The sequence below is a fragment of the Pseudalkalibacillus sp. NRS-1564 genome (assembly GCF_050467905.1).
GTDB lineage: Bacteria > Bacillota > Bacilli > Bacillales > Guptibacillaceae > Guptibacillus > Guptibacillus hwajinpoensis_B.
Genome location: NZ_JBITPM010000019.1, coordinates 1 through 115,343 on the forward strand (window position 1 = coordinate 1; position 115,343 = coordinate 115,343).

A 115,343-nucleotide genomic window follows, 5' to 3' on the forward strand; every position below is an offset into this window, starting at 1 on the left:
TTTATGATAAAACATATCAATTATTTGATATGAATGGGTCACTATTAACTGGTATAGAAGGGAAGTTGGAAGATCTTCCTGTTGGGCTAACCATAGATGAGATAGATTCTGAAATTCTATTTCCCCTTCTGCTGCTTGCTCCAGAAGAAGTTTGTATTTACACGGATGATTCCGATGAGGGGCTCGTTCAAACAATCCGAAATGTGTTTGAAGAAAGGTTAAGTTTTTTTCCGTATCGTATGTCTAAACTATTTTTTTCAGGCAATCCTTAAAATAAGCTTGATTTTCATATGTACACTACTTATAATACCTACATACACGCATATACGTAATTGTTACGATAAGGACATGAGATGTGTTGTTAGCTTTCAGAGAGGGAAGGATTGGTGCGAACTTCCTAGCGAGACGAGCATACTTACCACCTTTGAACTCTGCCCTGGAAATGGGGTGGCGTTTCTGCTACGTTACAGCAGTCTGAGCCGTATAGGTTATTATCTTATGCGGGAAGCAGGGTGGAACCACGAGATCAACACTCGTCCCTTTTGGGATGGGTGTTTTTTATATGCAAAAAAAGGAGTGAAGAAGCATGGCTGAAATGGTAAAAATAACGTTTCCTGACGGTTCTGTAAAGGAATTTAATAAAGGGACAACAACGGAAGAGATTGCAAGCTCAATCAGCCCGGGCCTAAAGAAAAAGGCTCTTGCAGGAAAAGTGAATGGTGTTCTTTTTGATTTGAGACGCGAAATTGAAGAAGATGCTTCTATTGAAATTGTAACACCTGAAAGTGAGGACGGTCTTGAAGTGCTTCGTCATAGTACAGCGCACCTTATGGCACAGGCAATTAAACGCCTCTACAGTGATGTAAAACTAGGAGTAGGGCCGGTTATTGATAGTGGTTTCTACTATGATATTGACTGCCCTGTATCTATTACGCCTGAGGACCTGCCTAAGATTGAGAAAGAAATGAAGAAAATCATTAATGAAAATCTTGAAGTGAAGCGTATCGTTGTAAGTCGCAGTGAAGCAGAGAAAATGTTTAAAGAGATTGGCGATGAGCTCAAATTAGAGCTATTAGAAGCTATTCCTGCTGACGAACAAGTGACAATTTATGAACAGGGTGAATTCTTTGACCTTTGTCGTGGACCACACGTTCCATCTACTAGTAAGATAAAAGCCTTTAAATTACTTTCGATTGCAGGCGCTTATTGGCGTGGAGATAGCGAAAACCAGATGCTTCAACGCATTTATGGAACAGCTTTTCCAAAGCAATCTCAAGTTGAAGAATACCTTCATCTTTTAGAAGAAGCTAAAGAACGTGATCACCGCAAACTTGGTAAAGAACTTAAGCTATTTACTATTTCCCAAGAGGTAGGACAGGGACTTCCGATTTGGTTGCCAAGAGGGGCGACTATTCGTCGGACGATTGAACGATATATTGTAGATCTTGAGGAACGTCTTGGGTATAACCATGTATATACACCTCACCTTGCAAATGTTGATCTATATAAAACAAGTGGTCACTGGGATCACTATCAGGATGATATGTACCCTCCGATGAAAATGGATGAAACAGAAGAACTTGTTCTTCGTCCAATGAATTGCCCGCATCATATGATGATTTATAAAAACGATCTGAAAAGCTATCGTAGTCTTCCATACCGCGTTGCGGAGCTTGGAACAATGCATCGATATGAAATGTCTGGAGCGCTAGCAGGTCTTCAGCGCGTACGTTCGATGACGCTAAATGACGCTCACATCTTCTGTCGTCCTGATCAAATCAAGCAAGAATTTATTGAAGTTGTCGAGCTTATCCAGGAAGTTTATAAAGACTTTAACATCAGTGACTACTCATTCCGTCTTTCTTATCGCGATCCAGCAGATAAGAAAAAATATATCGACAATGATGAAATGTGGGAAAAAGCACAAAGAATGCTTAAAGAAGCAATGGATGACCTAAACGTCGAATATGTGGAAGCTGAAGGCGAAGCTGCGTTTTATGGTCCGAAATTGGATGTTCAGGTGAAAACAGCTCTAGGTAAAGAGGAAACTCTTTCGACTGTTCAACTTGACTTCCTACTTCCAGAGCGATTTGATCTATCTTATATTGGTGAAGATGGCAACCACCATCGTCCAGTTGTTATTCATCGCGGCGTTGTTTCTACAATGGAACGCTTCGTAGCATTCTTAATTGAAGAATACAAAGGAGCGTTTCCAACTTGGCTTTCACCTATCCAGGCGGAGATTATTCCGGTATCAGAAGTTCACTTAGAATATGCGAAGAACGTTCAGAAAAAACTTCAGCGTGCAGGAATTCGTGTCGAGGTTGACGAACGCAATGAAAAGATTGGTTACAAAATTCGTGAAGCTCAAATGCAGAAAATTCCTTACATGCTCGTAGTAGGTGATAAAGAGGTTGAAGGTGAAGCGGTTAACGTACGCCGCTACAGCCAGCAGGATTCTGAGACTGTTTCATTGAATGATTTCACAGCTAGAATTGAAGAAGAAATTAAACAGAAGAAGTAATGTAAGACCGGCATAATTGCCGGTCTTTTATTAATATAGAAAAGAAATTTACAAAAAACACTTGTCACAAAGGGAAAGATTCGTTATGATAATCAAGTGCACTTCGAACGAATCTTATCACCTTGACATACATTTGGTCAGCATGGTATACTGTCTTAGGTAATTAAATATCGGAAACAAAGCAAGCAGAAGCGCCCGCTTCTCACCTGATTGACGCCGTAACTGGTAGTTTGCAGGTACACTGTTCTTATAATTGTGTAATGTGTGGGTGCCGTATGCGCCGACGCTTTTTTTATGCTTTGAACCGGATATAAACCATTTAATGACATCATGTTAGATGATCATCATCGAACAATAACCATGGAGGTGGCTGATTATTAGTAGAGATATGAACGTCAATGAGGGCATTCGTGCTCGGGAAGTACGTCTAGTTGGTGCAGACGGAAACCAAATTGGTGTGAAATCCAAAACTGAGGCATTAGATATGGCTCGTAATGCAAATCTTGATCTTGTAATGGTTGCTCCAAACGCGAAACCTCCTGTTTGTCGCATTATGGACTACGGAAAGTTCCGCTATGAGCAGCAGAAGAAAGAGAAAGAAGCGCGTAAGAAACAAAAGATCATTACCGTTAAAGAAGTTCGCTTGAGCCCGAACATTGAAGAACACGACTTCAATACGAAGCTTCGTAATGCACGTAAGTTTCTTGAAAAAGGCGACAAAGTGAAAGCATCGATCCGTTTCCGCGGACGTATGATTACACACTCTGATATCGGTAAAAAGGTGCTTGAGCACCTAGCAGAAGATTGCAAAGATATTGCAACTGTTGAGTCCAAACCAAAAATGGAAGGACGCAGCATGTTCCTAATCTTGGCACCTATCGCAGAAAAGTAATTCTTGAAGGAGGAACTCACTCATGCCAAAAATGAAATCTCACCGTGGAGCTTCAAAACGGTTTAAGAAAACTGGATCAGGTAAACTTAAGCGCAGCCGTGCTTACACTAGCCATATGTTCGGTAACAAGTCTCAAAAGCAGAAGCGTAAGCTTCGTAAAGCTTCTCTTGTTTCCGCAGGTGACTTCAAGCGCATTAAGACTTTAATCTACAACAAGAAGTAATCGGTTATTATATTATTGAGACACAGAAATTAGGAGGGGTTTAGTATGCCAAGAGTAAAAGGTGGCTACGTAACACGTCGTAGACGTAAAAGAACGTTAAAACTCGCAAAAGGATATTACGGATCTAAGTCTTTGCTTTTCAAAGTTGCTAATCAGCAAGTTATGAAATCAAACATGTACGCTTACCGTGACCGTCGTCAGAAAAAACGCGACTTCCGTAAGCTTTGGATCACTCGTATCAACGCGGCAGCTCGTTTGAACGGACTTTCTTACAGCCGTTTGATGTTTGGTCTTAAAACAGCTGGTATCGACATCAACCGTAAAATGCTTGCAGAACTAGCAGTAAATGACGAAAAAGCATTTGCTGAACTAGCTTCAAAAGCAAAAGAAAACTTGAAATAAGTTCTTTAAAACCATCCTCACATGTTGAGGGTGGTTTTTTTGTAAGCTATGTTACTTATATCGTTGATTCTCAATTTTGTCTCACAGAGCGTAAATGAGTCAAAATCAACAGCGTTCATTAACATAGCCTTTTTGAAAAAAGTTATAATAGAGGAGAGAGTAAGTGTTGGATGGTTTAATTGTATTAGGAATATATTTGGCGATCATCAATAGTTGGAGTTTCATAGCTATGGGGATCGATAAGCGTAGAGCGCGAAATCGAAAGCGAAGAATTCCTGAAAAGACGCTATGGTTTTTATTTATCTTTGGAGGAAGCTTCGGTGGTTTAACTGGAATGAAGAATTTTAGGCATAAAACAAAACACAAGCAATTTTTGTATGGCATCCCCGCTCTATTAGCTCTTCATCTCGTGCTCTTTGTTATCTATGCATACATCTATATGTAGAAAAAACGCCGAATGGGCGTTTTTTTATTTAGTGTATTGTTCTTTTTTTCATAAGACGAACTTGTTTTCAATTAGGATTCATTTTGCTTAAGGTACCTTTTGTCTTTCAGAAATAGGCGCCAGAAGTAGATGAATCCTGGGGTTAAAATAAAGAAGGCTACAATGTAGGTGACGATTAATGCTCTAAATGTAGCGGGGTCTGTGAATCCAGTTTCAATCGTTACATTTGGATATACGATATAAGGTAAATGAGCTGAACCATAAGCATAACTAGCAAGTAAATATTGTGTAACGATACTAACCATAGCAAGCCTCGGAATACCGACACCTGTTTTTCTAGGAATAAAGAGAGCGAGATATCCGATTGCAAAGGTTGTGATAGAACCAATTAACCACGGTACATAGTCCATTAAATTGTCATAAAGCCATGGAGCTTCCATTCGAATAGTGAGAACGAGTAAACCCGCCATCGCTAGTGAGATTGGACCGACAAGAATAGCATCCCTTCTATAAGTTTGATAAGCTTCTTCATCTCCTGATACGTTAGAGTAATCAGAAAGCAGCAGAGATGATAGAAAGAGCGTGCTTGAGATGGCGAAGGCCATGAAAGCATAAACACTTGGACTTGTAAATAATTCACCCAATAAAAGACGTTCTATCCCGTTTGATGTTTGTATAAATCCGCCATGCGTAATAGGCAACACGCAAATCAAGAGAGCTGGAATAAGAAAACCAGTTATTCCTGATATCAAGGTTAAGAGGCGTTTGTAATTTGAAGAAGCGGAATGAGAAAATACAAGAAACGCACTCCTAAGGGCAAGTAATAGTATAATCAAACTCCCTGGAATGAGAAGGACAGTACCAAGGGTAAACGTTGCTCCAGGGAAAAAGCTGAAAAGAGCTACGACAATGGCAACGATAAATACATTTGTTACTTCCCAAGATGGAGATAAATAGCGATTCGCAATATTTGTCGCTTTCGTGTTGTTTTTATTTAAATAGATCATGGACCAAAACCCAGCACCGAAATCGATTGTGGCCATAACCGCATAAATAAAAACAAGACCCCATATTAATGTGATAGCGTAAAATGCTTCTGACATGTGGTTCACCTCTTATTCTTTTTTAACGGTATAGGCAGGTGCCTACTGATCGAGTTCCTCGCTAATCGGGTTACGATTGAAATAGTAGCGAAGGACGAGGACTGTTGAGATCATTAAAATGATATACACAATGAGAAAGAGAACAAAGAGCAGGCCGATATTTCCTGAAGTTGTGACTGCTTCTTCTGTTTTCATAACGTGATAGATAATCCAGGGCTGTCTGCCGGTACAGGCGAATATCCATCCGAATTCAATTGCTGTAATGGCGAGCGGACCTGCAGCAATAAATGCCCACATAAGCCAGCGTGGAAATTCTTTTCGTTTAAGGATTTTGTACCAAGTAAATCCAACAATAGACAATAGCATGAGTAGGGAACCAATCCCGACCATTGAATTGAACAAGGTATGGACAAATAGTGGTGGCCACTCTTCTTCAGGCCATTCTTCAAGACCGAGTACTTCCGTATCAAATGCGTCGTCGGATAGAAAACTAAGTGCCCACGGAACTTCAATTGCCCACTTTACCTCACATTCTTCTTTATCGGTGTAGCCGCCAATAGCAAGTGGTGCATAAGTTTGTGTTTCAAACAAACCTTCCGCCGCCGCGAGTTTCTCAGGTTGATATTGATACAGTTGTTGAGCAGATTCATGTCCATTTAAGGCGGTCAAGATTGAAAAAACCCCTCCGATAACGAGCCCCATCATTAATGCTTTATGATGAAATTTATATTCTCTCGTATTACCTCGTTGACGAATCATTTTATATGCCGCAATCGATGCGATAACAAATGCCCCTGTCATTAAAGCAGAAACAGTTACGTGTCCAGCTGTAACTAGGAAGGAAGGATTGAAGAATGCCTCCCATGGATCAACGTTAACGAACTTTCCGTCTACTATCTCAAATCCAGCTGGTGTACCTTCAAAAGCGTGGACATTTGTAATTAAGATAGCTGATGCGCTCGCACCGAATGCAACAAGCGTTACGCTCACAATTCGCATGATTGGAGAAAGGCGATCTGCAGCATAAACATAGATTGACATAAAGAGAGCTTCTAGGAAGAAAGCATATATTTCAATTTGAAAGGGCAATGCAATCACTCGTCCAACGACTTCCATAAATCCTGGCCATAAGAGAGAAAGCTGTACACCTGCAATGGTTCCGGTAGGAATCGCCACCCCTAGTAAAACAGCAAACCCTTTCGTCCATCGATTGGCCATTATCGCATAATCTCTATCTTTTGTTTTTTTGATACATGAGCTCAGCTACAAGAACCATTAAAGGTAAGCCTACACCGAGTGTTGCATAAATAATATGTGCGCCCATTGTCATTCCAAATAATGAACGAGCAATAACGAGTTCATCCATAATTTATCCCCTCCAATTACCGAACTGATTAAATCTCCCCTTATTGTCCACGTATTTCCAAATAATATTCTAATCGAGATTCTTCGCTTTTTGACATAACAGCTCGTCTCTTGTCATAAAGGTTAAAGGAAGGGGGGAACATCATGAATGAGCTCGTCCTACCGCTTGTGGAGGTTGTATCTAATAGCGGAATTTACGCCCCGTTCTATTTCATTATTTTTCATTTTATTCGTCAGTTTGTATTTGTTCCAGTTAGTGTTGTTTGTGTTGCTGGTGGAGTGATGTTTGGCGCAATATATGGCACGATTTACTCATTGATTGGGATTACTGTTGTAAGTACGGTTTTTTATTTAGTTGTTAAGCGGACGCCGGGTTTGTTTAAGAAGATTATTCGAATGAAAGAACGATGGACACGTAAACATATGCCAATGTCAGTTGGGCAAATTGCCATCCTTCGATTAGTACCTTTCGTTCATTTTCATTTCATTTCCCTTTGTTTAATTGAGGTGTCTAAAGACTTTAGAGATTATTTGCGGTCATCCCTCATTTCAAATGTACCTCTCGCTTCGTTGTATTCTTTCTTTGGAACGGCAATTAGTAGGTTCGATCCGGTCGTCATCGTACTCATGTTGTGTGGACTTGTCATCCTTTTCTATTTACTAAGAAGAAGAGAGTGGATTATGAAGTGGGAGGATTTCTTTCAGCCTGTGAGATAAAAAAGCTTTTTAATTTGATCGTAAACAAACAAAACCCCTCCAGATCGGAGGGGTTTTGTTTGTTAAGTATTTTCGCGATGGCGTAAAAATTCTTTGACTGGGCTCTTCCATTCAATTTTTGCACTAGGATAGCGGATGTCCATTTCCTTTTCAAGAAAATAGAAATCTTCTTTCTCAAGTAAATATAGTTCTGATGCATTTTTTACCCCTACTGAAAGTGTAATAATATCGAACGAATTTTCAGTAGTGCCAAGGTACTTTTCACCTTCGAATAAGGCACCTTTGTAGGTGACGAGAAAATTCTTTCTTACATTGGACGAGTCATCGAAAAAATAGTATTCTTTATGATCGTGAGCTTTTTCCAGCTTTCGTTTTGGATCCATAAAAAAGCGGATGACAGAATAAGCGATTAATACCATGGCTACGAGAATGACAAGACGAAAAAGAATAATAATCATTAGTCAGCACCTCATTTTCACTATGCTTCTATTCTCTATACGTATATGATAAAGAAAGGTTTCATAAAAAGAAAAGATTTAAGAAAGGAAGAGTTCATTGAAATTCGAACAATTATTTACATTACAAAGACAACTTGATACTCGGATTGTAAAGGAACACAATCTGGAGCATGAAGATTTATTCGAGAATAAACTACTTGCTCTTAAAGTCGAGATTGGAGAACTAGCGAATGAAACACGTTGTTTTAAATATTGGAGTAAAAAAGCTCCTTCCCCTAAAGAAACGATTCTAGAGGAGTATGTGGATGGTATTCATTTTATTCTCTCATTAGGGATTGAATTGGGCATTACAACGTATGAAGCAGTGTCAAAAGGCGATCCCGCTGGCTCTGAAGTACATGCTTTCCATTGTGTCTACAAAGCGATTGATCAAGTGGCAAGTGAAAAAAATGAGAAAGCATTTAACGATTTAATGGAAAGTTATCTTTTACTTGGACAACTTATCGGGCTACGGTTTGAAGAAATGAATGAAGCATATTTGAAAAAAAATAAAGTGAATCATAATCGACAAGATCAGGGATATTAGATTCAAGAGTCCTCTGAATTGTGAAATATTTCGGAAACCGTTATAATGAACAGAGAATACATATCAAGGAGGCAATACATATGGCTAAGCTAGACGAAACGTTGCAGATGCTGAAAGAACTCACTGATGCGAATGGCGTACCAGGTAACGAACGTGAACCTCGTGAAGTGATGAAGAAGCACATTGAATCTCTTTCAGATGAAATCATGTATGATAATCTTGGCAGCTTAATTGCGGTTAAAAAAGGTAAAGCAGAAGGCCCAAAAATTATGGTTGCAGGTCATCTTGATGAGATTGGCTTTATGGTAACGCGTATTGATGATAAAGGCTTTCTTTATTTCCAAACAGTTGGCGGCTGGTGGGAGCAGGTTATGCTTGCACAGCGTGTTAACGTCATGACTCGTAATGGTAACATTATGGGCGTCATCGGTTCTAAACCACCACATATTCTTCCTCCTGAACAGCGTAAGAAATCGGTCGACAAGAAGGATATGTTCATTGATATTGGTGCTTCAAGCCGAGAAGAGGCTATGGAATGGGGCGTTAAGCCGGGAGATTCTGTTGTTCCAGTTTGTGAATTTACTGTTATGAATAACGAAAAAATGCTTATGGCGAAAGCATGGGATAACCGTATTGGCTGTGCTATTGCGATCGAAGTACTTCGTAAGCTAAAAGGAGAAGAGCATCCTAATACTGTCTACGGCGTTGGTACGGTACAAGAGGAAGTAGGTCTTCGCGGAGCGACTACGGCTACAAACATGATTAAGCCTGATATCGGCTTTGCGGTTGACGTTGGTATCGCTGGTGATACTCCTGGAGTAAGTGATAAGGACGCTCAATCCAAAATGGGGAAAGGTCCTCAAATTATTATGTATGATGCTTCAATGGTCGGTCACAAAGGTCTTCGTGACTTTGTAACAGATACAGCTGATGAGAACAATATTCCTTATCAGTTTGACTCTATTGCAGGCGGTGGGACAGATTCAGGTAAAATTCATTTAACAGCAAATGGAGTACCTGCACTTTCCATCACAATTGCCACACGCTATATTCATACTCACGCAGCGATTCTTCATCGTGACGATTTTGAGAATGCAGTTAATTTGATTGTTGAAGTGATTAAAAAGCTTGATGCTGATACTGTGAAAGAAATTATCTTTAACTAGAACACAAAATCCGGTGGCTCTTGCCACCGGATTTTGCTTGTTAATTTACACCCTGTGCCATATAAGAGAGCATTTGCTCTCGCTCATTTTCTGGTGCTTCTTTCCAAAGAATTTCGAAAAGAACACCAAGCCCAGGGAGCATTTTCTCTTCTCCGCTTTGCATGGCGTCGAGGATTGTCGCTTCGAGTTGCTCCTCGTTGTTGCCATTAATATTAGCGAGAATCGCTTTGCGTAAGTTAAGGTCCATACTTTCCACCTCACCTTTCTCATTCGCTTGTTGGTTCAAGCCTCATTAGTACGAGCGAATTGAAGAAATTTCATGAGTTTTATTGGAATCTTCCCTTTCAACCCTTTATAATGGAAACATTGAAAACTGAAGGAGAGCATAATGATTATCGAATCCGCTAAAAATCAAAAAGTGAAAGATTGGAAAAAACTTCAGACGCGAAAGGGTAGAGAGAAAGCTTTCTCTTATATCATTGAAGGTCCACATATTGTAGAAGAAGCTGCGAAGGCTGAAGCTTCAATCACAGAATTGATTGTGACAGAAGGCACTGACTTATCTGCTTATCCGTTTAAAGAGCTTCCTGTTGTCTATACTGTTACGGAGAAAGTGATGCAAGAACTAACGCATACAGAAACACCACAGGGGATTATGGCCGTTTGTAAAATGGTTGAGCCTGAACTACCTCGTCATGGCAAACTATTATTACTGGACGCCATTCAGGATCCCGGTAATTTGGGAACGATTATTCGAACTGCAGATAGTGCTGGATACGACGGCCTTCTACTTGGACATGGAACCGTTGATGCTTATAACAGTAAGGTGCTTCGATCCACCCAGGGATCTATTTTTCATCTTCCTGTAATAAAAGGGGACTTAGTGACAGAAGTTCAGAAATTAAAAGAAGCTGGCATGCTTATATACGCAACAGAAGTGAGTGGAGGAACGCCATATCAAGAGCTTGATTCATCATCTCAGTTTGCTGTCATTCTTGGAAACGAAGCAAATGGTGTATCAGACGAGCTTCAACGTTTAGCAGACGTGAACGTATATATTCCGATATATGGTAAAGCAGAGTCGTTAAATGTCGCCGTTGCAGCAGGAATTCTGATGTATGGATTGTTACCTTCATAATAAGGCTTGCGGATATAGCGATTTTTTTCTATAATTAAAAGCAACTTATATATGTTAAAAACAATGATGGAGAGTAGTAAGCTGCCGCTGCCTTTGCAGGGAGGAAATGCCGAGACTGAAAGCATTTCTATTGGGACGCTGCCGAATTCACTCTGGAGTTGCCGCTTTGTTCGTTCGAAAGCGGATCGGTTTACAAGCCGTTATTCTTTGCTTAAGGCTGATAGGTGTACTCTATCGGTGAATTAGGGTGGTACCGCGAAATCAAATCTTCGCCCCTTTCTGGGGAGCGAGGATTTTTTTATTGCAAAAAGAAGCAAACACGAAAATGAAGTGGAGGTTGAAAAGATGCAAGAGCGTTTACAAACGTTGAAAGAAGAAGCACTATCAGAAATTCAGCAAGCTTCTTCAATGAAAGAAGTGCAGGATATCAAAGTGAAATACCTTGGAAAAAAAGGTCCAATTACAGAAATTTCTAAAGGTATGGGGAAATTGTCTAAAGAAGAACGTCCGAAAATGGGGCAGCTCGTTAATGAAATTCGCTCAGCGATTTCGGATCAATTAGAGGAGAAAGTGACTCGCTTAGAAAAAGCAGCCGTAGAAGAACGATTAAAGAAAGAAACGATCGATATTTCTCTGCCGGGTCGTCCAATTAAGAGAGGAAATCATCACCCACTAACGAGGGTAATCGAAGAAATTGAAGACCTATTTCTTGGTATGGGATTCTCGATTGCGGAAGGACCAGAAGTTGAAACCGATTATTATAATTTCGAAGCGTTAAATCTTCCTAAGGATCATCCGGCTCGAGATATGCAGGATTCATTCTATATAACTGAAGAAACGCTATTAAGAACGCATACCTCTCCAATGCAAGCTAGAACGATGGAGAAGTTAAATGGAGAAGGTCCTGTTAAAATCATCGTGCCAGGTAAAGTTTATCGCCGTGATACAGATGATGCAACACACTCCCATCAGTTTATGCAAATTGAAGGACTAATGGTTGGTGAGAATGTTCGCATGAGTGATCTAAAAGGTGTGCTCCAATCATTTGCGAAGAAAATGTTTGGAGAAGAACGTGAAATCCGTCTTCGCCCAAGCTTCTTCCCATTTACTGAGCCTTCTGTAGAGATGGATATTTCTTGCTTTAATTGCGGCGGGAATGGCTGCTCTGTATGTAAAGGAACCGGATGGATAGAAATTCTTGGAGGCGGTATGGTACATCCGAATGTACTTCGCATGTCCGGCTTCGATCCTGAGAAAGTCACTGGGTTTGCATTTGGTATGGGACCAGAACGGATCGCTATGCTGAAATATGGTATTGATGACATACGTCATTTCTACACGAATGACAGCAGATTTATTAAACAATTTAATTCACTATAATATGATTGGAAGTTAGGAGGAGAAAACATGCTCGTATCAATGAATTGGCTACAGCAGTATGTAGATTTAGATAGTTACTCAGCTGATGAACTGGCAGATCTGATTACTAAGGGTGGTATTGAGGTTGAAACAGTCGAAAAGCTTAATAAAGGAATTACCGGCGTGGTTATTGGTCACGTTCTTGAATGTCAGCAACACCCTGATGCTGATAAGTTGAATATTTGTCAGGTGAATGTTGGTGAAGAAGAGCCGGTCCAAATTATTTGTGGAGCACCAAATATTGCTCAAGGACAGTACGTAGCAGTAGCAAAAGTTGGGGCTGTACTTCCAGGCAATTTTAAGATTAAGAAAGCAAAACTTCGCGGTGAAGCTTCTCATGGTATGATCTGCTCACTTCAGGAGCTTGGAATTGAAAGTAAACTTGTATCGAAAGAGTATGCAGACGGAATCTTTGTATTTAGTGAAGACGTGACACCTGGTGAAGATGCGCTTGAATACTTGAATCTAAATGATGAAGTTCTTGAGCTAGGTCTTACTCCAAACAGAGCTGATGCGATGAACATGATCGGCGTCGCTTATGAAGTTGGGGCAGTATTGAATCGCTCAATTGAACTTCCGTCTCCAGAGCTTGTTCGCTCGGATGAAGACGTTGAAGAGTATGTGTCAGTTCGTGTAGAGAATGAAGAAGATAATCCTTATTATGGAGCTTCCATTATTAAAGACGTAACGATCAAATCATCACCGCAGTGGCTTGTAAATCGCCTCGTTTCTGCTGGTATTCGTCCAATTAACAACGTAGTGGATATTACGAACTATGTTCTTTTGGAATACGGACAGCCGCTTCATGCTTTTGATTATAATCGGTTTGGATCGAAGGAAGTTGTGATACGTCGCGCAACTGAAGGAGAAAAAATTGTCACTCTCGATGATGCTGAACGCACGCTTTCGAATGAGCATCTTGTCATCACGAATGGTTCAAAACCCGTTGCCGTGGCTGGTGTTATGGGTGGTGCTGATTCTGAAGTACAAGAAGACACAACAACGATTTTGCTTGAAGCAGCTTACTTTAACAGCAAGCTTGTTCGGAAAGCATCGAAAGATCTAGGGTTACGTAGTGACTCAAGTGCGCGTTTTGAAAAAGGAATTGATCGAAACCGCGTTGTTGGTGCAAGCGAACGCGCTGCTCAGCTCATTCAAGAAATTGCCGGTGGAACAGTGTTAAAAGGTATTGCTGAACAGGGATCTCGAACCATCGAAGCTCTTGACGTTAGTATTGAAGTGAATCGAATTAATCAAGTTCTTGGGACAGAAATTTCTGAAACAGAAGTTGCTGCTATTTTTGAGCGTCTGCAATTCTCTTATCAGAACTTTGGTGGCACATTTACCGTTCAGGTACCGCCGCGCCGCCCGGATATAACGATTTCTGAAGATTTAATTGAAGAAGTAGGACGCCTCTACGGATATGATAATGTTCCTGCAACGCTACCTCTTACAGAAAGTACACCAGGACAGCTGTCAGAATATCAAGTGAAGCGTCGCCATGTTCGCCGTACGCTTGAAGGCGCAGGTCTTTTCCAAACAGTAACGTATTCTCTTACGTCGCCTTCTAAACGTCTTTTCTTCTCTGATGAATCAGCCGAAGCTGTTCGTCTTGCGATGCCAATGAGTGAAGAAAGAAGTGAACTTAGAACTAGCCTGATTCCGCATCTTCTAGAGATAGCGCAGTATAACCGCAACCGTCAGCTAGATAATGTTGCTTTCTATGAAACGGCTTCTGTGTTCTTACCAGGTGATGAGCTTCCGGTAGAACAGGAACACCTTGCTGGCGTAGTGTCAGGATTATGGCAAGAGCACCTATGGCAAAAAGAAAAGAAAGTCGCTGATTTCTTTGTTGTAAAAGGAATCCTCGAAGAAATAGCGGTTGAATTTGGTTTAGAGGATCGTCTTTCGTTCGCTCGTGCAGAAGAGCCAAAGCTTCACCCAGGTCGTACAGCATCGGTTTATCTCGATGATGAGCTCATCGGATATATCGGTCAACTTCATCCAGAAGTTGAGAAAGATCTTGATTTGAGTGAAACATACGTTTATGAAATCAATCTAGAGAAGTTACTGAATGCAGATGTTGCTCACCTTCAATACAAAAAGCTTCCACGATTCCCGTCTGTTACTAGAGATGTGGCTCTTGTTGTCAGTGAGTCGCTTGAAGCTGGAGAAGTGAAGAAAGTCATTAAAGAAGCTGGTGGATCTAAGCTTGTGGACATTCAACTATTTGATGTTTACCAGGGTGAACATCTTGATGAAGGTCAAAAATCACTAGCCTTTTCTCTTAGATATTACAATCCAGAACAAACTTTAACAGAAGAAGAAGTGAAGAAGGCACATGACCGTGTTCTTACAGCAGTAGAAGAACAATTTGGAGCTGCCCTTCGTCGATAACTACAGAAAATCCTCCCTACGTGTATAGGGAGGATTTTTATTTATACTATTTTTTACATAAACATTCCTACAAATATAGCCGTAATAAAGGAGGCTAGTGTACCACCGATAATAGCCTTTAATCCTAATTTAGAAACTTGAGAACGTTTAGTGGGCTCGAGTGACCCTAGTCCAATAATAAGCTGCCCGATGGATGAGAAGTTAGCAAAGTTACATAGTGCGACAGAAAGAATGGCAACGGTTTTGTCAGAAAGCTGTGCTTGAATGACGGTTAAGTTTTGGAAAGCCACAAATTCATTAATTGACATTTTCGTACCAATGATGGATGCTGCTCGAAATGCTTCATCCGTTGGAATACCTACTAATAGGGCAAATGGATAGAAGATATATCCTAGAATTGAGCTCAGGTCAGTTCCGACGAAACCTAACATGCCGTTTACAACTGCTAGAATACTGATGAATGCTATCAAAAGACCTCCAATATTTAACGCAAGCATCACACCGCTGACTGTTCCGTCGGCGATTGCCTCAAAAATATTGGCATGATCCGTTTTTTTCATTTTTACTTTATCATTAGTTTGTGAAACTTCAGTTTCTGGTTCCATCACTTTTGCAATAACAAGTGAAACGAAAGGAACGCTAAAGACAGATATCAATAAATATTTAAGTTCAATACCCATAAGTGAATAACCGACGAGGATGGCTCCACTAGCAGAAGCAGTACCTCCTACCATGATGGCAAATATCTCAGATCTGGTGAGCAATTTCAAATATGGTTTTACGAGTAAAGGCGCTTCGGCTAGACCTAAAAAGGAGTTTCCGACAGCGTTAAATGTTTCAACTTTCGTCGTTCCCATTAGCTTACCAATCGTAATGCCAATCACTTGAACGATAAGTGGGATAATGCGCATGTAATAAAGTGCTGAGACAAGAGCAGAAATGAAGATGATGACAGCTAAAACATTTATAGCAAATACAAATGTTAAGCCTGTTTCTTCATAGAGGCCGCCAAATACGAATTGAATGCCTTCGTTACTATAGTTAATAACGTTTTGTACAGCTGCAGAAGCTTTTTCGAGCATAACCTTTCCTGCATTTACTTTTAGAACAAATAAAACAAATAGCCCTTCAATTAAAACGCCAACCCCGATCGTTCTCCATTTGACTGATTTTTTCTTGTTGCTCATTAACCAGGCGATAGCAAGTACGCCAATAATCGAGAGTAGTCCTGTGAAAATATTCATGATGTCAATTCCCCCTGAAAACTAGTTGTTTCTTCACAAATCTAAATCGGATGAATACAAAAAAACCCGTACTTTGTAGAAAAAAGTCCGAGTTTACAGGAAGAAAAGTGGCACACAAATAAACAGAATATGCCTGTCTAAGTGACGATGCCATGCCTTCCCTATAGTCCAGCAATTCTCGGTTGCCGGGTAGAAACTCTTTGGACCCTATTTCCAAAATTATATAGAGATAAATGTGAAGTTGTATTCATCAATCTAGCAGAAGATAGAATAGGTAGCAAGACCTATTAAGAGAGTAGGAATGTTTGGAATATTCGAATGAAAAATGTAAACGTACGACATTTTTTTGCTTATTGCTTCCTTATTCACGCTCTGATAGAGTACAAAGTGATTAGAATAATGGAAGCTCATATATGTCGGGAATTGGCCTGAACGTTTCTACCCTGTTACCTGAAATGACAGGACTATGAGTGAATAAAAAGTTGAGAAGACCTTAAACGTACCTCAACGCTATAAATAGAAAAGGTTCACTTTCAGGAAACGAAGGTTAGCGACATGCGAGTTATCCACCAGGGGGATATAGGATGGAAAAAAAGAAGGTATATTTCAATCATGATGGTGGCGTTGATGATTTAGCATCACTGTTTCTATTATTAAACATGGAAGAGATCGAGCTTGCTGGCGTATCGGTTATTCCGGCAGATTGTTATCTAGAACCAGCTGTTTCTGCAAGTAGAAAAATAATAGATCGATTTGGAAAAGCCACTGGATTAAATGTAGCAGCATCTAATTCAAGAGGGATTAATCCCTTCCCTAAAGACTGGCGCATGCATGCTTTTTATGTCGATGCTTTACCTATTCTAAATGAATCAAATAAAGTGAATACACCTATGTCAGAACTACCTGCTCATTTGCATCTGATTGATACTCTTGAACGAAGCTCTGAACCGTTAACTCTTCTTTTTACTGGACCATTAACAGATCTTGCTAGAGCGTTAGAAACAGCTCCACATATTGAACAGAGTATTGAAAAGTTAGTATGGATGGGTGGCACTTTCCTAGAAGTAGGAAATGTGGAAGAACCAGAACATGATGGTACAGCAGAATGGAATGCTTTTTGGGATCCCGAAGCAGTATCTACTGTTTTCAAAACTTCTATTAAGATCGAAATGGTCGCACTTGAAAGCACGAATCAAGTCCCGTTAACCAATGATGTAAGAAACATGTGGGCAGCTAAACGAAAGAAAATTGGTGTAGACTTTATTGGACAATGCTACGCCATGTGTCCACCACTTGTACACGTTGAGACCAATTCGACTTACTATTTATGGGATGTTCTCACTACAGTTTCTGTGACACCAAAATCCTTTATCCATTCAAGAAAAGTAAAATGTCGTGTTGAAGTAGATGGAGTAAGTCAAGGGAGAACCGTTCTTGATGAAACAGGTCGTGAAGTGATTGTAGTAGATGACGTGGATCGTGACATGTTCTTTAACTATTTCACTTCCGTCATGCTGAAAGCAGAAGATCAATTAGAAGCTTCTCACCTTTATTAATAAAATGAACATCAAAAAAGCTGACTCACTCGAGTCAGCTTTTTTCGTAGAGTTCCTTTAACGACGTGATTGATAAGCTATTTTTTGAGCTTTTAAGCTATTAGCAAAATGTAGCTTAGCTAAATTCCCAAGAATCTGATCTCCATGTTTTTGAATAAGCTTTGCAGCTGCTATATCTACAGCTGGTCCAGCCCCTTTTGGAAGCTTTACATTATATTCTTTTCCAAGTCGATCCATTTCCATTACAAAAGAGTACCTCGCAATAATGGATGCTGCTGCTACAGCAAGGTGAATTTCTTCGGCTTTAGTTGCGAAATATACATTTTCTTTTACGATTGTTGATTGACCTTTTAGGTAGTTGAAATAAACTTCAGGTTTAGCGAATTGATCAATGAGTATGGCATCATATCCCTGGACTTTGCGCATCACATTCTGGATGGCCTGATTATGTAGTAGAGCCTTCATTTTCCCCTGATTCGTTCCCTTTTTCTGCATAGTATTGTATTTTTCATTTGGTAGGATAAGCAGGCTATAAGGAATGGTTTTAATCAAATTTCTAGCTATTTCAATAATTTCTGGATCCTTCATTCCTTTAGAATCTCTTACACCGAGTTCCTTTAAGAGTGGAATTTGCTTCTGGTCGACATATGCAGCAACAACTGTCATTGGACCAAAGAAATCTCCTGTCCCAACTTCATCACTTCCGATGGCGGAAAGAGTTGAGATATTACCAGGTGGAGAGTATTGATGATCGCCCACTGTTTTCTTTTTAGATTTCGTTGCCTTTTTAGAACTCGCTGTTCCGCTAGATTGCCATGGTCTTGCTTCTCCTTCTGCCCCTGCGCCCTGGAACATTATTTTTCCAGATTTATAGCCTGTAATAGTACAGGTAGAAGTTTTCGCTACAAAAACGCTCCCCGGTGGCTGTTTATCGCTTAAGTGGCTGTTGTATTTCTTTTTAATTTCATTCATAATGGAAGGTGATACAGTTAAAACAACTTGTGACATAACAAAACTCCTTTTGTGAACTAGGCTTGCATCCTATTATAGCAGAATCTGAAGATGAACAAGAATGGTTCAGGAGCGCTGTGTTTCAAAAATACCAATTTTCATGCTATGATGTAAAACAGGATTCTCTCTCTTGATAGGAGGCTTATGGGGTGACAGACAGTCATGGAAAAATACGTACAACCGTGGAAATCTATGGTGAACAATATACAATAATCGGTGATAAAAGTCATCAACATATTCGTGAAGTCTCAACTTTAGTGGATGAGAAGATGAATGAGATTAAAGGAATGAATACCTATTTAGATACGAAGCGACTTGCTGTGCTAACAGCAGTTAATATTGTAAATGATTATGTGATGATTAAGAAAGAACTTGAAGAGTTAAAGAAAAAACTGAGAGAAGAGGAATAACGTAAGATGGTTGATCTAATTCTTTTTATTATACTAGTTGGAGGGTTCCTAATTGGACTTCGAAGAGGCTTGATCCTTCAAGTCGTTCATTTAGCAGGATTTATCGTTTCATTTGTTGTTGCGTACATGTATTTTAAGGATCTCGCTCCACATTTGAAGCTATGGATTCCATACCCGTCCTTCGGCAACGAGGCATCTTCAACGGCAATGGTGTTTGACGCTATAAACTTAGAGGCCACATACTATAGTGGAATTGCGTTTGCGCTATTGTTCTTTGGTACCAAAATTATTATGCAAATAGTTGGTTCTATGCTCGACTTTCTTGCAGATTTACCTATATTGAGAACTGTAAATGGATGGCTTGGCGGAGTGCTTGGATTTGTAGAAGTATACATTATCGTGTTTTTATTTCTATTTATTGCAGCGCTTCTTCCAAATGAAACCGTTCAAACAGCCATATCAAATTCGTTTCTTGCGGAAAGCATCGTCAAGCATACCCCTGTGTTGACAGAACAAATTAAAGACCTCTGGAGTACACACGTAGCATAACCCTTCAATTAGAAGGGTTATTTATTTGTATTAGCATAAGTACGATTGGTTAAATTGGTAGCGCTTGTCGGATCTAATCGAGCGCTACCGCTTATTTTAAGATAAATTAATTGGATTTGGGTTTGAATATGGATAGGATAGTAGTAATGATCTTATGAAGAAGGGTGAGAAAAAGATGAATAAAAAACAGGTTATTCATTTCCTTGAAGAGATAGCAGTTTATATGGAGTTGAAAGGGGAAAACCCTTTTAAAATATCCGCTTTTCGTAAAGCGGCCCGAGCACTCGAAACAGATGATCGGAGTATGGAGCAAATTGAAGATCCTGCTGAGCTAAATGGCATCGGAAAAGGGACGGCAGCGGTAATAAATGAAATCCTCGAAAAAGGAGAATCAGAAACGCTTGAATCATTAAAGAAGGAAGTCCCATCTGGGCTTGTGCCGTTACTTAAATTACCGGGACTTGGTGGTAAAAAGCTTGCTAAGCTATACAAGGAACTTGATGTTATTGATATGGCGACATTACAAACAGCTTGTGAAGATCATCAGATTCAAGAACTCCCTGGTTTTGGGAAGAAGAGTGAGGATAAAATTCTTGAAGCGATTGAGGAAGCAGGTAAAAGACCTGAACGCTTATCCATTGCCTACATGCTACCACTTGCTGAAAACATTGAAAGCCAATTAAAAGAAATCCAGAGCATTGACAAATTTGCAAGAGCGGGGAGCTTGCGAAGGGTAAGGGAAACGATTAAAGACCTTGACTTTATTATAGCGACAACTTCTGCTGCTGATGTGTCAGCGAGCTTACTTGAATTAGAAGGTGTTTCTAAAGTAGTCGTAAAGGGAGAGACGAAGATTACACTTGAACTTGACGATGAATATGGCGTTTCAGTAGATTTTAGAATTGTAATGCCTGAAGAATTTGCTTCTACACTCCATCATTTTACTGGTTCACAGGCTCATAATGTGAAAATGAGGCAAATCGCAAAAAAGAAAGGCGAAAAAATTAGTGAGTACGGTGTAGAGTCTTTAGAAACGGGGGAAGTTCTTACATTTGAAGATGAAAAGGATTTCTACCAGCATTTTGGTTTAGCCTATATTCCGCCTGAAATTCGCGAAGATAAAGGTGAAATTGAAGAAGCTGAGAAAGATGAGATTGAATTAGTCCAGTTGAACGATATAAAAGGAGATCTACATATGCACTCCACCTGGAGTGATGGTGCTTATACGATTGAAGAAATGGCCGAACGAGCAAGAGCAAAAGGATATTCGTATATCGCGATAACAGATCACTCTCAGTACCTTAAAGTAGCGAATGGCTTGACACCAGAAAGGCTACGAGATCAAAGAGAAGAGATTGATCGTCTCAATCAAAAATGGAATGATTTTAGAATATTTGCAGGGGTAGAAATGGATATTTTACCTGATGGAACACTTGATTATGACGATAAGATGCTGTCGGAAATGGATTTTGTTATTGCTTCAATTCATTCATCCTTTTCCCAAGATGAGGATACGATAATGGCACGTCTTGAAACAGCACTTCGGAGTCACCATGTTGACCTCATTGCTCATCCATCAGGAAGGTTACTTGGAAAAAGGAAAGGGTATGCTTTAAGCCATGATAAGTTAATAAAGCTTGCGAAAGAAACGGATACGGCTCTTGAATTAAATGCAAATCCAAACCGATTAGATCTTGCAGCGGAATGGCTTCAAAAAGCACAAGAAAATCATGTTAAAATAATGATTAATACAGATGCTCACCATATGGACATGCTTGAGCATATGGAAATCGGCGTAGCAGCTGGGAGAAGAGGCTGGCTGCGAAAAGAGACTGTCTTAAACACATTTACGGCTAAAGATCTTGAAGCATTCTTTAACCGTCACTCATAAACAAATCCCGTTTTATTAGGAGGAACGACCATTGCAAAAAAGAGTGTTACGGCTACTCGAATATAATAAAGTGAAAGAACGATTAGGAAAACACGTTTCATCCTCATTAGGAAAACAAAAAGTAGAACAGTTAACCCCTTTGTATTCTTTAGTAGATGTTAACCAACAGTTAGCAGGAACAGAAGAAGGAAGAAAAGTGATCCGTCTTCGTGGTCAAGCTCCGCTTGGTGGCATTCGAGATATTAGACAAAGCGTGAAGCGAGCAGAGATTGGAGGGATGCTAAACCCATCTGAATTACTCGACATCTCGAGTACAATTTATGGCGGTCGTCGATTTAAAACATTTCTTGATAATATGATTGAAGATGGTGTAGAGCTTCCTCTTCTCGGAGATTTAGTTAGTCAAATTATGCCTGAAAATGAGCTGGAGAATGAGATTAACGCCTGCATAGATGAGGACGGGGATTTGCTTGATTCTGCAAGTGATGCACTTCGTCGACTTAGAACCCAGCTTCGTAGCTTTGAATCTCGCGTTCGTGAGAAATTAGAAAGTCTCATTCGATCTTCAAGCACAAGGAAAATGCTTTCAGATGCGCTCATTACCATTCGGAATGAACGGTACGTTATCCCCGTTAAGCAGGAATATAGAGGTTCATTTGGTGGAATGGTCCACGACCAATCCTCTTCTGGTGCGACGTTGTTTATTGAACCACAATCGGTCGTATCAATTAACAACCAGCTAAAAGAAGTAAAAGTTAAGGAAAAACTTGAGATTGAGCGGATCCTAACAGAATTGACTGGACATGTTGCGGAAGCTTCTGAAACGCTTAGACATAATGTTGATGTACTTGCGGATATTGATTTTATTTTTGCTCGTGCCCTATATGCTAACGAATTAAAAGCAACGAATCCTTCCATGAATGATGAGGGGGAATTAGAAATAAGACAGGGGAGACATCCCCTTCTACCTCAAGATGAGGTCGTCCCTTCTTCCCTATTTCTCGGGAAAGACTATTCGTCACTTGTTATTACTGGACCAAACACAGGCGGGAAAACAGTTACATTAAAAACGGCAGGACTTCTTACTCTAATGGCTCAATCTGGACTTCATATACCAGCTGATGAAGGATCTACTATGGCGGTCTTTCAAAATATCTTTGCAGACATCGGGGACGAGCAGTCTATCGAGCAAAGCTTAAGTACTTTTTCATCGCATATGACGAATATCGTTCATATTCTCAAGAACATTGACCACAATAGTCTTGTGCTTTTTGATGAGCTTGGCGCTGGGACCGACCCTCAGGAAGGTGCTGCACTTGCCATATCCATACTTGATTATGTATATAAACGTGGATCAAGAGTTATTGCGACGACACATTACAGTGAATTAAAAGCCTATGCGTATAATCGAGAAGGCGTGATGAATGCTAGTGTAGAATTTGATGTTGAGACACTACGCCCAACGTATCGCCTATTAATTGGAGTGCCAGGCCGCAGTAATGCATTTGAGATTTCAAGACGCCTCGGGCTGATGGATGATATTATTGAGGATGCACGATCTCAAATATCAAGCGAAAGTAACAAAGTTGATCGGATGATTTCATCGCTTGAAGATAGCCAGAAGCAAGCCGAATTAGATCGAGAAGGAGCTTCTGAACTTAGAAAAGAAGCAGAGTCACTTAAGAATGACCTGGAAAAGCAACTTGAGAAATTTGAAAAACAGCGAGAGCGACTTTTTGAGGAAGCGGAACAGAAAGCTGCTGAAGAAGTAGAAAAAGCACAAGAACAAGCCAAAAAAATCATTCAGGAACTGCGTACATTCCAAAACGGATCTGTTAAAGAACACCAATTGATTGATGCTCAAAAGCAGCTTGAAGATGCCAAACCCGAATTAAAATCTTCAAAACCAAAACCTAAAAAAGCCCAAACTAAATCATATCAACCAGGTGATGAAGTGAAAGTGATTAGCTTTAACCAAAAGGGGCACATTGTTGAGCAAGTCGGGAAGAACGAATACCAGGTTCAACTTGGGATAATGAAAATGAATGTGAAGGCAAACGATCTTGAAGCGATTAAATCAAAACCGGTCGTTGAGCGAAAGCCGTTTGTGACAGTTCGTGGAAGTGATAGTCGAGTGAAAACTGAACTTGATTTACGAGGTAAGAGGTATGAAGATGCTCAAATGGAAGTTGAACGCTATATCGACGATGCCTTACTTGCAGGGTATAACCAGGTCTCAATCATTCATGGTAAAGGAACGGGTGCACTTAGAAAAGGTGTCCATGAATGGTTGAAACGTCATTCCCGAGTGAAAAATCTTCGCATGGGTGGAATGAATGAAGGCGGCGGTGGTGTAACTGTCGTTGAATTGAAGTAGAGAAAGGAATTTACACAATGGATCAATTATGGGAGAGTATCGCATTTCAAACTGCAGCGAATTATAGCGTAGTGATTGTTTGTATGATTGTGTTTCTTTCAGCATTTGAATTTGTAACGTCCTATCGTAACTGGGAAGAAATCCAAAAAGGTAATCTTGCAGTAGCGATGGCTACTGGAGGTAAAATATTTGGTATTGCGAATATCTTTCGTTTTTCAATTGAGCATAATGATTCACTAGTGACCATGATGGGGTGGGGAGTATTTGGATTTGTCCTTCTATTAATTGGTTACTTCACCTTTGAGTTTTTAACACCTAAATTTAGGATTGATAAAGAAATTACAGCAGACAATCGAGCGGTAGGATTCATTTCTATGGTTATTTCGATTGGTTTGTCCTTTGTTATAGGGGCAGGAATTTCGTAAGGGGAGCACATATGGAGACTTTATGGAAAGTTCTTATGGTTGTATCAGGGATATTCTTTATTGCGGGCATTGTTTATTTATTTTATTTTGTATGATGGTTCAAGAAGAGCAGGTACTTTACCTGTTCTTTTTTTTCTTCAAAATTCTGTGCGCTCTTATCACAACTTAACCTAAATATGGATAGAATAATGTCGTATGCTCGTCTGTTTTTTACGACCTAAAATGCCAATGTATTCAAAAAATTAAAAAAAAGATAGGATATTTGAAGCGTTTTCATTATAATTATCATATAGAGAGAGTTTTGGTTTGGAAGGAGTCGTGAAAGGGAGGTTGATGAAAATTGACAAACAATGGCGCAAAAGAATGGTTTGATTATTATCAAGAAGGAGTACCGACTTCAATAGAGTATGAGGAAAAGCCCCTTCATGCGTATCTTGTTGATGCAGCTACAAAACATCCTAACAAAAAGGCAGTTCACTTTCTGGGAAAAGAACTTACATTTCAGGAATTATTTCATCGCTCAAGACGACTTGCGAATTCATTGCGGGATCACGGTCTGAGCAAGGGCGGAAGAGTATCAATCATGCTTCCTAATTGCCCTCAAGCTGTGATTAGTTATTACGCTGTATTGATGGCTGGGGGAGTGGTCGTTCAGACGAATCCACTATACATGGAGAGGGAACTAGAACATCAATTAAGAGATTCTAAGGCGGATATGATGATCTGTCTTGATCTTGTTTTACCGAAAGTATTAAAAGTAAAAGATAAAACAGTACTAAAGCACATTGTTGTAACGAAGATTCAGGAGTATTTACCTTTTCCTAAAAATGTTCTGTATCCACTCGTGCAAAAGCAAAAGAAGCAGGGATTACTTGTTGAAATGCCTTCAACAGACCAAATCCATAGCTTTTTGCAATGGGTGGCAAACGGTAGTAACGATGATATACATGTTAATGTGGATTCCAAAGAAGATTTGGCTCTTCTTCAATACACTGGGGGAACTACAGGTCTCGCAAAAGGAGTTATGCTGACACACTATAACCTCGTTGTTAATACGATGCAATGTAAGAACTGGATTCGTGATGCTAAATATGGCGAAGAGAGTGTGATGGGAATTCTCCCTTTTTTCCACGTTTACGGAATGACTTGTGTGATGAACTTATCGATTATGTATGCTGCCAAAATGATCATACTTCCAAAGTTTGAACCTAAAGATACATTGAAAACGATTCAAAAACAAAAGCCAACCTTATTTCCAGGTGCACCAACTATTTATATCTCTTTATTGAATGATCCGAATATCGATCGCTATGATCTCTCGTCTATTAAGGCTTGTATTAGCGGTTCAGCTCCACTTCCAATTGAAATCCAACAAAAATTTCAAGAGAAGATTAGCGGTCGTTTAGTGGAAGGTTATGGTTTAACTGAGTCATCTCCTGTAACCCATTCCAATCCTTTATCAGATGGTACTGTCGTTGGTAGTATTGGTTTACCTTGGCCAGACACAGATGCAAAAATTGTGAACGCTGCAAATGAAGAAGCTGAAGTGAAGGAAATCGGCGAATTAATTGTAAAAGGTCCTCAGGTGATGAAGGGGTATTGGAATCTACCAGATGAAACCGCTGCCGTATTGAAGGATGACTGGCTTTATACTGGTGACATGGCTTACCGAGATGAGAAGGGCTACTTTTATGTCGTTGATCGGAAAAAGGATATGATTATAGCAGGCGGATATAACATTTATCCACGCGAAGTTGAAGAAGTTTTATATGAACACCCAGCAGTTCAAGAAGCCGTTATTATTGGTGTACCTGATGCTTATAGAGGAGAAACAGTGAAAGCATTCGTTGTGCTAAAAAGTAACGTTGAAATAACAGAAGATGATTTAGATCAACATTGTCGACGTTACCTTGCTGCTTATAAGGTACCTCGATTATATGAATTTCGGGAGGAACTTCCTAAAACAACCGTTGGTAAAATTCTACGTCGTGTTCTAGTCGACGAAGAGAAAGTTAAACAAAACCAATCGATGTAGCGATTGGTTTTGTTTTTTGGTTTCAGTTAAATCAATACGTATTAAATAAAAAATTCCAATTAAAATTCCGTAAAGATTCGCACATTTCTGCTTATTATGATATGATGTATTTGCAAAATAACTCTCGATTCCAACCGAGCGCTCGTTCAGAAATCTTATGTTGACAATAGCATAGTCGTATCGCTACAATAAGATTATGAATGAATGCTCATTCATTTTGAATGAGTGCCGGATAAAGAATAAGGGAGAGCTTCATATGGTTGAAAAGGGGAAAAAAAGGGGTCCGAAATACGACAAAATCATTGATGCGGCTGTTGTTGTCATTGCTCAAAATGGTTATCATCAAGCGCAAGTATCCAAAATTGCGCGTGAAGCAGGCGTGGCAGACGGTACGATCTACCTTTATTTTAAGAATAAAGAGGATTTGTTAATTTCGTTGTTTCAGAAAAAAATGGGAAGTTTTATCGATAAGACAGAGGAACAAATTGTAAAGAAAGATAATGCAATGGATAAATTGTTCACGCTTATTGATATGCACTTTAAACATCTAGGTTCTGATCATGAGCTTGCTATCGTCACGCAATTGGAACTAAGACAAACAAATAAAGCCCTTCGAGCACAAATTGGCGAAGTACTTAAGAAATACCTTACGCTCGTTGATCACATATTGCATGAGGGAATTAAATCAGGATTGTTTATTGAGGAACTAGATATTCGTCTCGCAAGACAAATGATCTTTGGGACACTCGATGAAACCGTAACGAATTGGGTTATGAAAGACCACAAATTTGAATTAGAACCACTTGCAAAGCCACTTCATAATCTTTTGATCAATGGCTTAAGCAAATAAATAGAGACCCCGGCTTTGACTGGGGTCACAAAGTTTTGAGAGGAGTGGAGAAGTGGAATTCATTAACATTTCAACTGAAAACAAAGTGGCACAAATTACGCTGAACCGTCCACCAGCTAATGCAGTGGCATCGGACGTATTGCGAGAATTGTCAGAAGCATTCACTCAAATTGAAAACGATCCAGCAACAAAGGTTATATTGCTCTCTGGAGAAGGAAGGTTTTTCTCAGCAGGAGCTGATATTAAAGAGTTTACAACGGTTAGCACTGAAGAGGGATTTGCTGATTTGGGGAGCTTCGGTCAACAATTATTCGACAAAATGGAAGCGTTCCCAAAACCGATCATCGCTGCTATTCATGGTGCTGCGCTTGGTGGTGGACTAGAACTTGCAATGGCATGTCATATTCGTCTTGTAACTGAAGATGCAAAGCTAGGTCTCCCCGAACTACAGCTGGGTTTAGTACCGGGATTTGCAGGTACTCAAAGGTTGCCAGCATTAGTGGGAAAAGCAAAAGCAACAGAGATGCTGCTAACGAGCGAGCCAATCTCAGGACGTGAAGCTGTTGCAACTGGTTTAGCGAATCAGATGTATAGCGAAGAAGAGCTTCTTCCGAAAGCGAAAGAGCTTGCTGAGAAGATTGCTATGAAGAGCTCTGTGGCAGTTGGTTATGCACTTAAACTTCTTACTTATTCTAAATCAGAAAAGTTTGATGAAGGCGTTCAAAAAGAAAAAGAGTATTTTGGAAAGGCATTTGCTTCAGAAGATGGTCAAGAAGGCATTCGAGCCTTCATCGAGAAGCGTCAGCCAAACTTTCAAGATAAATAAGGTGAACTATTTCAGGGAGGGATAAAGATATGAACATTTATGTCATTATGAAAAGAACGTTTGATACTGAAGAAAAAATCGTAATTGAAAATGGGAGAATTAGTGAAGAAGGCGTTGAATTTATTATTAATCCATACGATGAGTATGCCATTGAAGAAGCGATCCAACTTCGCGACGATCATGGCGGAGAAGTAACGGTTGTAAGCATTGGTGACGAAGAAGTTGAAAAAGAGTTAAGAACAGCTCTAGCGATGGGCGCGGACAAGGCAGTTCTCATTAACAATGAAGACATTGATGAGAGTGATCAGTATACGACGACTGCCCTTCTTGCTGCTTATTTTGAAGATAAGGAATATGACATTATCCTTGGCGGGAATGTTTCTAATGATAACAGCACTGGTCAGATTGGACCGCGTCTTGCTGAAAAACTTGGAATCGCTTACGTAACAACGATTACGAAGCTTGATATTGATGGAACAACAGCGACAATGGAACGTGATGTTGAAGGTGATATGGAAGTTGTTGAAGCACAGCTTCCGTTACTTGTAACAGCACAGCAGGGACTTAACGAACCTCGTTATCCATCACTTCCAGGGATTATGAAGGCTAAGAAAAAGCCACTTGAAGAAATAGACTACGACGATCTTGATATAGATGAAGACGAGATCGAAGCTAAAACGGAAACAATTGAAGTTTATTTGCCACCAAAGAAAGAAGCTGGCAAAGTACTTGAAGGTGAAATTGGAGATCAAGTGGAAGAATTAGTGAAATTACTTCGCCAGGAAGCGAAAGTTATATAGGAGGGAATCAACATGGCCAAAAAAGTACTTGTATTCGCAGAAGCTCGTGACAATGAATTACGAAATGTATCATTTGAAGCAATTGGTGCTGGGAAAGAAATCGCAGCCGGTGGTGAAGTGATTGCAGCAATTGCTGGTGAAAGTATTAGTTCTTTAACAGACCAACTATTTCACTACGGAGCAGACCGTGTGATTAAAGTAGAAGATGAAAAACTTAAAAACTATACAAGTGATGGATATGGTCAGGCATTTTTGCAAATCGTTCAGAGCGTCGATCCGGATGCTATTTTAATGCCCCATACGTCAATGGGCAAAGATTTAGCACCACGTCTTGCAAGTAAGCTTGACGCTGGACTTGTCTCCGATGCTACGGGTATTGAACTTGATGGTGAAGATGTCGTATTTACACGTCCAATTTACTCTGGTAAAGCTTTTGAGAAGAAAAAAGTAAAAGAAGGCGTTGTTCTTGCAACGATTCGTCCAAATAATATTTCTGCTCTTGAAATCGATGAATCACGCTCTGGTGAAGTCTTTGAAGAAACCGTAGAAATAAAGGACCTTCGTACGATCGTGAAAGAAGTGGTCCGTAAATCTACATCAGGTGTTGACCTTTCAGAAGCAAAAGTGATTGTAGCCGGCGGCCGAGGCGTTAAAAGTGAAGAAGGATTTGAACCACTTCAAGAACTTGCGGATCTTCTCGGTGCTGCTGTAGGCGCGTCCCGCGGTGCTTGTGACGCTGACTATTGTGATTACTCCCTTCAGATTGGGCAAACAGGGAAAGTAGTTACACCTGACCTCTATATTGCTTGCGGTATTTCTGGTGCTATTCAACACTTAGCAGGAATGTCTAACTCGAAAGTGATAGTAGCAATTAATAAAGACCCTGAAGCAAGCATTTTTAATGTTGCAGATTATGGTATTGTTGGTGATCTCTTTGAGGTTGTACCATTACTTACACAAGAGTTTAAGAAAGTATTGCAAACAAGCTAAGAAAAAAAGCGAGCTTATCTAGCTCGCTTTTTGTATAGAGATCATTACGATCTTATTTCATTATTTCAGGCTCGTTTTATTAATGAAGAGATAGGGAACAATGAAATTAAGTCAAAAGAATGGAATCAGAAAGAGTATTAATGATATACTCATTTTGTGCCTATTGATATGAAATCAAATTGGCAGAGCACACTGAGGCAACCGGCCTTAACCTGGTAAACTCAAGTGATAATGTTTAAGGAGGAAGATACAGTATGGCTATCGTACACGCAACAGATCAAAGTTTCGCACAAGAAACAAGTGAAGGTCTCGTTCTTGCAGACTTCTGGGCACCATGGTGTGGTCCTTGTAAAATGATTGCTCCAGTACTAGAAGAGCTTGATTCTGAGATGAGCGACGTAAAAGTTGTAAAGCTTGACGTTGACGAAAATCAGGAAACAGCAAGTAAATTTGGGGTAATGAGTATCCCAACACTACTTGTATTCAAAAATGGTGAGGTAGTTGACCAGGTTGTCGGCTTCCAACCAAAAGAAGCACTTGCACAGACGCTTTCTAAGCATCAATAATTAGTTAAGTTTCAAACACCCTGATCTGTTTTAGGATCAGGGTGTTTTTTTTGTTATCTTCAAATGAAACGGTATTGACACTGATAATCGTTCTCGATATAATCATCATGGATATAAGACCTGACGAAAAGGAGTTTTACATAATGAAGAAATCGGCTATGCTATTCACTTCTATTACGCTTGCAGCTACGGTTCTTGCTGCTTGTGGTAATGATTCTGAAAATGCTACAAACACAGAAAATAACAGTTCTAAGCAAGAACAAACGAATTCTGATGATAAGTCTAGTGAGATGTCAATTGAAAGCGCTGCTACTACGAAACAAGTAGAAGCTTATCAGACGATTACTAATGAACTAAACAAAATGAAGGAAGATCAAGAAGTAGATTGGGAGTTAGTTGAAACTACCTACACTAGTGACTTAAAGAGCGCTGTGAATGAAATTGATAATGAGTTTGATACATTTATCTCTACTGGAATTCAAGCTGGAAAATCTGGAGAGCTTGATAAGAATGTAGCTCGTCAGATCATTGATAAAGGGACACAGTCATACTTTTATCAAAAGCAAAAATCCCTTCAACAGGCAGTGATTGATGCGAAGGATGCTAACAAAGAAGATGAGGCTATGCTTCATTTTGAAGAAATACAGTTACTAGCAGAAAAAGTATTTGTTCCTACAGCCGAAAAACGCGACTCCTACTATGAACTTGATGGAGATTCAAGTATTGTTGAGAATATTAACAATGGCCTATCAGCGCAGGAACAGGCGCTTTCTGAAGGGAATATGGAAGATTTTGCTGTGACGAAGCAAGTAACGGATAAGTCCATTTATAAGAGCTACTACTTAGCTTCTAATTCCTATGCAGAAAAGATTGAAGAAGCGGTAAAGACTGGTGAAACAGATGAGTTACAAGTGATGCAAACAGAAGCTCTCGGTTTTTATCAAGCAATAAAAGGATCACTCTCAGGCGGCGATGAAGAAGCGGCTGAGAAGTTAAGTGAATTATTCGATATAAGTAACGATCCAGAGGCAATCAAAGCTGATGAAGTAAACGGTTTGTTCGCAAAAGCGTTTACAGGAAAAATCAAAGGATATCACGAGAAAGTAGCTGAGCTAGCTAAAGAAGACAAGCTTTCTGAAGGTAAAGAAGCTGCAATGGAAGCCAATGTATTCTTAAAAGCGATTGAAATGCCATTAATGGAGGCAATCGGTGAAGAGGAAACGGATGCAGTCTATGAAGACGCACAAAACTGGTTTGATGCAGTTGCTAGTGAGAATGCAGATGAAGTGCAAAAGCTAAGTGATCGCATTTTGACCGAACTAGAAAGTGTAGTAGAATAGCTTTAGATTGAAATGGCCGCTAAATGCGGCCATTTCTCTTGTAGGACGGATTAATTTGAAACACTGAAAAATATAGGAGTGCCTGAGATGAAAATACTCATTACTGGCGGGGCAGGTTTTATAGGAAGTAGCCTTGCAAAGTCGCTTTTAACAGCTGGTCACGATGTCTCAATCATTGACCATTTCTCTTCCTATTATGATATTAATCGAAAAGAAGAACATCTAGAAGAAGTGAAAAAAGCTGGGTCAATTAAAGTTCACGTTTTTGATTTATTAGATCATGAAAAAACGGATGCTCACTTCAAAGAGCATTCTTACGATAAGGTGGTTCATCTTGCTGCACTTCCAGGAGTTCAATATTCATTAACACATCCACATGACTATATTGATCAAGATATCAAAGTAGTGGTAAATGTATTAAAAGCTGCGGGTGATGCGGGAGTCCCCCATGTTTTATTTGGTTCTTCTTCATCAGTATACGGTAATCGTGAGAATGGCCCGGTGTTAGAAGATGAGGCAAATGGCAAAGTGAAGTCTCCGTATGCAGCTGCTAAAGCTGGAGCAGAATCTTTTTGCCATGCGTATCAATCGCTTTACGACTTTAAGTTAACGGTTTTACGATTTTTTACAGTGTATGGGCCATGGGGCCGTCCCGATATGGCGATTCCTCTATTTATTAATAAGTTAATAAAGGGGGAGGAAATCATTGTTTATGATCGTGACCAGTCTAGGGACTTTACGTATATTGATGACATTGTTACAGGTATAACATTAGCATTCGAACAAAAAGGAATATCAGAGATTTATAATCTCGGTTCGGGTACGCCGATTCAGCTTAATGAACTTATTACTTCGCTTGGTGTCTATTTTCCTGATGCGAAAATACTTGATGGAACATTTCGTCCAGGGGATGTAAGGCATACATGGAGCGGTATTAGTAAGGCTAGGGAAGAATTGGGATATACTCCGAAGGTGAAGTTTGAGGAAGGATTAAGAAGGACAATCGAATGGGCAAAAAAATATCACGCTTATTAAAGTGGTCATTTGGAATTGGCCTATTCATTTCATTTGGATTCCTTCTTTTTCAAGAGTTTAATCTGTCGAGTCTTTTAGCTCTTACCTCTGAATTGCTAAGTGAACCATGGTGGTTAATCGCTATGATAACTGGATACACATGTTCTTTTTTACTGCGTAGTTGGTGCTGGCGATTACTTGTTGATAAGAATATATCAATTAGGGTTTATTTAGCAGGGGTTTTTTATAGTCTCTTTTTTAACCATCTACTTCCTTTCAAGGGCGGAGAGGCTGTGCGTATGGGAGTGCTTGCGCAGAAACAAAAAGGGCGATGGGGAATGGCTATTCAATCCGTGCTCGTTCTCAGGTTAATTGATCTCTTCTGGTTGGGGGTTTTTTCAGTTATTGGGGCGGACCTTATTGGGATTGATATCAACCTGACTTTTTTCATAACAGCGCTTGTTATTTTTGGTGTTACCGTGAGTGGGGTGATTATCTATCTAAAAAAACATCACGCTGCTTCTTTTTTTAATAAGCAGATAACTACCATGCAGACTCTTGTAAGTTCACCACATATGGTGCTTGTTCTAACGCTATCTTGTATAAGCTGGGTAGCTGAAGGAATCGTCGTATTTAGCGTAGCGAGTCTTATTGGACATCTGTTTACATATTCAGATGCCATGTGGGTTACATCATTATCAGTCGGATCTGGTGTCTTTCAATTAGCTCCAGGTGGCTTTGCGACTTACGAAAGTGTGATGAGCTTTTCACTTAATCGGGTAGGTTTCGGATGGGAAGAAGCCCTTTCAATTGCGATTGTCACGCATGCATTTAAGTATATTTATTCTTTTGGCGCTGGATTAGTGGCGTTCTATCTTTATCCTCTTCGATTACAGGAGTTGAAGTCGTTTATGAATAAGAAAGGAGAAACATCATGAAACAAGCGTCAGGCTTTGAAAAGATAGCAGCAAGATGCTGGAATCTGTTAAATGAAGGTAAGCCATTTACACCAATCTTTGTTACAGGGACAATTTTGTTATTTTACATTTCACAATGGACTTCTATAGAGTTCTGGGGGGCTTTCTTTGTTGGACTAGGCGTCGTATTGCCTCTTTTAGTACTCTACTACGTTTATGATTACCCATTATTTTTACGAAATTATTTATGGATGCCTCTAATTGGGTACCTGCTGATTTTTGATTCATTTTCACTTCAAGTAGCCATGCTAGGTATAGGTCTCTATTTTTTCTTTACTGTCTTTTTCTGGGGAACATTCTATTACCATCTTCGAATTGGAACGAGCTGGCTTAACTTCACTCGTTTTTGGAAGTTAGTGCTTAAGAATAGTGATTCTACTAGTGGTAACGCGCAAGAACAACTTCCGAAGTTTTTATTAATTCTACCATTATGGGTGATGGTTATTGACTCTTCAGTAAAGAATGAAATGACTTTTGAATGGACGACTCTTGTTTTCTTTTATGCAGGAATTTGGTTATTTAGTTTTATTCTTCACCATTACTTATTTGACTGGAAGCCCGCAATTAAATCAGATTATACGAAAGCTGTGCCACCTACGTCGACTAATGAGCGTGTCATTATGATTGTAATCGATGGAATGCGAAAAGAACGATTCCAGGAAGCCAATACGCCTTTTCTTGATTCATTAAAGAAAAATGGGACAGAATACAGTCAAATGGAGACGGTATACCCTGCGCGTACAGTTGTTTGCTTCTCCTCGATGATGACAGGTACATATCCTCTTGAGCATGGTATTAAGTCCAATATGGTTTGGAATCTTGGCGTGAAAGTAGAGACGATCTTTGATTCGTTAAGAAAAGTTGGGAAAACAGGAAGGTTACTCGGTATTGCCCACCTTGTTGATGCTATGGGAGATGACGTAGATACTGTAACGGCAGTTATGAATAACGATGTGGCTGATACGAAAATTATGGAGGGCGCTCGTCAGATTATGTTAGATAAAAACCCTGACTTTTTCACTGTACAGCTTATTGGGACCGACCAAACTGGTCATGCGAGAGGAGTCTTGTATGATGATTACATTCAAAAAATTGAAGAAGCTGATAAATTAGTGGAAGATTACGTTGGTTTTCTTGAAGTGAATGGGTTTATGGAAAATACAACACTCATTGTTTGTGCCGATCATGGACAAGCAGATGGCATTGGGGGACATGGTCATCTAGATGAAGGAGAACGATTTGTTCCATTCTTTATGAATGGGCCATTTATCGAAAAGGGGAAAATTGTAGAAGAAAGGCATAGTCTTACTTCAGTAGCGCCAACCGTTGCTCATTTATTAGGTGCCCCTATCCCTTCACATAGTAGAGGAGCGATACTAGAAGAAGCGCTTCAGGATAGGAAGGAAGACATTATCAAATGAAACAGCATGTGATTGTTTTTTTACCCGCGCATAATGAAGAGCATGCCATTGGAGAAGTGATTAAGCAAATTCCCAGAAGTATTCATCCTTCTGTTCAGGTGAGCGTTCTCGTGATCGATGATGGCTCAACAGATCGGACAGTAGAAGTAGCTAAAAAGGCTGGAGCTAACTATATTTATTCTTTTGATAACAATCAGGGTCTTGGTGCCGCAGTTCGAAAGGGGCTTTCCTATTCTGTAGAATTAGGTGCTGACATAGGTGTGATGCTTGACGCGGATAATGAATACCCTGCCTGGCAATTAGCTGACCTTCTCGAACCTCTATTCAAAGGGGAGGCAGACTATGTGATGGGTTCTCGTTTTAAAGGTACGATTGATGGGATGCGACTTCATCGTCGTTTAGGCAATTATTGTTTTACATTTATTCAGTCCCTTCTTTTACAAAGGTGGATTTATGATGGTCAGTCTGGGATGAGAGTTTTCTCTAGACAAGCTATGGAGCATGGAGAAATCATTCATGACTACAACTATGCACAAGTCATTACATTAAACCTTGTTCGAAAAGGATTTAGAGTTAAAGAAGTTCCAATTACGTACCAGGTTCGATCTACTGGTGAATCATATATTAAGTTTAAAGCGTATTTAACATCTGTTTTACCGGCTATTTTGAAAGAAATGATGCGACCAGTTCAAAAGGTGTCGATTGACTATAGTGCGCATAAAATCTTGCCTGGACACATGACAAGTATGGTGGCAGAAAAGTCACACTAATTGCAGATCTGTTATTGACTTCAATGGTGATAATCATTATCATTATCAATGAGGAGGATATTTCAAATGATAAAACGTATTCTGTCATCAGCATTAATAATGACACTAATTTGTATACTAGCAGTTCCTGATCTTGCCAGTGCATACTCTTATGGTGACCCAACCGAAGAGAAAGTAGCTGAAGCATACAGTGAGATGTCTGCAAAACTTAATGAATCTCCTCCGAATTTTGCAGAAGCGAATAAAATTTTTGCTTCCGTTAAAGACGAAATTCAATTACATATGGGTGAAGATGCGGTTCAAGCTGTTCAAAAGGAGCTAGACAACGAAGACAAGGAAGCTGTTATAACGAATATGCAGCAAGTCCTGGTCTTAAATATTTCACGTCGACTTGAAAACGCTGAAACAGATTTTGAAGAATATGATACAACAAGAAAGCTAGTTGGCAAAGCAGATGCCACATATAAAACGCTCTCTCCCGTGGTAAAACAAACGAATCCCGAACTTGATGAAAAGATAAAGAATGAATTTGAGGTATTGCTTGATTCGCTTGGTAACCCTGGCCTTTTTGGAGTGGGGGAGAAAGATTCAGATGAAGAGAAATACGCTGAAAGTAAGAAAGTTATACTTGATGGACTAAAAAATCATTTTGATATGAAATCAGTTGAAATTGGTCACTTTGGAGAAAGTGCAACAGAGGATGAAAGCGCTGGTAGTGAAAAAACGGATTGGACTGATCTCGGTCAGCTATCGAATTGGGTGCCAATCGTTATTCTCATCGTTGTGATTGCAGGAGTAGTAATTTACACAACAAGAAAACGGCGACGCTCCTAAAATCTTTGTTTACGGAAAGGGGAAAGTTTAATGGAAATTCAGGCATTACTGATCATGTTCAGAGAAGTACTTGAAGCGCTTCTCATAATTGGAATCATAACTACCTATATGAAACGAATGGGACAGTGCCAGTATAATAAATATGTCTGGTTAGGTGCTGGGCTTGCTGTAGTTGCAAGTGTAGGCGTAGCCATGTTGTTCCAGGTTGTTTTCACCGGGTTCGCAGCGATGGGAAGCGAGATTTACCTGAAAATTTCCATTATGCTAATCTCCGCCGTATTATTAACTCAAATGGTATTTTGGATGGCTTCACATAGTCGCAATCTTAAAGGAAAGACAGAAGGGAAAATGACGGAATACATTACAACGGGTAACGTGGTAGGTATGGTCATTCATTCTTTTCTCGTTGTCCTTCGTGAAGGTGTAGAAACCGTATTTTTCTTTGCTGCAATTACTGGTGGCGATATTGGTAAAGGATTTGAAGGATGGGGAGCGATTACTGGAATCTTGATTGCTTCCACTGTATCGTACTTTTTCTTTAAGGGCACGATGCGCATTCCGCTTAAATCGTTCTTTAAGATTACTGGAATCTTTATTGTACTTATTGCCGGTGGCTTATTTGTACAGGGAATTTCGATGATGCAGGATATTAAACTAATTGGTAGCGTAATGCCTCATGTATACGATCTTACATGGTTCTTGCCAGAACATCCGATTGACTACGCGCATTATGTTCGTGATCATGGTGTGGCACCTCTTCTCTCAGGAGACATTGGAATTTTCTTTAAAGCGTTGTTCGGTTACTCTTCAATGCCTTCCATTGAAGAAATCATCGCGTACGTTGGTTATTTTGCAGTGATTTATCTTCTTGTGAACTCAAAGAATGAACCTGTAAAATCAGAAGTGAAAGAACCGAGTAAAGCGATTTTTAAAGCGACAAACGAAATGAAGCAATCGACAGTTAAATAAATTTCCAAAGTGCAAGGCGAAATTCTTCGTCTTGTACTTTTTTTCATCGGAGGTATTTAAAAAGGATAGATTAACGTATGACCCATACCAAGAATTATAAAGGATGATTAGGATTGGATCGATCAGGTAGATACCTTATACGAGCTAGAAGCATTAAAATACTCATCTGGCTGATTTCAATGAGCAGTATCTTGTTGATTATTTGGTGGAGAACCGCCTATGCAACTGAGTTACCACGTTCTTGGGATCAAGTCGATTTCTCACTAGCCCTAAATCGATTTGATTTATTTGCCATGCAACCTCACTTTCCCGGATATCCCTATTTTATTCTAGGTGGGATGTTGTTAAATAAATGGATAGGAAATCCCGTTGAGGCTTTAACGTTATGGAATGGACTATTAATGTCGCTTTCTATGTATCCAGCATATGCAGTTAGTCGCTCTTTTCTTTCAAAAACACTTAGTATGGCATCAGTAGCTCTTATTCAATCAATGGTATTTGTCAACGTGTTAACCATTCAACCGATGAGCGAGGCGGCAGCGGTGGCTATTCTATGGTGGTACTTATGGAGTTTGCAAAAAGCATTTCATCGCGAACATTCATTCACGAGCATCGATGTCGCTTCTTTGTTGTTTAGTTTACTTTTAGGAGTTCGTTTATCTTATTTACCTTTTGGTGTCGGCCTTCTACTACTATTAATACAGAGAAAAAAGCAGCATAAGTCCATTAAATCCTACAGTTTATTTTTACTCACCCAGGTCGGTATAGCCGTCATCTTTCAATTAATTTGGGTAGGGGGTCTTGCTGCTTCTGAAGGTGGCGTAGCTGCATTTTTACAGCTAGCCTTTGGGTTCTCTGAAGGTCACTTTGAAGAGTGGGGTGGAACTGCGGTTTCAGCCTCAGCCCCACTTTTGGAACGAATATCACATCTGATATTGAATAATATAGTTTGGACAGGTCTTAGCGGTCAATCGCTAATGATTTTACTACTATATCTAACCTTTTTTACGTTCATGATCTTCCAAGGGGTGAAAAATAGTGGGAGAACATTGCGAGAAATTTCATGGTTTGGATGGGCATTTGTCGCTATGGCATTTAGCTATTTTCTATGGGCCCTTTTGGCACAAAACATTGATAAGCCAAGACATATCCTGCCTCTACCTGGGATAATAATGCTAGGATTTCTCTGGATAGGGTTAGGAAGACAGGGTAATAACTCAACGAAAATAATGCTTGGTTTAGCCGTAATGATTAGCATACAATCACTTGTTTCCTATTCAACAATGAAAGAAGCAAACGATCCAGCAGCTGTTTATCAATTGATGGATTATGTAGAGCAAATTAACGAGCCGGTCATTGTGTATACTTGGGAAGAAACTAGGGTAATGTCCTATAACAAGGTGTCATTTGAACATGAACAAATTTATACGTATTCAACCTTTCTATCTGATCTTCAATATTATGATGAGCATCGCGTATTTTTAACAGGACAGGTTCTCGATGGATTTAAGAAACAGAATATATCGATGGATGGTCAGATCAAAAAGGTCAAAGAATTCCAATCCTCCACATTGTATGATCCTGTCTATCATGACATTGTTTTATATGAGTTATTAAGATAATAGAAAATTGAGGTAATGTGTTACAATGAGAGGGGAACATAGATACGCCTTGAAAAGGAGTAGTGAGGTGAGGCAGCATGGAACAACATCTTAAAAATAAGCTAGCAATCCTTCCTGACCAGCCCGGGTGTTATTTAATGAAAGATCGCCAGGGAACGATTATTTATGTTGGGAAGGCAAAGGTGCTAAAAAATAGAGTCAGATCTTATTTTAGTGGATCACACGATGGAAAAACGCAGCGGCTTGTAAGTGAAATACGTGATTTTGAGTATATCGTAACCTCCACAAATCTTGAAGCTCTTATTCTTGAACTTAATTTAATCAAAAAACATGATCCGAAATATAATGTGATGCTTAAAGATGATAAAAGCTATCCTTATATAAAAATAACGGCAGAAGAACAGCCCCGCTTAATTACGACACGTAAAATAAAAAAAGATAAAGGTAAGTATTTTGGTCCATATCCGAATGCTTATGCAGCTAGTGCAACAAAGAAGCTTTTGGACCGACTATATCCTTTACGTAAATGTCGTAAAATGCCTGATCGCGTCTGTCTTTATTATCATATAGGCCAGTGTTTGGCTCCATGTGTCAACGACGTCTCTAAAGAGCAAAATAAAGAGATGATTGACGGGATTACGCGTTTTCTAAACGGAGGTCACCAGGAAGTTAAAGAAGACATAGAAAGAAAGATGACCACAGCATCTGAGAATATGGATTTCGAGCGAGCAAAAGAGTTTCGTGATTTAATGTTTCATATTGATAAAGTTATGGAAGTGCAAAAGATCCAATCTAACGATGGTATTGATCGGGATATTTTTGGATATAGTTTCGACAAAGGATGGATGTGTGTTCAAGTTTTCTTTGTACGACAAGGGAAGTTAATTGAGAGAGATGTTTCACTTTTCCCTTTCTATAATGATGCTGAAGAAGATTTCTTAACTTATATCGGTCAGTTCTATCTTCAACAAAATCATCCTAAGCCAAAAGAAGTATTGCTTCCTCAGCAGGTTAATGCTCAAATGGTAGAAGAACTTCTACAAATTCCAGTTCACCAGCCAAAAAGAGGCAAGAAAAAAGAGCTTGTCGAGCTTACAATGAAGAATGCGACCATTGCCATTAATGAGAAATTTTCATTAATTGAACGCGACGAGAAAAGAACGATTGATGCTGTTGACAACTTGGGAGAAAAGCTTAATATAGAAGCTCCGCTCAGAATTGAAGCTTTTGATAACTCGAACATTCAGGGCACGAACCCTGTATCCGCTATGGTTGTTTTTCTTGATGGAAAGCCAAAGAAAAATGAGTATCGCAAGTACAAAATCAAAACAGTGGAAGGACCAAACGATGTAGGTTCTATGAAAGAGGTTGTGAGAAGAAGATATTCAAGAATGCTTAAGGAAAATGGTCCGCTTCCTGACTTAATTATTATTGACGGCGGAATAGCTCAAATACAGGCGTCACAGGATGTGCTCGAGAATGAGCTTGGTCTGGACATACCGGTTTGCTCGCTGACGAAAGATGAGAAACATAAAACGTCTCATCTTCTTATTGGTGATCCTCCTGAAGCTGTTTATCTACCAAGAAATAGTCAGGAATTCTACCTGTTGCAAAGGATTCAAGATGAAGTACACCGATTTGCGATTACGTTTCATCGACAGCTTCGAGGAAAATCGATGCTTAAGTCAAGTCTTGATGATATTCCCGGTATCGGAGAGAAGAGAAAAAAGAAGCTGCTAAATCATTTTGGATCGATCAAAAAGATGAAAGAAGCAAGCGTTGAAGACTTACACAACGCAGGACTACCAATGAATGTTGCAGAGGAAGTAGTCGCTCGATTTGAAAGTCAATCAAATTAATTTGTAAGAACATGTTGCGGCATTCACGTAAGTTCGTTATAATGAGTGAAATTTAATAGTTCCACACTTCGAAAGTTGAAGTGATGGTAGAGGCGCAAAAACCAATAATAAGCTTACTGAAGAGTGTTAAGACTCAGTGATAGGAGCTGAAAGGGGGATTTGCCGAAGTGGAAAGACGCTTATCCGTCTGAAGCTGGATCTGTATTGAATAAGTGCAGAGCTGTCATCCAATACCTACCCGGGAATTGGATGGAGAACTATCTCACAAAGGGACGTTTTCTTGGATTTGTTATGAAAACAACAGTGAGGTTTTTCTCATTGTTGTTTTTTTATACTTTAATAAACGCTTTACAAGTTTAAAGTATAAAAAATGAAGGCTATCGCTATTTCAATCTGGTGAGTGGCCGAGTTTTTTAATATCCATTTCGACTCTTAGTTAGTGAGTGTTTGTAACGTGCGATGATTACGCACTATGAGGGATAACGAGCTGCATGAAAGAAAGGATGGAGAGAGTGGGACTACGCGTATTGAAATTCGGAGGTACGTCTGTTGGAGATGTAGAGAAAATCAAAAATGTTTCCAAAAGGCTTATGGAAGCTGTAAATAATGGAGATGAGGTTGTTGCGGTTGTTTCAGCGATGGGCAAAACAACGGATGAGCTTTTAGGATTATCAAAAGGGATAACAGCTACACCGTCTGCAAGAGAGCTTGATATGCTTCTAACGACTGGAGAACAAGTAACAACAGCGCTTCTTTCAATGGCATTAAATGAAGAAGGGTACGATGCTATTTCATTAACTGGCTGGCAAGCAGGAATTAAAACAGAGTCGCTTCACGGCAATGCCAGAATCCTCGATATTGATGCATCACGTATGAATCAACACCTTGCTGAAGGGAAAATTGTGATTGTAGCAGGATTCCAGGGGCTAACTGATACGTCTAACATCGCGACGCTAGGGCGTGGTGGTTCCGATACAACAGCTGTGGCGATTGCAGCAGCTCTTAAAGCGGATCGTTGTGAGATATATACAGATGTGGATGGCGTGTATACGACAGATCCTCGATATGTGAAAGGTGCAAGAAAGCTTTCTACGATTTCTTATGATGAAATGCTTGAACTTGCTAACCTTGGGGCTGGTGTCTTACATCCTAGAGCGGTTGAGTTTGCAAAAAACTATAACATCTTGCTTGAGGTCCGCTCGAGCTTTACGAATGAACCTGGAACGCTAATTGAGGAGGTCGTATCAATGGAACAAAATTTGGTGGTTAGAGGTCTGGCTTTTGAAAGTAATGTAACAAAAATAACAATTTCAGGTTTGCCGAATGAGATTACAACACTTCCTTCCTTGTTCTCATCTCTTGCGGCAAATGGTATTAATGTAGATGTGATCATTCAAAGTACAGGAGAGAAAAATACAACGAGTATCTCATTCTCAATTGAAACAGCCTCTCTTGAATTAACTCTTGATGTGCTCCGTCGCATTAAAGTGAAACTTCCCTACGAACATATTTATCACGAATCAGAACTTGCTAAGGTATCCATAGTAGGATCAGGTATGATTTCTAACCCTGGCGTTGCGGCACAAATGTTTGAAGTACTTGCTGAACACGGGGTAGAAATGAAGATGGTGAGTACATCAGAAATCAAAGTGTCAACGATCGTTCCAGAAGATAAAATGATTTATGCTATTGAGTCGCTACACGATAAATTTCAACTAGATGAAAGAACCCCTGTTAAACAAATGTAATCAAAAAGGAGACCACATGTGGTCTCCTTTCTATTCAATCTGATCTTTTGGGTCCCATTTTACTGTGATTTGAATTTCATTCTTTTTATCAGTTTCATAGGCTTCAGCGATGCAACGAAGCATATTTTGATATTGTTCAGCAAGAAAACCTGCTTCTAGTTGATAACAAGCATTTCGACTAGTATTTCTTCGCTCAGTGATAAGAGCTGACTGAAGATCAAACGTTACTTCATTCTTTTTTTCTTGTGCAATTGATAATTTACCCCATCCAGCACGCTGAAAAAAATCCTCGATCTCTTCTCGAGTGGAGAGCGGGAATTGCCTAGCCATTTCTTTTCCAGTCCAATATAAAACAGCCGGCTGTTCACTACCAAGAAGTTCAGGAATAAGAACTTCTCTATAAAATTCATATCCAAAAGCAGTTGTTTCTATTTCATGACTATAATCAATCGAGTTTGTGCGCTTCTTAAACATAAATTCCTCCCAGCTTTTCTACAAAATAATTATAACGTTTTATCGACAAATCCTCCATAGCACCATAGATAGAATTTATATATATAGAAAGCGTATTCAATTGAGATATACGCAGGTGTTGCAAGGGAATTTTGAAAAATCTAAATGTACACGTTTTCTTGACGGTCCTAAATGATGGGAGTACAATGGGTATGTCACAATATAATCGACAGAAAGCGATGATTTCTGTGCATGCAAAGACTTCTTTATTAGAAAAAAATGCACTGGCAGATGGTAGCTTAACAACTTAAAAGGGGGACACACAAAACATGGCCGCAAGTCGAGACTTTGTAAGCCGAAAATTGCATTCGCTTCTAGGAGTAATTCCGCTCGGACTTTATGTTACTCAGCATCTCACTGTTAACTATTTTGCAACAAGAGGGCCCGAGGCGTTTAATGACGCAGCTCATTTTATGGAGAGCCTTCCTTACAGGTATTTGCTTGAAATTTTCGTCATTTTCTTACCGCTCTTATTCCATGCGATTTACGGTGTTTATATCGCATTTCAATCCAAAAACAACGTAAGTCGATATGGCTATTTACGTAACTGGATGTTTTATTTGCAGCGGATTTCTGGCGTTATCGTATTAATATTTGTAACTTGGCACGTCTGGCAAACGAGAATACAAGCTGCGATGGGAGCAGAAGTAAACTTCCAAATGATGGCTGATATCTTGTCTAATCCAGGAATGATGATCTTTTACATCGTTGGTGTACTTGGTACTGTCTTCCACTTCGCAAATGGCTTATGGTCTTTCTTTGTAAGCTGGGGCTTCACAGTAACACCAAAATCACAGCGTACGATGACATACGTAACAATGGTCATTTTCGTTGCACTTTCAGTTGTTGGCATGCGCGCATTATTTGCATTCGTTTAAGAAAGTGAACTGTCTTCACCACGTCTGATACATAACTTTCAGACAGAGCCAGCATTTAAGGGGGAACTGTTCTTATGAGTAAAGGTAAATTAGTGATAGTTGGAGGCGGCCTTGCAGGTTTGATGGCTACCATCAAAGCTGCGGAAGCTGGAATGCAAGTAGATCTTCTTTCCATCGTTCCGGTAAAACGTTCTCACTCTGTATGTGCGCAGGGGGGAATTAACGGGGCTGTTAATACAAAAGGAGAAGGAGATTCTCCTTGGGAGCACTTTGATGATACAGTTTATGGAGGAGATTTCCTTGCAAATCAACCTCCAGTAAAAGCAATGTGTGATGCAGCGCCTGGTATCATTCACTTAATGGATCGTATGGGCGTAATGTTTAACAGAACACCAGAAGGTCTACTAGATTTTAGACGCTTTGGTGGAACACAACATCATCGCACTGCTTTTGCCGGTGCAACAACCGGGCAACAGCTTCTATATGCGCTTGATGAGCAAGTTCGTCGCCATGAAGTAGCAGGCCTCGTTACAAAATATGAAGGATGGGAATTTCTCTCCGCTATTTTAGATGATGAAGGTGTATGCCGAGGAGTTGTTGGTGAAAACTTAACAACTTCTGAAATAAGAAGTTTTGAAGCAGATGCGGTTATTATGGCGACTGGTGGACCAGGTATTATCTTCGGTAAGAGTACAAACTCTGTTATTAATACAGGTTCTGCTGCTGGTGCGCTTTATCAGCAAGGGGCTATTTATTCTAATGGGGAATTTATTCAAATTCACCCAACAGCAATCCCTGGTGATGACAAGCTTCGTCTTATGAGTGAATCTGCACGTGGCGAAGGTGGCCGCGTTTGGACGTATAAAGACGGTAAACCATGGTATTTCCTTGAGGGAAAATACCCAGCATATGGGAACCTTGTACCGCGTGATATTGCTACGAGAGAAATTTTTGATGTGTGTGTTAGTCAAAAGCTTGGTATTAATGGAGAGAACATGGTTTACCTTGACCTCTCACATAAAGATTCAAAAGAGCTTGATGTTAAGCTTGGCGGTATTATTGAAATTTATGAGAAATTCATGGGTGACGATCCTCGTAAAGTCCCTATGAAAATTTTCCCTGCTGTACACTATTCAATGGGTGGTTTATGGGTTGATTTTAACCAGCAGACTAATATTCCTGGGCTATTTGCTGCTGGTGAATGTGATTATTCTCAACACGGTGGCAATCGTCTTGGAGCAAACTCGCTATTATCTTCTATTTATGGTGGCATGGTTGCTGGTCCAAATGCGGTTGACTATATTAATGGATTAGAAGCAACGGTTGAGGATCTCTCTTCTTCATTATTTGAAAAGCATCAACAAGAAGAGCAGGCAAAGCAGGACGAAATCATGAAGATGAACGGAACAGAGAATGCTTATCAAATTCATAAAGAGCTTGGCGAATGGATGACAGCTAACGTAACGGTTGTAAGAAACAACGACAAGTTAAAGGAAACAGATGAGAAAATTCAAGAGTTGATGGAGCGTTACGAGAACATCAATATTAATGATACATCCAAGTGGAGTAATCAGGGGGCTTCATTTACTCGACAATTATCTAACATGCTTCAGTTGGCACGGGTAATTACAATCGGAGCCTTAAACCGTAACGAAAGTCGCGGTGCTCACTACAAGCCTGAATTCCCTGAGCGTAATGATGAAGAATTTCTTAAAACAACAATGGCTAAATACGATGCAGTCAACAACAAACCAGAATTCTACTATGAAGAAGTAGATACATCATTAATTCCACCTCGTAAACGCGATTATTCTAAGAAGAAAGCGGGGGATAAATGATGAGTGAGAATAAAACTGTCACACTTAAGATAAAAAGGCAGGATGGACCTGAATCTAATTCATATGAAGAAACGTTTACGATTCCATATCGTCAAAATATGAACGTTATTTCTGCTTTAATGGAAATTCGTCGTAATCCAGTTAATGCAAACGGTGAGAAAACTACACCTGTTATTTGGGAAATGGGTTGTCTAGAAGAAGTATGCGGAGCTTGTTCGATGGTCATTAACGGAAAACCACGTCAATCTTGTACTGCTTTACTAGATCAACTTGAGCAACCAATTCGCTTAGAGCCAATGACCACATTCCCGGTTGTGCGAGATCTTGCTGTAGATCGAAGCAGAATGTTTGATGCACTTAAGAAAGTGAAAGCATGGATTCCGATCGATGGTACCTATGATCTTGGACCTGGTCCGAGAATGCCTGAGAATAAGCGACAGTGGGCATATGAACTATCAAAATGTATGACATGTGGTGTTTGTCTTGAAGCGTGTCCGAATGTAAATAGTCGCTCGGAGTTTATTGGACCAGCTGCTATTTCACAGGTTCGATTATTCAACTCACATCCAACAGGTGAGATGAACAAAGAGGAGCGTCTGGAAGGCTTAATGGGAGAGGGTGGACTTGGGAACTGTGGTAACTCACAGAACTGTGTGCAATCTTGTCCGAAAGGAATTCCACTAACAACTTCTATTGCTGCAATGAATAGAGCAACGTCACTTCAAACGTTCAAAAACTTTTTTGGAAGTGATCACTAGGAAAAGATCCCCTACAAGGGGGTCTTTTTTTAGTTTCAGATAATTCTTAAGCTATGTTAGCTTATACCGTGGGTTCTCGATTTTTTCTGCGAAGCGATTGATCATGACAGAACTTAATTGATTCTAAGATCTACAGCTTCTTTAAAAGAGCCAAGTCTTAAGAAAAGAATAAAACCTTATTACGATATTTCTCAGGAAATGATGAAGAAGAACGAAGGTTGTCATAATAAATTCTCTAAACTGTTTTTATGCAATGTGTGAATTAATGTAACACGTAAGATAGAAATTCATATATTGTATGGACTATATAATTTCAATCGAAGTTGCTTTGTTGCCCTATCGAGGAGGGTGGAATGTTGAAAGGGAACCACTACCGACCAAAGCCACTATTAACCAAAAGAGAAAGAGAAGTTTTCGAATTGCTTGTTCAAGACAAAACGACAAGAGAAATAGCAGAAGAATTGTTTATTAGCGAAAAAACAGTTCGGAACCATATTTCGAACACGATGCAAAAGCTGGGGGTAAAGGGGCGTTCTCAGGCTGTTGTCGAATTGCTTCGACTGGGAGAATTAGAAATATAAAACTGTGCCGGCTTAAAAGCCGGTTTTTTCTTTTGTGAAACGTCTTGTTTGCTTATACTGTTAATTCTAGATTATTTTTTCATTCGAGTTAAGTGTCATTCTGTGAAAAAGAATCAATGAGATACATAGGAACTTAAACTTCATGATAAAGGGTAAGGAAGAGAAATTTATAGAGATCAGTCTATGAAGTGAGTAGGTTAAAATAAAAAAGAATGAATAGTATGTTAAGATAACAAAAAGGCTTATAACAAGATGTTTCCATGCGAAGGAGAGACACTTATACAAACAAGCGTAGCTTATTAGTAGATTTTCTTTTGTATGATAATGACATAAAATATCGGCAAATGAAATGAATGGAAGATAGAAAATTATCTTCGGGTTGTTATAAATAAAGCAATAGATTATGATATCAACTATATTACATGAGTAAGGGGCAACCTAATGGAACGTTTTCTCATTGACGTTCGATCTGTTATTTACTATCATTAGTACGTTCATAATCACAAATGAAACCGGTTTAATGAGGGGAAATTGAACATGAATGGTGAATTTGAAATAAAGAAAATTCTAAATAATAATGTCGTAATTGCCGTTTCGGAGAATAATAATGAAGTCGTTTTAACTGGAAAAGGGATTGGCTTCAATCAGAAACAAGGCGAAAGACTCGATGAATCCAAAGTAGACAAGTATTTTGTTCTTATAGATAAGCATGAGCAGGAACAATATAAGTTATTAGTTCCACATGTACCAGAATCTTTTATCGGCATGATGAATGATACGATTTCGCTGATCGGAGATAAGCTGGATGCGGAGTTAGACGAGCATATCCACGTTTCCTTAACGGATCACCTTTCCTTTGCGATTAAACGCCTTCGTCAAGGATTGGATGTAAAGAATCCTTTTCTAGTCGAAACGCAAACAATGTATCCAAAAGAGTATACAATTGCTGAAGAAGTGATACAGTTAATTAATTATAAGCTTGATGTGGCTCTTCCTGATGGAGAGATTGGGTTTGTTGCGTTACACATTCACAGTGCTATTACCAATAGAAGCGTAGGTAAGCTTAACAAATATTCGGCTTTAATTAGTCAACTCGTTAAAGTCATTGAAGAATCTCTTCGAATTGAAATTAGTCGGACAGGAATTGATTATTTGCGTCTTGTACGTCATCTGAGACATGCGATTGAACGTAGTGAGTTAAATCAACCCGTGGAAGCGCATGAACGATTAGAAAAAGTGTTGAAAGAAGAATATCCAGTGTGCTATAATCTGTCATGGAAGTTGATTAAAATTATGCAGAAGGAACTTCGTACGGATTTTCCTGATGCAGAAGCGGTCTATTTAACGATGCACTTGCAAAGGCTTTCTCCTAAATAATTTCATACTTAACGGTAACGTGTTACTGATACGATCAGGCATGAGTGAAGCCGGAATGACAAAAACTGATTGGGGTATAGTATATCCTGATTGAGTTGTCATACCGTCCACTCATGCCTTTTTTATATTCAAATTTTTTGGGGGAAAAATAAAAGGAGGAAAACACATGTTTAAACAGGCTTTCGGGGTTTTACAGCGCGTTGGTAAAGCGCTAATGCTTCCAGTTGCAATTTTACCTGCTGCTGGACTATTACTAGGTTTTGGTAATGCATTTCAAAATCCAACTTTACTTGAAAAACTACCGTTCTTGTCAGCTGAATGGTTCCAGCTTCTTGCTACTGTCATGGAGGAGTCTGGTGGGATAGTATTTGCTAACCTTGCACTACTATTTGCGGTTGGTGTAGCAATTGGATTATCTGATGGAGACGGCGTTGCGGGTATTGCAGCAATTGTAGGTTTCCTTGTTATGAATATTACAATGGGTGTACTTGAAGGCGTATCAGCTGATCAAGTTGCTGAAAGCGCATCATATGCTAATGTGCTGGGTATACCTACATTACAAACAGGGGTTTTCGGAGGAATTATTGTCGGTATTCTTGCCTCCTATATGTATAAACGGTATTATAATATTCAACTTCCTCAATATCTTGGTTTCTTTGCTGGGAAACGATTTGTTCCAATTGCTACGGCGGTTTCAGCTTTGATTCTTGGTGTAATTATGATTTTCGTTTGGCCACCTGTACAATCTGGCCTAAATGCTTTCTCACACAACATGCTTGATGCTAATCCAGCTCTTGCTGCATTTGTATTCGGTGTTATTGAACGGTCGTTAATTCCATTTGGACTGCACCATATTTTCTACTCACCATTTTGGTTTGAGTTTGGACAATATACAAATGCTGCTGGTGAAATCATTCGAGGAGATCAAAAGATTTTCTTCGAACAGTTGAAAGATGGTGCTGAGTTAACTGCTGGTACATTCATGACTGGTAAATTCCCGTTTATGATGTTTGGTCTTCCTGCAGCAGCGCTTGCTATGTATCATGAAGCTAGACCAGAAAAGAAAGCGGTTGTAGCAGGAATCATGGGCTCGGCTGCACTTACTTCATTCTTAACGGGGATAACTGAGCCGCTTGAATTTTCTTTCTTATTCGTAGCTCCAGTCCTTTTTGGAATTCATGCGATTTTTGCAGGTCTTTCTTTTATGACAATGGCTTTACTTGATGTTAAAATTGGTATGACTTTCTCTGGTGGTGTCATTGATTTCCTTCTATTCGGAGTACTTCAAGGTAGAACTGCCTGGTGGCTTGTTATTCCAGTAGGGTTAGTATTCGCATTAATCTATTACTTCGGCTTCCGTTTTGCGATTCGTAAGTTTAACTTAATGACTCCTGGACGAGAAGAAGATGAAGAGGATGAAATTGCTGACGATGGTCAGGACAATACAGCGCTTGCTTACAATGTGCTTCAAGCTCTTGGCGGTGAAAGCAATATTACAAGTCTTGACGCTTGTATTACACGACTTCGTGTTTCTGTTTCAGATAAAGGCGAAGTGGATAAGAAGCGTTTGAAACGTCTTGGTGCATCAGGTGTTATGGAAGTAGGAAATAACATTCAGGCTATTTTTGGAACGCAGTCCGATGGTTTGAAAGGACAAATCAGAGATATCATGAGTGGAAAAACACCAAAGCCACTTCAAGATGAGAAAAAAGAAGAAAAGAGTGAGCAAACTTCTGGATTGAAGGGTGCTGATCATCTTATTTCTCCTCTAGAGGGTAAGATTATGCCAATCACGGAAGTGCCTGATCAGGTCTTTTCTGGTAAGATGATGGGAGACGGTTTTGCGATTGAACCAACTGATGGCTTGATTGTCGCACCGGTTGATGGCAAAATAATGAATGTGTTCCCAACGAAGCATGCAATTGGTATTGAGTCTGTTAATGGACGTGAGATTCTAATTCACGTTGGAATTGATACGGTTAACCTCAAAGGTGAAGGTTTTGAAGTATTCATTAGCGAAGGCGATGAGATTAAGCAAGGACAGAAGCTTATGAAGGTTGATCTCTCATTTATTAAAGAGAATGCAACATCAACTATTACGCCTATTGTATTTACTAACCTTGAAGAGGGAGAAACAATTGATCTTTCGAAAGAAGGAACTGTTTCTCGGGAAGACAAAGATATTATTACAATATCAAAATAAAAAATATAACATTTGAAAGAGGGAATTGAAAATGGCAGAGAAAAATTTCACAGTAACAAGCGAATCAGGAATCCACGCACGCCCAGCGACAGCACTAGTAAACAAAGCAGGTCAATACAGCTCTGACGTAACGCTTGATTACAACGGGAAGTCTGTAAACTTGAAATCCATCATGGGTGTTATGAGTCTTGGTATCCAACAAAATTCTGAAATCACTATCAAAGCAGAAGGATCAGATGCTGACGATGCGATTGCAGGACTAACTGAAGTTATGGAAAACGAAGGTCTAGGCAAGTAATGTCTAACCAACTGACTGGAATTGGCGCTTCTGCGGGAATTGCTATCGCTAAAGCGTTCGTACTTGAAAATCCGGCACTTGAAATTGAACAAAAGTCAATTACTGATGCTGGTGCTGAAATTGAACGTTTTGAAGCGGCCGTTCATCGTGCTAAAGAAGAACTAGAAGTCATTAAGAATCACGCCAATGAACAGCTCGGAGAAGATAAAGCAGCGATTTTTGCTGCTCATCTTCTCGTTTTATCTGATCCAGAGTTGTTGAATGCAGTGAAAGATAAAGTTAATAATGAAAAAGTAAATGCTGAAAGTGCAATGAGTGAAGTTTCCAATATGTTTATTAGCATGTTTGAGAACATGGATAATGAGTATATGAAAGAACGTGCTGCTGATATTCGAGACGTATCTAAACGTGTACTGGCTCATTTACTTGGCGTTACGTTTACATCTCCAGGAGCAATCACCGATGAAGTTATTGTTCTAGCTGAAGATCTCACTCCTTCTGACACTGCTCAATTAAATAAGCAGTTTGTTAAAGGGTTTGCGACGGATATTGGTGGTAGAACATCTCACTCTGCTATCATGGCGCGTTCAATGGAAATTCCAGCTGTCGTTGGAACGAAAACCATTACTTCTGAAGATGTGGAAGGTAAACTAGTTATTATTGATGGTATCGATGGTAATGTGATCGTTGATCCTTCTGAAGAAGAAATTGCGGAATATACAAAGAAAAAGGAACACTTTGAAGCTAAAAAACAAGAGTGGGCGAAGCTTGTTAATGAGCCAACAACAACGAAAGATGAGAAACATGTTGAGCTTGCAGCAAACATCGGAACTCCTGAAGATGTAAAAGGTGTCCTTGAAAACGGTGGAGAAGGCGTCGGCCTTTATCGTACTGAATTTCTATATATGGGCCGTAACGAATTGCCATCAGAAGAAGAGCAGTTCAAGGCTTACAAAGAAGTTCTTGAAAAAATGGATGGTAAGCCTGTCGTAATCCGTACACTTGATATCGGTGGAGATAAAGAGCTACCTTACTTAAATCTTCCGAAAGAAATGAATCCATTCCTTGGGTTCCGTGCGATTCGTCTTTGCCTGGAAGAGACGGAAATTTTCCGTACTCAGCTGCGTGCACTTCTTCGCGCAAGTGTTTTCGGTAACTTGAAAGTAATGTTCCCTATGATTGCAACTGTCGGTGAATTCCGTCAGGCTAAAGAGATGCTTCTTTCTGTTAAAGAGGAGCTAATCGGGGAAGGTATTCAGGTATCAGAAGATATTGAAATTGGTATGATGGTTGAAATTCCTGCAACGGCGGCAATGGCTGACGTTTTTGCTAAAGAAGTTGATTTCTTTAGTGTTGGAACTAACGATCTTATTCAATATACGATGGCTGCTGATCGTATGAATCAAAAGGTATCTTACCTTTACCAACCATATAATCCTGCAATTCTTAGGCTTGTTAAAATGGTCATTGATGCAGCTCATAAAGAAGGCAAGTGGGCTGGTATGTGTGGTGAAATGGCGGGAGATCAGATTGCGATCCCAATCCTTCTTGGTCTTGGACTCGATGAATTCAGCATGAGTGCTACTTCGATTTTGCCTGCTAGAAGTCAAATGACGAAGCTATCTAAAGAAGAGATTTCTTCTCATATCGATCACATTCTTTCACTTGCAACAAATGAAGAAGTGGTTGCCTATGTACAAGAACATTTCGCAACGGAAGAGCTATAGGAAACTATAGCTCTTCTTTTTTTTATTTACATATGTTCATGATTCGTTTTTGGGCAATGATGAATTCGGTAAGTCTTTTACGCTACTTCTTATACATGGGCATATGAATAAGAAGTTAGGAGGAGTCATCTCTTGCAATTCATATCGGTTACAATCAAAATAGAATGTAAGATATTATAAGGGGGAGACTAGATGTCTGAAGAATTAACAAGAGAACCAGCGTCAATTGTTGATATAGAGAAATCACTTCGTATGGTTGCTGGTATTATTAAACAACATGGACGGGAACTTTTGAGTGAATTTTCCATTACACCTCCTCAATTTCTTGCGCTCCAATGGCTTTCTGAATACGGTGATTTAACTATTGGAGAACTGTCTAATAAAATGTATCTTGCCTGTAGTACGACGACGGATCTCGTGGATCGTATGGAAAAAACGGAGCTAGTAAAACGAGTGAAAGACCCACACGATCGACGAGTCGTACGAATTCATATATTAGATAAGGGAAATGAAATAATTAAAAAAGTGATTCATAAAAGACAGGTCTATTTGGAAAACATTACCCAGAAATTCTCGGGGGATCAAGTAAAAGCACTTGAAGAAAGTTTGCATTTACTTTATGACGAAATGAAAAAGAACTAACTGGACCGGTAAGTAGAGAGGCGAAATATTTTGAAGAAACCAATCGGGGTTATTGATTCAGGTGTTGGCGGACTAACGGTAGCAAGAGAGATTATGCGACAGCTACCAAAAGAAGAAATTGTTTATTTAGGTGATACAGCAAGATGTCCTTATGGGCCAAGAACGGTTTCTGAGGTGAGGCAGTTCACCTGGGAAATGACGAATTACCTATTAGAGCAATACCATATTAAAATGCTCATTATTGCTTGTAATACTGCGACCGCTGTCGTTCTTAAAGAGATTCAAGATGAACTATCTATCCCCGTAAGAGGTGTTATTCATCCTGGAGCAAGAAGTGCTTTGAAAGAAACGACAAATAAGTATGTTGGAGTAATTGGAACGACTGGTACTGTAAAAAGTCGAGCTTACGAGTACTCCCTTAAAGCTATTGATAATGATATTAAAGTGGAAAGTCTTGCGTGCCCTCCCTTTGTGCCGCTGGTCGAAACCGGAAATCTGAACAGTGAAGAAACGTATCAGACTGTCAGAAGCACGCTTGCCCCATTGATGGATAAAGGAATCGATACCCTGATATTAGGATGTACACATTATCCATTATTAGAATCAGTGATTCAATCAGTCATGGGAGACGATACAGCCATTATTTGTTCAGGCGATGAAACAGCGTATGAAGTGAGTGGTATTCTAGAGTACAGTTCACTTTTATATACAGGTGATGAACGTCCATCGCATACATTTCTTACAACTGGATCAATTGACAACTTCGCTAGGATTGCGAGCCATTGGCTCGATTATCCTGTAGCTAATGTTGAACGTATCGAACTCTAATCTATCAAAGATTAGAGTTTTTTAGTTATCAAAAAATTAATCTTTCTCAAAAAATTTCTAGAAATCACCAAGGTTCAATATCGTAGCCAATTTTTGAAGCTCGTATCTCTCCTAATAAATGATAAAACAAGTTATTCAAATTACTCAGGTATAAATTGAAATATAACTCGTATAAATGGTAGTACAAACCATCCGGGGAGGGATAGCTATGCGTTTACGCGGAATTGGGTTCGCGCTATTGTTGCTTTCATGTATATTAACAATATCTGGTTGCGGTTTCGGTTTTGAAAAATCATTAAAGGAAATCGATCCTCCTAAAGTCGATTATGTAAAAGATGGAGAACAGATGGAGGATAATGAGACAGGTGCTACAAAAGAAGGTGAAGTAGAAGAAGCGACGGGTGAAGAGGCGGCTGATGAAGCTAATGGAATGACGACTCGTCAACTCTATTTACTTGATGCCAATGGAATGGTTGTGCCACAGAGCGTTCAACTTCCTGCCGTAGAAGGTGCTGCAAAGCAAGCGTTAGAATACCTTGTTGTTGATGGTCCAGTGACAGAAATGCTTCCTAACGGTTTTAAAGCTGTGTTGCCTGCTGGAACTGTTATCCAGGGCGTTGATCAAGTTGATGAAACGGTGGTTGTGGATTTCTCAAATGAGTTTAAAGATTATGCTGCAGAAAATGAGAAACAAATTCTTGAGGCTGTCACTTGGACATTAACTCAATTTGACGGAATTGAGAAGGTGAAAATTCAAATCAATGGCTATGATCAACAGGAAATGCCTGTGAATGGGACGCCAATCGGTGAGAGTGTTAGCAGGGCAAATGGGATTAACCATGAGATGGGTAATGTGGTTGATGTTTCCAATAGCGAAGATGTAACCGTCTATTTCATGGCTCAAAGTGAAGACTATGCATACTACGTCCCAGTTACAAAACGGATGGAAGGCGTCTCGGATGATGTGCGAGGCGTATTGAAAGGACTAATGGAAGGACCGGCAGTTCATTCCGGCTTATTTAGTCAACTATCTAAAGACGTAAAATTATTGAAGGCTAAAGAGGAAGATGGTTTATTAACGCTAGATTTTAATGAAGCGATCTTAACTGGATCAGAAGAGATGGTTATTCAGAAAGATATTATAAATAGTCTGGTTCTTTCGTTAACCGAGAAGGAAAGCATTAGTGAAGTAGCTATTACTGTTGATGGTCACCCAGAAGTCATTGATGAAGCTGGTAATGCTTTGTCAGAACCAGTTTCAAGGCCAGAAGACGTTAACAAAGTGGGTTTTTAAAATAGAATATGATACGATTAAGAGGCAGGTGTACTGCCTCTTTTTCTATTTAAATGAAGGTTAGTTAGGCTTATTACGTTTAAATTCATGGGTCATCTAAAATTCAGTAACGTTTATTAACATAGTCTAGAAAAGATAAAAGGTAGTTTCATTAAATGGTTATGATTTAGTAATGAAAGAGATGGGGAACAGGAGGAAGAGTATGAGAATTGATGGACGTAAGGAAGATGAGCTTAGAGTGATACATATTGAAAGAGATTATATAAAGCATCCGGAAGGTTCTGTATTAATTACTGTAGGAGATACAAAAGTGATTTGCTCTGCATCAATAGAGGATCGCGTACCACCTTTTATGCGAGGACAGGGGAAAGGGTGGATTGCAGCCGAGTATGCTATGTTGCCAAGAGCTACTGAACAAAGAAACATTCGTGAATCAAGTAAAGGAAAAGTTGCTGGTCGAACAATGGAGATTCAGCGACTAATTGGAAGAGCACTTCGGACGGTAGTTGACCTTGAAGCACTTGGAGAACGCACGATTTGGATTGATTGTGATGTAATTCAGGCAGATGGCGGCACTCGAACTGCTTCTATTACTGGCGCATTTGTAGCACTTGCACTGGCTGTAGAAAAAGGTATGAATCGAAAGCAAATTAAGAAAATGCCATTAACTGATTTTCTTGCAGCCACTTCGGTAGGAATTGATCAAGGTGGAACGGCTTTATTGGACCTTTGTTATAAGGAAGATTCCTCTGCTCATGTGGATATGAATATTGTTATGACTGGTAGTGGGGAATTCGTGGAACTACAGGGAACAGGTGAAGAAGCAACGTTTAATATGAATCAATTAAATGAAATGCTTGCGCTAGGTAAAGATGGTGTTGAGAAATTGATTCAGAAGCAAACAGAAGTGATCGGTGAGTTTGCTTCAAAAATAAAGGAGGAATCTACGGACGATGCGTAAACTTCTTATTGCAACAAAGAATGAAGGTAAAGTAAGAGAATTTAAGAGAAGGTTCGAGTCAGAAGAGCTTACTGTAATTTCTTTATTGGATCTCGAAGAAGCGCCTGACGTGGCAGAAACTGGTCATACTTTTGCGGAGAATGCCGTACTAAAAGCCGAAGCCATTATGAAATTAACAAACCAACCGGTTATTGCGGATGATTCTGGGCTTGTCATAGATGCACTTGATGGTGATCCCGGGGTTTATTCGGCTAGATATGCAGGACTCGATAAAAATGATGAAGCAAACATGGACAAAGTTCTCGAAGAAATGAAGAATGTACCTGAAGAAGATCGTGGAGCTTCTTTTCAATGTATTCTAGCGGTCGCCATCCCTGGTCAAAACACGGAAGTTTTTTCGGGTTCATGCAAGGGGACAATTGCTTTTGAACGTTCTGGAAACTACGGGTTCGGATATGATCCGATTTTCTACCTGCCTTCATACGGTAAAACGATGGCTGAACTTTCTCCTGAAGAAAAAAATGCTATCTCACATAGAGGACAAGCTCTTGATCGTTTAGAAAAGGGATTTAAGGATTTATTTTAAAACATATGGATAACTAATGATTTGAACTCGTTGAATATACGGCTTCTTTGCCTGAGTTAACATTAATAGCATTCATGACTCGACTCTAAATTGAAGAGGTGACGTGAGATGAAAGTTCTAGTTGTAAGTGATAATCATAGTTCTAAGGAAGAATTGCAGAATCTTGTAGAGAGACATCAAAATGAAGTCGAATGTATGATCCACTGTGGAGATTCAGAATTTGATTATGATGCATCTGAAATGCTACCTTTTCAGGTGAGAGTGAGTGGAAACTGTGATTACGACCATCGTTATCCAGATGAATCGGTCGATAAAGTAGGGGACAAAACTGTTTTTACGACCCATGGACATTTATATAATGTGAAAATGACGTTAATGAAATTACAGTATAAAGCTGAAGAAGTACAAGCGGATCTTGTTTGTTTTGGTCATTCTCATGAGGTCCTATCTGTATATGAGGAAGGAACACTGTTTCTTAATCCTGGTAGTGTCAAACTTCCGAGAAAACCGCCGATTCAAACTTATGCGATTGTAGAATGGTCTGAAAATGATGTTAGCGTGACGTATCGTGATGAAAATGGGGAAATAGTAGAAGATCTTTCAAAAATATTTTCTCTCACTTAGGAAAAAACACAGCGAAGGCTGTGTTTTTCTAGTTTTTCTATTGACATTATTTTTGATATTCGTTATATTAATAAATGTCGCTACAAACTAAACAATGTCCCAGTAGCTCAGTAGGATAGAGCAACAGCCTTCTAAGCTGTGGGTCGGGAGTTCGAATCTCTCCTGGGACACCATATTTATAACGTAAAGGCATTTATCATTGTGATAAGATGGCTTTTTTTTTATACTTTGAGCAGTGTGAATGAACGTTGTTGATTTTTGGCTTATTTTCACCATGTGAAAATAAGGTTTCACTTGAATGAGCCCAAAACGACATTTCATCAATATAACCTAACATAGCTTACACATTAATGAGTACGTTCAGAAACGGTGCTGTACTGTGACTTGCTTTCAGGGGAACAATCACTTATCGTAGCGCTTTACTAATAGAGCGTGTGAAACAATAAACAAGCGGGAATAGAACCTGTAACGTGCTTCAACTTGAGTTTACAGGTGGATACTGATAAACTGATACCTAATCGTAGCTGCGCCTTTCCTGCTGTAAACTCTTTTAATAGAGAATATAAGAGAGTGGAGCGATTACGTCATGGATAAAGAAAAGCATGAGAGGAAAATAGTTTATTTTCCAAACGTGGCAGGCAAGCTTGTCGAAAAAGGAATGGCAGCACTTAAAGCTAAAGAAATTAAAGAGGCACATAAACATTTTAGTCAGCTACTTGAAATCGAACCAGATCATCCTCAAGGGAATTTTGGAATGGTCCTAAGCCTGGTTGAAATGGGCGATTTAAAAGAAGCATCTGAACGCTGTGAAACAATGATGCAGCAGGGTATCGGGGACTATTACGACATTTTTCAAGTATACATATCAATTTTAGTTCAGCTTGGAAAGTATCAGAATGTAGTTACGATGATCGAAGCGGTATTGCAAGAAAATCAACTTCCGTCAAATATAGCGGAATCGCTCTATCAGCTATTGCATTTCAGCAGGCAAATGACGAGTTATGATATCGATTCTGACGATGAGTTTGAAACTGTCCAAGAGGAAGATGCAGACAAGCTAATTGCTTATTTAGAAAGCAATAAGACGGAAAAACAGTGGTTGGCTATACAGAAACTGAGCGCTGTTAATGAGAAAAAGTCTATTCCAGTTTATCTTACATATTTAAATGCAACAGATAAGGATCCCCTCCTTAAAAGCCTGGTGTTACAGGTTTTAAGAGAAAAAGAGTTGAATCAAGAAGTTATCGTACATAAGTTTGGAAGAGAGATTACTGTAAATCCTTCCGAATTGAAGGATATTTTTCTGCAGGACTTTTCTTTAAGCGTTAAATCGAAACTTTCTCATGTGGTGGAACAGAAAAACCCAGCTCTTTTTGAGATGTGTATGCAAATTTGGCGGCATTATTTGTTCGCCATTTCGCCATTTGAAGCCGAACCATCGAACAGTGCTGTTTGGGCGGCAGCTGTTCATAAAGTGGCTTCTGAAATGAATGGTGAAGACTTGTTAAATGAGGAGCTTAGCGATTATTATGAAGTTAAGTCTTCTGAATTTGAGGTGGCTGCAAATCGGATCATGAACATTGAAAATCAGCCATTTTATCGCCCGTTTGAGTAGAAATACATGGAAATAGAATGTTTTGCCTTGCGATCATTCGGGAACATAGGTAAGCTGTACTATGGTTACGCGGTTTACAATCATACCGTATGTGTTGAAAAGTAACTGTTCTATGTTATAATAAAATGGTTGCAAACCCATATTTACTAGTGAAAGAGACCGTTTAAAAGACAGCAGACGCTTTTATACTCCAAAAGGCGTCATCTTTTTTAAACGCTCGATTAGTGGAAATATATTTATTGTTGGAGGTAATGTGTAAATGACTGCAAATTGGGAAAAGCTTGAAGGTAATCAGGGCGTTCTTACAGTAGAAGTAGACGCTACTGAGGTTAATAGTGCGCTGGACGAAGCGTTCAAAAAAGTCGTAAAACAGGTTAATGTACCTGGATTCCGTAAAGGTAAAATGCCACGCTCTCTTTTCGAAAAGCGTTTTGGTGTAGAATCTCTTTATCAAGATGCTCTTGATATTATTCTTCCTAAAGCTTATTCAGAAGCTATCGATGAATCTGGTATCGAGCCAGTTGATCGTCCGGAAGTAGACGTGGAGCAAATGGAAAAAGGTCAAAACTTGATCTTCAAAGCAACAGTAACTGTTAAGCCTGAAGTAAAACTTGGCGAATACAAAGGTCTTGAAGTTGAAGAACAAGAGACAAGCGTTACAGATGAAGAAGTGGAAGCAGAGCTTAAGTCACTTCAAGAAAAGCAAGCTGAGCTTGTTGTTGTTGAAGATGGAGAACTTCAAGAAGGCGATACAGCAGTAATCGACTTCGAAGGTTTCCTTGGTGAAGAACCATTTGAAGGTGGACAAGGCGACAACTATTCATTAGAAATTGGTTCAAACACTTTCATTCCTGGCTTTGAAGAGCAACTAATTGGTGAGAAAGCTGGTGCTGAGAAGGAAGTAACAGTTACTTTCCCTGAAGAGTATCATGCTGAGAATCTTGCTGGTCAAGAAGCGACATTCAAAGTTAAAATTCACGACATTAAGCGTAAAGAACTTCCTGAGCTTGATGATGAGTTCGCTAAAGATGTAAACGAAGAAGTAGAATCACTTGATGAGCTTAAGAAAACAACGAAAGAAAATCTTGAGAAACAAAAAGCAGAAGATGCTGATGTTCAAAAGAAAGACACGTTGATTGAAAAAGCTACTGAAAACAGCGAGATTGACCTTCCATCCGCTATGGTAGATGCAGAAGTTGACCGCATGCTTCAAGAATTTGAACAGCGTCTTCAACAACAAGGTATGAACCTTGAAATGTACTACCAGTTCTCTGGTCAGGATGAAAAAGCACTTCGTGAGCAAATGCAAGAAGACGGTGAAAAGCGCGTGCGTACTAACCTAACTCTTGAAGCAATTGCTGAAGCTGAAAATGTGGAAGTTTCTGAAGAAGAAGTGAATGAAGAACTTTCTAAAATGGCTGCAATGTACAACATGGAAGAAGAACAAATTCGTTCAATGCTTACTATGCAGGGTGGCACTGATGCACTTAAAGGTGACCTACGCATCCGTAAAGCAATCGATGTTCTTGTAGACAACAGTAAAAAAGCTTAATACAAGCTATTAGATTGGCTTATTTAAAACAAGGCGCTTAATCGCGCCTTGTTTTTTACAAAAAGAAGTAGTAATGAAATGTAACAAATTTGCTAAACATAGTAGTAAGACAAAGAACTTGATACATAATAAGCTTTAAAGAGTCGTTTTATTTCGTATCCTTTTGCGTTATATGATACAATTTCATTACATAAATAGGATGAGAAACCAGTGGTGGATGCCCGTTAAGATTACTTCATGAGTAATTAAAGTTCAATTGGACTGACGGAGTTCCTTTGCAGATAGACCTACTCGGATTTCATCGAGATCAAAGGTTAGGGGTGAATTCATGTTTAAATTTAACGATGAAAAAGGACAACTTAAATGTTCTTTCTGTGGTAAAACGCAGGATCAAGTCCGTAAGTTAGTAGCAGGACCAGGTGTTTATATCTGTGATGAGTGTATTGAATTATGCACTGAGATCGTTGAAGAAGAACTTGGAACTGAAGAAGAGGTGGACTTCAAAGAAGTACCGAAACCTCATGAAATTTGCCAAATTCTTGATGACTATGTCATTGGGCAGGAAAAGGCGAAAAAATCACTTTCAGTAGCCGTTTATAATCACTATAAGCGTATTAATGCATCATCTAAACCTGATGATGTTGAGCTTGCGAAAAGTAATATTGCACTAATTGGACCAACAGGGAGCGGTAAAACGCTTCTCGCACAAACGCTAGCTAGAATTCTGAATGTGCCTTTTGCTATTGCGGATGCTACTTCATTAACTGAAGCTGGGTATGTTGGGGAAGATGTTGAGAATATTCTTCTTAAACTCATTCAAGCTGCAGATTACGATGTAGAAAAAGCTGAAAAAGGGATCATCTACATTGATGAAATTGATAAGGTAGCTCGTAAATCTGAGAATCCTTCTATTACACGTGATGTTTCTGGTGAAGGTGTTCAGCAAGCGCTACTCAAAATTCTTGAAGGTACAACTGCTAGTGTGCCTCCGCAAGGTGGACGTAAGCATCCTCATCAAGAATTTATTCAAATTGATACAACAAACATTCTCTTCATTTGCGGGGGAGCGTTTGATGGAATTGAACAAATTATCAAACGTCGTCTTGGTAAGAAAATTATTGGATTTAGTGGCGAAGCAAAACAAGAAGATCTTAAACCAGGTGAATACCTAGGTAAGGTTCTTCCTGAAGACCTCCTTCGTTTTGGACTGATTCCTGAATTTATTGGCCGTCTTCCGGTTATTGGAAGCCTTGAGCCTCTAGACGAAGAAGCACTAGTAGAAATTCTTACAAAACCTAAAAATGCATTAGTGAAGCAATATCAAAAACTTCTTGAACTTGACGATGTTGAACTGGAGTTTGAAGATGATGCACTAGTAGAAATTGCGAAACAAGCAATTGAAAGAAAAACTGGTGCACGTGGACTTCGATCGATTATTGAAGGAATTATGCTTGATGTTATGTATGACCTTCCTGCTCGTGAAGAGATTAAGAAGTGCGTTTTGTCAGCTTCTACAGTAAGTGAGAAGACTACGCCTAAATTGATTCTTGAAGATGGTTCTGTTATCGACGAAGATAAGAAATCACCTAAAGAAAGTGCATAATTTCAAAGCCAATCGCCTGCGGGTGATTGGCTTTTTTGTGAGATGCCCTATCCAATTTGTGGATTGCCGGTTTATGGAACGAAACCTCAGGAGATACTAGTTCTATTGATCAATCTTCAGGAGGTAGGAGTATGAATTGGACAGGGATAGCACTTGCGATACAATTATTTTTTGGAATAGTGATCGGATTGTATTTCTGGAATTTGCTTCGAAATCAGCGAACCCAGAAAGTTTCAATAGATAAAGAATCGCGAAAAGAAATGGAGCATTTACGTCGATTAAGAAGTATTTCGCTAAGCGAACCGCTATCAGAACGTATTCGGCCAACTGGGTTTTCTGAAATTGTTGGTCAAGAAGAAGGGATTCGTACGTTAAGAGCCGCCATCTGTGGACCTAATCCGCAGCACGTGATTATATATGGACCGCCTGGGGTAGGCAAGACAGCGGCCGCCCGCCTCGTTCTAGAGGAAGCTAAGCGAAACCGTGGAACGCCTTTCAAAAATTCAGCCGTTTTTGTAGAACTAGATGCTACTACGGCCCGCTTTGATGAAAGAGGAATTGCTGATCCTTTAATTGGTTCTGTTCACGACCCTATTTATCAAGGTGCGGGAGCTATGGGGCAGGCAGGCATTCCTCAGCCAAAGCAAGGAGCTGTTACGAATGCGCATGGAGGGATCCTCTTTATTGATGAAATTGGAGAGCTTCATCCCATTCAAATGAACAAGCTGCTAAAAGTTCTAGAGGATCGAAAAGTGTATCTTGAGAGTGCTTATTATAATGAAGAAAATACAAATATTCCTAACCATATACACGATATTTTCCAAAATGGATTACCAGCAGATTTTAGAATGATTGGAGCGACTACGAGAACTCCAGAAGATATTCCGCCGGCCATTCGTTCTAGATGTATGGAAGTTTATTTCCGTGAGCTGAGCCAGGAAGAAATCGCTCGTATAGCGACTAGAGCAGCGAAGAAATTAAACCTTACGCTCGATAACGATGGTATTGAGCGGGTTAGTCGCTATGCTAGAAATGGTCGTGAAGCGGTTAACTTAATGCAAATTGCGGCAGGACTGGCGATTACAGAAAATAGAGGAAGCATTACTGCGGCAGATATGGAATGGGTCATCCATGCCAGTCGACTTACGCCAAGACCAGAAAGAAAAATCCCTCTTTCCCCAGCAACAGGTGTTGTTAATGGGCTCGCAGTTTATGGACCAAACATGGGAGCTTTACTTGAAATTGAAGTGACAGCCGTTAAAGGGAAACTAGAAAAAGAAGGCTCTGTTACTATTACAGGTATTGTTGAGGAAGAAAGCATCGGGAATCAGTCAAAGTCGATTCGAAGAAAGAGCCTTGCGAAATCTTCTGTTGAAAACGTTATGACCGTATTAAAGTCGATGGGGATACCAGTGGGGGCTTATCATCTACATATTAACTTTCCTGGAGGTGTTCCTGTAGATGGTCCCTCAGCAGGGGTTGCTATTGCGACAGGTATATACTCTGCTGTTAAGGGAAGTCCTGTTAATCATAAAGTTGCAATGACTGGTGAAATTAGCATTCATGGGTTTGTTAAACCTGTCGGGGGCGTTTTTGCCAAAGTAACAGCTGCACGGGATGCTGGTGCTGAATTAGTCCTCATCCCATATGAGAATAATGAAGAAATGCTGAAAGTCATAAAAGGTATTACTGTAGTACCGGTAAAACATCTGTCAGAAGTATTTGACGCAGCCTTTATGATTGAAAAAGCGCAAGAATTTCCTTCCATTGTAATAGGAAAATCCCAGCCCGGAAGTTAGGGGGCGGGGATTTTCTTTGTGCATTGAAGAAAAGTCAAAGAAAAAGGTGAAATAAATTAGATCAGCTAACATAGCTAAAAAAGACTGCCAGGCGCGTTTTTCTATTGTAAGTAAGTTTTTTTGGAGTTTGAGCAGGGATGATTAGACAAGTAGAAGAAACTTAGGATACAATGAAGTACAACTTATCAATAGAATAAGCTCGGATAATTACGAATCATAACGTTTTTTAGTTTGTTGTCTGGAGGTGCCGTGATTGAAGAATGAACATAAAACATTGCCATTGCTGCCTTTAAGAGGTTTGCTTGTATACCCATCAATGGTTTTACATCTTGATGTAGGACGTGAGAAGTCTGTACAAGCACTTGAGAAGGTTATGATGGATGACCAGAAAATTTTTCTATCTACACAAAAAGAGGTGGAAATTGAAACACCTGAAGTAAAAGATATCTACGAAATTGGAACACTTGCAACGGTTAAGCAAATGCTGAAATTGCCAAATGGCACAATAAGAGTGCTTGTTGAAGGGCTCCAACGAGGAAAAATTGTAGAATTTAAAGATACAGAAGAGTTTTATGAGGTTGAAGTAGAGCAAATTAATGAAAGCGCAGATAAGAATGTTGAAGAAGAGGCATTAATGCGAACAGTTCTTGATTTATTTGAACAATACATTAAAGTTTCGAAGAAAGTGACCGCGGAAACATTTGCTTCTGTAAGTGATATCGAGCAACCCGGACGGCTTGCTGATATTATTGCTTCTCATCTTTCATTAAAGATTCGCCAAAAGCAAGAAATTCTAGAAACCTATAGTTCACAAGAACGATTAAATAAGCTGATTGAAATTCTTCAAAATGAAAAAGATGTAATCGATCTTGAAAAGAAAATTGGTCAGCGTGTAAAACGGTCGATGGAGAAAACACAAAAAGAGTATTATCTTCGCGAACAAATGAAGGCGATTCAAAACGAACTGGGTGAAAAAGAAGGTAAAACTGGTGAGATCGCAACACTGAAAGAGAAAATTGAAGAAGCGGATATGCCCGAATCCGTTCAAGAAATGGCGTATAAAGAGCTTGATCGGTATGAGAAAATTCCGCAAAGCTCTGCTGAAAGTTCTGTTATTCGTAATTATATTGATTGGTTAATTCAAGTACCCTGGTCAAAAGAAACGACGGATAACCTAGATATTAATCATGCAGAAAAGATTCTTGATGAAGATCATTACGGTCTTGAGAAAGTAAAAGAACGTGTGCTAGAATATCTTGCTGTTCAGCAACTCACCAAATCGCTCAAAGGACCAATTCTTTGTCTTGTTGGACCACCTGGTGTAGGTAAAACATCACTTGCAAGATCTGTCGCTCGTTCCATTGGACGAGAGTTTGTGCGAATTTCTCTTGGTGGTGTGCGTGACGAGGCTGAAATACGAGGTCATCGTAGAACCTATGTTGGAGCTATGCCAGGTCGAATCATCAGAGGGATGAAAAAAGCAGGCACTGTTAACCCTGTTTTTCTATTAGATGAAATCGATAAAATGTCTAATGACTTCCGTGGTGATCCATCATCTGCCTTATTGGAAGTGCTTGATCCGCAACAAAACAACACATTTAGTGATCACTATATTGAAGAGCCGTATGATCTGTCGAAAGTGATGTTCGTAACAACAGCTAATAATCTTGCAACGATACCGGAACCACTTCTTGATCGTATGGAAGTCATTCAAATTGCAGGGTACACTGAAATTGAAAAAGTGAATATTGCCAAGAATTATCTTGTACCAAGACAGCTTGAAGAGCACGGATTGAAAAAAGGAAATCTTCAGCTCAGAGAAGAGAGTCTTTATAAGCTTGTGCGTCACTATACGAGAGAAGCTGGTGTTCGTAATCTTGAACGCCAAATTGCTACGGTTTGTCGAAAAGCAACGAAATTAATTGTTTCAGGTAAGAAAAAACGCGTTATTGTTACTGAAACTATGCTTGAAGAGCTGCTTGGACATCCGAAATTTCGTTATGGTGAAGCTGAGAAGGAAGATCAAATTGGAACGGCCACGGGTCTAGCTTATACGACGGCTGGTGGAGACACCCTTGCTATTGAAGTTTCCCTATCACCTGGTAAAGGTAAGCTCATTTTAACAGGGAAACTTGGCGATGTGATGAAAGAATCAGCTCAAGCTGCGTTTAGTTATATTCGCTCTAAGTCAGAAGAGCTATCCATTGACCCGTCGTTCCATGAGTCGAACGACATTCATATTCACGTACCAGAAGGGGCTACTCCAAAAGATGGTCCATCAGCAGGGATTACAATTGCCACGGCTCTTGTATCCGCATTAACAGGCAAGGCTGTTCGAAGAGATGTAGGGATGACCGGTGAGATTACGTTACGTGGACGTGTTCTGCCGATTGGTGGACTTAAAGAAAAATCGCTTAGTGCGCATCGAGCTGGTTTAACCACTATCATCATGCCAAAGGAAAATGAAAAAGATCTGGATGATATTCCAGAAAGCATTCGCAAAGATTTAACATTCCTTCCAGTCTCACATTTGGATGAAGTGTTAAAAACCGCACTTGTGGGGGAGAATAAATGAAAGTAACGAAATCAGATTTTATAATTAGTGCTGTTAAGCCAGAGCAATATCCTGTAGATGGTTTACCTGAGATTGGCTTAGCTGGCCGATCTAACGTAGGGAAATCTTCTCTTATTAACACGCTAATTAATCGAAAGAATCTTGCTAGAACATCACAAAGACCTGGTAAAACCCAAACGCTTAATTTTTATTTGATTAATGAGCTTTTGTATTTTGTGGATGTTCCTGGTTATGGCTTTGCTAAAGTATCCAAGAAAGAAAGAGATGCCTGGGGGCGTATGATTGAGACTTATTTAACTGATCGAGATCAGCTTAAAGCGGTCATTCAAATTGTTGATTTACGTCACTCTCCATCTAATGATGATGTCGTGATGTACGACTGGTTAAAGCACTATGAAATACCAGTAATTGTTGTAGCGACGAAATCGGATAAAATCCCTAAAGGAAAATGGGATAAACATTTAAAAGTTGTTAACCAGACGCTGAAAATTGAACCATCCGACAAGCTCGTCACGTTTTCTTCTCATACTGGACAAGGTAAAGAAAATGTATGGGGTGCAATTAAATCTTATTTGTAGTTATCAAGCCCGGTCAATAGATCGGGTTTTTCTTTATGATTATTTTTCAGATAATTAGAAATTTAAGGTTTTTAATTCAAATAGAAAGGGAATGGAAATAAAATGAAGCAAACAGAAGGATATAGAGGCTGGTTTTCTGTTATCCACTCTTAGGAGGAATTAGGAGGTGTACAAGCCACAAGTCAGAATTGATAGAAATGTCTAAAAATTGGTATTATAAAAGTATCGCAGTTTACATAATCATAACTGCAAGTTTGAAAAGTCGTTCAAGGGGGACACGTGATGATGAAAAGAAAATGGAGTTTTCTAACCGCAATAATGTTATTGTTTGTGCTTGTTTTAGCCGCTTGTGGAGGGAACGAAGAAGAAAGTGGATCATCTGGTTCTGAAGGAGACGACGGTCTAGAATTAACAGAAGACGGTAAATTCAGCTACGTCGTTTCGGGTGAATTCCCACCGTTTAGTACAGTAGATAAGAATGGAGATCTTGATGGCTTTGACGTAGCAGTTGGTAAAGCCATCGCAGAAAAGTTAGATCTTGAACCCGCTGTAGAGAAATTTAAATTTAGCGGTATGGTATCGGCCATTCAGTCAGGTCGTTATGATGCGGCAGTAGCTAGTCATACGATTACGGATGAGCGTAAAGAAGCAGTTAATTTTAGTGAACCATACTACTATTCGGGACCTGTACTTTATGTTCAGCCTGGGAGCGATATTAAGAGTGTAGAAGATCTAAGTGGCAAAGATGTCGCTGTATCTAAAGGTTCCACTTACGAAAAATCAGCCGAAGAGTACACTGATAAGATTTCAAATTACGATAGTGATCAAACTGCACTGCGTGCATTAAGTGAAGGAAAGCATGATGCAGTTATTACAGATGACATTACAGGTAAACAAGCAATCGAAGAAGGTTTCAAGATTGAGAAGGTTGAGCAACTTGGTACAAGTGAACAAGCTGTTGCCATTAAGAAAGAGAACTCAAATCTTCTTGAAGCCGTTAACAAAGCTTTAGAAGAGTTAAAAGAAGATGGAACACTAACAAAGCTAAGTGAGGAATACATCGGAGTAGACATCACCCAGAGTCCTGACAGTGAGTAAGGAAAAGGAATGTGTGCGATGTGCGCACATTCCTTTTTTTAACCTGTTACGTTACCGAATTCTAAGGAGCTGATCGCACTTGCCAACTTTTGCTCATTTTTTTGAAACATTATTAGAAAGCTACCCTGTTTTCTTTGAAGGTTTATGGCTAACGATTCGAGTTACATTTGTATCTGTTTTGATAGCTGTTTTTATTGGACTGTTTTTTGCACTTTTTAAAATATCTCAATCAAAAATACTTAATTGGATTGCGAATGTGTATATCGCTGTCATTCGAGGTACACCACTTATTGTGCAAATCTTTATTTTCTATTTTGGTTTAACTGAATTCAACATTCCGAAATTCTGGGCTGCTTCGATCGGACTTGCTCTCCATAATGGGGCTTATATTGCAGAGATCTTTCGAGGTTCGATTCAATCAATCGACAAAGGTCAGATGGAAGCAGGACGCTCTCTTGGAATGAGTCATACTCTTGCTATGAGACGGATTATCCTTCCACAAGCATTCAGACGAGCACTTCCGCCACTGGGTAACCAATTTATCATTGGTTTGAAAGATTCCTCTCTAGCAGCCTTTATTGCTCTACCAGAATTGTTTAGCGTTGCGACTACGCAGGGAGCAAGAACGTTTGATGAAATGACGTATTTACTTATAGTTGCTGTATATTATCTTGTGTTGGTTCTAATCTTTACGTTCTTAGTTAACCTTCTTGAGAAACGACTATCAGCTAGTGATTAAGAAACCAGAGAGGTGTTAGAAATGGCCGAAAAAGCTGAAATGATTCGAGTAGAGAAATTGAACAAATCCTTTGGTGACCTCCATGTCCTTAAGGATATTGATCTTGAAGTTAATGAAAGTGACGTTGTTGTTCTGATTGGAGCTAGTGGTTCAGGTAAAAGCACATTGCTACGCTGTATGAATTTTCTTGAAATCAAGAATAGCGGGAATGTCATCATTGAGGGTGAAACAATCGATCCTAAAAGAAATGATCTAAATAAAGTAAGGCAGCGTGTTGGAATGGTATTTCAACATTTCAACTTATTCCCCCGTAAATCCGTTTTAGAAAACGTTATCGAAGCACCGTTAATGGTTAAGAAATTGAAGCGTGCTGAGGCTGAGAAAGAAGGCAAAGAACTTCTTGCGAAAGTAGGGCTAGCTGATAAAGCAAATGTGTATCCGAACAAACTTTCAGGTGGGCAAAAGCAGCGAGTTGCAATAGCACGTTCACTCGCGATGAAGCCAGACATTATGCTTTTTGATGAGCCGACTTCGGCGCTAGATCCTGAACTTGTAGGAGAGGTTCTTTCAACTATGAAGGAATTAGCGAAAGAGGGAATGACCATGGTGGTGGTCACACATGAAATGGGCTTTGCACGAGAAGTGGGAGACTGGGTCGTATACATGCACGACGGTAAAATTGTAGAGAAGGGTACCCCGAACGAACTGTTCAACGATCCAAAAGAACAGAGAACACAAGACTTTTTAAGTTCAATTCTATAAAAAAGTAAGGAGCTGCTGCTCCTTACTTTTTTTTGTTACAAGATAGATACCGATTGCAATTAAAGCAAGAGGCCAGAATTTTCCTACGAAAGAAAAAGTAGTCGTAAGCCAAATTTCTAACCCGGTGTATAGAAGTTCAATAATGGATATGGCAAGTAGAATTAAACCTGGAATGAGGCCTGTTTTCTTGGTCTTATAATATGTAACGAGATAGGCAGCACTTAATATAAGGGTATACATGCCCCAGCTGTCTGGCCAGATAGTGAGTTTATTGACGAAGTAGAAATGGACACCAAGGCCAAGTAGGAGTACTCCAGGAAAAAGCATGTTTCCTTCTCTCGCAATGAAGCCTTGAATCATCATCGCTACACCGATAACGATTAGGATTATTTGCCAATTCATTAGTTGTTCAGAAAAAGGCAGATTTAACGTTTGTGAGAGATAATAAAGGCCGATTCCAATAAATAAAACACCTGGAAAAATACTTTGACGTTTCAATGAAAATCCTCCTATTGTCAGAAATACGCATTTTTTGCTATACAATTGATTTTCTGGTACATTAATAGTTGTATGACTACTAATAATATGCAGAGATAATACTTTCTTCATCATATCATAATTGCTTTCATAGTCTGTTCACATTTCATAACTCTGTGAGTTTTGTCACATGTTACAATAATTAGAGACGGTATGATAGCAAAAGATTAGTTTTAGCTAACAATTTTTTGGGGGTGGAACGATGCACATCCTGGTCGTAGGGTTGAACCACAAAACAGCCCCTGTTGAAATACGAGAGAAACTTTCCTTTCAGGAGAACGAATTGCCTGAAGCGCTAGATAAGTTGCGTCACTCTAAAAGTATTCTAGAAGCGGTGATCTTATCAACATGTAACCGTACAGAGTTATATGTTGTTGCTGATCAGCTTCATACAGGGAGATATTATTCAAAAGCTTTTCTATCTGAATGGTTTGGAATTGAGAAAGAAGAATTTTCACCATATCTAGTGATTCGCGAAAACGATGCGGCAACAGAACATCTTTATCGTGTAGCCGCTGGACTTGATTCCCTTGTCATCGGGGAGACGCAAATCCTTGGACAAGTTCGTGATGCTTTCTTGCTTGCTCAGGATTCAGAGACAACTGGAACGATTTTTAACCAGCTTTTTAAACAAGCGATTACTCTTGCTAAACGATCACATTCCGAAACCGAAATTGGAGAAAATGCCGTTTCGGTGAGCTATGCTGCGGTCGAATTAGCCAAGAAGATCTTTGGTGGACTTCAAAATAAACACGTTGTCATTCTTGGCGCAGGCAAAATGGGGGAACTCACTGCTAAGAATTTGCAAAGCAACGGTGTAGACCAAGTGACGGTCGTAAATCGAACGCTTGAGAAAGCGACAGAGCTTGCTTCGCGTTTTAAAGGACAGGCTCGTTCTATGGATGAAGTAGAAACTGCGCTTGCTGATGCAGACATTCTAATCAGTTCAACAGGCTCAACAAGTTATGTTCTAACAGAACAAAATGTCAAACCTCTACTTAAAAAGCGAAGAGGTCGTCCATTGTTTATGGTAGATATTGCTGTTCCAAGAGATCTAGATCCATCACTTAATAATATGGACTCTGTTTTCTTATACGATATTGACGATCTAGAAGGGATTGTCGAAACAAACATTGCAGAGCGTAAGAAGGAAGCAGAGAAAATTGAACTTATGATTGAAGAAGATCTAGTTCAATTTAGAGAGTGGCTCAATACACTTGGAGTTGTACCGATGATTACAGCATTACGTACGAAGGCACTTGCGATTCAAGCAGAAACAATGAATAGTATTGAACGCAAACTGCCTAATTTAACAGATCGGGAACGAAAAGTATTGAGTAAGCATACGAAAAGTATAGTGAACCAGCTGCTACGTGATCCTATAGTGCGAGTGAAGGAGATGGCTGCAGAGCCAAATGCAGAAGAGTCGCTTGAGATCTTCACTAAAATATTTGCGATTGAAGAAGAGATTGAGAGAGAACTCCATAAGCAAAGAGTGAAAGAAAACGAAGAAAAAAGACAGCATGAATCCGTTGACTACTCCCCTTTATTACAGGTATCGCAGTTGCGCTCCTAGGAGAGGAGACATGATTTGTGACGAACGCCAGCTGGCTTTATGATATAACGATATTACTTTATGCACTTAGTGTACTTGGGTATTTTATTGATTTCTTGCAGAACAACCGGAAAGTAAATCAGTTTGCTTTCTGGTTGCTTTCTATTGTCTGGATCCTGCAAAGTGCGTTTCTTGTAACGCAGATTATTGAAATTGGCGGATTCCCGATTTTAACACCTTTTGAGGGGTTATTTTTTTATGCGTGGGTGATTGTCTCACTATCACTCTTAATTAATTGGTTTTTTCGAGTCGATTTCTTTGTCTTTTTTGCAAATGTACTCGGTTTCAGTATCATGGCCATCAACTTATTTGCTACTCGAGAGCAGGCATCGAGTTTACTCACAGAACAGCTTATGTCTGAGCTTTCGATTATTCATATTACGATGGCTTTCTTATCATATGGAGCATTTTCACTTTCCTTTATTTTCTCGATTATGTATTTAACTCTCTATCAAATGTTAAAAGGCAAGAAGTGGAGCAAACGACTGAGAAGATTTGGGGATTTGTCACAGCTTGAGAAATTGGCTTATTTATGTAGCGTTCTGGGTGTGCCGCTTTTGTTACTGAGCCTGATTTTAGGAATCGTATGGGCGATCTTGAAAGTAGATACATTCAGCTTACTGGATGCAAAGGTTATTATCTCTTTCTTTGTTCTTGGCGCATATAGTACGTATTTATATCAAAAGGTAGCTAGAGATATGGAAGGGAAATCTCTTGCTTTATGGAACGTAGCGGCGTTTCTTATCGTTTTAATTAATGTCTTCCTTTCTGGAACATTTTCAGAATTCCATTTCTGGTATGTATAAGGGGAGCACTGAAAGTTTGGAGGATAAATAATGCGTAAAATCGTAGTTGGTTCAAGAAGAAGTAAATTAGCGATCACTCAAACAAAATGGGTGATCAGTAAACTAAAGGAATTAAATCCGGATGTTGATTTTGAAATCAAAGAGATTGTCACTCGTGGTGATAAAATTCTTGATGTTACGCTCTCAAAAGTTGGGGGAAAAGGACTATTTGTGAAGGAAATTGAAGACGCCATGTTAAGAGGAGATATTGATATGGCGGTTCATAGTATGAAGGATATGCCTTCTGTTTTGCCTGAAGGATTAATGATTGGGTGTATACCTGAACGTGAAGATCATCGAGATGTGATTATTTCTGAATCGAAGAAGACGTTCAGAGAGCTTCCAGAAGGTGCCGTAATAGGAACTAGCAGTTTGAGACGTGGTGCACAGTTGAAAGCCATTCGTCCGGATGTGGAGATTAAGTGGATTCGCGGAAATATTGACACGCGTATACGTAAGCTTACAGATGAAGATTATGACGCCATTGTACTAGCTGCAGCGGGTCTACATCGTATGGGGTGGTCAAAGGAGATTGTTACAGAATACCTTGATCCTGATTTGTGTGTACCGGCTGTTGGACAAGGCGCTTTATCGATTGAATGTCGAGAAAGTGATGATGAGCTACGAGCTATTTTAAATCAATTCAGTGATTATGAAACGACGAAAACAGTATTAGCGGAGCGAGCTTTTCTTCATACCCTCGAAGGTGGATGTCAGGTGCCGATTGCCGGTCATGCGACGCTTAAGGATGAGACGCTTACGGTTACTGGATTAGTGGGAGAACCTGATGGTTCGATCATTATTAAGGAAATGGAAATTGGTGATGATCCTATCCAGGTAGGGAACACACTTGCAAATAGAATGAAAGAACAGGGAGCTAAGGATATCCTCGACCGTGTGAAAGAAGAATTAGACCAATGATCTCGCCGCTCTCAGGAAAGCGTGTATTGGTCACGAGAGCTCGGGAGCAGGCAACATCATTTACGAAATTAATTGAAGAAAAAGAGGGGATTTCTATTGAAATCCCTCTTATTTCATTCGAATCTCGGAATCAATTGTTGAATTCGATCACGTTGAGTGAATATAGCTGGATTGTGTTTACAAGTGCGAATGGTGTGCGGTTTTTCTTGAAGCAAGCGAAGGTTCCAATAGGTGTAAAGGTTGCAGCGGTTGGAAGTAAAACAGCTAAGGCCCTAAAGCGATATGGGATTGAAATCAATCTTATGCCAAAGGATTTTATAGCAGAAGGGCTTGTAGCTGCTTTGTCTCGCAAGGCTGACCCAAATGAGAAGATACTATTACCAAGAGGGAATCTTGGTCGAGCAGTATTGCCGGGGCAATTAAGGGATCTTGGATTTAACGTAACTGACTTACCTATCTATGACACAGTCATTCCTTACGAGTCCAGGGCAGCATTGAAAAGAGTGATTGAAGAGCGGGAGTGTGATGTGATTACGTTCACTTCTTCGTCAACGGTCCACCATTTTAATCAACTTCTTCAAGCCGAGAATTTGAAAGATAAGCTTAAAGGGATCACAATAGTGGTAATCGGACCTATTACTGAAAAGACGCTACTGTCTTATGGGATCGTACCTCAGGTAGTCCCTGATCAATATACAATTGAAGGAATGCTTGATAGCCTTGAGCATTTCTTTGAAAAAATAGGAGGAAAGTATAATGGAAACAGGAAACTTTCATCGTCATCGTCGTTTAAGACGATCTGAATCAATGAGATCACTCGTGAGAGAAACCTATTTACATAAAGAGGATTTCATCTATCCCATATTTGCAGTTGAAGAAGAGAATGTAAAACGCGAAATTCCTTCTATGCCTGGTGTTTATCACTATTCATTAGACCGTTTGAATGAAGAGGTACAGGAAGTTGTTGACCTTGGCATAAAGTCAATTATGATGTTTGGTGTACCAAATCACAAGGATGCGGTTGGATCAGAAGCATACTGTGATACTGGAATCGTGCAAAGAGCTATTGCACAAATTAAAGAAGCGTTTCCTGAACTAACTGTTATTGCAGATACATGTCTTTGTCAATATACGGATCATGGCCATTGTGGTGTGATCGAAAACGGGTATGTACAAAATGACCAGTCTCTAGAGTTACTTACTAAAACAGCGGTTTCTCAAGCGAAAGCTGGAGCAGATATGATTGCACCGTCGAATATGATGGATGGGTTTGTATCAGCTATTCGCAAGGGTCTTGATGAAGCGGGCTTTGTTGACGTCCCGGTGATGAGCTATGCTGTGAAATTCTCATCTGCTTTCTATGGTCCTTTCCGCGATGCGGCTCATAGTACTCCGCAGTTCGGAGATCGTAAAACGTATCAAATGGATCCTGCTAATCGACTCGAAGCTATTCGAGAAGCAGAGAGCGATATCGCAGAAGGGGCAGATTTCTTAATGGTTAAACCGGCTCTTTCTTATCTTGATATCATTCGTGAACTGAAAGATCGTTATCCTCTACCGATGGTTGCCTATAATGTAAGTGGGGAATATTCCATGATAAAGGCTGCGAGTCAGAACGGGTGGCTAAATGAACAAGAGGTTGTCCTTGAGAAATTAACAAGCATGAAGCGCGCAGGAGCAGATTTAATTATCACATATTTTGCGAAAGATGCTGCTCGCTGGCTAGATCAATAGAACTGAAAGAGAGGGGTTGTAAAAATGGGTAATTTTGATCGTTCTAAGGAAGCTTTTCAAGAAGCATCTAAAGTAATGCCAGGTGGTGTGAACAGTCCAGTTAGGGCGTTTAAATCAGTTGGTATGGATCCTATTTTTATGGAAAAAGGAAAAGGATCTAAAATTTATGATATCGACCAAAATGAGTATATTGATTACGTCCTTTCGTACGGACCACTTATTCTCGGTCATGCTGATGAACAGGTTGTTGATCGCCTTAAAGCTGTGACAGAGCTTGGAACGAGCTTTGGTGCACCAAGTAAGTATGAAACGAAACTAGCTGAACTAGTGATTGATCGAGTCCCATCTATTGAAATTGTCCGTATGGTGAATTCAGGAACGGAAGCCACTATGAGTGCTTTACGTTTAGCTAGAGGATATACTGGCCGTAATAAAATCCTTAAGTTTGAAGGCTGCTATCATGGTCATGGGGATTCGTTATTAATAAAAGCAGGTTCAGGTGTTGCGACGCTTGGGCTACCTGACAGTCCTGGCGTACCTGAGGGAATTGCGAAAAACACGATTACGGTTCCATATAATGATCTTGAAAGCTTACGTTACGCATTCAAAGAATTTGGAGATGACATTGCCGGCGTCATTATTGAACCTGTAGCAGGTAACATGGGGGTCGTCCCACCACAGCAGGGCTATCTTGAAGAAATTCGTAAGATAACGGAAGAGAATGGCACACTTCTTATTTTTGATGAAGTTATGACAGGCTTCCGCGTTGGGTATAATTGCGCTCAAGGATATTACAATGTTACACCCGATCTTACGTGTCTAGGTAAAGTTATTGGCGGTGGGCTCCCTGTTGGCGCTTACGGCGGTAAGAAAGAAATCATGGACCAAATCGCACCAAGCGGTCCGATTTATCAAGCGGGAACGTTAAGTGGAAATCCGCTAGCTATGACGGCTGGGTATGAAACCTTATCGCAACTCACACCAGAAAGTTATGAGGAATTTGAACGGAAAGCAGAGCGACTTGGAGAAGGACTTTCAAAAGCTGCTGCAAAATACAATATCCCTCATACAGTAAATCGTGCAGGATCGATGGTTGGTTTCTTCTTTACTAATGAAGATGTGATTAATTTTGAAACAGCATCCTCTTCAAATCTTGAACATTTTACAAACTATTTTAAAGAAATGCTTGAACAAGGGATTTCACTTCCCCCTTCTCAATTTGAAGGAATGTTCTTGTCAACCGCCCATACAGATCACGATATTGATGAAACGATTGCGGCTGCAGAAGCGGCTTTCTCAAAACTAGTCTAACCTAAAGCTACCGGCATTTGCCGGTAGCTTTTTCTATGATAAGAAATTGAAAACTTCTTCATTCTTTTTCAATTTAGACATAATCCTGTGAATCACTCATACATGTGTAATGTATGGATAATGTTTGAAAGGAGGAGAAGGCATGCCTGAAGGCTCATATTTGCATTTCTCCGTGGAGGAGCAGGTCTGGTTAAAGAAAGGACAGGAAGTTGAAGAGGTTCTATCTATCTCACTTGACCCTGAAATTTCGATTGAAGAGTATGAGGATTATGTAGCTGTGAAAGGCTGTTTATATTTAACGGGTGAATATTTGCAGCGTGACCAAACAGATGAGGAAGTTATTAACGAAGCTTCCCCTTATCGTTCCATTCATGAGGTGAACGTTAGAGAAGATGGTACAGCGTCAATGGGGCATCGTTTCCCTGTTGATATTACGATTCCAGCAAGCCGTATAAGGAGTCTCGAGGAAATTTTCGTTACGGTTGACACGTTTGATTACTCTCTAGTGGAAGAGAATTGCCTTCAGTTGAAAGCAGATATTTCCATTAGTGGCATTCAGGGGGATCAAAATCGTGTGGAAGAGGACGAAGCTGAACTATACGTTGTAGAAGAGGACGAAGAGACAGAGGATTATACAACAGAGGAAGATGCAATCTGGGAGAATGATATTAAATACGTTGATGACAATGAGGAAGAATCATTGGAACAGGCCTATCATTTACGCGCTCCACAAGTAGGTATGAGAGCTAAGTCAGACTCATATGAAGTAAATGAACTAGAGAACGATGATCAAGAGCAGCCGGAACCCACATATGACTTTCTCACGAGAATGGCTAGGCAAATGGATGGTTCCAATGAATATAATAACCAGCCAATCGTAGAAGAAACGAGGTCATATCAAGACGATCATTATAACTATGAAGAGGAGGAACAAGAGCGTCAGGAAAACCGGAATCAAGCACCGCGCGAAGAAAATGCGCTCTATCTTACAAGTATGCTGACAAAAGAAGAAGAACAATTTTCGAGAATGAAGATGTGTATTATCCAGCCTGGGGATTCGTTAACCGAAATAGCGGAACGCTATCGAGTCCTACCAAGTCATCTTGCGCGCGTTAATCGACTTGAGGAAGATGAAGTGAAGGAAGGACAGATCTTATATATTCCTGTCAATCGATAACTTAAATTGTTTGCTGCCCCTACCTTTTGGAATGTTGCAAATAAGGTAGGGGATAAAGGGGTAATTGAAATGGATCTCGTAGCGATCATTGAAGAGAAGTATGATCTAAAAGTTGTCCAATGGTTAGAGAAACCACAATTGATCATGACCCATTTAGGTAAAAGAAAACTATCATACTGGCGGGATCGGGATTTGCTTGAGTATCATCTCAACTTCCGTGACCGTCTTTTTTCTCAACATGGACTTCTTTGTAATCGAATGATTCGAACAAGTGAAGGGAAAGGATTTATCCGAATAGAAAACGATTATTTGACTATACATGATCATGTAGAAGAAGTTTACCCATTGGACGTCGTTCCTGAAATGAAAGGATATTTACTTGCGACACTACTAAGTACCGGAGATGAGAAGGCTACTCTTACATTAGATTTCCCTTATCGTAAGACGTTAGAAGAGTTATCATCTATAAAATTAACGTATAAGGAACAATACTTGTTACTTGTTAACCTTATTCCAGAAGTGAAAAAGCGTCTGAATTTTGAGGTGTGTTATTCGCTTCCATTCATTCCATTTACTCACCAAGTTTTAAAAGAGGTTTTAGGCCAAATCTACTTTGAAAGTAGCGACGAATCACCTGTTTCTGCTTCCGAAGTTATTAGGAAAGAAGTTCAATCCTGGTATGCTCTTAAAAACTCCCATCATTTTGTAAAATGCTTTGAAGCGTTAGTGAATGGCGTGGAAGACGATATGAAACACAGACTTATTCAGGCTATTTTTGCTCCATGGGAGTGGCAGGAGTGTATTCAGGCATTGCAATCGAATATGAATGACCCTGATCAGGTCATGAAAGAGTTTATTGATAAGTGGGAAGCAAATAGAGATATGTTAAGGGAACTTGAGCTCTCCCTTTCAGATAGGAGGGTTACCTTCTAATGAGCGATCCAGCACTCTTATTTCAATATGATTTATATCCTGAACGGGTTGTACAAATGGGGAAAATCACAAAGATCGAAACAGAGAGAGGCACGTTTGCTTTAAAAAAACGAAGCTTAGTAAAGAACAGATGGATCGTATGCTTTATCTAGAGGAGCGGTTTAAACAGCTGAAATTCGAAGGTTATGTACCGCTTGTTCGAACAAAGTATGGGGATTCCTTCGTTTATCAAGGGAACAACATCGTTTATTTAACGCCATGGGTAGATGAAAGGGAAACAAGTCCTGCTCAGAAAAATGAGCTTCTCGTTCATAACCTAGCTGAATTACATGGCTATACTGCTAAAGAGCAAGCTTTTTCTGAAGAAGTGATCAAACAGTCGTATCAGAAAATGGTTTTATTAAGAGAAAGTAGACAATTTGAAATGGAGAAATACGTAAGTCAAATTGAAAAACGCATTTATCTTTCGCCATTTGAGCTTACCTTTGTATCACATTTTCACATGCTGATGAGGTATTGTGAGCTCGCGAAAAGAAGATTAGATGACTGGTATGAGCAAATTCTGGAAACAAAACGGTATCGAAGTGTTCTCTGTCACGGAAAATGCTCTCCTTCTCATTATGTATCAAGCGGGGGGAGAGGGTATTTCATTAATTTCGAAAAGTCAGTTAGCGATACTCCTATAAGGGATGTTGCTTATTTTATTCGCTCATCTATTCAACCTTTTCAATTCAACCCTGCTGCCACAACTGCTCATCTTGCCAGATATGAAGCCCAATTTTCTCTTAATGATGAGGAAAAGGAGCTTCTTGCAAGCTATTTATATTTTCCAGAGTCGGTTTTTAATAGCGTGTCATTATTTAATGAAAACCGACAACAATGGCCACATATTAAGCATGTCCGCCTATTTACGAAAAAAATAGAAGTGATGAATGGGATAAATAACGTTCTAGAAAGCTTCTAGATCCATTCAAAGTAAAAGCACACTTCTAAGGCAACAAGGATTATTAATATGAGTACATCTATAGATGTTGGAAAAAGGATTGTTCGGATCGTTTGAAACACAATAAACAGAGGTACGAACTGAGCGCAAATATCTCTGAACTTATATAACGAGGGTGGGATCTGAAAGCGATTCATTCCACCAAACCGTTTTTTCATATCAGGTATTCCCCTTTGTTTTCAGCTATTGTTACAAATAGACTATGTGGGAAGTTGGAATTGGGTGATTAAGGCGGGAGCGAACTGGCTAAGCTAAGAAAAAGGGCTCTTATGATCTTGACGATCTCGAATCAAAAAGGTAAACTTAGTGATACAAATAGTCGACAGGCAAAGATAGGGAGTAGTAGAATGTGAACCCTTCAGAGAGAGAAGTCATTTGCTGAAAGATTTCTCAGGATCGTAGCATTCGAAGTCGCCCTTGAGCTGTTTCTCTGAACGAGTAGTAGGAGAATCCGGTAATCCCGTTATTCGAATGAAGCGTACAGCTAACGTTTATTTAGCTGTAAATAAAGGTGGTACCGCGAAAATACTTCTTTCGTCCTTTTCCTAAGGATGGAGGAAGTTTTTTTGTTGTCTAAAAAGCTTACACCTTCGTGGAAAGAGAACAAGGAAAGCCGAAGAAATGTCCTGAGACTTATTGAATGGAAAGGAAGAGTGACAATGGCGAATAAAGAGCTAACGATGCCGACGAAGTACGACCCGAAGGCAACAGAGCAGAAATGGTACCCGTATTGGGTAGATGGCAAATTTTTTGAGGCAACAGGTGATAAAGATAAAGAACCTTATACAATTGTAATCCCCCCGCCGAACGTTACAGGTAAACTACACCTCGGGCATGCTTGGGATACAACGCTTCAAGATATTCTATCGCGTGTAAAGCGTATGCAGGGATATGATGTTCTCTGGCTTCCAGGAATGGACCATGCTGGGATTGCGACACAGGCAAAAGTTGAAGGGAAGCTCCGCGAAGAAGGTACCTCGCGCTATGACCTTGGCCGAGAGAAGTTCCTAGAGAAGTCGTGGGAATGGAAAGAAGAGTATGCGGATTTTATTCGTAGCCAGTGGGCGAAGCTTGGTCTTTCTCTAGATTATTCAAGAGAGCGTTTTACACTTGATAACGGTCTTTCTGATGCAGTACGTGAAGTATTTGTGAAGCTATATGAGAAGGGCTTAATTTATCGCGGTGAATATATTATCAACTGGGACCCACAAACAAAAACGGCCCTTTCAGATATTGAAGTTATTCACCAGGAAGTAACTGGTCACTTCTATCATATGCGCTATCCTCTTGCAGATGGCTCAGGACATATCGAAATTGCAACAACGCGTCCTGAAACAATGCTAGGTGACTCAGGTATTGCGGTTCATCCAAAAGATGAGCGCTACAAGCACCTAGTTGGCAAGAAAGCGATTTTGCCAATTGTAGGTCGTGAAATTGAAATTGTTGCGGATGATTACGTTGATATGGAATTTGGTTCAGGCGCTGTGAAAATCACTCCAGCTCACGATCCGAATGACTTCGAAATTGGTAACCGTCATAACCTTGAGCGCATTCTCGTAATGAATGAAGATGGGTCAATGAATGAGAATGCCGGAGAGTACAAGGGCATGGACCGATTTGAATGCCGTAAGAAACTTGTGAAAGATTTACAGGATAAAGGAATCTTATTTAACATTGAAGAGCACGTTCATTCCGTAGGTCATTCTGAGCGAAGCGGTGCTGTTGTCGAACCTTATCTTTCAACACAGTGGTTTGTTAAAATGGGGCCTCTTGCTGAGCAGGCGATTGCTCTTCAGAAGTCAGACGACAAAGTGAACTTTGTACCTGAGCGTTTTGAAAAAACGTATTTAAATTGGATTGAGAACATTCGTGACTGGTGTATTTCAAGACAGCTTTGGTGGGGGCATCGTATTCCGGCGTGGCATCATAAAGAAACTGGAGAGATCCACGTTGGACTGGAAGAGCCAGCTGATATTGAAAACTGGGAGCAAGACGTTGATGTTCTAGATACGTGGTTTAGTTCAGCGCTTTGGCCTTTTTCTACAATGGGATGGCCAAACGAAGACGCTGAAGACTTTAACCGTTTCTACCCAACAAACGTTCTAGTAACGGGTTATGACATTATTTATTTCTGGGTAGCTCGTATGATCTTCCAGGGTATTGAATTTACAGAGCAGCGCCCGTTTAACGACGTCCTCATTCATGGACTTGTACGTGATTCTGAAGGACGTAAGATGAGTAAATCGCTCGGTAACGGTGTCGATCCAATGGATGTCATTGAGAAGTACGGTGCTGATTCCCTTCGTTTCTTCCTATCCACTGGCTCATCACCAGGTCAGGATCTCCGTTTCTATTGGGAAAAGGTAGAGTCTACGTGGAACTTTGCTAATAAAATTTGGAACGCTTCTCGTTTTGCTTTAATGAATATGGATGGCATGACGTATGAAGAACTTGATTTAACAGGTGAAAAATCGACAGCTGATAAATGGATTTTAACTCGCTTAAACGATACGATTGAACAAGTGACGCGCCTGATTAATAACTATGAGTTTGGTGAAGTGGGTCGCTACCTTTACAACTTTATCTGGGATGACTTCTGTGATTGGTATATTGAAATGGCTAAACTACCGCTCTATGGTGAAGACGAAGTAGCTAAGAAAACAACTCGTTCTGTTCTAGCTTATGTACTTGATCAAACGATGCGTCTTCTGCATCCATTCATGCCTTATCTTACTGAAGAAATCTGGCAACACCTTCCTCATGAAGGTGAATCGATTACCGTTGCAAGCTGGCCAGTAAAGAACGAAGAACTTCACTTCCAAGAAGCTGCTGCTGATATGGCGCTTCTAACGGAAGTTATTCGTTCAGTACGTAACATTCGAGCTGAAATGAATGTGGCACCAAGCAAGCCGATTGAACTTCGTATTAAGCCGAAATCAGCTGATACTCAGAAACAGCTTGAGCAAAATAGTCAATACATCGAACGCTTCTGTAACCCAGAAACCTTGACTATTTCAGCGGAACTTCAGGCACCGGAAAAATCGATGACGGCTGTTGTATCTGGAGCTGAATTATTCTTGCCGCTTGAAGGGTTAATCAATATTGATGAAGAAATCGAGCGTCTAAAAGGAGAAATGAAGAAGCTAGATTCTGAAGTTGATCGTGTTCAGAAGAAGCTCGCTAATGAACGCTTTATTAGCAAAGCTCCTGAGAAAGTCGTCGAAGAAGAACGAGCGAAAGAAAAGGATTATCTTGAGAGACGAAGCAACGTAGAAGCTCGTATAAACGAACTAAAAAAATAAGAAAATGACGAATCTCTTTTAGAGATTCGTCTTCTTTTAAGGAAGGAGCGGGACGCATGTTTCACTCATATGACGAAGCGGTGAGTTGGATTCATAGTTTATTAAATCATGGCATAAAACCAGGTTTAGAGCGTATGGAATGGATGCTGGATCAGCTCGATCATCCAGAAAGACGGTTAAAAACGGTACACGTTGGCGGAACGAACGGAAAAGGATCAACCGTTACGTACTTGCGGACGGTGCTCGAAGAGTCAGGATATGAAGTAGGAAGCTTTACTTCTCCTTATATTGAATCGTTTAGCGAACGAATCGCTATTAATGGACAACCGATTAATGAAGAAGACTTAGTTGCTCTATGCAATCGTGTTCAGCCTCTTGTTGAGATGGCTGCTGTCTCTCCGCTTGGGTCACCAACTGAATTTGAAGTGATTACGGTTATCGCTCTCTTATATTTTGGGACAATTGCCTATCCAGACCTTGTTTTGATGGAAGTTGGTCTTGGCGGACGATTTGATTCAACCAATATTATTCACCCGCTTGTAAGTGTGATTACAAATGTCGGATACGATCATACGCACATCCTTGGGAGTGATATTAAGCAAATTGCTTATGAAAAAGCGGGGATCATTAAGTCAGGGGTTCCTCTTGTGACAACTGCTGAAAAAGAAGAGGTGCTCACTCTTTTACATGAAACGACCAAATCGAAAAAGACGAAAATTTATCGATTGAATGAAGAGTTTTCTGTTAAGGAGCAAATGAGTGATAAGGAAGGGGAGCGTTTTTCTTTTCAATCACCTTACCGTAAACTAGAAGATCTACACATTCAGATGAAGGGTGAGCACCAGGTAAAAAATGCAGGCGCAGCGCTTATGACACTTGAATATTTACGTGTTTTCTATGGTCTACATATTGAACAGGATATGATTCAGCGCGGACTGGAGAGAGCAACGTGGCCAGGTCGATTTGAACAGCTTCGTTCAAATCCGACTATTGTTGTGGACGGTGCGCACAATCCGGAAGGTGTCGAAAGTCTTGCTAACACGCTTAAGCAGCATTACCCTGAGACACGCATACATGTTATCTTTAGTGCTCTTGGTGATAAAGATATTGAATCGATGCTAAAACCACTTTATCCTCTAATTGAGACTATTTCGTTTACTACCTTTGAATTTCCAAGAGCTATATCAGGTGAGGAGTTGTCGAATAAAGCGACTTTTGCTAATAAGAGATATGAGGAAAACTGGCGGAAAGCCATCCAGGTGATGATGGATGAGATGATTGAAAATGACCTGCTTCTGATAACGGGCTCTCTTTACTTTGTCTCTGAAGTTCGCCGTTTTCTAAAAAATTAGAATTTTATAGAAAAAGCTAGGACTTTTTCGCCATTTTTTGCTAAAATAGAACTTAACCACATTAATATGGAAAAATATTCTTCCTGAGTTTGGAAGATGGAGGGGGAAACAATTGACTGCATTAATGAAACGTAAAGTTTGGTTGGTATGGCTTTTGTTCTGGCCACTACTCATTTTTGCAACGTTCTATTTCTTTCCTCCTGTATTATCAGGAAATTGGGCAGATGTTCTTGCATTGTTTGTGCTTCTTGCTGTTGTTGCTATGATGCCAATTAATGTAAAGGGGACTGACCTTTTTTTTATCCAGGGGATCTCGCTTGCTGTGTTCTTAAGGTATGGTCTATTTGTCGAAATGATCTTAACTCAGTTAGCGATACTCGTTTTTCTTTTAAACTTACGTGTCACAAAAAAAGATAGTCATCGTTATCCTGTTAACATGCTGATGTTTATGCTTGTTTCACTCGTTTCCGGAGGACTTTTCTATTTACTCGGTGGTTCAGTAGGTGAATTCTCTGGTGATGCGATTACGCAGCTCGTTCCTTCAATTGCATACATCTTATCGCTTATAGTTGTAAATCAAATTCTCCTACATTTTTTAAAAATTTATATTTACAAAGAAGCTGATACTAAATTTTTTGGTAAAGATATGCTCTGGGAAGCGATATCAACTGGGGTGACTCTTCCTGTTGGCTTCTTACTATATATGCTACATACATATCTAGGTACAGTCGCTATTTTCTTTGTAGGCGTACCATTTATACTGGCTTCTCTTATGCTCAGGCTCTATTATTCCAGCCAAAAAGTAAATAATCTTCTTCAGCAGACAAGTGAAATAGGACAGCAAATCACACAATCTCTCGATACTGATGAAATATTAAATGTCTTCTTAAATGAAGTGAAAGATATGTTTCTTGTGGATTATGCTTATATTATGGATGCCGAACATGTGAAGCGACTAACGGTTATTAAACGATATGAGAATGAGCGTGGCATCGTTTCAAAAGAAGAAAGTAACCTATACCAGGAAGGTATCAGTTCAAGGGTGTGGCGAAGCGGACGAAGCCGCTTGTATACGAAGAGGTCTCAGTGGAAGAATCTTACGGAAGGTGTGCTTTCTGATGCTGCCAACTCAGTAATCTCCGTCCCAATGAAGCGGAATAAAAATGTTGTAGGCATCATTACTCTTGCTTCAGACCGCGTCCGTTCTTATGAGAAACATCACATTCTTGTCCTGCAAATACTAGCTAACTATTTAGCCGTTGCTGTTGATAATGCTAGGCATTATGAAGAGACGAAAAGGCGAAGTGAACGATGTCCATTAACGAATTTATACAACTTCAGGTTTTTTGGGGAGTTATTGGATGAGAAATACAAGCGTTTTGACAAAACGCCTGATCCGTTCTCTATCATTCTGCTCGACCTGGATCATTTCAAGAAAGTGAATGACACGTTTGGTCATCATAGTGGAAATGAAGTGCTTTGTGGGGTAGCAAATCGACTTGAAGAAGAAATTGGAGGCAGAGGCACCGTTGCAAGATTTGGTGGAGAAGAGTTTGTCGTTTTGCTAGAAAATCATTCTCATAAGAAGAGTGTTCAAGTAGCAGAAGATTTACGATGTTCGATCGCGGATCGTCCATTTGAAATTTATAATGATCTCGATAACGGCAATCGCCAGGTTATTTACGTAACGGCTAGTATTGGTGTGGCCACGGCTCCTGATCAGGGAGAGGATGCGCAAACGTTGATACGAAACGCGGATCGAGCGATGTACACTGGAGCAAAGCGGCAGGGGCGAAACCGTGTTGCGAGCTATGTTGGATAAATAAGAAAACCCCCGTTCTTCACAAATTGTAAAGAACGGGGGTTTTATAAGAATTCCTTTTGGAACGTTCAACTGGAACGGGTCCAACAATTTACTTAAAACACAGGGTTGTACGGTCTTGAAGTAGGGAGATATTCTGCGTATCATTGGCTGGTAAGTGATTTGTAGTCGATGGGGTACATTTTCTTGAAAATTTCTTTGTTGGAAATAGCCATAACCGCATTTCTGATATTTGTTGATATATGGGTAAGATGATTTTCGTTTCACTTTAATAGCATTAAAACAACTATTAATCCTGAAATCACTTTATATACATACCGTTTTTCTTAACCTACTAAACTCTTTCGAAGAGGGGGGAACATATGGGGGGCATTTTACATAGTTATTTATTTCTAGTTGGGCTTGCGCTTGGGTCTTTTTATAATGTCGTAGGTCTGCGGGTGCCTGTCAAACGATCGATTGTGGCCCCTCGCTCATCCTGTCCAACATGTGAACGAGAGCTTTCACCGCTTGAGCTTGTGCCGGTTTTCTCATATTTATTCCAGCGCGGGAAATGCAAAGGCTGTGCGTCACGCATTTCACCTATTTACGCCAGTGTTGAATTCGCTACGGCACTTCTTTTTACGATTGCACCGTTTTTAGTGGGATGGTCAAAAGAATTGATCATTTCTTATGGATTGATTTCGCTTCTTGTGATTATTTTTGTTTCAGATATCACCTATATGCTTATTCCAGATCGTATTCTTCTCTTTTTTGCTGCTTACTTTATTGTTGGTCGAATCCTTGTTCCAATGGATCCGTGGTATAGCCCTTTTATTGGAGCGGCTGGAGGATTTTTATTACTCCTTCTCATTGCTGTTATTAGTAAAGGGGGAATGGGGGGCGGTGACATTAAATTATTTGCGGTACTAGGCTTCGTATTTGGTTATCAGGAATTACTTCTTGTGTTTTTCTTTTCTACTTTATGTGGCACGATCATTGGCGTAACAGCGCTATCGACTGGGAGAGTAAAGCGAAAGCAGCACATTCCGTTTGGGCCATCGATAGCGCTAGGGGCAATCATAACGCATTTTTATGGCGAACAAATTTTGCGCTGGTATTTTAGTTTTCTTTCATGATGGAGGGAATAAACGATAGGACTTTTTAATTTCAAGCCAAAAACAAAGCAGATTAGTTTGATTCTGCATGATCATGTGATTCGGGTGGTAGAGCTCGCGCCTTCTACGATGGGGATTCGTTCTTATCAGGAACGATTTATACCTGAAGGGTTTGTTAAGGACGGAAAATTATGGAGTGTGATACGCTCTTCGTGATTTTAGAAGAGTGGGGTATTAAAGGGAAGCGGTTTTTTTTCTTGTGCCTGATGCCTTTCTTGCTCTCTGTCATGAGAAGATTCGGCGGGCCATTTCTAAAGATGACATTAGAGGCTACTTGTAACTTTAAATTGAGGCGATCATAACGTTTCTTTTTCTGAATTTTGTTTTGGTTATAAGTAGATTAGTGAAACGGATGCTGTGTTGCTAGATGAAGCTGAGAAAAATGAGTTAATATATACGGCTGATGTAGCTACTTTTTACATTCCAACCTTAACGGATCTAGCAGAGCAAACGCCATCGATTGATTTTCCAGAATCTGCAGATAAAGACAATCCATTGTATGAAAAGGTTGATAAAGAAGAAGCTTCGGAGTAATGATGTTTTTATAATGAGAAGTGATATAGCAAGTGGAAGGAGCCTTTGTCAGTTAACGGAGGCTTCTTTTTATCGTCTGAAGTATCCTGATCTACTCTAGTATTTTCAGTTCTAGTATTTCGTCAGAATTCATAGACTGTAGTACAAGCCGGTACCGAGGAGGATGATTATGGATAAGGAGAGACGGACGATTTCAATTCGATTAAATGATGAAGAGAAAAGCGAGCCTCCCGAAACACATAAAGAAGAAAGCGCAGCAGCTGAGGAGAAGGAATTTGAGTGGATTTTACCCGAACGGCGTGATTCGAGGAAAATAATAGAACTTAAAAAGAGGCACATTCAAAAAAAAGCTGGAGCTTTTTATGAAAAGAAAAGTCCAAGGCTCCCAGTTGGACGCAAAAAGAAAAAACACTTAGTTAATAAGAAACCTATTATTACACTACAAAAGAAAGTGGTGGCTTCCGCTGCTTTTGCTATTATTCTTGGGATTTTATTTGGATTTGGTTTATTAATGGTATTCAGTGGGGATAGCGTGGCGACGATAGATGATGGATATGAAGAAGTAGCTACAACGACCACGGATTTGGACTTATCATTAGATTTTCACGTAGTTCAATCTGGAGCTTATGAAACAGAGGAGTCTGCGAAGGAGTTTCAAGACAAGTTAAAAGAGAATGGATTTCCGGCAGCTATTTTTAAAGGAGAGAAATACTATTTGTTTATAGGTGTATCTCCTTCTGCTGAAGGACAGGATGCACTTGGAGCTTATTATGAAGGAAAAGGACAGGATGTCTATAAGAAGGTGTGGTCGATTGATGGTCAGAAAGCATCTGTGAGTGACGAAATGGCGGGTCAGATGAAGGAAGGTAAAGCGTTGCTCGAAAAATTAACGACGCTAGATCTTGTCGCATTATCTGATGGAAAGCTGAAAGAAGCTGAAATGAGTGACATAAAAAAAGAAGTTGAAGCCTGGAATGAGAGTGGCTCGGGGAGAAAAGAGTGGGATAAAATCGGCGGGAAAGAGCTTGAACAAAGTCTGAACAGTGCTTTGGAGGAACTTGAAATGTACGCTTCTGACGAAACAGTACCGTCTTTATGGGTTGCTCAGCAGCATTTATTAGACGGGATGGTAGCATTTCAAAATGTAGTGGAAAGGTTGAAATAATCAGTTATTTGCGGAGATTCTCAATTAACGGTACGATATGAGTATTGGGAGCGACCCTCCCTAATGACTTTTTCTTAACGAATTAAAATAAGATTAAACAAATTTAAACTGTATGCACATACAGAAACGAAAGAAAACGAAAAATGTAGAGGAACGTTAGAAAATTAAATTGTGGAAAGAAAAGGGATTTGATAAGCTGTTATCAAGCCCTTTTCCCACTTATGAATCACTTACAAAAAGGGTGGTAAAATGAAGCGCCTCGTCTTAGCCTCAGGGTCTCCACGAAGAAAAGAACTTCTAGATCAAATGAATCTCCAATTTGAGATTATCGTTAGCCGCTTTGAAGAGCATCTCTCTCAATCTGTCCCACCTTCAGAACTTGTGAAACAGCTTGCCTTAGGGAAAGCAAATGAAGTGTATACAAATACTTCAGATGCTGTCGTGCTAGGTGCAGATACGGTTGTTACACTCGACCATGAGGTCCTTGGAAAGCCTGATAGCCGCGAGCATGCGAGGCAGATGCTTAAAGCCTTATCAGGACGATCTCACGTCGTTTATTCAGGTGTGGCCATTCTATCCAGTGAACGAAGTTCTCAATTCTTTGAAGCAACTGAAGTAGAATTCTGGGAGTTAACAGATCAGGAGATTGAGAACTATCTGGATACAGGAGAGCCTTTTGATAAAGCGGGAGGTTATGGCATACAGGGTTTCGGTGCCGCCTTTGTGAAGCGAATTCATGGTGATTATTATAGTGTGGTAGGGCTTCCTATTTCGAAAACGCTACGAGAGCTTCGTGCGTTTGGAATTGTTCCGGAGATTCAGCGGTAGTCAGTCATGAAGATGAATCCAGGGAGGAAGCGTGTTGTTGAAAACACCTTTAATGATTCGAGATTATCCTGAAGAAGAGCGACCGAGAGAGCGTCTGATGAAGGATGGTCCTGAGACCTTATCCAATCAAGAATTATTAGCTATTATCCTCAGGACAGGAACAAAGCAGGAGTCAGTACTTCAGCTTTCTTATCGCATTATCCAGAACTTTGAAGGACTTCGACTTCTGAAAGATGCAAGTATTGAAGAGTTAACGTCTCTAAACGGCGTTGGAACTGCTAAAGCGGTTCAGCTAATCGCAGCGATGGAGCTCGGTAGAAGAGTTAGCCGCCTTCAATTAGAAGAGCGCTATACGATTCGTTCTCCTGAAGATGGTGCGAATTATGTGATGGAAGACATGCGCTTCCTATCACAAGAACATTTTGTTTGCTTATACTTAAATACGAAGAATCAGGTACTGCATCGTCAAACTGTCTTTGTTGGAAGTCTAAACGCATCGATTGTTCATCCGCGTGAGGTCTTTCGTGAAGCATTTAGGCGGTCGGCAGCTTCATTAATTTGTTTTCATAATCATCCGAGCGGTGATCCAACACCGAGCAGAGAAGATATTGAAGTGACAAAACGTCTTGCAGAATGTGGTAAAATGCTTGGTATTGATATGCTAGATCATATTATTATCGGAGATCAGAAGTTTATTAGTTTAAAAGAAAAAGGGTATGTATAAATCGGACGTGGGATAGCACGTATTCCCACTACCGTTTTCAATACTGATGCAGTATAATCATATTTATGAGTTTTGCTTGAATTGAAGGGAGATTTAACATAAATGTTTGGTGGATTTTCAAGAGATATGGGAATAGATTTAGGTACAGCTAATACGCTGGCATATGTAAAAGGAAAAGGCGTTGTTGTTCGAGAGCCATCAGTTGTGGCACTTCGTACAGATACAGGTTCTATTGAAGCAGTCGGAAACGACGCAAAGAACATGATTGGACGTACACCGGGTAATATCGTTGCACTTCGTCCAATGAAAGATGGCGTTATTGCTGATTTTGAAACAACGGCTACAATGCTAAAATATTTTATTCAACAGGCACAGAAAAACCGTTCTGTGTTCGCACGTAAGCCAAACGTGATGGTTTGTGTACCTTCAGGGATCACGGCTGTCGAAAAAAGAGCAGTAGAAGATGCAACTCGTCAAGCTGGAGCACGTGAACCTTATACAATTGAAGAGCCGTTTGCAGCCGCAATCGGAGCTGATCTACCAGTTTGGGAACCAACTGGTAGTATGGTTGTCGATATTGGTGGAGGAACAACAGAAGTTGCGATCATCTCATTAGGTGGAATCGTTACAAGTGAATCGATTCGCATTGCTGGTGATGAGATGGACGAGTCTATCATTCAATATGTGAAGAAAACATACAATTTAATGATTGGTGAGCGTACAGCTGAACAGCTTAAGCTTGAAATCGGATCTGCTGGAACGACAGAAGGTATTGAAGCGATGGATATTCGTGGACGTGACCTTGTAACGGGTCTTCCAAAGACGATCAGCGTATCCGCTGATGAAGTGTCGGGCGCTCTTCGTGATACGGTTAATAGCATTATGGAAGCTGTTAAAGTAACACTTGAGAAAACACCGCCAGAACTTGCAGCAGATATTATGGATCGTGGAATTGTTCTTACAGGCGGTGGTGCATTGCTTCGTAACTTGGATCAGGTGATTAGCGATGAAACAAAAATGCCTGTTATTGTAGCTGAGAATCCGCTTGAGTGCGTAGCGATTGGTACTGGGCGTGCGCTAGAAAATATTCATCTGTTCAAATCTAGAGCTGGTATTACTTCCCGCTCAAAACAGAAGTAGTTGGAAGGTGTAAGGCATGCCACAATTTTTTTCGAATAAACGACTCATTGTATTACTTGTCAGTATCATTATTCTTGTAGCGTTAATTGGGACGTCTATGAAAGAACGTGATGCTCTCACGATGCCGGAGCAATTTTTCAAAGATTCCGTTGGCTGGCTTCAATCAATCTTCTATAAACCCGCTAATTCAGTAGCGGGTTTATTTGAGAGTATTGGTGATATGAAGGACATGTACGAAGAAAATGAGCTATTGAAATCGAGACTTAATGAATTTGTTGCTGTCTCAGAAGAGCTCAAAACAGTGAAGAAGGAAAATGAAGACTTAAAAAGCGAATTAAACATCGATTCATCAACTGGGTTAGCTAGCTATCAAACATTTCACGCAAATATGATTGCAAGATCTCCAGATCGGTGGAATGATTTATTAACGATTGATAAAGGTAAACAGGACGGGGTAGAAGCGGATATGGCTGTTGCCACACCGGATGGATTAATCGGTAAAGTGAAAAACATTCAGCCTTTTTCATCGACTGTCCAGCTAGTGAGTGATGTAGACCGGACGAATCGAATCGCTGCTATGACTCAAGAAGATAAGAACGTTTTCGGTACAATAGAAGGTTATGATACTGAAAAAGAAGTGCTTATGTTCTCGAAAATTCCAGTAGATACAAAGGTTGAAAAAGGTCAAACTGTTATTACGGCAGGTAATGGAGGCATTTTTCCACGAGGTATTGTCATCGGGGAAATTGTAGATGTTGAAACAGACAACGTTGGAACGACTCAGACGGCTTATGTGAAACCAGCGGCCGATTTATATGATATTAACAATGTTATGGTAATCGATCGTGGAGCGCAGGATGTTACGCCTGATGACGGAGAAGGTGAAGAGGAATGAGGCGTTTTCTTCTAATTGGAACGCTATTTGTTCTTTTTCTTCTTGAAGGTACCGTTTTTCAGGTGTTTGCCCCTGAGCAATTTGGATTTGAATTTCAATTAATCCCACGTTTTGTTACGGTGATTGTGATTATGATTGGAATGATTCTCTCCCCTGCTTATGGTGTAGTGTACGGTGTCGTATTTGGTCTATTGCACGATTTGATCTACACGGATCTTGTTGGTGTCTATATGTTTGGAATGTCTGTTGCAGCCTACATAATCGGTTATTTATCGAAAGTATTTCACCTGAATTGGTTTACAACGCTTATCCTCGGTTTACTGGGCGTTTCATTGGTGGAATTCTATGTGTATGAACTATTTTCACTTATTAATGTAACGGATCTTTCTTTCTCTTCCTTTTTCTACAAACGCTATCTTCCTTCATTACTTTTAAATGGAATCTTTTTGCTTATTGTTTACTATCCTGTTAAACGGTTGCTGGATGATTTATCGGAAAACCGTAGACAAGAAAATCAGGCCAAAAGAAGGAGTTTCCTTTAGCAACGTTGAATTATTCTATGTTGAGGTGAATGAAATTGTCTATGGTACAAAAGCAAACACAGCATTTTGTCACGATTAAAGGAACGAAAGATGGCTTGAATCTGATTCTAGATGATTCTTGCGCTTTTCGTGATGTTATAAATGAACTTGATGAAAAACTTTCCGCTCGTCATATACAGCAGACGGAAGGTCATACGATTACTGTTACCCTTAAATTGGGTAATCGATATTTAACAGACAAACAAGAAGAAGAGCTTCGTGCCATGATTCAATCTAAGCAAAACCTTGAAGTTGATCGGATTGATTCAAATGTCATCTCTCGGAGTGAAGCGGAAGCAGAGCGAAAAAGAACAACTGTAACATCTGTTTCGAGAACCGTTCGTTCCGGACAGGTACTTGAAGTAGAAGGAGACCTTCTTTTGATTGGCGACGTTAATCCTGGTGGCACCGTAATGGCTGCAGGGAATATATTCGTAATGGGTTCGCTTAGAGGCATCGCACATGCAGGGGCTTATGGCGATATAAATGCCGTGATTACGGCATCTGTTATGAAGCCATCTCAGTTGAAAATCGCTGAATTAATAAGCAGGCCACCTGATCAAGCAGGAGTAAGTATTCATGAAGCAGAATGTGCTTTTGTTAAGGACGGGCAATCTGAAATTAGCGTTGATCGCGTTCAAATACTGACTAAAGTTCGACCGAATTTGACTAGGTTGTAGACAGAAAGGGGAATGTTGTGTGGGAGACGCTATCGTCATTACTTCCGGAAAAGGTGGTGTGGGTAAGACCACAACGACAGCAAACATTGGGACAGCTCTTGCACTATCGGGGAAAAAAGTATGTCTGGTAGATACAGATATAGGTCTTCGAAATCTTGATGTAGTCATGGGACTTGAAAATCGTATTATTTACGATCTTGTCGATGTTGCTGAAGAGCGATGTCGACTACATCAAGCGTTAATAAAAGATAAGCGTTTTGAAGCGCTTTATATGCTACCTGCAGCTCAAACGAAAGATAAATCTGCTGTGCAGCCAGAGCAAATGAAGAAGATTATTGGTGAGTTAAAGCAGGATTATGACTATGTTCTCATTGACTGTCCTGCTGGCATTGAGCAGGGCTTTAAGAATGCGATTGCAGGCGCGGATAAATCGGTTGTAGTCACAACTCCCGAAACGTCGGCTGTTCGAGATGCTGATCGTATTATAGGCCTTCTTGAAAAAGAAGAAGGTATTGAAGCACCAAAACTTGTTGTTAATCGTATCCGAAACCATATGATGGAAAGTGGAGAAATGCTAGATGTAGATGAAATCGTTTCTATTCTTGCTATCGATCTACTTGGCATTGTTGGCGATGACGATACAGTTATTACAGCATCTAACAAAGGAGAGCCCATTGCGCTCGACCCTAGTTCAAAAGCATCCATTGCCTATCGCAATATTGCGAGACGAATTTTAGGTGAATCTGTTCCGCTTCTTTCTCTCCAGGAAGAACGAGGGATGTTTAGTAAAGTGAAGAAATTCTTTGGAATGCGTTCCTAAATCTCGGCTGCGGCCGGGATTTTTTTGTTTCTTGCTATTCCTTCTTCCTTATCAAAGTAAGACGGCTTTTGATCGGTTGTGTGATCTTCATTTCATTCAATTCCTTGTGAAAGAAAGTATTCTCAATGACATATCCCCACAGGACAAGTCATAAACTGAGTACTACTTATAGGAAGGTTGGGTGAAGAATGCGGAGAGACCTAGATGATGTAAGGAAACGACTTCATTCAAGAAAAAGACAGCGGCGACCAGTTCCCCAAATGGAAAGACGTCATGATGCTATCCCTTCATCTTCTTTTCAAAACACGGAGGTCAAAATCCATCCTCTCTTTAACAGGCAAAGTTTTTTAATGCGCTCGATGGTTGCGGCATGCTTGTTTCTTGCTGCAGGAATACTATTTAAAGCAGAGAGCGATAAGGTTGCGCCTGTTCAGGAGTATGTGTCAGACATGATGGTAGAAGAATTTCAGTTTGCCACTGTGAAAAGTTGGTATGAAGGAAAGTTTGGGAATCCTGTGGCATTGTTCCCGACAGCGCCTGAAACTGATTCAGTAGGGGAAGCACCAAGCTATGCCCTTCCTGCGAGCGGAAAAGTACTTGAAAGCTTTGAATCGACGGGCAAAGGAATCATGGTTGAAACGGTTTTAAGCTCCGATGTTGAAGCAATCGATGCAGGAGTAGTGACATATGCAGGTGAGAAAGAAGGAATTGGCCAAACAGTAGTGATTCAGCATACGGATGGTAGTGAATCATGGTATGGGATGCTAGATTCGGTGGATGTATCGATCTATGATTTTGTTCAAACAAAGGATCAACTTGGAAGCGTGTCGAATTCTGATGATGGGAAGACAGGAACGTTCTATTTTGCCATTAAGAAGAACGAAGCATTTATTGATCCGCTTCAAGTTGTGCCAATCAAATAATGGTGAAAATGATAACGATCCATCCACTATTTTGGATGACGATTGGTCTTTCCATCTTAACAGGTAGGTTTAGAGAGATGCTGCTGCTCTTCTTAGTTGTCCTCATTCACGAGTTAGGGCATGCGGGGGCAGCCCGTATTTTAGGATGGCGTATCAATGAGATCGTTTTATTACCATTTGGGGGCGTAGCCGTAGTTGATGAACATGGGAATCGTCCCTTGAAAGAAGAGCTTATTGTCATTCTCGCAGGGCCGTTACAGCATGTTTGGATGATGGGGGTTGGCGCGACGCTCCATTATATGGGAATATGGAATGACATGTTCGATCTCTTTATGCTTCATAATATCATGATTCTTTTGTTTAATTTGCTGCCGATTTGGCCACTCGATGGCGGGAAGCTCCTCTTTCTTCTTTATTCTTTGCGTCTTCCCTTTAAATCGGCTCACAAAATGATGCTATATTCTTCGTTGTTTTGCTTTTCACTTCTTATTATTTTAACAGCGATATTATTTCCTTTTCATCTTAATTTGTGGATGGTGATTGTGTTTCTGTCTGTATCACAATTTAAAGAATGGAAACATCATCCTTATATTTATTTTAGATTTTTACTTGAACGCTATTCTAAATCGTTTAATGGGAAAAAACAGGTTGTTACAATTGCTCCAGATATGCGCTTAAATGACTTGCTAGCAACCTTTTCACGAGGGAAGCATTACCATATCCTCATACAAGATTTGAATATTGAAACAGATGAACATTTCTTACTGGAGGCTTATTTCAAAAAAATCAAATTGCCTGTGCAGTGGGAACGCTATTTAGGTAAACTAAAGAAAAGCTACTAAAGGAGAACGGCTATGCGATTAATTGTTCTTGAGAGAAATCAATGGCGGGCAGCAGCTATTGAAATAAATAATGAATTTACAGATATATGGGCGGAAACGTTGACGAATAGGAAGCCTTCTCAAGGAGATATTATTCTCGGAAAAGTGTCTTCCGTATTAGATGGCAAAAACGCCGCCTTTATCTCTTTAGGCAGTGGAAAACCCGGGTTATTAAATGGAGAAGAATTTGTTTTAGCGCAAGGGAAAAAGACAGCTGGAGAACCATTACCGGCTGTTTCTGAATGCGTTCAAGAAGGACAGGCTATTCTTGTTCAAGTAAAGCATCCAGGCGTTGATCGGAAGGGCCCAATTGTTACAGAGCTAATTAAGCTGACGTTGGATCACTTAGTCTACATGCCTTATGCAGGATACTCAGCTGTATCGAAGCAGTTAACTACAAATCGTGAAGAACTACTCCAATTTGCAGATAAATATTGTATAGAGCAAGAAGGTGTTATCTTTAGAACTAGTGCAGGATACATAAAGGAAGAAGCTCTTTTAGCGGAATTACAGTCTCATCGTAAAGAATGGCTGCGTATTCTCGAACAATCCTCTTCACAACGAGCGCCTAGTATGGTGAAAAAAAACAGTGGCCTTGAGGAGGAAGTGAGCAAACTATACCCCCTTCATCGGGTGAGTAGTTTAGCGGCAAATTCCTCCGAAGCGGTTAGCTCGTTTTTTCCGCTTTTATCAAAGAATGCGACCCTGATGGAATTGAATGAGAAGAAAAATAAGCTTGATAAGCTTGAAGATACCATTCTGAATATGAAGAAAACCATTAAAATGGGGAAAGCGAATCTTCATATTGAAGAAACGCATGCATTGACAGCTATTGACGTCGATACTGGAGGAGTAAAGCTTGGGACGAAAAATGAAACTCATTTCGAAGTGAATCGATTAGCGGTGGACGAAATTGCGAAACAGCTTCGACTTCGCAACATTAGTGGATTGATTGTCGTCGATTTTTTACGAGTCGAGAAAGAAGAGCAACAGAACCTTCATGCGTTAATGAAAAGCAAAGAAGAAACAGATAAACGCTTAAAAGTTGGAGGATTTACAAAGCTAGGACTATTTGAGATGCAACGTAAAAAGTCCGGACTTCCGTTAAGTCGGTTTGTGTAAAATAAGTCACGTTAATCGCATTGACATGGCAATTTTAGCTGTGGTATGATTTAGTGGTTAGTTCGTTTGGAAGCACCCAAAGAGCTACAACCGCTCAAGAACAGGTTTTTAAGCTAGTTTCTAGCACCTGCAATGGCGAGTCTTAGTATTAGAGGAGGTGCACGTATGTACGCAATTATTGAAACTGGTGGTAAACAAATCAAGGTTACTGAAGGTCAAGAAATCTACATCGAGCTTCTAAACACTGAAGCTGGTGAAACGGTTACTTTTGACCGTGTGCTAATGGTAGGTGGAGATGACATTAAAGTTGGTTCTCCTATGCTAGATGGCGCTACTGTAACTGGTAAAGTTGATAAGCACGGTAAAGGTAAGAAAATCACGGTTTATAAATATAAGCCAAAGAAAAACTACCGTCGTAAGCAAGGACACCGTCAACCTTACACTAAAGTAGTTATCGACAAAATTAACGCTTAAGGATATCTAAGATGATACGTTTCAAGGTGAAGCGAGATTCTAACAATCGCATCCTTTCATTTTCCCTTTCTGGACACGCTGATTCTGGCCCTTATGGCTATGATTTAGTTTGTGCAGGTGTTTCTGCTGTGTCGATTGGGACGGTGAATGCGATTGAATCCCTTTGCGATGTAACTCTCATAGTTGATATGGAGGATGAAGGCGGCTACCTCAGCTGTACTGTTCCGGATCACCTGGAACAACGTATAGATGAGAATGTTCAACTTCTCCTTCAAGGAATGGAAGTATCCATTTCTGCTATTGCCGAGGAATATGGCAAGCACATCCAAATTACTCACACATAGGAGGTGGGACAATATGTTGAAAATGAATCTACAGTTTTTCGCATCGAAAAAGGGTGTAGGTAGTACAAAAAACGGCCGTGATTCAATCTCCAAGCGTCTTGGCGCGAAGAGCGCAGACGGCGAGTTCGTATCCGGCGGTTCGATTCTTTTCCGTCAACGCGGAACTAAGATCTACCCTGGTACAAACGTTGGCCGCGGTGGAGACGACACTCTATATGCGAAAATCGACGGCGTCGTGAAATTCGAGCGTCTTGGACGTGACCGTAAACAAGTAAGTGTATATCCAGTTGCTAAGGAAGCATAAGCAACTTAAGAAAAACTCTAACCGAACGGTTAGAGTTTTTTGATATAATGGAGAAAATGAGATGGATAAGTGACGATGCACAATGAATTCGCGTAAGATTGTTTTCTTTTAATCCAAAGTAACATACAGAAAAGATCTATTGTTATAATGAAGGAAATGGTTAGAGCATTGGGAGTGCAATTATGTCTAAAAATTGGAATACCTTTGACGTTCTGCGCCATTCTCGTCATGATTGGTTAAATCGTTTGCAGCTGATCAAGGGAAACCTTGCGCTGGATCATGTAGACAGGGCAAAGGAAATTATCGAAGAAATTATTATCCAGTCGAGACAGGAAGCAAAATTATCGAATTTAAATGCTCCGAAACTTGCAGAATATATATTAACGTTTAACTGGTGTAACCATTTATTTCAGTTGGATTTTGAAGTGATCGGAGACGAGTATGATATTTGCGTTTATGAAGCGGATCTTATCGAGTTAATCTCTCGATGTACAACAGTGCTTGATTCTCATGTAAAAGTTCCATCAGATCATCACTTGTTATTAACGCTTCAGTTGTACCACGAAGAAATTCATCTTGTTTTTGATTTTCAAGGTGAAGTTTCCGATCAAAACAAGCTCAAGCTGGCGTTCGAAAATCCTGAGGTGAAAAGCGCTAAATTGATTGAATTAGAGCAAACGGGTCAGGAGCTAGTTAGCACGTTTTTGATTAAATGAGGTGAAAGTATGTTTGTAGATCAGGTCAAAGTATTTGTTAAAGCAGGCGATGGCGGAAATGGTATGGTTGCCTTCCGTCGAGAGAAATATGTACCGGATGGCGGTCCAGCAGGAGGCGATGGAGGAAAAGGCGCAAGCGTCATTTTCGAAGTAGAAGAAGGTCTTCGTACGCTTATGGATTTCCGTTACAATCGTCATTTTAAAGCCAAAACAGGTGAGCATGGTCGCTCGAAGAATCAGCATGGCCGTAATTCAGAAGATATGGTTGTAAAGGTCCCACCTGGTACAATTGTATCTAATGCGGAAACGGGAGAAGTTATTGCGGATCTAACTGAGCATGGGCAACGAGCAACTGTAGCGCGTGGCGGTCGAGGCGGACGTGGGAATTCACGCTTTGCATCACCTTCTAACCCGGCACCAGAGCTTTCAGAGAATGGTGAACCTGGGGAAGAAAAAGATGTTACTTTAGAGCTTAAGGTTCTAGCTGATGTTGGACTTGTTGGGTTTCCTAGTGTAGGTAAGTCAACGCTTCTATCCGTAGTATCAGCAGCGAAGCCCAAGATTGCAGCATACCATTTTACAACGATTGCACCCAATCTAGGTGTTGTTGATACAAAAGATGGACGCAGTTTCGTTATGGCTGATTTACCTGGATTAATTGAGGGCGCTCATGAAGGCGTTGGCCTTGGCCATCAGTTCCTTCGACACATTGAACGAACACGAGTTATCGTTCACGTCATTGATATGTCTGGTATGGAAGGGCGAGACCCTTATGAAGACTACTTGAAGATCAATGATGAGTTAAAGCAATATAAAATGCGTCTAATGGAACGTCCGCAAATCATTGTCGCTAATAAAATGGATCTTCCAGATTCTGAAGAAAATCTTGAAATTTTCAAGGAAAAGCTTGAGGAAGATTTCCCGATTTATCCGATTTCTGCTGTAACGCGACAAGGTGTCCAGGAAGTATTGTTTGAAATTGCAGACAAGCTTGAGACAACACCTGAGTTCCCTCTTGATGAAGAGAAGGAAGAAGAGACTCGCGTGATGTACCGTCACGAAAAAGGTGCACCTGAGTTCTTTGTAACGCGTGATAGCGACGGAACATTCGTTGTTAACGGACCACGAATTGAAAAGCTATTCAAGATGACAGACTTTAACCGAGAAGACAATGTTCGCAGGTTCGCGCAACAAATGCGTAGCATGGGAATTGATGATGCGCTAAGAGAGCGTGGAGCTGAGGATGGAGATGCGGTTCGAATTCTGGAGTTCGAATTTGAGTTCGTAGACTGATAAACGGAGAAGACTGTCCTCATGGAAGGGCGGTCTTTTTTTACATAGAGCTACATGAACATAGCAAACCAAATGGTAGACGATTATCGGTCGTAGCTGGCCGCGATAGAGGAGAGGGGAAGAATGAGCAAAGACGATAAGAATTTTTATCTCGTTCGGGAAGATGTCCTATCTGATTCGATGTTGAAAACGCTGCAAGCCAAGCTTCTTCTTGAAAGTGGCACTGTGGAATCAGTTCGAGAAGCCATTGATGAAGTTGGCGTAAGTCGGAGTGCATTCTATAAATATCGTGACACAATCTTACCGTTTCATACGATGATCATTGAACAGATCGTAACGCTCTCGGTTCATTTGGAAGATCGTTCAGGAGCGCTTTCTAGAGTGCTTAGCACAGTAGCCTCACTTGGTTGCAATTTATTGACGATTAACCAGACGATTCCCCTACAGGGCTATGCTACGGTTATTTTAACAATGGAAATTGGTGAAACAAACTTACGCTTAAGCAATTTGCTTGAGAAAATTAAAGACATCGAAGCCGTAAACAATGCTGAAATTATTGGATCTGGAGCATAGGGGGAGAAAATGGATAATCAAAAGAAGATAGGTTTTCTTGGACCAGAAGGAACTTTTACAGAAATCGCAGCAAAAACGTTATTTCAAGACGAGGATCGGACACCTTTTCCTACGATTCGCGCACGCCTTGAAGCAGTAGAAAATGGTTCTGTTGACTATGGCGTTGTTCCTCTAGAGAATACGATTGAAGGCTCCGTTAATATGACGCTTGATCTTCTTTCGCAGCAAGTTTCACTTCCAATCGTAGGAGAGCTTGTATTGCCAATTCGACAGCACTTACTGATCCATCCTGATCAAAACGATTGGACAAAGATTACTCGAGTTCTTTCGCATCCGCACGCGATAGCCCAATGCCATGTTTTTCTCCAAAAGGAGTTAGCTCAAGCTGAGCTTAGTAATGCAGCGTCTACAAGTGCTGCAGCGGAATATGTGCAGAGTACCGGAAAGATCGAAGAGGCAGCAATTGGTAATGAACTTGCTGCAGAAAAATACGGATTAACCATTGCACAGGCTGACATACATGATACAGAAGATAATGATACTCGCTTTCTTGTTTTACATCAAACGGCTGAACCACTCCCGAGAACTAACCTATTTCGGGAAGACCGCGTCACTTACAAGATTATTCTTCCTTCAGATTATCCTGGAGCCCTCCATCAAGTGCTTGCGGCATTTGCATGGCGTAATCTCAATTTAACGAAAATCGAGTCTCGCCCAATGAAAACAGGACTTGGTAACTATTTCTTTATTATTGATGTCGAACGTCCTAACCGCGATGTACTCTTAAAAGGTGTAATGGAAGAAATTCAAGCGCTTGGTATTGGTATTTCTGTATTAGGAGAGTACCCCTGCTTTGTTGTAACGAATAAATAGCGATAGGAATGCAATAAAAAGGAACGGCATCTGAGCCGTTCTTTTTTATTGGAAAATAAAGTTTTTAGAATTAGTCCTGTTCTAAAAGAAACCCTTCGTGTTTTAATGCGTTGATAACAGCCTCAAGCTGTGATTTAGAGTTTGCTTCGATTGTATGAAGATGAACACCAGAAGTAAGCTCGGACAAAAGAGAAGCATTTGTCATAGAGAGCTTAGAAAGAAATTGATCTGCTTCAAAGCGATTTCCAACGTAAAGTGAAGCTGTTAAGTGTCCATAAAGAGGGTGCTCAACGGTGACGTCTTTCACAGTCCCTCCGTTATCAACTATTGTATAGAGTTCATTTTTTGTATCTTCTGGTAAATGCTTGCATGCAATCACTTGTTCTTGCTTTGTATCTTTCCGATCTGAAGAGAACATGACATATCCTTGGGAAGTAGCGATAATCGGTTCATTTCTTGCTTTTAACAAAGAAATATCCTGGACAATCACTTGTCTGCTGACATTGGTTCGTTTTGATAAATCACTTCCTGTTAAAGGCTTTTCGCTCTCTTTTAGCCATTGAAGAATGAGTAACCTCCTGTTCTCACCTAGAATCTTTTCTCCTTCTTGTCCCACTATTGAAAACCCCTTTCGAAGACCACGATGTGTACCCTTATTATATCTTTGTTACGGAAGTGCGTGTAAGGATTTCATGAAATACGTCTGCTATTTTCTCGATTTCTTTCTGTGTAGTTCTTTTTCCAAAGCTTATACGAATTAACTCTCTAGCTTCATCATCCGATCTCCCCATTGCTCGCAATGTCTTTGAAGCCTGTTGTTGGCCAACTGAACAGGCTGATCCAGTTGAAATAGCAATTCCTTTGCGATTCAGCTCTAGCATGACATATTGTCCCTCCATCCCTTTGATTCGAAGTCCGATAATGTGTGGTAGTCCTTGCTCTCCCTCGATGACAATATTCGGATGAGTAAGTTTATTCACGAGGTAGGCACGTAAGTTTGTATATTTTGTTTGGTTCGAGTTCAACGCATGAATCGTTTCTTCTGCTGCTGCAGCAAAGGACATAATACCTGGAACATTTACGGTACCAGGGCGAAATCCTTTTTCATGAACGGTTCCGGGTAAATTCTGCCTCCATGCTAAAGACGGTGCAATATAGCATGCACCGACACCTTTTGGTCCATATACCTTATGGGATGAAACGGATAATGCAGAGATATGCATCTCCTTGACATTAATCGCAATTTTGCCGAAAGCCTGTACCGCATCTGTATGGAAAAGAATGTGACGCTTCGCAAGTTCTTCTCCGATTTCTTTCATTGACTGAACGGATCCTATTTCACTATTGCCAAAGGCGACCGATACTAAAATCGTGTCTTCACGAATAGTCTTTAACAATTCACTAAGTAATACATGCCCATTATGATCATAAGAAAGATATGTTACCTCATATCCTTCCTGTTCTAGCTGAGAGAATGTATGCAAAACGGAAGAATGCTCTGCAGCACAAGTAATCAAATGTCCTTTAGCATACATTTTTACTAAACTTCTAAGAGCAAGTATATTTGATTCTGTTCCACCAGATGTAAAATAAACTCCTGATGGTTCGCCATTTATGTGAGAGGCGATTGAACTACGCGCAGCTTCTAGTAAATGAGAAGCGTTGGTGCCAGCATCATGAGAACTTTGTGTATTTGCATAGAAATGCTGTGCGGCATGAGTATATGCCTCAATTGCAGCTTCTGACATCGGTGTTGAAGCTGCGTAGTCTAAATAAATCATTTTAATCTCCTCGCTTATATTCTGTCTTGTTATTTATTTAAATATATGTAAATATAGGTGTCAAGACACATGTTAATTTACTTTGGTGTAATCTCCATATTGTTCAGCGAGAGAAGGGATTTCATGAATCAGCTAAAAACAGATGTATTAGTAATTGGAAGCGGCGTGAGTGGATTGATGGTGGCCGAACTTCTTTCGGCGCAAAAGAATGTGACTGTTATCACAAAGTCTAAGTTTGGACAAAGCAATTCAATGCTTGCACAAGGAGGAATTGCCGCAGCTACAGCTGATGAAGACAGCTGGACAAATCATTTTTTTGATACGATTCGTGCCGGGGTTTTTCATAATAATGAAGAACTAACGGAACTTTTGGTCAGAAAAGGACCAGATCAAATCGATCAGCTCATAAACTTAGGGGTTCATTTTGATCAAGAAGCTGATGGAAAGTATAAAAGGTGTAAAGAAGGAGCTCATAGTGTTTCACGTATTTATCATTCTGGGGGAGATGCGACGGGGAGAGAAATTGTTTTAACGCTAATGAAGCGTGTTCAAAGAAAGTGTACGATCATTGAGCATCATCAAATCGTTGACTTAACAATGAAAGATGGGCAGTGTATTGGAGCTGAAGCGATCAATCAAGAAGGTGAAAGAATGCTTATTAATGCAGCGTACACTATTCTCGCTACCGGAGGAGTGGGGCAACTTTACCCTGTTACTTCAAATGAACTATCAATAACGGGCGATGGTCTTGCGATGGCTTATCGTGCCGGAGCCGTTCTAGCCGACCTAGAATTTATGCAGTTTCATCCTACAATGTATGCAGGAGACACCGAGCAATCGTTCCTTATTTCAGAAGCTGTCCGAGGAGAAGGTGGCATTTTAGTAACGTCTGAAGGCAAGCGTTTAATGGAAGGTAAGCATGACCAATTAGATCTCGCCCCAAGAGATGTCGTTGCGAGAGAGATTCAACAAGAGGCTTCGACTGTATACCTTGACATATCAAAGGTTTCACAGTTTGAAGAACGATTTCCAACAATCGCTAAGCAGTGTCAAAGTCATGCCGTAAGATTAGCTGAGGGACTCATTCCCGTGAAACCAGGCGCCCATTTTCTTATGGGCGGAGTAATGACGGACCAGGTTGGTAGAACATCCATAGAAGGTTTATTTGCTCTTGGTGAGGTCGCTCATACAGGTGTGCACGGTGCTAACCGTCTTGCAAGCAATTCTCTTTTGGAGGGAATTGTATTTGCTAGTGAAGCGTCGGAGTGGATTCTTCAAAATAAACGGAACGTTACGGAAGGTAAATTGGAGAGCTCACATTTTCAACTTCATGAACCTTTGTTAACAACAAATGAGTTAAAAAACATAATGGAGCAACATGTAGGAATGGTGAGAACAAGTGATGGGTTAGCTTACTCGCTAAGAATGCTTCAGCTGGATGAAATGAGGCTAGTTGAGGATTTAAAAATAGAGTCAATCGAGCGATACAATATGTTTCAGGTAGGGTGGTTAATGGCAACTTCAGCTTTTCTTCGTGAAGAAAGCAGAGGAGGGCATTATCGCGCAGATTATCCAGATCGGAAGCAAGAGTGGAAGCAAAAAAGAATACTCAGGGGGATATATTACGATGATTGGGCTGAAAGTCAAAAAAGATCTCGAACAGTTTTTTATTGAAGACATTGGAAATGTTGATTTATCAAGTGAGTTGTTATTTCGTTCAGAGGATCAAGCTGAGGCGTTATTTGTAATGAAAGAGGCTGGCGTTTTTTGTGGGCATCAGGTAATCGAGACTGGGTTTGAACTTCTTGATCGGGATATTTGTGTCGAGGTTTACGTCGAAGATGGCGATCACGTTCAAACTGGTGAAGTAATTGCTTCTGTGAAAGGAAATGTTCGCACAATATTAACGGGAGAACGGGTTGTTTTAAATATGATACAGCGAATGAGCGGTATTGCAACGATGACTTCTCATGCTGTGGAAATTTTGGGGGATTCATCGATTCGGATCTGTGATACACGCAAAACGACGCCTGGGTTAAGAATGTATGAGAAGTATGCAGTAAGGAGTGGAGGAGGATTTAATCATCGAATGACACTTGATAGCGGGGTAATGTTAAAAGATAATCACATTGCCCAGTTTGGTAGTATCGAACAGGCTGTAGCACATGTGAAAGGTCGCTTAGGGCATATGACCAAAATTGAAGTTGAGACGTCATCTGAAATAGAAGTTCGTCAAGCGGTGAATGCGGGAGCAGATATTATTATGTTTGATAATTGTTCTCCTACAGAAGTCTCTTCATACGCGCAGTTAGTACCTGACCACATTATAACTGAAGCTTCTGGGGGCATCACGCTTAAGAACCTTGCAACTTATCGTGATTCAGGTGTTCAGTTTATTTCACTCGGCTGCTTAACACACTCTGTTAAAAGCCTTGATATTAGCTTACGAATGAAAGGGGAAGAGAAATGAGTATTTTAGATGCGTTGAAGCGATCGAACGGACTTCCTGATCGATACAAAGAACTATCAGATCAAGAGATGGTAGAAAAAATCACAGCGATTAAAGCAGAGATGGGGGATCGTTTGTATTTACCTGCCCATCACTATCAAAAAGATGAAGTCATTCAATTTGCAGATGATACCGGAGATTCACTTCAACTTGCCCAGCTTGCCGCTCGGAATAAGAAGGCAGAAGCAATAGTCTTTTGTGGTGTTCATTTTATGGCCGAAACAGCAGATATTTTAACTGAAGAAGATCAAACGGTTATTTTACCTGATATGCGAGCGGGGTGTTCGATGGCTGATATGGCGAATATTTATCAAACTGAACGTGCTTGGAGCCATCTCATTAATCTTTTTGGAGAGACCATTCTCCCCCTAACTTATGTAAATTCAACGGCAGCTATTAAAGGATTTGTTGGAAGAAACGGAGGGGCAACTGTTACATCTTCAAATGCTGTAGCAATGGTTGAGTGGGGTTTTACTCAAAAAGAACGTATCCTATTTTTACCTGATCAGCATCTTGGGCGGAATACAGCTTACGACCTTGGTGTTCCACTTGAAGCGATGGCAGTGTGGGATCCAATAACGGATACGCTTGAATATAAAGGAGATTATGATGCAATTAAGGTGATTCTTTGGAAAGGTCATTGTTCCGTCCATGAAAAGTTTACAGTTCAAAACATCGCACAAATTCGAGAGAATGATCCTGATATGTCCGTCATTGTTCATCCAGAATGCAGTTTTGACGTTGTTAAACGTTCTGACTTATCAGGATCTACTAAAATGATTATTGAAACCATTGAGGAAGCAGAGCCAGGTACGAAATGGGCAATCGGAACAGAAATGAATCTTGTGAATCGGATCATTCAACAACATCCAGATAAAAGAATTGTTTCTTTAAACCCAAATATGTGTCCTTGTCTTACAATGAATCGAATCGATATGCCCCACCTTCTTTGGGCGCTTGAAGAAGTACAAAGTGGAAAGAAAACGAATCAAATAATCGTTGATCAAGAAACATCTTTCTACGCAATTAAAGCATTGAATCGAATGCTTGATCGAGCATGATGGATAAGGAATCAGACTTGATGTTTGATTCCTTTTTTTATTGAAGAGAGAGACACTATACATAGCTACACTTACTCCTGCATATTAATGTGATGATCTTATCCTTTAAAAAAGGTAGCAATCTGCCCAGTCACGCATACACTGTACTGAATTTCATTGTACTGATTACAGGAGGGAGTTTTTTAGCTTGAAAATACATGTCGTTCAAAAAGGCGATACTTTGTGGAAAATCGCTAAAAAATATGGTGTTGATTTTGAACAACTAAAAGCTGTTAATTCACAGCTTAACAATCCTAATATGATTATGCCTGGTATGAAAGTGAAAATACCATCTGGCGGTGTTCCGGTAAAGAAGAAGGAAATGCCGATTAAAGAAATGAAAAAAGAAATGCCTAAGAAAAAAGAAAAGCCAATGATGAAGCCGAAAGAGAAGCCTTCAATGACAATGCCGATCAACAATGAATTGAATATGAACATGAACATGAATATGAACATGATGCCTCAAGAAGAGAAGCCTAAAAAGGTTAAGCCAAAAGAAATAAAGCCTGAAAAGAAAATGAAGCCTATTGAAAAGAAGGCTGAGAAGAAAGTAGAAGAGAAAAAGGCAGCTGCGAAGAAACCTGTTGAGAAAGCGAAGAAAGCAGAAAATTTATTCTATCCAATGAATGACGAAGAAGTGCTGAGCGAATTTGAATCCTCATCAATGGAAATGCCCCCACCGCCAATGAACCAGGGCTATCCTAATAATGTAGCGGGTGCAACGAATTATGCGAACAAAGAATACAATGGAGGTTACCCGGGGTATCCAACTTCTGTAGGCGGAGCGCATATGGGCTTCCCTAACAACCAGAATATTGCTGGTGTATATGATGGTTATGGGAACAAAAGTAATCAAAATGGCTCTCCAGGAGAAGTGGCTGGGATGTATCAAGGCTATGGAAATAAAGGTGGCTATCCAGGTTCAGTTGCAGGAGCAGAAATGAATAATTACGGCCATAAAGGAGAGGAAAGCTCTGAAGTAGCTGGGGCTTATGAAGGGTATGGTCAGCCGAATTTCGGTGCGCCTTCTGGGAATGTAGCAGGCGCGTATAATCAAGGTAACGGCTATCCTAATCAGAATGTAGCAGGCGCATATCAATATGGAAATAAAAGTTCGGTCGGTGGGGCCAATAAAAGTAATTATGGAATGGGCGAAGAAAGTTCAGATGTAGCAGGAGCAAGCTACGGTCATAAAGCCAATCAACAAATGTCAGGCTATCCAGGCTCAGTAGGTGGCATGCAATATGATGGGAACAAGGGTTATCCAAATCAAAACGTAGCGGGTGCGTATGATGGTTATGGGCACAAAGATAACAATGGTGGGTACCCAGGCTCTGTAGGTGGCATGCAATATGATGGGAACCAGGGTTATCCAAATCAAAACGTAGCGGGTGCGTATGATGGTTATGGGCACAAAGATAACAATGGTGGGTACCCAGGCTCAGTAGGTGGCATGCAATATGATGGGAACCAGGGTTATTCAAATCAAAACGTAGCGGGTGCGTATGAAGGTTACGGACACAAAGGGAACAATGGTGGATACCCAGGTGCTGTAGCAGGTGCAGCTTCCGGTTATCCGCAAATGAATATGGGCTACCCAAACGTCGCAGGTGCTTCAATGAATGGGAATGGTATGCCATCACCTTATGGCCATAAAGGAAATGAAGAATATCCTGAAGCTGTAATGGGAGCTTATGGCTATCCAAATGAGAACGTAGCAGGCATGATGATGCCTCCGGGTTATCCGAACCAGCCAATGGTATCACCTTATCAACAGCACGACTGTGGATGTGGTGGGAATCCGAACGTTTCACCATATCACCAAATGCCGCAATATGCGAATCCGGGATTTGTTCAAGGAGCGAATAAAGCGCCAATGATGGATGATTACATGGGCATGGAAAGTAGCTATGCAGAATCACGCTAAGGAAAAAGAGGACGGTATCCTGGAAAGGGTACGTCCTTTTTTTCTTCATTTAGAACGTGTTAATTCATTTGTTTGGAAGGGCAGATTGATTACTGGCGTATCGGTTTATATGAAAGGATCTGTAAAAAAGGAAACGTTAAGAAAACAAATACACCTCTCACATCACTGTTCAGATTCTTTTATTACTTTCATTCCATTTCCAGATGGCGATTGGCTTAAGGAAGACGGGGGAGTATATTTTGCCTGTATGAAAACAATGGAGGGACGAACGCTCAATTACTCATTGAAAGAAGATCGGCTTTTAGCGATTGAGAAAGTAGCACACTTTCATCAAGAAAGTATAGGATTAGTCAGTAAGGATATTTTTCCCGTATCACTTACTCGTAAGTGGACGAACCGTTTAATTCGCTTCAAGAATGAAGTAGGATCTTCTCTAATATCTGCAAATGAAAAACAATTCATTCAGTATTATATTTCTGTAGGGGAAGAAGTCATTTCGGGTATGACACCGATCGAAGAATTGGAACGAAATGCTCACCGTGATAAATGCATTGTTCACGGCGACCCCGCACATCATAATTTTATCTTGCGTACGGATACATTATTATTGATTGATGGTGACCTAGCGAACTATGCCCCTCATGAATATGACTTTTTGCAGTTAATGAATCGAATGCTGCCTCACTCTAACTGGTCAATGGATGAATGGTCACGATCTCATATCCCGACTGTTCGACATTGCTTAGAGAACCCTTTGTTGTGTAGGCTTCTAGCCTATCCTGCCGATTTCTACCGAGAATGGTTGATGAATCCAAATGGAAGAAGTGCCCTATTAGATAAAATGAGACAACAAAACAACCTTAGATCACGGTTTATTAATTCGATTCTGAAGTAGGTCCCTGTGTTACCTAGAACTAACAGATTAAAATGATAAGCCTCCTCACATTCTAAAGGTGAAAGGAGGTTTTAAATATGAAGAAAACAGTCTTGACGCTTTCAACGATGATGCTCGCAGGTGGTTTGATCGGCTGTACAGCTGATAATGAGGCGATGGATACGCGTTATAACGACTCCGCACGTCCAATTGGTTACTACACGAGTGAAGATAATAACGGTGATTACCGTGAAGGTGCAGTAACGGATATGATTGATCGTGACTATTCAAACGGAGTTAAGGCCCCTGACAAAAAGCAAATCGATAAGCGAAATGGCATGAATGGCCCTGGATATATGCGTACAGATAACAATTATTCAGGTTATGATAATGAGCTTTCTACACGACTAGCTAAACGAATCAATAAGCTTAAGAACGTGGATGATGCTCGAGTTATCGTATATGGTGATCAAATTATGATTGCCGTTGATACAAACGACCAAAACGATGCAGATGTTAAAGACAAGGTTCGCGGCGAGGTAGCAAAAGTAACAAAGCAAAAGAATGTGTCAATTTCAACAGATGAAAATGTGTTTGGTCGAATGGGCGATGTTAATAACCGTCTCGAAGATGGAGATGGTTTTGAAGAGGTACAGGCAGATGTGAATGGCATATTAGATGACATCGGAAATGCTGCAAAACGTCCATTTGAAAACAATAAATAATAAAAATAACGAGCGGGCAGTAGCCTGCTCGACTACATATGCAAAACTCTTTTCGGAGACTTGAGCCCTATGATATAGTTGGGAAATCAGTTCATTTGAAAGGAGTTCTCTTAGATGGCAGGACATTCCAAATGGAAAAATATACAGCGTAGAAAAAACGCTCAAGATGCTAAACGTGGAAAAGTATTTATGAAGCTAGCTAAGGAAATCTTTGTAGCTGCCAAGCAAGGAGGGGGCGATCCGGAAACGAATCCCTCATTAAGGCTTGCTGTGGACAAGGCTAAATCATCAAATATGCCTAACGAAAACATTGATCGAGCAATTAAGAAAGCTACAGGGGATTTAGACGGTGTTCAATATGATAACGTGACATACGAAGGATATGGCCCAGGTGGTGCCGCCATTATGGTTCAACTACTTACCGATAATAAAAATCGAGCTGCAGCAGATGTGCGTCATGCCTTTAGTAAAAATAAAGGGAATATGGGCGAAAATGGCTGTGTTTCATTCTTATTTAACCGAAAAGGTCTCCTTGTGATCGATCGTTCCGAAAATGATCTCGATGGAGATGAATTGATGCTTCAGGTTATTGAAGCCGGGGCTGAAGAAATGGAAACAAATGAGGATGCTTATGAGATTTATACCGATCCCCAGGAATTCCAAGATGTAAAGCACCAATTACAAGCGAGCGGATTAAGTTTCTCTTCCACTGAAGTCACGATGATTCCAGAAACGTATGCTCCACTAGAAGAGGAAGATGGGCTTCATATGTTAAAGCTAATTGATATGCTTGAAGATAACGATGATGTGCAAGATGTTTATCATAATGCTGAAATAAATGATGATGTTTATGATCAATTGTGAGCTACAGTTTTTCTGTAGCTTTTTTTGATGCATATTCCTCAATAAAACGGAAACGCTAACGGCATGAACTTCTTGAAAATGGAAGAAAGGTGTTGGAAACATATGAAAAGCCTTTATCCACTCCTTCTATTAGGTATACTTCTTGTTCTTGGAGGAACATCGGCCGTGGCTTATGAAGGAGATGGCATATCACCGGTTACAGGAACCAAAACTCAAGAAAAAGGACCACTAGTTGTTGAAGTTGTATTGAGAACAAATTATGCGGACGGTGTTTCAACGAACCAATCTGTATATGAAACCATATGGGCAATGGAAGACTTTTGGAGTCAATACGCTGATTGGCAACTTGTAGATCAGGAAGAAGGACGAATGATATTTGAACGGAATCTAGAAGATATTTCGCCTGCAAGTAAACAAAATGGACATTTTGGATTAACAGAGGATGGCATTCTTACGATATTTGATGGAATTCCGGCAGAAGAGAAAGTCATTCAAACATTTTTTCAAATTGATGTAGGAAAGCTAGAAAGTCAAAGAAGAGAGCAGCTTATGGAAGGAATTCCAGTAGAGTCATGGTATCAGTTTGAAGACGTCATCCAGTCTTTTTCTAAAATTAAAAAAGAAGAACCTGTCCAGTAAGGGCAGGTTCTTCTTTTGATTTAGACGCTTATCTCCGTTTCTAAACGCTCGTCTCCGCTTTTCATCTTTTTATGGTAGAATGGAGAGATAGAAATACATGTTCGTATGTACAGGGGAGAGAGTAGCTTTGATAGAATATATTAAAGGCACGGTTGAATATATTGATACAGAATACATTGTTGTAGAGTCGAATGCGATAGGATATAAAATTTATTGTGGGAATCCTTTTGAATTTCAGAAGTACCGTAATCAATCGATTCAAATTTTTACGCATCATTACGTTAGAGAAGATCTCATTGCCCTTTATGGATTTCCAACACAGGAAGAGCGACTTTTGTTTGAGAAGCTTCTAAATGTTTCCGGTATCGGTCCTAAGGGAGCTGTGGCCATTTTAGCGACTGGTGAACCTGATAAAGTTGTGAGTGCCATTGAAATGGAAGATGAGAAATTTCTAACAAAGTTTCCTGGCGTTGGTAAGAAAACTGCCAGACAAATCATTCTAGATCTAAAAGGTAAGCTTAAAGGCTTTGGCGCTCCCACTGAGGGATTGTTTGCAGTGGATGAAGTTCAAGAAGAGGGTGCTCATGAGCTAGAAGAAGCGCTAGAAGCATTGAAAGCTCTTGGGTATGCTGAACGAGAAATTAAGAAGATTAAACCAAAGCTAGTTGAAGAAACGCTAACGACAGATCAGTATATTAAAAAAGCCCTTCAGCTTATGCTGAAGCAATAAGGAGGGAGTAAAGTGGAAGATCGAATTCTATCAGGAGAGCAGGTCGGTGACGACTCATCCGTAGAATATAGCCTCCGTCCTCAGCGATTAAGTCAATATATTGGACAAGAAAAGGTAAAGCGAAATCTTGAAGTGTTTATTGAAGCGGCTAAAATGCGTGAAGAGCCCTTAGATCATGTGCTGTTGTACGGCCCTCCTGGTCTAGGTAAAACGACTCTCTCGGCCATTATTGCAAACGAGATGGAAGTGAATTTGCGTACAACATCAGGTCCTGCGATTGAAAGACCTGGTGATCTTGCAGCTATATTAACCGCCCTTGAACCTGGGGATGTTTTATTTATCGATGAAATACATCGACTACCTCGAAGTGTTGAAGAAGTTCTTTATCCTGCGATGGAAGACTACTGTCTAGATATTGTAATAGGAAAAGGCGAAACGGCAAGATCTGTTCGTTTGGATCTGCCACCGTTCACCCTAGTAGGCGCTACGACAAGGGCTGGACTATTAACGGCGCCTTTACGAGATCGTTTCGGCGTACTGAGTAGATTAGAGTATTATCTTGAAGATGAACTTCAAACTATTTTAATGAGAACAGCTGACATTTTCGATGTTGAAATGGACCACGCTGCTGCTGTTGAACTTGCCCGAAGATCGCGAGGGACACCTAGAATTGCCAATCGCTTGCTAAAACGTGTAAGGGATTATGCACAGGTGAAAGGGGATGGCGTCATTTCGCACTCACTTGCTTCTCAGGCTCTTGAGATGATGCAAGTCGATCCTCTTGGACTTGATCATATCGATCACAAGCTTCTATTAGCCATCATAGAGAAATTCCGTGGAGGTCCTGTAGGAGTAGATACAATTGCAGCAACGATTGGTGAAGAAAGTCATACCATTGAAGACGTGTATGAACCCTATCTACTTCAAATTGGATTTCTTCAGCGTACACCTCGTGGACGAATGGTTACTCATCAGGTATACGATCACTTTGGTATGGAGATTCCTCAATAGCGATGGGAATTTCAAAACTGTTTATTATCTTAGGGATCGCCTTCTTGGCCATTGGTGTGTTGTGGTCCTTTATTGGGAAATTACCTGGTGACATCGTAATCAAAAAAGGAAACACTACGTTTTTTTTTCCGATTGTAACCTCAATAGTCGTTAGTATTGCCTTGTCTTTACTTTTTTTTATTATAGGTAAGTTCAGATAAGGGGGCAGCTTTCCAAACGCCATTTTCAACATGGTGGAAGGGGAACTGCCCCTTAA

The 115,343-nt window shown here is 40.1% G+C and carries 110 protein-coding genes, 1 tRNA gene, 1 pseudogene, 3 riboswitches and 5 other annotated features; of the genes and pseudogenes, 102 read left to right on the forward strand and 10 right to left on the reverse strand.

From position 1 onward, the window contains the following. The 6 genes from ytxC to ACIFPW_RS10000 form a co-directional block, all read left to right on the forward strand. Window positions 1-272, forward strand: a 272-nt coding sequence (gene ytxC, locus ACIFPW_RS09975; protein ID WP_430243912.1) for a sporulation protein YtxC, incomplete at its 5' end; no start/stop codon positions are given. Between the two features lie 56 nt (window positions 273-328). Next, window positions 329-544 (forward strand) — a binding site (T-box leader). A gap of 42 nt (window positions 545-586) precedes the next feature. After that, a complete protein-coding gene (thrS, locus tag ACIFPW_RS09980; RefSeq protein WP_194219323.1) occupies window positions 587-2,524 on the forward strand; it encodes a threonine--tRNA ligase in 1,938 nt (645 codons plus the stop codon). Between the two features lie 177 nt (window positions 2,525-2,701). Further along, window positions 2,702-2,823: a sequence feature (ribosomal protein L20 leader region), on the forward strand. Between the two features lie 89 nt (window positions 2,824-2,912). Next, window positions 2,913-3,416, forward strand: coding sequence for a translation initiation factor IF-3 (infC, locus tag ACIFPW_RS09985; RefSeq protein ID WP_194219324.1), 504 nt, complete (start codon window positions 2,913-2,915; stop codon window positions 3,414-3,416). 22 nt (window positions 3,417-3,438) lie between these two features. Beyond that, the gene (gene rpmI / locus ACIFPW_RS09990) at window positions 3,439-3,639 is read left to right on the forward strand and encodes a 50S ribosomal protein L35 (RefSeq protein ID WP_048312400.1); all 201 of its coding nucleotides are present in this window, start codon (window positions 3,439-3,441) and stop codon (window positions 3,637-3,639) included. A gap of 45 nt (window positions 3,640-3,684) precedes the next feature. Next, entirely contained in the window at window positions 3,685-4,041 is a 357-nt protein-coding gene (rplT, locus tag ACIFPW_RS09995) for a 50S ribosomal protein L20 (RefSeq protein WP_098444486.1), read from the forward strand. A gap of 163 nt (window positions 4,042-4,204) precedes the next feature. Next, entirely contained in the window at window positions 4,205-4,486 is a 282-nt protein-coding gene (locus tag ACIFPW_RS10000; RefSeq protein WP_430243915.1) for a DUF1294 domain-containing protein, read from the forward strand. A 71-nt stretch (window positions 4,487-4,557) separates the two neighbouring features. Here ACIFPW_RS10000 and ACIFPW_RS10005 read toward each other — a convergent pair whose 3' ends face one another. Both ACIFPW_RS10005 and ACIFPW_RS10010 read right to left on the reverse strand, forming a co-directional pair. Continuing rightward, complete coding sequence (locus ACIFPW_RS10005; RefSeq protein WP_430243916.1) at window positions 4,558-5,598, reverse strand: cytochrome d ubiquinol oxidase subunit II; 1,041 nt, start codon at window positions 5,596-5,598, stop codon at window positions 4,558-4,560. Window positions 5,599-5,631: 33 nt separating this feature from the next. Then, window positions 5,632-6,955, reverse strand: a pseudogene (locus ACIFPW_RS10010) (cytochrome ubiquinol oxidase subunit I). Between the two features lie 143 nt (window positions 6,956-7,098). On the opposite strand from ACIFPW_RS10010, the gene ACIFPW_RS10015 reads away from it, so the two are divergent. Beyond that, on the forward strand, window positions 7,099-7,671 hold the full coding sequence (locus ACIFPW_RS10015; RefSeq protein WP_430243918.1) for a TVP38/TMEM64 family protein: 573 nt from the start codon (window positions 7,099-7,101) through the stop codon (window positions 7,669-7,671). Between the two features lie 62 nt (window positions 7,672-7,733). On the opposite strand, the gene ACIFPW_RS10020 is transcribed toward ACIFPW_RS10015, so the two are convergent. Next, a complete protein-coding gene (locus tag ACIFPW_RS10020) occupies window positions 7,734-8,129 on the reverse strand; it encodes a sigma-w pathway protein ysdB (RefSeq protein WP_430243921.1) in 396 nt (131 codons plus the stop codon). A 97-nt stretch (window positions 8,130-8,226) separates the two neighbouring features. Here ACIFPW_RS10020 and ACIFPW_RS10025 point away from each other — a divergent pair, with 97 nt between their 5' ends. Together ACIFPW_RS10025 and ACIFPW_RS10030 are read left to right on the forward strand one after the other, a co-directional pair. Further along, window positions 8,227-8,715, forward strand: coding sequence for a dUTP diphosphatase (locus tag ACIFPW_RS10025; protein ID WP_430243923.1), 489 nt, complete (start codon window positions 8,227-8,229; stop codon window positions 8,713-8,715). A gap of 80 nt (window positions 8,716-8,795) precedes the next feature. Continuing rightward, complete coding sequence (locus ACIFPW_RS10030) at window positions 8,796-9,881, forward strand: M42 family metallopeptidase (RefSeq protein ID WP_283153904.1); 1,086 nt, start codon at window positions 8,796-8,798, stop codon at window positions 9,879-9,881. Between the two features lie 40 nt (window positions 9,882-9,921). Here the strand turns inward: ACIFPW_RS10030 and sspI are convergent, their stop codons facing one another. Beyond that, window positions 9,922-10,128, reverse strand: coding sequence for a small acid-soluble spore protein SspI (sspI, locus tag ACIFPW_RS10035; RefSeq protein WP_194219331.1), 207 nt, complete (start codon window positions 10,126-10,128; stop codon window positions 9,922-9,924). 138 nt (window positions 10,129-10,266) lie between these two features. On the opposite strand from sspI, the gene ACIFPW_RS10040 reads away from it, so the two are divergent. The 3 genes from ACIFPW_RS10040 to pheT all read left to right on the forward strand — a co-directional run bounded on the left by ACIFPW_RS10040 (window position 10,267) and on the right by pheT (window position 14,835). Beyond that, window positions 10,267-11,019, forward strand: coding sequence for a TrmH family RNA methyltransferase (locus tag ACIFPW_RS10040; RefSeq protein WP_430244346.1), 753 nt, complete (start codon window positions 10,267-10,269; stop codon window positions 11,017-11,019). Between the two features lie 54 nt (window positions 11,020-11,073). Continuing rightward, window positions 11,074-11,299: a binding site (T-box leader), on the forward strand. 65 nt (window positions 11,300-11,364) lie between these two features. Further along, window positions 11,365-12,399: a phenylalanine--tRNA ligase subunit alpha gene (gene pheS, locus ACIFPW_RS10045; protein ID WP_194219332.1), complete on the forward strand. Its 1,035-nt coding sequence runs from the start codon at window positions 11,365-11,367 to the stop codon at window positions 12,397-12,399. A 27-nt stretch (window positions 12,400-12,426) separates the two neighbouring features. Further along, on the forward strand, window positions 12,427-14,835 hold the full coding sequence (gene pheT, locus ACIFPW_RS10050; RefSeq protein WP_430243927.1) for a phenylalanine--tRNA ligase subunit beta: 2,409 nt from the start codon (window positions 12,427-12,429) through the stop codon (window positions 14,833-14,835). Window positions 14,836-14,888: 53 nt separating this feature from the next. Here pheT and ACIFPW_RS10055 read toward each other — a convergent pair whose 3' ends face one another. Continuing rightward, window positions 14,889-16,079 carry a NupC/NupG family nucleoside CNT transporter gene (locus ACIFPW_RS10055; RefSeq protein ID WP_430243930.1) on the reverse strand — a complete coding sequence of 397 codons (1,191 nt, stop codon included), beginning with the start codon at window positions 16,077-16,079 and terminating at the stop codon, window positions 14,889-14,891. 144 nt (window positions 16,080-16,223) lie between these two features. Then, window positions 16,224-16,326: riboswitch (purine riboswitch) on the reverse strand. 140 nt (window positions 16,327-16,466) lie between these two features. Beyond that, window positions 16,467-16,566: riboswitch (purine riboswitch) on the forward strand. Between the two features lie 97 nt (window positions 16,567-16,663). Here ACIFPW_RS10055 and ACIFPW_RS10060 point away from each other — a divergent pair. Continuing rightward, a complete protein-coding gene (locus tag ACIFPW_RS10060; RefSeq protein WP_430243933.1) occupies window positions 16,664-17,635 on the forward strand; it encodes a nucleoside hydrolase in 972 nt (323 codons plus the stop codon). 57 nt (window positions 17,636-17,692) lie between these two features. On the opposite strand, the gene rnhC is transcribed toward ACIFPW_RS10060, so the two are convergent. Continuing rightward, window positions 17,693-18,643 carry a ribonuclease HIII gene (gene rnhC, locus ACIFPW_RS10065; protein WP_430243935.1) on the reverse strand — a complete coding sequence of 317 codons (951 nt, stop codon included), beginning with the start codon at window positions 18,641-18,643 and terminating at the stop codon, window positions 17,693-17,695. A gap of 152 nt (window positions 18,644-18,795) precedes the next feature. Here rnhC and zapA point away from each other — a divergent pair, with 152 nt between their 5' ends. The 21 genes from zapA (at window position 18,796) to ACIFPW_RS10170 (ending at window position 42,919) form a co-directional block, all read left to right on the forward strand. Beyond that, window positions 18,796-19,056 (forward strand): cell division protein ZapA, encoded by a 261-nt coding sequence (zapA, locus tag ACIFPW_RS10070; protein WP_194219337.1) that lies wholly within the window; start codon window positions 18,796-18,798, stop codon window positions 19,054-19,056. Window positions 19,057-19,062: 6 nt separating this feature from the next. Next, a complete protein-coding gene (locus tag ACIFPW_RS10075; RefSeq protein WP_226614603.1) occupies window positions 19,063-19,605 on the forward strand; it encodes a CvpA family protein in 543 nt (180 codons plus the stop codon). A gap of 175 nt (window positions 19,606-19,780) precedes the next feature. Next, complete coding sequence (gene polX, locus ACIFPW_RS10080) at window positions 19,781-21,496, forward strand: DNA polymerase/3'-5' exonuclease PolX (RefSeq protein WP_430243936.1); 1,716 nt, start codon at window positions 19,781-19,783, stop codon at window positions 21,494-21,496. A gap of 31 nt (window positions 21,497-21,527) precedes the next feature. Continuing rightward, window positions 21,528-23,873 carry an endonuclease MutS2 gene (locus tag ACIFPW_RS10085; protein WP_430243939.1) on the forward strand — a complete coding sequence of 782 codons (2,346 nt, stop codon included), beginning with the start codon at window positions 21,528-21,530 and terminating at the stop codon, window positions 23,871-23,873. A 17-nt stretch (window positions 23,874-23,890) separates the two neighbouring features. Further along, complete coding sequence (locus ACIFPW_RS10090) at window positions 23,891-24,298, forward strand: DUF350 domain-containing protein (RefSeq protein WP_430243942.1); 408 nt, start codon at window positions 23,891-23,893, stop codon at window positions 24,296-24,298. A 340-nt stretch (window positions 24,299-24,638) separates the two neighbouring features. Continuing rightward, a complete protein-coding gene (locus ACIFPW_RS10095; protein WP_430243944.1) occupies window positions 24,639-26,333 on the forward strand; it encodes an AMP-binding protein in 1,695 nt (564 codons plus the stop codon). 256 nt (window positions 26,334-26,589) lie between these two features. Next, window positions 26,590-27,183, forward strand: coding sequence for a TetR/AcrR family transcriptional regulator (locus ACIFPW_RS10100; RefSeq protein WP_430243946.1), 594 nt, complete (start codon window positions 26,590-26,592; stop codon window positions 27,181-27,183). Between the two features lie 52 nt (window positions 27,184-27,235). After that, window positions 27,236-28,009, forward strand: coding sequence for an enoyl-CoA hydratase (locus ACIFPW_RS10105; RefSeq protein ID WP_430243948.1), 774 nt, complete (start codon window positions 27,236-27,238; stop codon window positions 28,007-28,009). A 29-nt stretch (window positions 28,010-28,038) separates the two neighbouring features. Further along, on the forward strand, window positions 28,039-28,809 hold the full coding sequence (locus ACIFPW_RS10110; RefSeq protein ID WP_194219345.1) for an electron transfer flavoprotein subunit beta/FixA family protein: 771 nt from the start codon (window positions 28,039-28,041) through the stop codon (window positions 28,807-28,809). A gap of 12 nt (window positions 28,810-28,821) precedes the next feature. Further along, entirely contained in the window at window positions 28,822-29,799 is a 978-nt protein-coding gene (locus tag ACIFPW_RS10115) for an electron transfer flavoprotein subunit alpha/FixB family protein (RefSeq protein WP_194219346.1), read from the forward strand. A gap of 254 nt (window positions 29,800-30,053) precedes the next feature. Next, the gene (trxA, locus tag ACIFPW_RS10120; protein ID WP_194219347.1) at window positions 30,054-30,365 is read left to right on the forward strand and encodes a thioredoxin; all 312 of its coding nucleotides are present in this window, start codon (window positions 30,054-30,056) and stop codon (window positions 30,363-30,365) included. A 143-nt stretch (window positions 30,366-30,508) separates the two neighbouring features. Further along, window positions 30,509-31,705 carry a hypothetical protein gene (locus ACIFPW_RS10125; protein WP_430243952.1) on the forward strand — a complete coding sequence of 399 codons (1,197 nt, stop codon included), beginning with the start codon at window positions 30,509-30,511 and terminating at the stop codon, window positions 31,703-31,705. 87 nt (window positions 31,706-31,792) lie between these two features. Next, the gene (locus ACIFPW_RS10130) at window positions 31,793-32,740 is read left to right on the forward strand and encodes an NAD-dependent epimerase/dehydratase family protein (protein WP_430243954.1); all 948 of its coding nucleotides are present in this window, start codon (window positions 31,793-31,795) and stop codon (window positions 32,738-32,740) included. After that, a complete protein-coding gene (locus ACIFPW_RS10135) occupies window positions 32,713-33,657 on the forward strand; it encodes a lysylphosphatidylglycerol synthase transmembrane domain-containing protein (protein ID WP_430243955.1) in 945 nt (314 codons plus the stop codon). The genes ACIFPW_RS10130 and ACIFPW_RS10135 overlap by 28 nt, the downstream gene beginning before the upstream one ends. Then, window positions 33,654-35,117: an alkaline phosphatase family protein gene (locus ACIFPW_RS10140; RefSeq protein WP_430243957.1), complete on the forward strand. Its 1,464-nt coding sequence runs from the start codon at window positions 33,654-33,656 to the stop codon at window positions 35,115-35,117. The genes ACIFPW_RS10135 and ACIFPW_RS10140 overlap by 4 nt, the downstream gene beginning before the upstream one ends. After that, window positions 35,114-35,887: a glycosyltransferase family 2 protein gene (locus tag ACIFPW_RS10145; protein WP_430243959.1), complete on the forward strand. Its 774-nt coding sequence runs from the start codon at window positions 35,114-35,116 to the stop codon at window positions 35,885-35,887. The genes ACIFPW_RS10140 and ACIFPW_RS10145 overlap by 4 nt, the downstream gene beginning before the upstream one ends. Window positions 35,888-35,953: 66 nt before the next feature. After that, window positions 35,954-36,721, forward strand: coding sequence for a hypothetical protein (locus ACIFPW_RS10150; RefSeq protein WP_430243961.1), 768 nt, complete (start codon window positions 35,954-35,956; stop codon window positions 36,719-36,721). 30 nt (window positions 36,722-36,751) lie between these two features. Next, window positions 36,752-37,690, forward strand: coding sequence for an FTR1 family iron permease (locus ACIFPW_RS10155; RefSeq protein ID WP_430243962.1), 939 nt, complete (start codon window positions 36,752-36,754; stop codon window positions 37,688-37,690). 113 nt (window positions 37,691-37,803) lie between these two features. Beyond that, window positions 37,804-39,312, forward strand: coding sequence for a hypothetical protein (locus tag ACIFPW_RS10160; RefSeq protein ID WP_430243964.1), 1,509 nt, complete (start codon window positions 37,804-37,806; stop codon window positions 39,310-39,312). Window positions 39,313-39,389: 77 nt separating this feature from the next. After that, on the forward strand, window positions 39,390-41,171 hold the full coding sequence (gene uvrC, locus ACIFPW_RS10165; RefSeq protein WP_430243966.1) for an excinuclease ABC subunit UvrC: 1,782 nt from the start codon (window positions 39,390-39,392) through the stop codon (window positions 41,169-41,171). A gap of 79 nt (window positions 41,172-41,250) precedes the next feature. Next, window positions 41,251-41,439: riboswitch (Lysine riboswitch) on the forward strand. A 244-nt stretch (window positions 41,440-41,683) separates the two neighbouring features. Continuing rightward, the gene (locus ACIFPW_RS10170; RefSeq protein WP_430243968.1) at window positions 41,684-42,919 is read left to right on the forward strand and encodes an aspartate kinase; all 1,236 of its coding nucleotides are present in this window, start codon (window positions 41,684-41,686) and stop codon (window positions 42,917-42,919) included. Window positions 42,920-42,949: 30 nt separating this feature from the next. On the opposite strand, the gene ACIFPW_RS10175 is transcribed toward ACIFPW_RS10170, so the two are convergent. Further along, the gene (locus tag ACIFPW_RS10175; protein ID WP_430243970.1) at window positions 42,950-43,393 is read right to left on the reverse strand and encodes a YslB family protein; all 444 of its coding nucleotides are present in this window, start codon (window positions 43,391-43,393) and stop codon (window positions 42,950-42,952) included. A gap of 308 nt (window positions 43,394-43,701) precedes the next feature. Here ACIFPW_RS10175 and ACIFPW_RS10180 point away from each other — a divergent pair, with 308 nt between their 5' ends. From ACIFPW_RS10180 to ACIFPW_RS10295, 24 genes are all read left to right on the forward strand, one after another. After that, window positions 43,702-44,310 (forward strand): succinate dehydrogenase cytochrome b558 subunit, encoded by a 609-nt coding sequence (locus ACIFPW_RS10180; RefSeq protein WP_194219360.1) that lies wholly within the window; start codon window positions 43,702-43,704, stop codon window positions 44,308-44,310. 74 nt (window positions 44,311-44,384) lie between these two features. Next, window positions 44,385-46,148 carry a succinate dehydrogenase flavoprotein subunit gene (sdhA, locus tag ACIFPW_RS10185; RefSeq protein WP_430243972.1) on the forward strand — a complete coding sequence of 588 codons (1,764 nt, stop codon included), beginning with the start codon at window positions 44,385-44,387 and terminating at the stop codon, window positions 46,146-46,148. Beyond that, a complete protein-coding gene (gene sdhB / locus ACIFPW_RS10190) occupies window positions 46,148-46,906 on the forward strand; it encodes a succinate dehydrogenase iron-sulfur subunit (protein WP_194219362.1) in 759 nt (252 codons plus the stop codon). Before sdhA ends, sdhB begins: the two co-directional genes overlap by 1 nt. 353 nt (window positions 46,907-47,259) lie before the next feature. Then, on the forward strand, window positions 47,260-47,487 hold the full coding sequence (locus ACIFPW_RS10195; protein WP_369810531.1) for a helix-turn-helix domain-containing protein: 228 nt from the start codon (window positions 47,260-47,262) through the stop codon (window positions 47,485-47,487). Between the two features lie 537 nt (window positions 47,488-48,024). Next, window positions 48,025-48,864: a glucose PTS transporter transcription antiterminator GlcT gene (gene glcT, locus ACIFPW_RS10200; RefSeq protein WP_430243974.1), complete on the forward strand. Its 840-nt coding sequence runs from the start codon at window positions 48,025-48,027 to the stop codon at window positions 48,862-48,864. A 166-nt stretch (window positions 48,865-49,030) separates the two neighbouring features. Beyond that, a complete protein-coding gene (ptsG, locus tag ACIFPW_RS10205; RefSeq protein ID WP_430243976.1) occupies window positions 49,031-51,067 on the forward strand; it encodes a glucose-specific PTS transporter subunit IIBC in 2,037 nt (678 codons plus the stop codon). 31 nt (window positions 51,068-51,098) lie between these two features. Next, on the forward strand, window positions 51,099-51,365 hold the full coding sequence (locus ACIFPW_RS10210; RefSeq protein WP_136947743.1) for a phosphocarrier protein HPr: 267 nt from the start codon (window positions 51,099-51,101) through the stop codon (window positions 51,363-51,365). After that, window positions 51,365-53,092: a phosphoenolpyruvate--protein phosphotransferase gene (gene ptsP, locus ACIFPW_RS10215; protein ID WP_194219365.1), complete on the forward strand. Its 1,728-nt coding sequence runs from the start codon at window positions 51,365-51,367 to the stop codon at window positions 53,090-53,092. The genes ACIFPW_RS10210 and ptsP overlap by 1 nt, the downstream gene beginning before the upstream one ends. A gap of 192 nt (window positions 53,093-53,284) precedes the next feature. Then, window positions 53,285-53,734, forward strand: a complete 450-nt coding sequence (locus tag ACIFPW_RS10220) for a MarR family winged helix-turn-helix transcriptional regulator (RefSeq protein WP_194219366.1) — start codon at window positions 53,285-53,287, stop codon at window positions 53,732-53,734. Window positions 53,735-53,764: 30 nt separating this feature from the next. After that, window positions 53,765-54,562 (forward strand): glutamate racemase, encoded by a 798-nt coding sequence (gene racE / locus ACIFPW_RS10225; protein ID WP_430243980.1) that lies wholly within the window; start codon window positions 53,765-53,767, stop codon window positions 54,560-54,562. Window positions 54,563-54,770: 208 nt separating this feature from the next. Next, window positions 54,771-55,856, forward strand: coding sequence for a GerMN domain-containing protein (locus ACIFPW_RS10230; protein ID WP_430243982.1), 1,086 nt, complete (start codon window positions 54,771-54,773; stop codon window positions 55,854-55,856). Window positions 55,857-56,058: 202 nt separating this feature from the next. Then, entirely contained in the window at window positions 56,059-56,817 is a 759-nt protein-coding gene (rph, locus tag ACIFPW_RS10235; RefSeq protein WP_430243984.1) for a ribonuclease PH, read from the forward strand. Further along, window positions 56,810-57,403 (forward strand): XTP/dITP diphosphatase, encoded by a 594-nt coding sequence (locus ACIFPW_RS10240; protein ID WP_194219370.1) that lies wholly within the window; start codon window positions 56,810-56,812, stop codon window positions 57,401-57,403. The genes rph and ACIFPW_RS10240 overlap by 8 nt, the downstream gene beginning before the upstream one ends. Window positions 57,404-57,511: 108 nt before the next feature. Then, window positions 57,512-58,027 (forward strand): metallophosphoesterase, encoded by a 516-nt coding sequence (locus ACIFPW_RS10245; protein ID WP_430243986.1) that lies wholly within the window; start codon window positions 57,512-57,514, stop codon window positions 58,025-58,027. Window positions 58,028-58,123: 96 nt separating this feature from the next. Then, window positions 58,124-58,200 (forward strand) — tRNA-Arg (locus tag ACIFPW_RS10250). Window positions 58,201-58,613: 413 nt separating this feature from the next. Next, a complete protein-coding gene (locus tag ACIFPW_RS10255) occupies window positions 58,614-59,642 on the forward strand; it encodes a tetratricopeptide repeat protein (protein WP_430243987.1) in 1,029 nt (342 codons plus the stop codon). A gap of 259 nt (window positions 59,643-59,901) precedes the next feature. Then, window positions 59,902-61,194 (forward strand): trigger factor, encoded by a 1,293-nt coding sequence (tig, locus tag ACIFPW_RS10260; RefSeq protein WP_194219373.1) that lies wholly within the window; start codon window positions 59,902-59,904, stop codon window positions 61,192-61,194. 328 nt (window positions 61,195-61,522) lie between these two features. Continuing rightward, complete coding sequence (gene clpX / locus ACIFPW_RS10265; RefSeq protein ID WP_194219374.1) at window positions 61,523-62,797, forward strand: ATP-dependent protease ATP-binding subunit ClpX; 1,275 nt, start codon at window positions 61,523-61,525, stop codon at window positions 62,795-62,797. A gap of 131 nt (window positions 62,798-62,928) precedes the next feature. Next, complete coding sequence (gene lonB, locus ACIFPW_RS10270) at window positions 62,929-64,596, forward strand: ATP-dependent protease LonB (protein WP_430243990.1); 1,668 nt, start codon at window positions 62,929-62,931, stop codon at window positions 64,594-64,596. Window positions 64,597-64,849: 253 nt separating this feature from the next. Beyond that, entirely contained in the window at window positions 64,850-67,171 is a 2,322-nt protein-coding gene (gene lon, locus ACIFPW_RS10275) for an endopeptidase La (RefSeq protein WP_194219376.1), read from the forward strand. Next, a complete protein-coding gene (gene yihA / locus ACIFPW_RS10280) occupies window positions 67,168-67,749 on the forward strand; it encodes a ribosome biogenesis GTP-binding protein YihA/YsxC (protein ID WP_194219377.1) in 582 nt (193 codons plus the stop codon). Before lon ends, yihA begins: the two co-directional genes overlap by 4 nt. Window positions 67,750-68,031: 282 nt before the next feature. Then, window positions 68,032-68,847, forward strand: a complete 816-nt coding sequence (locus ACIFPW_RS10285; RefSeq protein WP_430243993.1) for a transporter substrate-binding domain-containing protein — start codon at window positions 68,032-68,034, stop codon at window positions 68,845-68,847. A 79-nt stretch (window positions 68,848-68,926) separates the two neighbouring features. Beyond that, complete coding sequence (locus ACIFPW_RS10290; RefSeq protein ID WP_160918640.1) at window positions 68,927-69,586, forward strand: amino acid ABC transporter permease; 660 nt, start codon at window positions 68,927-68,929, stop codon at window positions 69,584-69,586. A gap of 21 nt (window positions 69,587-69,607) precedes the next feature. Further along, complete coding sequence (locus ACIFPW_RS10295) at window positions 69,608-70,348, forward strand: amino acid ABC transporter ATP-binding protein (RefSeq protein WP_430243996.1); 741 nt, start codon at window positions 69,608-69,610, stop codon at window positions 70,346-70,348. Here the strand turns inward: ACIFPW_RS10295 and ACIFPW_RS10300 are convergent. Then, window positions 70,343-70,846, reverse strand: coding sequence for a LiaI-LiaF-like domain-containing protein (locus tag ACIFPW_RS10300; protein WP_430243997.1), 504 nt, complete (start codon window positions 70,844-70,846; stop codon window positions 70,343-70,345). The two genes, ACIFPW_RS10295 and ACIFPW_RS10300, sit on opposite strands and share 6 nt — an antisense overlap. Before the next feature lie 241 nt (window positions 70,847-71,087). On the opposite strand from ACIFPW_RS10300, the gene hemA reads away from it, so the two are divergent. The 33 genes from hemA to pheA all read left to right on the forward strand — a co-directional run bounded on the left by hemA (window position 71,088) and on the right by pheA (window position 102,927). Then, window positions 71,088-72,461, forward strand: coding sequence for a glutamyl-tRNA reductase (gene hemA / locus ACIFPW_RS10305; RefSeq protein WP_303532002.1), 1,374 nt, complete (start codon window positions 71,088-71,090; stop codon window positions 72,459-72,461). Window positions 72,462-72,478: 17 nt separating this feature from the next. Next, entirely contained in the window at window positions 72,479-73,306 is an 828-nt protein-coding gene (ccsA, locus tag ACIFPW_RS10310; RefSeq protein ID WP_430243999.1) for a cytochrome c biogenesis protein CcsA, read from the forward strand. A 30-nt stretch (window positions 73,307-73,336) separates the two neighbouring features. Further along, window positions 73,337-74,266 carry a hydroxymethylbilane synthase gene (gene hemC, locus ACIFPW_RS10315; protein WP_430244002.1) on the forward strand — a complete coding sequence of 310 codons (930 nt, stop codon included), beginning with the start codon at window positions 73,337-73,339 and terminating at the stop codon, window positions 74,264-74,266. Window positions 74,267-74,292: 26 nt separating this feature from the next. Further along, on the forward strand, window positions 74,293-75,069 hold the full coding sequence (locus ACIFPW_RS10320; protein WP_430244004.1) for a uroporphyrinogen-III synthase: 777 nt from the start codon (window positions 74,293-74,295) through the stop codon (window positions 75,067-75,069). Further along, a complete protein-coding gene (hemB, locus tag ACIFPW_RS10325; protein WP_430244006.1) occupies window positions 75,023-76,000 on the forward strand; it encodes a porphobilinogen synthase in 978 nt (325 codons plus the stop codon). Before ACIFPW_RS10320 ends, hemB begins: the two co-directional genes overlap by 47 nt. 24 nt (window positions 76,001-76,024) lie before the next feature. Beyond that, window positions 76,025-77,311 (forward strand): glutamate-1-semialdehyde 2,1-aminomutase, encoded by a 1,287-nt coding sequence (gene hemL / locus ACIFPW_RS10330; RefSeq protein WP_404681437.1) that lies wholly within the window; start codon window positions 76,025-76,027, stop codon window positions 77,309-77,311. A 142-nt stretch (window positions 77,312-77,453) separates the two neighbouring features. Continuing rightward, the gene (spoVID, locus tag ACIFPW_RS10335; RefSeq protein WP_283153922.1) at window positions 77,454-78,488 is read left to right on the forward strand and encodes a stage VI sporulation protein D; all 1,035 of its coding nucleotides are present in this window, start codon (window positions 77,454-77,456) and stop codon (window positions 78,486-78,488) included. Between the two features lie 69 nt (window positions 78,489-78,557). Further along, entirely contained in the window at window positions 78,558-79,421 is an 864-nt protein-coding gene (locus ACIFPW_RS10340) for a hypothetical protein (protein WP_430244008.1), read from the forward strand. Further along, window positions 79,421-79,573: a hypothetical protein gene (locus ACIFPW_RS10345; RefSeq protein ID WP_430244010.1), complete on the forward strand. Its 153-nt coding sequence runs from the start codon at window positions 79,421-79,423 to the stop codon at window positions 79,571-79,573. Before ACIFPW_RS10340 ends, ACIFPW_RS10345 begins: the two co-directional genes overlap by 1 nt. Beyond that, window positions 79,561-80,385, forward strand: a complete 825-nt coding sequence (locus ACIFPW_RS10350) for a hypothetical protein (RefSeq protein ID WP_430244011.1) — start codon at window positions 79,561-79,563, stop codon at window positions 80,383-80,385. The genes ACIFPW_RS10345 and ACIFPW_RS10350 overlap by 13 nt, the downstream gene beginning before the upstream one ends. 359 nt (window positions 80,386-80,744) lie before the next feature. Further along, window positions 80,745-80,969 (forward strand) — a binding site (T-box leader). A gap of 114 nt (window positions 80,970-81,083) precedes the next feature. Continuing rightward, window positions 81,084-83,726, forward strand: a complete 2,643-nt coding sequence (locus tag ACIFPW_RS10355; protein ID WP_430244348.1) for a valine--tRNA ligase — start codon at window positions 81,084-81,086, stop codon at window positions 83,724-83,726. 56 nt (window positions 83,727-83,782) lie between these two features. Further along, complete coding sequence (locus ACIFPW_RS10360) at window positions 83,783-85,078, forward strand: bifunctional folylpolyglutamate synthase/dihydrofolate synthase (protein ID WP_430244013.1); 1,296 nt, start codon at window positions 83,783-83,785, stop codon at window positions 85,076-85,078. A gap of 112 nt (window positions 85,079-85,190) precedes the next feature. After that, the gene (locus ACIFPW_RS10365; protein WP_430244015.1) at window positions 85,191-86,900 is read left to right on the forward strand and encodes a sensor domain-containing diguanylate cyclase; all 1,710 of its coding nucleotides are present in this window, start codon (window positions 85,191-85,193) and stop codon (window positions 86,898-86,900) included. A gap of 362 nt (window positions 86,901-87,262) precedes the next feature. Further along, window positions 87,263-88,018 (forward strand): prepilin peptidase, encoded by a 756-nt coding sequence (locus ACIFPW_RS10370; RefSeq protein WP_430244017.1) that lies wholly within the window; start codon window positions 87,263-87,265, stop codon window positions 88,016-88,018. 399 nt (window positions 88,019-88,417) lie between these two features. Beyond that, window positions 88,418-88,591: a hypothetical protein gene (locus tag ACIFPW_RS10375; RefSeq protein WP_430244019.1), complete on the forward strand. Its 174-nt coding sequence runs from the start codon at window positions 88,418-88,420 to the stop codon at window positions 88,589-88,591. A 169-nt stretch (window positions 88,592-88,760) separates the two neighbouring features. Further along, window positions 88,761-89,756: an SPOR domain-containing protein gene (locus ACIFPW_RS10380; RefSeq protein ID WP_430244022.1), complete on the forward strand. Its 996-nt coding sequence runs from the start codon at window positions 88,761-88,763 to the stop codon at window positions 89,754-89,756. 249 nt (window positions 89,757-90,005) lie between these two features. Beyond that, on the forward strand, window positions 90,006-90,584 hold the full coding sequence (locus ACIFPW_RS10385) for a Maf family protein (RefSeq protein WP_430244024.1): 579 nt from the start codon (window positions 90,006-90,008) through the stop codon (window positions 90,582-90,584). 52 nt (window positions 90,585-90,636) lie between these two features. Further along, window positions 90,637-91,308, forward strand: a complete 672-nt coding sequence (radC, locus tag ACIFPW_RS10390) for a RadC family protein (protein WP_194219641.1) — start codon at window positions 90,637-90,639, stop codon at window positions 91,306-91,308. A 102-nt stretch (window positions 91,309-91,410) separates the two neighbouring features. Further along, window positions 91,411-92,448 carry a rod shape-determining protein gene (locus ACIFPW_RS10395; RefSeq protein WP_194219395.1) on the forward strand — a complete coding sequence of 346 codons (1,038 nt, stop codon included), beginning with the start codon at window positions 91,411-91,413 and terminating at the stop codon, window positions 92,446-92,448. Window positions 92,449-92,464: 16 nt separating this feature from the next. Continuing rightward, entirely contained in the window at window positions 92,465-93,343 is an 879-nt protein-coding gene (mreC, locus tag ACIFPW_RS10400; protein WP_430244025.1) for a rod shape-determining protein MreC, read from the forward strand. Further along, entirely contained in the window at window positions 93,340-93,885 is a 546-nt protein-coding gene (mreD, locus tag ACIFPW_RS10405; RefSeq protein WP_430244027.1) for a rod shape-determining protein MreD, read from the forward strand. Before mreC ends, mreD begins: the two co-directional genes overlap by 4 nt. A gap of 41 nt (window positions 93,886-93,926) precedes the next feature. After that, window positions 93,927-94,604 carry a septum site-determining protein MinC gene (minC, locus tag ACIFPW_RS10410; RefSeq protein WP_430244350.1) on the forward strand — a complete coding sequence of 226 codons (678 nt, stop codon included), beginning with the start codon at window positions 93,927-93,929 and terminating at the stop codon, window positions 94,602-94,604. A gap of 19 nt (window positions 94,605-94,623) precedes the next feature. Continuing rightward, entirely contained in the window at window positions 94,624-95,424 is an 801-nt protein-coding gene (minD, locus tag ACIFPW_RS10415) for a septum site-determining protein MinD (RefSeq protein ID WP_194219398.1), read from the forward strand. Between the two features lie 188 nt (window positions 95,425-95,612). Continuing rightward, window positions 95,613-96,347: a peptidoglycan DD-metalloendopeptidase family protein gene (locus tag ACIFPW_RS10420; RefSeq protein ID WP_430244029.1), complete on the forward strand. Its 735-nt coding sequence runs from the start codon at window positions 95,613-95,615 to the stop codon at window positions 96,345-96,347. Next, complete coding sequence (locus ACIFPW_RS10425) at window positions 96,347-97,189, forward strand: M50 family metallopeptidase (RefSeq protein ID WP_430244031.1); 843 nt, start codon at window positions 96,347-96,349, stop codon at window positions 97,187-97,189. Before ACIFPW_RS10420 ends, ACIFPW_RS10425 begins: the two co-directional genes overlap by 1 nt. A gap of 12 nt (window positions 97,190-97,201) precedes the next feature. Beyond that, window positions 97,202-98,350, forward strand: coding sequence for a ribonuclease E/G (locus ACIFPW_RS10430; protein WP_430244033.1), 1,149 nt, complete (start codon window positions 97,202-97,204; stop codon window positions 98,348-98,350). Between the two features lie 78 nt (window positions 98,351-98,428). Then, window positions 98,429-98,503: a sequence feature (ribosomal protein L21 leader region), on the forward strand. Window positions 98,504-98,515: 12 nt separating this feature from the next. Then, the gene (gene rplU / locus ACIFPW_RS10435) at window positions 98,516-98,824 is read left to right on the forward strand and encodes a 50S ribosomal protein L21 (RefSeq protein ID WP_048312605.1); all 309 of its coding nucleotides are present in this window, start codon (window positions 98,516-98,518) and stop codon (window positions 98,822-98,824) included. A gap of 11 nt (window positions 98,825-98,835) precedes the next feature. Continuing rightward, window positions 98,836-99,168 (forward strand): ribosomal-processing cysteine protease Prp, encoded by a 333-nt coding sequence (locus ACIFPW_RS10440; RefSeq protein ID WP_430244036.1) that lies wholly within the window; start codon window positions 98,836-98,838, stop codon window positions 99,166-99,168. A gap of 13 nt (window positions 99,169-99,181) precedes the next feature. Then, entirely contained in the window at window positions 99,182-99,472 is a 291-nt protein-coding gene (rpmA, locus tag ACIFPW_RS10445) for a 50S ribosomal protein L27 (protein ID WP_098444403.1), read from the forward strand. Between the two features lie 182 nt (window positions 99,473-99,654). Further along, entirely contained in the window at window positions 99,655-100,188 is a 534-nt protein-coding gene (locus ACIFPW_RS10450) for a Spo0B C-terminal domain-containing protein (RefSeq protein ID WP_226614537.1), read from the forward strand. A gap of 9 nt (window positions 100,189-100,197) precedes the next feature. Further along, window positions 100,198-101,481: a GTPase ObgE gene (gene obgE / locus ACIFPW_RS10455; protein WP_194219403.1), complete on the forward strand. Its 1,284-nt coding sequence runs from the start codon at window positions 100,198-100,200 to the stop codon at window positions 101,479-101,481. A gap of 123 nt (window positions 101,482-101,604) precedes the next feature. Further along, on the forward strand, window positions 101,605-102,054 hold the full coding sequence (locus ACIFPW_RS10460; RefSeq protein WP_194219404.1) for an ACT domain-containing protein: 450 nt from the start codon (window positions 101,605-101,607) through the stop codon (window positions 102,052-102,054). 9 nt (window positions 102,055-102,063) lie between these two features. Continuing rightward, window positions 102,064-102,927: a prephenate dehydratase gene (pheA, locus tag ACIFPW_RS10465; protein ID WP_430244039.1), complete on the forward strand. Its 864-nt coding sequence runs from the start codon at window positions 102,064-102,066 to the stop codon at window positions 102,925-102,927. Window positions 102,928-102,997: 70 nt separating this feature from the next. On the opposite strand, the gene ACIFPW_RS10470 is transcribed toward pheA, so the two are convergent. Then, complete coding sequence (locus tag ACIFPW_RS10470) at window positions 102,998-103,543, reverse strand: transcription repressor NadR (protein ID WP_370314245.1); 546 nt, start codon at window positions 103,541-103,543, stop codon at window positions 102,998-103,000. A 40-nt stretch (window positions 103,544-103,583) separates the two neighbouring features. Next, window positions 103,584-104,708 (reverse strand): IscS subfamily cysteine desulfurase, encoded by a 1,125-nt coding sequence (locus ACIFPW_RS10475; protein WP_430244040.1) that lies wholly within the window; start codon window positions 104,706-104,708, stop codon window positions 103,584-103,586. A gap of 123 nt (window positions 104,709-104,831) precedes the next feature. Here ACIFPW_RS10475 and nadB point away from each other — a divergent pair, with 123 nt between their 5' ends. The 11 genes from nadB to ACIFPW_RS10530 all read left to right on the forward strand — a co-directional run bounded on the left by nadB (window position 104,832) and on the right by ACIFPW_RS10530 (window position 115,287). Then, on the forward strand, window positions 104,832-106,382 hold the full coding sequence (gene nadB, locus ACIFPW_RS10480) for an L-aspartate oxidase (protein WP_430244043.1): 1,551 nt from the start codon (window positions 104,832-104,834) through the stop codon (window positions 106,380-106,382). Then, window positions 106,336-107,178, forward strand: a complete 843-nt coding sequence (nadC, locus tag ACIFPW_RS10485) for a carboxylating nicotinate-nucleotide diphosphorylase (protein WP_430244046.1) — start codon at window positions 106,336-106,338, stop codon at window positions 107,176-107,178. The genes nadB and nadC overlap by 47 nt, the downstream gene beginning before the upstream one ends. After that, on the forward strand, window positions 107,175-108,278 hold the full coding sequence (gene nadA, locus ACIFPW_RS10490; RefSeq protein ID WP_430244049.1) for a quinolinate synthase NadA: 1,104 nt from the start codon (window positions 107,175-107,177) through the stop codon (window positions 108,276-108,278). The genes nadC and nadA overlap by 4 nt, the downstream gene beginning before the upstream one ends. Before the next feature lie 187 nt (window positions 108,279-108,465). Further along, window positions 108,466-110,244 (forward strand): SafA/ExsA family spore coat assembly protein, encoded by a 1,779-nt coding sequence (safA, locus tag ACIFPW_RS10495; RefSeq protein WP_430244052.1) that lies wholly within the window; start codon window positions 108,466-108,468, stop codon window positions 110,242-110,244. After that, the gene (locus tag ACIFPW_RS10500; protein WP_430244055.1) at window positions 110,228-111,139 is read left to right on the forward strand and encodes a phosphotransferase; all 912 of its coding nucleotides are present in this window, start codon (window positions 110,228-110,230) and stop codon (window positions 111,137-111,139) included. Before safA ends, ACIFPW_RS10500 begins: the two co-directional genes overlap by 17 nt. A 77-nt stretch (window positions 111,140-111,216) precedes the next feature. After that, window positions 111,217-111,843, forward strand: coding sequence for a YhcN/YlaJ family sporulation lipoprotein (locus tag ACIFPW_RS10505; RefSeq protein ID WP_430244057.1), 627 nt, complete (start codon window positions 111,217-111,219; stop codon window positions 111,841-111,843). A gap of 114 nt (window positions 111,844-111,957) precedes the next feature. Then, entirely contained in the window at window positions 111,958-112,707 is a 750-nt protein-coding gene (locus ACIFPW_RS10510; RefSeq protein ID WP_430244059.1) for a YebC/PmpR family DNA-binding transcriptional regulator, read from the forward strand. A 102-nt stretch (window positions 112,708-112,809) separates the two neighbouring features. After that, a complete protein-coding gene (locus ACIFPW_RS10515; RefSeq protein ID WP_430244061.1) occupies window positions 112,810-113,346 on the forward strand; it encodes a BofC C-terminal domain-containing protein in 537 nt (178 codons plus the stop codon). Between the two features lie 127 nt (window positions 113,347-113,473). Beyond that, complete coding sequence (gene ruvA / locus ACIFPW_RS10520) at window positions 113,474-114,076, forward strand: Holliday junction branch migration protein RuvA (RefSeq protein WP_430244063.1); 603 nt, start codon at window positions 113,474-113,476, stop codon at window positions 114,074-114,076. A 12-nt stretch (window positions 114,077-114,088) separates the two neighbouring features. Further along, on the forward strand, window positions 114,089-115,087 hold the full coding sequence (ruvB, locus tag ACIFPW_RS10525; RefSeq protein ID WP_430244065.1) for a Holliday junction branch migration DNA helicase RuvB: 999 nt from the start codon (window positions 114,089-114,091) through the stop codon (window positions 115,085-115,087). 2 nt (window positions 115,088-115,089) lie between these two features. Beyond that, window positions 115,090-115,287, forward strand: a complete 198-nt coding sequence (locus ACIFPW_RS10530; protein ID WP_194219416.1) for a DUF2905 domain-containing protein — start codon at window positions 115,090-115,092, stop codon at window positions 115,285-115,287. Window positions 115,288-115,343 lie beyond the last annotated feature (56 nt).

Coding starts and splice junctions, on each gene's coding strand:
- ACIFPW_RS10345 (WP_430244010.1), top strand. CDS start 79,421: ATGAGCGATCCAGCACTCTTATTTCAATATGATTTATATCCTGAACGG.
- glcT (WP_430243974.1), top strand. CDS start 48,025: ATGAATGGTGAATTTGAAATAAAGAAAATTCTAAATAATAATGTCGTA.
- ACIFPW_RS10395 (WP_194219395.1), top strand. CDS start 91,411: ATGTTTGGTGGATTTTCAAGAGATATGGGAATAGATTTAGGTACAGCT.
- nadA (WP_430244049.1), top strand. CDS start 107,175: ATGAGTATTTTAGATGCGTTGAAGCGATCGAACGGACTTCCTGATCGA.
- ACIFPW_RS10450 (WP_226614537.1), top strand. CDS start 99,655: ATGTCTAAAAATTGGAATACCTTTGACGTTCTGCGCCATTCTCGTCAT.
- ACIFPW_RS10240 (WP_194219370.1), top strand. CDS start 56,810: ATGCGTAAACTTCTTATTGCAACAAAGAATGAAGGTAAAGTAAGAGAA.
- obgE (WP_194219403.1), top strand. CDS start 100,198: ATGTTTGTAGATCAGGTCAAAGTATTTGTTAAAGCAGGCGATGGCGGA.
- ACIFPW_RS10130 (WP_430243954.1), top strand. CDS start 31,793: ATGAAAATACTCATTACTGGCGGGGCAGGTTTTATAGGAAGTAGCCTT.
- ACIFPW_RS10500 (WP_430244055.1), top strand. CDS start 110,228: ATGCAGAATCACGCTAAGGAAAAAGAGGACGGTATCCTGGAAAGGGTA.
- ACIFPW_RS10210 (WP_136947743.1), top strand. CDS start 51,099: ATGGCAGAGAAAAATTTCACAGTAACAAGCGAATCAGGAATCCACGCA.
- ACIFPW_RS10420 (WP_430244029.1), top strand. CDS start 95,613: ATGCGGAGAGACCTAGATGATGTAAGGAAACGACTTCATTCAAGAAAA.
- hemC (WP_430244002.1), top strand. CDS start 73,337: ATGCGTAAAATCGTAGTTGGTTCAAGAAGAAGTAAATTAGCGATCACT.
- ACIFPW_RS10355 (WP_430244348.1), top strand. CDS start 81,084: ATGGCGAATAAAGAGCTAACGATGCCGACGAAGTACGACCCGAAGGCA.
- ptsP (WP_194219365.1), top strand. CDS start 51,365: ATGTCTAACCAACTGACTGGAATTGGCGCTTCTGCGGGAATTGCTATC.
- ACIFPW_RS10475 (WP_430244040.1), bottom strand. CDS start 104,708: ATGATTTATTTAGACTACGCAGCTTCAACACCGATGTCAGAAGCTGCA.
- pheT (WP_430243927.1), top strand. CDS start 12,427: ATGCTCGTATCAATGAATTGGCTACAGCAGTATGTAGATTTAGATAGT.
- ACIFPW_RS10530 (WP_194219416.1), top strand. CDS start 115,090: ATGGGAATTTCAAAACTGTTTATTATCTTAGGGATCGCCTTCTTGGCC.
- rplU (WP_048312605.1), top strand. CDS start 98,516: ATGTACGCAATTATTGAAACTGGTGGTAAACAAATCAAGGTTACTGAA.
- clpX (WP_194219374.1), top strand. CDS start 61,523: ATGTTTAAATTTAACGATGAAAAAGGACAACTTAAATGTTCTTTCTGT.
- tig (WP_194219373.1), top strand. CDS start 59,902: ATGACTGCAAATTGGGAAAAGCTTGAAGGTAATCAGGGCGTTCTTACA.
- polX (WP_430243936.1), top strand. CDS start 19,781: ATGAATAAAAAACAGGTTATTCATTTCCTTGAAGAGATAGCAGTTTAT.
- rph (WP_430243984.1), top strand. CDS start 56,059: ATGAGAATTGATGGACGTAAGGAAGATGAGCTTAGAGTGATACATATT.
- ACIFPW_RS10100 (WP_430243946.1), top strand. CDS start 26,590: ATGGTTGAAAAGGGGAAAAAAAGGGGTCCGAAATACGACAAAATCATT.
- ACIFPW_RS10090 (WP_430243942.1), top strand. CDS start 23,891: ATGGATCAATTATGGGAGAGTATCGCATTTCAAACTGCAGCGAATTAT.
- ACIFPW_RS10180 (WP_194219360.1), top strand. CDS start 43,702: ATGGCCGCAAGTCGAGACTTTGTAAGCCGAAAATTGCATTCGCTTCTA.
- ACIFPW_RS10515 (WP_430244061.1), top strand. CDS start 112,810: ATGAAAAGCCTTTATCCACTCCTTCTATTAGGTATACTTCTTGTTCTT.
- ACIFPW_RS10150 (WP_430243961.1), top strand. CDS start 35,954: ATGATAAAACGTATTCTGTCATCAGCATTAATAATGACACTAATTTGT.
- ACIFPW_RS10360 (WP_430244013.1), top strand. CDS start 83,783: ATGTTTCACTCATATGACGAAGCGGTGAGTTGGATTCATAGTTTATTA.
- ACIFPW_RS10110 (WP_194219345.1), top strand. CDS start 28,039: ATGAACATTTATGTCATTATGAAAAGAACGTTTGATACTGAAGAAAAA.
- uvrC (WP_430243966.1), top strand. CDS start 39,390: ATGGAACAACATCTTAAAAATAAGCTAGCAATCCTTCCTGACCAGCCC.
- spoVID (WP_283153922.1), top strand. CDS start 77,454: ATGCCTGAAGGCTCATATTTGCATTTCTCCGTGGAGGAGCAGGTCTGG.
- ACIFPW_RS10145 (WP_430243959.1), top strand. CDS start 35,114: ATGAAACAGCATGTGATTGTTTTTTTACCCGCGCATAATGAAGAGCAT.
- ACIFPW_RS10175 (WP_430243970.1), bottom strand. CDS start 43,393: ATGTTTAAGAAGCGCACAAACTCGATTGATTATAGTCATGAAATAGAA.
- thrS (WP_194219323.1), top strand. CDS start 587: ATGGCTGAAATGGTAAAAATAACGTTTCCTGACGGTTCTGTAAAGGAA.
- nadC (WP_430244046.1), top strand. CDS start 106,336: ATGATTGGGCTGAAAGTCAAAAAAGATCTCGAACAGTTTTTTATTGAA.
- ACIFPW_RS10380 (WP_430244022.1), top strand. CDS start 88,761: ATGGATAAGGAGAGACGGACGATTTCAATTCGATTAAATGATGAAGAG.
- ACIFPW_RS10055 (WP_430243930.1), bottom strand. CDS start 16,079: ATGAATATTTTCACAGGACTACTCTCGATTATTGGCGTACTTGCTATC.
- ACIFPW_RS10370 (WP_430244017.1), top strand. CDS start 87,263: ATGGGGGGCATTTTACATAGTTATTTATTTCTAGTTGGGCTTGCGCTT.
- hemL (WP_404681437.1), top strand. CDS start 76,025: ATGGGTAATTTTGATCGTTCTAAGGAAGCTTTTCAAGAAGCATCTAAA.
- hemB (WP_430244006.1), top strand. CDS start 75,023: ATGGAAACAGGAAACTTTCATCGTCATCGTCGTTTAAGACGATCTGAA.
- ACIFPW_RS10385 (WP_430244024.1), top strand. CDS start 90,006: ATGAAGCGCCTCGTCTTAGCCTCAGGGTCTCCACGAAGAAAAGAACTT.
- ACIFPW_RS10030 (WP_283153904.1), top strand. CDS start 8,796: ATGGCTAAGCTAGACGAAACGTTGCAGATGCTGAAAGAACTCACTGAT.
- ACIFPW_RS10430 (WP_430244033.1), top strand. CDS start 97,202: ATGCGATTAATTGTTCTTGAGAGAAATCAATGGCGGGCAGCAGCTATT.
- ACIFPW_RS10075 (WP_226614603.1), top strand. CDS start 19,063: ATGGTTGATCTAATTCTTTTTATTATACTAGTTGGAGGGTTCCTAATT.
- ACIFPW_RS10245 (WP_430243986.1), top strand. CDS start 57,512: ATGAAAGTTCTAGTTGTAAGTGATAATCATAGTTCTAAGGAAGAATTG.
- ACIFPW_RS10220 (WP_194219366.1), top strand. CDS start 53,285: ATGTCTGAAGAATTAACAAGAGAACCAGCGTCAATTGTTGATATAGAG.
- ACIFPW_RS10230 (WP_430243982.1), top strand. CDS start 54,771: ATGCGTTTACGCGGAATTGGGTTCGCGCTATTGTTGCTTTCATGTATA.
- mreD (WP_430244027.1), top strand. CDS start 93,340: ATGAGGCGTTTTCTTCTAATTGGAACGCTATTTGTTCTTTTTCTTCTT.
- ACIFPW_RS10440 (WP_430244036.1), top strand. CDS start 98,836: ATGATACGTTTCAAGGTGAAGCGAGATTCTAACAATCGCATCCTTTCA.
- ACIFPW_RS10460 (WP_194219404.1), top strand. CDS start 101,605: ATGAGCAAAGACGATAAGAATTTTTATCTCGTTCGGGAAGATGTCCTA.
- pheA (WP_430244039.1), top strand. CDS start 102,064: ATGGATAATCAAAAGAAGATAGGTTTTCTTGGACCAGAAGGAACTTTT.
- mreC (WP_430244025.1), top strand. CDS start 92,465: ATGCCACAATTTTTTTCGAATAAACGACTCATTGTATTACTTGTCAGT.
- ACIFPW_RS10115 (WP_194219346.1), top strand. CDS start 28,822: ATGGCCAAAAAAGTACTTGTATTCGCAGAAGCTCGTGACAATGAATTA.
- ACIFPW_RS10155 (WP_430243962.1), top strand. CDS start 36,752: ATGGAAATTCAGGCATTACTGATCATGTTCAGAGAAGTACTTGAAGCG.
- rplT (WP_098444486.1), top strand. CDS start 3,685: ATGCCAAGAGTAAAAGGTGGCTACGTAACACGTCGTAGACGTAAAAGA.
- minC (WP_430244350.1), top strand. CDS start 93,927: ATGGTACAAAAGCAAACACAGCATTTTGTCACGATTAAAGGAACGAAA.
- ACIFPW_RS10340 (WP_430244008.1), top strand. CDS start 78,558: ATGGATCTCGTAGCGATCATTGAAGAGAAGTATGATCTAAAAGTTGTC.
- radC (WP_194219641.1), top strand. CDS start 90,637: ATGATTCGAGATTATCCTGAAGAAGAGCGACCGAGAGAGCGTCTGATG.
- trxA (WP_194219347.1), top strand. CDS start 30,054: ATGGCTATCGTACACGCAACAGATCAAAGTTTCGCACAAGAAACAAGT.
- rnhC (WP_430243935.1), bottom strand. CDS start 18,643: ATGTCACAAGTTGTTTTAACTGTATCACCTTCCATTATGAATGAAATT.
- sspI (WP_194219331.1), bottom strand. CDS start 10,128: ATGGACCTTAACTTACGCAAAGCGATTCTCGCTAATATTAATGGCAAC.
- ACIFPW_RS10020 (WP_430243921.1), bottom strand. CDS start 8,129: ATGATTATTATTCTTTTTCGTCTTGTCATTCTCGTAGCCATGGTATTA.
- ACIFPW_RS10285 (WP_430243993.1), top strand. CDS start 68,032: ATGATGAAAAGAAAATGGAGTTTTCTAACCGCAATAATGTTATTGTTT.
- sdhB (WP_194219362.1), top strand. CDS start 46,148: ATGAGTGAGAATAAAACTGTCACACTTAAGATAAAAAGGCAGGATGGA.
- ACIFPW_RS10195 (WP_369810531.1), top strand. CDS start 47,260: ATGTTGAAAGGGAACCACTACCGACCAAAGCCACTATTAACCAAAAGA.
- ptsG (WP_430243976.1), top strand. CDS start 49,031: ATGTTTAAACAGGCTTTCGGGGTTTTACAGCGCGTTGGTAAAGCGCTA.
- ACIFPW_RS10505 (WP_430244057.1), top strand. CDS start 111,217: ATGAAGAAAACAGTCTTGACGCTTTCAACGATGATGCTCGCAGGTGGT.
- hemA (WP_303532002.1), top strand. CDS start 71,088: ATGCACATCCTGGTCGTAGGGTTGAACCACAAAACAGCCCCTGTTGAA.
- rpmA (WP_098444403.1), top strand. CDS start 99,182: ATGTTGAAAATGAATCTACAGTTTTTCGCATCGAAAAAGGGTGTAGGT.
- pheS (WP_194219332.1), top strand. CDS start 11,365: ATGCAAGAGCGTTTACAAACGTTGAAAGAAGAAGCACTATCAGAAATT.
- ACIFPW_RS10135 (WP_430243955.1), top strand. CDS start 32,713: ATGGGCAAAAAAATATCACGCTTATTAAAGTGGTCATTTGGAATTGGC.
- sdhA (WP_430243972.1), top strand. CDS start 44,385: ATGAGTAAAGGTAAATTAGTGATAGTTGGAGGCGGCCTTGCAGGTTTG.
- ACIFPW_RS10255 (WP_430243987.1), top strand. CDS start 58,614: ATGGATAAAGAAAAGCATGAGAGGAAAATAGTTTATTTTCCAAACGTG.
- ACIFPW_RS10125 (WP_430243952.1), top strand. CDS start 30,509: ATGAAGAAATCGGCTATGCTATTCACTTCTATTACGCTTGCAGCTACG.
- ACIFPW_RS10295 (WP_430243996.1), top strand. CDS start 69,608: ATGGCCGAAAAAGCTGAAATGATTCGAGTAGAGAAATTGAACAAATCC.
- ACIFPW_RS10015 (WP_430243918.1), top strand. CDS start 7,099: ATGAATGAGCTCGTCCTACCGCTTGTGGAGGTTGTATCTAATAGCGGA.
- yihA (WP_194219377.1), top strand. CDS start 67,168: ATGAAAGTAACGAAATCAGATTTTATAATTAGTGCTGTTAAGCCAGAG.
- ACIFPW_RS10060 (WP_430243933.1), top strand. CDS start 16,664: ATGGAAAAAAAGAAGGTATATTTCAATCATGATGGTGGCGTTGATGAT.
- ACIFPW_RS10510 (WP_430244059.1), top strand. CDS start 111,958: ATGGCAGGACATTCCAAATGGAAAAATATACAGCGTAGAAAAAACGCT.
- rpmI (WP_048312400.1), top strand. CDS start 3,439: ATGCCAAAAATGAAATCTCACCGTGGAGCTTCAAAACGGTTTAAGAAA.
- ACIFPW_RS10350 (WP_430244011.1), top strand. CDS start 79,561: ATGCTTTATCTAGAGGAGCGGTTTAAACAGCTGAAATTCGAAGGTTAT.
- nadB (WP_430244043.1), top strand. CDS start 104,832: ATGAATCAGCTAAAAACAGATGTATTAGTAATTGGAAGCGGCGTGAGT.
- lonB (WP_430243990.1), top strand. CDS start 62,929: ATGAATTGGACAGGGATAGCACTTGCGATACAATTATTTTTTGGAATA.
- ACIFPW_RS10425 (WP_430244031.1), top strand. CDS start 96,347: ATGGTGAAAATGATAACGATCCATCCACTATTTTGGATGACGATTGGT.
- infC (WP_194219324.1), top strand. CDS start 2,913: ATGAACGTCAATGAGGGCATTCGTGCTCGGGAAGTACGTCTAGTTGGT.
- ACIFPW_RS10140 (WP_430243957.1), top strand. CDS start 33,654: ATGAAACAAGCGTCAGGCTTTGAAAAGATAGCAGCAAGATGCTGGAAT.